Raw genomic sequence first — 114,989 nt, 5'->3', positions numbered from 1 at the left:
CGCGACCAACACACCGAGCACGAACTCACGTATGGTGCGCCCGCGGGAGATCCGCGCGACGAAGATGCCCACGAAGGGCGCCCAGGTGATCGTCCACGCCCAGTAGAACACCGTCCAATCGCCCTGCCAGCCCCAGCTCCGATTCTCCAGCAGGTCGGCGTAGGTGTCGTTCCAGAAGGCGAGCGGAACGATCTCGCTCAGGTAGGTGCCGAAGGTCTGGAAGATGCCGCGGGCGAGAAACAGCGTCGAACCGGCCAGGAAGACGAAGATCATCAGGCCGACGGCCATGCCGATATTCAGATTGGACAGCCGCTTCACGCCCTTGTCCATACCCGCGACGATCGAGCCGGTGGCGATGAGCGTCACGACCGCGATAATGACGACCTGCTGCGTCTTGCCGATGGGGATGGAATCGCTGAGGTAGTTCAGCCCGCTGTTGATCTGCAGGGTGCCCAGTCCGATGGAGGTGGCCACGCCGAACAGCGTGCCGATCACCGCGACGATGTCGATGGCCTTGCCGATCGGCCCGTAGATGCGGTCCCCGATGAGCGGATGGAAGGCCGAACTCATGCGCATCGGCAGCCCGCGCCGATAGATGAAATAGGCGAACGCGAGCGCCGGCAGGCAGAAGATGGCCCAGGTGTGCAGTCCCAGGTGGTACAGCGCGAATGCCATCGCATCGTCGGCGGCCTCGACCGATTTCGGTTCCACCCCTTCGCGCGGTGGATCGCCGAAGTGCGAAATCGGTTCGGCCACGCCCCAGAACATGAGTACGGTGCCGATACCGGCGGCGAACAGCATGGCGAACCAGGACAGGTTGCTGTATTCGGGTTTCGAATCCTGGGCTCCGAGGCGGACATTGCCGTACTTACTCAGCGCGATCCAGATCAGGAACACCAGCATGGCCGTGACGCTGAATATGAAGAACCAGCTCAGATTGGTGACGACCCAGTCCTTGGCGGCGGTCGCGCCTCGGTCCAGCTGATCGGTGAACAGGATGGCGAAGATCACGAACCCGATGACGACCCCCGCCGAGACGAAGAAGATCGCGGGGTCGGTCCACAGCCCGAACCGGGTGTACATGCGACGCTGGTGCGGTGGGGTCTCGTTGTCACGCACGGCGATCGACCTTCCAGCCGGAAGCAGGGGTTCAGCAGAGTATGTGACAAGGATGCTTGACCCCACGCCGAGCCGACCGACCTCGTTGTGATCCCGTGACCCGGCCGGGACTGCCGCGTTTCCTCCACGGAATCGGGCGCACTCCCCACGCGAGTGGTGCTGGGCTCCACCACGGTGTGCGCCCAACTTCGACTGTCGACACACCCCAGCCTGTGGGGGTTCCGGTAGTAACCGCCGAGGTCCGGTTCGGCCTGCGGTGGAGGCGGACTGCTGGTTGGCTTGGCTCCCAGCGCTATTGGTTGGTGTGGGAGGTCGGGGTCGTGGCGACGCGGGTGTTCGCGGATGAGGAGTTGGCGCGTCTGCGGGAGTTCCCGGAGATCGGCCGTGAGGAGCTGTTCCGGTTCTTCACGCTTTCGCCGGCGGATCTGGCGTTCGTCGATCCGGGGCGCGGGCGTGGTCCGGCTGATCGGCTCGGTATCGCGATCGCGTTGTGCACGTTGCCGTGGCTGGGGTTCGTGCCCGATCGCGTGGTGAGCGCCCCGCCGGTCGCGGTGGCCAGGTTGGCCGAGCAGCTGCGCCTCGACGGTAGCGAGATCCGTTCCTACGGCCGCCGAGCTCAGACCCGCACCGATCATCTGCGCCTGGTCGCGCAGTATCTGGGCTGGCGGGCGGCCGGTGCGCTCGATCCTGCTGACCGTGCTGGCCCAGTCCGGTACCGACGTGCTCGACGAGGTCGTGGCGTTGTTCGATCAGGCGATCTCGGCGAAGTTCGGTGCCGCGGAGCGCCGGATGCAGCAGGAGTTGGCCGAGCGCGGCAAGACGGGGGAGGACCGCCAAGCGCTGCTCGACGACCTGCTGGCGATCGTCACCGACCCGGCGGTGGCCGATGAGGAGATCGGCGCGCTGATCCGCGGCGATGCGATCGGGTGGGAGCGCCTGCGGGCGGCGATCGCGCAGGCCAAACCCCGGTTGCCGCGTGATCACGGGCATCTGGCCGCGCTGGACTCCTCCTACAACTACCTGCGCCAGTTCACCCCCGCGGTGCTGTCGACGGTCGGGTTCGCCGGCGGGACCGCCGCGTCCGAGTTGCGGATCGCGGTGGCGATGCTGCGCGAGCTCAACGCGACCGGGCGCCGGAAGGTCTTCGAGGAGGCCCCGACCGGGTTCGTGCCCGCGAAGTGGCGTGGCTACCTCGATGCGGCGCGCAAAGTCCGGCAGCGCGACGGCGTATCGGCACTACTGAGAGCTGTGCGTGCTGCTCGGGTTGCGCGATGGGCTGCGCAGCGGGGACGTGTACGTGCCGGGCTCGCGCCGCTACGCCGACCCGGCCGCCTACCTGCTCACCGGCGAGCAGTGGGAACCGCATCGGGGCGAGTTCTGCCGCCTGGTCGGGCGCTCGGCCGATCCAGGCATCGCCCTGGCCGCCGTGGTCGAGGAGCTGCATACCGCGGTGGGTGAGCTGGAGGCGGTGCTCGTCGAGGGCGAGGGCCCGGCGCGGCTGGACGGTGAGTCCGGGGAGCTGGTCATCTCGCCGTTGACCGCCGAGGATGTTCCGGCCGAGCGATGGGCAGCGCTTCCCGACACGCGGGAAGTCCACGACCGCGCGGCCGATGAGCCGCTACTTCGCGAACGAGGGCCTGTCGACCTATACCCATGTCACCGACACCCACGCCACGTACGGCACCAAGATCATCGTCGCCACGCGCCGCGAAGCTCACTACGTGCTCGACGAGATCCTCGGCAACGCCACCGATCTGCCGATCACCGAACGCCACCGACACCCACGGAGTCACCCTGGTCAACTTCGGCCTGTTCGACCTGCTCGGCATGCAGATGTCCCCGCGGATCCGGGACCTGGGCCGGATCACCCTCTATCGGCCGGGCCCGCGCGGCGCCGCCGAGGCCCGGTTCCCGCACGCGGGCCCGCTGCTGACCCGCAAGGCTAACCTCGATCTGATCGCCGGGCACTGGGACGACCTGCTCCGGCTGGCCGGGTCGTTGAAGTTCGGGCACGCCACCGCCTCCCGCTGGTCGGCAAGCTCTCGGCGTCGGGGCGCCAGAACACGCTGGCCGCTGCCTTGAAGGAGTACGGGGCGCTGCGGCGCACGATCTACGCCGCGAAGTACCTGGCCGATTCGGGCTACCGGCGCAAGGTCACCCGCCAGCTCAACAAGGGCGAATCCCTGCACGCGCTGCGCCGCGATCTGCTCTACGCCCACGAAGGCACGATCCGGGCCCGCCAGCTCGCCGACCAGACCGAGCAGGCGTGGTGTCTGACCTTGGCCACCAACGCCGTGATCGCCTGGACCACCGAGTACTACTGCCTCGCGGTCGCCCAGATGCGCCGGGCCGGCCACCGCATCGACGACGAGGTCCTGGCCCACATCTCCCCCGCGCACAGCGCCAACATCAACTTCTTCGGCGCGATCGAAGTCGACATCGACGCCGAACTCGCCGCGCTCGGCCCGACGGGCTACCGGCCGCTGCGGGTGCGCGATACCCTGCTCTGACCGGTCCCGGCGTTACACCAGGGCCCGGTTCGTGTGCTCGCTGTCGAGCCATTCGGTGGCCGTCATGTCCGGGATCAGGTCCGCGCAGGATCGTCCGTCCTGGGTCCAGTCGTGGTCCCAGGCTCGCGGGTAGTGCGGTCTGGCGAAGTAGCCGAGGGCGTTGGGAGCGCCCTCGACGCCGATCCGCAGCTTGTCGGCGGGTGCTGCCCGCCCACTGGCGTCCGGAGTGCCAGCTGATCACCCGCCACACCCGGCCAGTGGCGAGCCCGATATACGCAGAAGTTAGGACTTACTGCGTGCGAAAAGAATCGCTTGCTGAGCTTTCGCATCCGGGTCGAGCAGCATCTGGGCCTCGACCACGAATCCGGCATCGTGCAGCCAGGATGCCACCTGGTCCGGCTGACGGCGGTGGACATGGACCTTCATCGGGTGACCGCCGTAGCCCTCCGTCTTCAACAGCGACTCGTCGCCGACGTGAAACAGGAGTTGCAACGGTCCGCCGGGACGCAACGCGCGGTGGAAGCGCCCGAATACAGTCGGCACCTCGTCGTCGGGGATGTGGATCAACGACTGCCAGGCGAGCAGGCCGGCCACCGAAGCGACGGGCAGGTCCAGTTCCGTCATCGAGCCCACCTCGAACCGCAGGCCGGGGTGGTCGCGCCGGGCCACGTCGATCATCGCCGGGGAGAGGTCGATACCGAAGGCGTCGACACCGAGCTCATGCAGGTGGGCGGTGACTTCACCGGGGCCGCAGCCGACGTCCGCGACCGGTCCGCCGCCAGCGGTCCGCACGCTGTCGGCGAACAACGCCAGAGCCGCGCGGAGGTACTGGTGTCCGGCGAGGGCGCCGCGCACTTGGTCGGCATAGCTGACCGCGACCGTGTCATAAGAGGTTCGGGTGTCGGCCAACCAGTCATCCGTGGTCATGACCGGCACGATATTCCATGATCGCGGCGGACTCTGCGCTACCCGGGAACGACGAAGGTGCCTCCACCCGGCCGGGTGGAGGCACCGGTAGGCAGGACGGCATTGCTCATGGCGCGGGCCCCGAGAGACACCCGCCGCGCCTACGGCATCGCCATCGTCAAGACCGTCGACCAGCTCGACGGCCGCGGACCCGACGGACTCATCGGGCACGGCCGCGCCTTGGACTCGGTCACCGACACCGAAGTCGGCGCCGCGCTGGAAACCCTCTGGGGCGACGCCGCGGTGAACACCTGGAACGCGCGCCGCGCCGCAGTCGGCAAATGGCTGAGCTGTTGTGCCGAGCAGGGCTGGGCCGCACCGCGAGTGCCGACCTCGGCCGCGCGTTCGACGCCGCCGGACTCCGACACCCCGGTCCGTTCCCGCACCGCGATCGACCGGCTCATCGGCCGCCGCGATGTCCACCTGCGGGAGAAGACGCTGTGGCGGATGCTGTACGAGACCTGCGCCCGCACCGAGGAGCTGCTCGGGCTCAACATCGAAGACCTCGACCTCGCGGGCCGCATCGCGGCGGTGAAGTCCAAGGGCGCCAAACCCCGCACCCGCCGGCGCGGCGCCGCCCACTACGAACACGTCCTCGAAATGTGTACTGGGACGCGGGCACCGCCCGCCTGCTACCGCGGCTCATCCGCGACCGCACCCGCGGGCCGGTGTTCGTGACCCACCGCCGACCGGGGCCCGGCAAGTACCTCGCCGACCGCGACGTCTGCCCCACCGGCCTTGCCCGGCTCTCCTACGACCAGGCCCGCGACCTCCTCGACGCCGCCACCGCCGTCGACGGCCCCGGGACCGGCTGGGACCTGCACGAACTGCGCCACTCCGGCCTGACCCACCTCGGAGAATCCGGGGCCAGCCTGCTCGAACTGATGGCCAAGTCCCGCCACCGCAAGGCCGAGAACCTGCGCCGCTACTTCAAACCGTCCCCACAGGCGATGCGCGAGCTGACCTCGATCCTGGGCCCGGGAGCCGAACGCCGCCGCTGACCAGCAGCTACGCCATATCCGTAGATTTTTGGCGGTTACTACCGGAACCCCCTGTGGCCGCGACCGCGTCACGTGGGGCAGGCAGGACGCCGACCACGGCACGTACAAGTGCAGGTGAGTGCCTGACCTCAGGCGTCAGGGCATGATCCGGGCCAGAAACTCCCGCACCAGCGCAACCACCTCGACCAGATGGGTTTCCAGCAGCCAGTGGCCGCCGTCGAGAATATGCAGTTCGGCATCAGGATGGTCGCGGTGGTACGCGTGGGCCGCCCCTTCAGGCATATAGCCGTCGTGGCGTCCCCACGCGATGAGGGTCGGCGGTCGGTGCTCGCGCAGGTAGGTCTGTTGGCGTGGGAACCACGGGACGGTGTGACGCTGTTCGGCGAGGAGGTGTACCAGGTGCGCCCGCCGCTGCGGCGTGTTCGTCACCGCCCACGCCAGCTTCCACAGATCGGGGCTCACGCGGTCGGCGAGAGGGTCGGGAAGTTCGCCGCGGAACTCGTCGCGGAAACCTTCCTCGCTGACGGCCGCGGCCAGCGCGTCGATGCCCGCCTCGGACGGGTTGTTCCAGAACCGCTTCAGCGGTGCGTATTTCGGGCCGTGCTGGTCTTCGTAGATATCGCCGTTCTGAATGATGAGGCCGCGCACGCGTTCCGGTGCGGCCATGGCCAGCCGCAATCCGAACTGCGAGCCGTAGTCGTGCAGGTAGATCGCGTACTCCGCCAGCTCCAGTGTGTCGATGAAGTGGTGCAGGAACGCGCTGTACCCGTCGAAGGTGTAGGAGAATTCCGCCGGGGCCTCGCTGTAGCCGAAACCGGGGAAGTCCGGCGCGACGGTCCGCCATCGGTCGTCCAGTGCAGGCATGAGAGCACGGAACGCGAACGACGACGCGGGGTATCCGTGCGGCAGCAGGAGCACCGGACCGTCCTCGGGCCCGGCCTCACGGTAGAAGGTGTCGATCCCGTCCACGCTCACGCGGCGATGCCGGACGGCAGTCATGCAAATCCTCCTTCCGAATCGCGCTACTCCCCCGCGCGGGTGGTGGCAGCATGGCCGCCATGCTGTCCATTCAGGAGATTTCGGACCGACTGGAAATCCAGGACCTCATGGTCCACTACTCGCACGCCGTGGACACCCGGGACTGGGATCGGCTCGACGAGATCTTCACCGCCGACGCCTTCATCGACTACACGGCCATGGGCGGGCCAGCCGGTGATCTGGCGGCGACGAAGAAGTTCCTCGCCGACGTGATGCCGAACTTTCTCGCCTTCCAGCATCTCATCAGCAATTCGTCCATCATCGTGGACGGCGATGTGGCGACGGCCCGCACCATGTGCCACAACCCGATGACGGTGGCCGGTGCGGACGGTCGCGAGCAGTTGATGCTGTGCGGACTGTGGTATCTGGATACCTTCGTCCGGGTCGACGGCCGCTGGCGGATTCAGCGGCGCGTCGAGGAGAAGGGCTACATGTTCGTGGCCGCGCCCGCCTAGCGCCCGCTGGAGAGCAGCTGGTCGAAGAAGGAGCGGTACCCGCGCAGCGCCTGACGCAGCTCCTCGGTATCCCCGGAATCGTTTCGGGACCAGCGGGTTTCGAGGTTCTTGCGGCGGTCGGCGTAGGCGTCGGCCAGGCGCTGGATGGTGCCGCCCACCAATTCGTCGGCCTGGTGCACCGCATCACGCGGATCGTCGACGAACATGCCCTGCACCTCACGCCAGCGGATGCGTAGCCGCTCCAGTTCACCGTCGGCGATCAACGGTTCCCCGGCGCTCTCGGTCCGGAGCGGGGCGCGCTGCGCCGAATCGTCCACGGAGGCCCGGGAGTTCGAATCGTCCCCGGGGGCCTGGGTTTCCACCCGCGCGCCGGAGTCGGCGGCGTGCTGTGGTTCGCGGGGTTCGCCCGCCGTGTCACGCTGGTCCTCCCCCGCGGCGTAGGCGGCGCGATCGTCCACCGGCATCCCGGCGTGGCCCACGGGCTGCCGGTCGGGGGCGGGTTCGGCGGTGCCGGTGTGCGCGACGAGCCGCTCGTCGTCGGGGGGCGTTTCCTGCGCGGTCGCTTCATTCTTCTTGTTGCGATCGGATCCGATTCTCATGGCTGCCTCACTGGTTGTGCGCGGTGTCGGTGCCGTGCCCGGCCCCGACGAGCAGGTCCTGGAACAGTTCGCGGTAGTGCACGATGGCGGTGCGCATATCCTCGGTGGACGCGCGTCCGTCGGCGGCGCGGTCGGCGATGTCGTGTGCCGTGCGGTAGTTGTCCAGGGGCCGTGCGTGTTCCACCGACAGGTCGGCGACCCGCTGCCGGTAGTCCTCGGTCGGATAGCCGCGATCGGCCATGAGCGCGACGACGAGCCGGTCGGCCGCGCCCAGCGCCTGCGGTGGATCGTCGATGAACCGCTCCTGCACGCGCGCCCATTCCAACTCGTAGCGGCGCTGCTCCTGATCGCTCAGGTCCCGCAATTCCAATTCGGCGTGCCGTTGTTCTCGCTGCGCCAGTTCACGTTCGGCGGCCTTGCGGTCCTCGGCCTCCTGAACCGTCCGGTCGTACTCCGGACCGAATTTGCCGCGTAGCCGCCGTCTGCGCCACATCGGCCGCAGCGCCAGCACCGCCAGCGCCAGGACCACGAGCACGACGGCCACGATCACCACGGTAAGGACTTCACCCGACACCAGAACCTCCTCGTCGAGCCGGTTGTTCTGGTGAGGTAATGCCTCGTCGGCGGCGGGTCAAACGCACGCGGGCGGGCCGCGCGGCACACGGCCGCGCCGATGACTGCGCCGCAAGGCATTTCGTCCCGTCTAGTGCCCGTGCGCGCCGGACCCCGCCGGGGTGGGCGGCGGTGTGGGCCGCTGTCCCGGTGCCAGCACCAGGAATTGGCCCATCATGCCCTGGTCCTCGTGCATGAGCAGGTGGCAGTGGTACATGTACGGATACGTCGGATCGGCGTAGTCGGTGAAGCGCATGGCGAGGGTGTAGGTCGAGCCGGGCCGTGTGTACACGGTGTCCTTCCAGCCGGCCAGTTCCGGTGGCGGCGTCCGGCCGTCGATGTCGAGCACCTGGAATCGGGTGTCGTGGATGTGGAAGTTGTGCGGCCAGTCGTCGACATTGCGCACCGTCCACACCTGTGTGCTGTCCAGCGGCACGGTCAGATCGATGCGGTTCATGTCCATGCGTTGTCGGTTGATCATGAACCACTGCAGGTCGAACTGCCGGTCCGCGGGTGTGCCGGGCGGCACCAGCGCGGTCATGGGGACCAGTGCGGCGGGCAGCGGCGGCGTGGGCAGCAGGCGGGCGACGGGCCGCAGCCACAGGATGTCGAAGGAGTCCTCGAATCCGAAGCGCGCCACGTCGGTGAGGTCGCCGCGCTCGGTCACCGGTACCGACCGCAGCAGCGCGGCGCGGCCGTCGGCGAAATCGACCACGATCTCGGCGCGCTCCCCCGGGCTCAGGTGCAGGCGGCGCAGCGCCACCGGTGCGGGCAGCAGCCCGCCGTCGGTGCCGACCAGGTGGAATTCGCGATCGTCGGCGAAGGCCAGATGGTAGATCCGGCCCGAGGAGCCGTTGAGCACCCGCAGCCGCACCCGCCGGGTGCGCACCGTGAATTCCGCGTCGACGATGCCATTGGTGACGATGGTGTCGCCGAGCAGCCCGACATCACCGGTGTCGCGCTCGTCGAACGTCCCGTCGGCGGCGAATCTGCGGTCTTGGATGATGAGCGGGATGTCGTCCACGCCGTAGTCGTGCGGCAGGGCGCGCGCCGCCGGGGTGTCGTCGTCCACCAGGAACATGCCCGCGAGTCCGCGGTGCACGTGCTTCTCGGTGACGCCGTGCGGATGCGGGTGGTACCAGAGCGTGGCGGCGGGCTGGTCGACGGTCCACGACGGTTCCCAGGTGTCGCCGGGCGCGATCGTCTGATGCGGCCCGCCATCGCAGCGGGCGGGCACGTGCGCGCCGTGCCAGTGCACGGTGGTCGGCTCGGGCAGCCCGTTGCGTACGGTGAACGCCACGGTCTCGCCGCGCCGCACCCGAATGGTCGGCCCCAGGACCGGACCGTTGAACCCCCAGGTGGGCGTGAATGTCCCGGACAGAATCTCGGACCGGCCCGCCTGCGCTTCCAATCGGAACCGGCGCACGCCGTCCACGGTTTCGGCGACGGCCAGCGGTGGTACGGGCAGGGCCCGGCTCGACCGTGACGGCCCGGAGCCACCGCAGGCGCTCAGTACCCACGGTGTCGCGGCCAGTCCGGCGAGGAATCCTCGTCTGGTGAGCAATGCAATCCCTTTCGACCGTCCCAGCATCGATTGCCGAGAGTTCGCGTGAATCCGCCGTCCGGTCCGGGAAATGGTCGCGAAGTTCCTCCGACTGGGCCTTGTGCCGAAATTGCTTCTCTGCTATCAGCGGTGCTGACCGGTTGCGGAGGCCGCATGCGTCTGGCCTACCGTGAACGGGTGATCGATGTGCGCGAGTGGCCGGGGCTGTCCGCGGCCGTGCGACTGCTGCCGCTTGCGGTGGTGCCGCTGCTGTTGCTGGCGAGCACCTTCCCCGGCGAATTCCGGGTGCCGCCGCACTACTGGCTGCTGGCCATGACCGCGGCGGCGGTGTTCGCGGCGGGTGAGCGATGGCCGTTGACGGCCTCGATCGTCCTGTCCGCCTTGGCGATTCCCCTGTTCGTCAGCACCGCGTGGGGTCTGTCCAGCTGGGTGCCCTACCTGGGTGCGCTGGCCGTGGTCGATGTGGTGCGGCGCACCGACCGGGCGCTGGAGACGGCCGTCGCGGTCGGCGGCTGGTCGGTGGCCGTGATCGTCGGGCTGGCGGTCGACCACGCCCCGTTCTGGCGCATGGCCAGCGCGGTGGCCGCCGGGGCGTACATCGGCCTGCCGCTGCTGTCGGGTCTGTATCTGCGCGGGCAGCGTCAACTCGCCGCATCGCTGCGGGCCCGGGCGGCCGAGGCGGAGACTCGGCGCGCCGCGGCCGAACACCACGCGCGCACCGCCGAACGCAGCGCCATGGCGCGGGAACTGCACGATGTGATCGCTCACCACATGGCGTCGATCGTGCTGCGCATCGGAGTGGCGCGGCATGTGGTGCGCGCCGACGACCGGCTCGGCGCGGTGCTCGACGACGTGCACGACACGGCCGCGGCGGCACTGGCCGACAGTCGGCGGCTGCTGGTCGCTCTGCGCGATCCGGCGCTCGGGCAGGTGGCGCTGGTGGAGCCGGAGGCCGTGGCCGCGGAACTCGACGCCGCGGTGGAGCGGGTGCGGGCGGCCGGTTTCACGGTGACCGCCGAGATCGCGGTGCCGCCCGGCCTGGACGCCATCGGCCGCCTGACCCTGCTGCGACTGGTGCAGGAATCGCTGACCAATGTCATGAAGCACGCCCCGGCCGCGTCCCCGGTGTCGGTCTCGGTGCTGCGCTCCGGCGATGCGGTGGCGGTCACCGTACGGAGTGCGGGAACAGGCGCCGCGACCGGCGATTCCGGCGACGGTCAGGGCATTGTCGGCATGCGGGAGCGGGTGGCCCTCACCGGCGGCACGCTGTCCGCCGGTCCGGACGGTGCCGGCTGGACGGTTTCCGCGCTGCTGCCCATCGCCGCCGCGGCGGTGCCGCGATGAGCATTCGGGTACTGCTGGCCGATGATCAGCGACTGGTCCGCGCCGGACTGCGCATGCTGCTGGAATCCACGTCCGACCTGACGGTGGTGGGTGAGGCGGCCGACGGTGCGGAGGCGGTGCGGCTGTGCGCGGGGTTGGCCCCGGATCTGGTTCTCATGGATCTGCGCATGCCGGGTGTGGACGGGGTGCGGGCGACCGCGCAGATCACCCGCGCCCACCCGGGCGTCCGCGTCCTGGTGCTGACCACCTTCGACGATGACGATCACCTCTATCCGGCGCTGGCCGCCGGCGCCGCGGGCTACCTGGTGAAGGACACCGCCCCCGCCGACCTGCTGGCCGCAGTCCGCCGCACCGTCGACGGCGATATGCTCTTCTCCCCCACGCTGCTCCGGCGCCTGGTCGACCGCGCCCTGTCCGCGGACTCCCCCGACCTCCCGACCGTCGACCTGACGCCCCGGGAACGGGAGGTGCTGCGCCTGGTGGGCGAGGGCTGGAGCAATCAGGAGATCGCCGAACGGCTGCACCTCGGCGCGACCACCGTCAAAACCCATGTGGCGAACCTGATGTCGAAGACCGGCTGTGACAACCGGGTGCGCCTGGCGGTCTACGCGCACCGCGCCGATCCGGACGCCCGCGCTCCCTGGGAGATCACGCGCGATCGGTGACGACCGGCCTGGCCGGTGCGCCGAGGCAGAGTTACGTCGCCGGTGCGCCGAAGCTGAGTACTTCGCCGAAAGGCCGAGGCCGAACTACTACGCCGAGGCCGAATTACTTCTCGTCGCAGGCGGTTTCGTGCACGCTGCGCCAGCGCAGCCCGTTCCGGGCGGCCGGATCGGTCAGCAGCACCGCCGTGGTCAGCCGCGATGCGACGGTCCCGCCGCGGTGGTGCCGCTCCCGGAACCGCACCACCGCGGTCTCCGCCGTGCGCACCAGGATCTCGATATCGTCGATCTCGATCCGCAGTCCCGGCACCGCGCCGCCCGCGCCGCGCAGCTGATCGGTCAGGGTCGCGCGGGCGAGGACGTCTCCGTCCAGGGTGACCATCGAGAAGTCGGGATGCTGCTGGGTGAGGAAACGCTCCCGCGCCGCCTCGTCGGCGGCGGTGCCGAGCCAGTCGCCGAGGTCGTCGTGCAGCGTCCGGATCTCCCGGACCAGGGCGTCGTCACTCACGCTGCCCGACCCTAGCACCGGCGACCGGCACTCATCGCAGCAGTTCGATGACCGGTGCGAACTTCTCCATACTCGGTTCCAGCACGGTGATATAGGAGAAGCCGTACCGCTCGCGACGTTCGCGCAGGGTGTCGGCGATCCGCTCGGGGGTGCCGACGAGCAGGGTGGGCAGCTCCTCGACGGTGGTGTCGCCCGGCGGCATATGGGGTTGGACGCCCGCGGCGAGGGCGTCGCGTTCGGCCGGCGTCGCGACCCGTTGGACCAGCAGATTGAGCTCGACCTCGGGCAGGCGCGGGCCGAGCAGCCCGCGGACGTGCTCGAGTTTGCGGGTGAACGCGGCGGGGTCGGCGAGGGTGAGGTGATGCCCGCTGGTGGAGGGCGAAGCCCCCGCGAATCCGATGATCCGGGCATGCCGTGCGGCGAGGGCGAGGACGCGGTCACCCCATCCGGCGATGAGCAGCGGCGGACCCCCGGCCTGGGCGGGGCGCGGCTGGTACTCGGGGTCGGCGAGCAGCTCGCGCAGCGTCGTCACCGTCCGCTCCAGCTGGTCCACCCGCTGCCCGGCCGTCGGGAACGGCAGTGCGGCGGCATCGAACTCGGCCTGCACGTAACCCGCGCCGAGACCCAGTTCGAAGCGGCCGCGGCTGAGCGCGTCCAGCCCGGCCACATCCCGGGCCAGCAGCACGGGATTGTAGAAGGGCGTATTGAGCACGAAGGTGTTCAGCCGCACCCGCTCGGTCACCTCGGCGGCCACCGCGAGCGCCGGGAACGGCGCGGGCAGTCCCAGATGGTCGGGCACGCTGATGACGTCGTAGCCCAGCGCCTCGGCCCGCTGACACTTGGTGACCCATTCGGACCGGGAGCCGGGTGTGGTCAGATTGACGCCGAAACGGAATGGCTTCTCCATACGCTCCTGTCTACCAGTCGTTTTCGTTCGACCGCCCGCGCCGTGGGCGGATCGCCGGCGCTCCGGGCTCTGACAATCCGTGCCGCGGCCGCATCGATCCGGCTCACGTCCGGCGACCGGGGACCATGATGAGGGTGCGCACAGCGGATCAACGAGGAGTTGGCGCATGGCAAAGGTGCACACTCTCACGCAGCGGCGAGCCGCGTTGGAGCGGGTCTGGACACGGTGGGCCACCACCTCCGGCGCGCCCATCGATCGAAACGCACTGCTACGCACCGAGGTCGCGCAATCCTGGCAGCGAGTGCTGGGGGCGGTGGACCTGTCCCGGGCCGTCGCCCCGGCCACCGATCGCGACGATCTGGGCCTGCGCTGGTCCCGTTCCCCGCTGCGCGAACCCGTCCTCGCGATGGCGGCCGAGTTGCGCGGCATCGCCGAGGACGCCGGATTCGTCACCGCGGTCACCGACGCGGACGGCGTGCTGCTGTGGTCCTCGGGCGCACGCCGGGTCCGGCTGCGCGCCGAGCAGGTGAACTTCGCCCCGGGCGGGGTGTGGGACGAGTTGCACATGGGCACCAACGCGGTGTCGCTGGCGTTGCACAACGACCGGCCGACCACCGTGTTCTCGGCCGAACACCTGGTGGAGGCACTGCACGCCTGGGTCTGCTACTGCGCGCCCATCCACGCCCCGGACGGCCGCATGGTCGGGCTGCTGGATCTGTCCTCGTACTGGGATCGCGCCAACCCGCTGGCCATGTCCACGGTGCGCGCACTGGTGTGCGCCATCGAATCCCGGTTGCGCCTCGACGCCCCGCGCACCGGACCGGCAATCCGCCTGGAATGTCTGGGCACGGCGCGCCTGCTGCGCGCGGGCACACCGATCCCGATGCGCCCGCGCCAGCTGGAAATCCTCACCCTGCTGGCGCTGGAGCCGGACGGATTCACCCCGGACCGCCTGCGCGACGCCGTCTACGGCGACCGGCCCGTCGCCGCGTCCACGCTCAAGGCCGACGTCTCCCATCTGCGCCGCGCCATCGACGGCGGTATCGCCGATCGCCGCTACCTGCTCACCCGACCGATCTGCTGCGACGCCGCGGAGGTGCTGGCCGCCATCGAGTCGGGCGACGTCACCACCGCCCTGCGCCGGTATCGGGGTCCGCTGCTACCGCATTCGGAGACCCCGGGCATCGTGCGGTGGCGCGAATACATCGACGTGGTGCTGCGCACCGCCGTGCTGTCGGGCAACCGACCCGAGCACGCCCTGCTCTTCGGCGAGCACCGCCCGGACGATATCGAGGTCCACGAGCACGCACTCCGTTTGCTGGCTCCCGGCGACAGCCGTCGTGCCCTGGTCACCGCACGTTTGCATACCGCGCTGACGGGTTAGCGGTGACGCCAACCCAGCGCCAACCCGTCCGGTTCATAGTGAGCCCGAATACCCGGAGACATCGCGAGGAGGTCGCGCGTCATGAGTAACGCCCATCCCGGCACCGACGGGCCGAGGACCGACCCGATCACGCCCGAGCCCGACCGGCCGATCGACCGGTCGCGCGCCGTACCGTGGGTCGGGTTCCTGTGATGCGCACCGGTGCCGTATCCCGGGTGGGCATCACCGAGGCCGCGGCCGAGGTCCTGCAGGGCCTCATCGACCGGCACGGACCGGTGGTGTTCCACCAGTCGGGGATGTCCCGCGACAGCGGTTCCCCGCTGTGTTGTCCGCTGAGCGAGTTCCGGGTCGGCGCGGCCGACGTCCTGCTCGGGCGGGTCTTCCCGGACACCCCGTTCTGGATGAGCGCCGACCAGTTCGAGCGGTGGCGGCACAGCCATCTCACCGTGGACGTGGTCCCGGGCCGCCACGGCGGTTTCTCGCTGGAGGCCCACGAGGGGGTCCGATTCATCATCCGGTCACGCGTGTTCACCGACGCCGAGGCGGCGGTCCTGGAGGCGGCCCCGGCACCGCGACGCGGCGCGGACCTGACCGGATGAGTGGTGGCGCGGCCGGTTTCTCCGGGCCGGCCGCGCCATCGATCACTTGCGACCGGAGCCCAGCCAGGCCGTCGTGGTGAGTGCCTGGTGCGGAGTGTAGTTCGCCGCGAGGTGGTCGAGCATGAGCCGGTCCCGCCGCGCCCACTCGTCGGCGTCGACGCGCTGGCGCATGATCTGCAAGGGCGCGCTGCCACGGGAGAACTTGTCCCACATGACCGCCGCGCTCTCGTAGGACAGCGAGATGGTGTGCGCCTGCACGGTCACGTCGGTGAACCCGGCCGCCCGCAGTTCGGCGTCGAACACCTCCGGATTCTCCAGGCTGTCCGGATTCGGCTGTGGCCGCGGCATATCCGGATTCCCGGCGCGCAACACGTCGAACATGAGCGTCATGAGCGAGGATTCCGAGGCCGGTGCCCAACTCGACACCACGGCGGTGCCGCCCGGCATCAGCACCCGGTGCAGTTCGGCGAATCCGGCGGGCCGATCCGGGAAGAACATGAGTCCGAACATGGAGAACGCGGCGTCGAACTCGTTGTCGGCGAACGGCAGTCGCTGTCCGTCGCCCACCTGCGCCGCCACATTGTCGAATCCGGCCGCCGCGGTGTGCGCACGTAAGCGGTCGACCATGGCGGGCGAGAAGTCGATCGCGTCCACCCGGTCGACCAGGGCGGCGGCGGGCAGCGTCAACGTCCCGGGCCCGGCCGCGACATCCAGTACGCGCGCGTCGGCGGCCGGATCGGCCTGCGCCAGCGCCAGTACCGCGAACGGCAGCATCATATCGGGGGTCACCTCGTCGTAGCCGTCGGCCACGACATCCCACGGGTCCGGGGCGGCGAGCGGATTGCTCATGAAATTCCTTTCGACCGCCCCAGCCTAGGGCCACAAGGGATTCCGGCTCAGCGTCCCGGCAGGAAGCGCAGCGCGCGAGCCACACCCATGAGGAAGGGCTGCCACCTGTCCTGCGAGACCAGCGGCGGCGGATCGAGATTCAGGAAGCGGGTCACCACCACGGTCTGCGGTTCGGTGAACTTCAGCAGACCATCGGGGCCGTGGCGGCGGCCGACGCCGGAGATCCCCATACCGCCCATGGGCGCGCCGGTGGTGCCCCAGGCGGGGGCGTACCCCTCGTCGACGCAGACGGTTCCAGCGTGCAGGCGTTCGGCGATCCGCTCGCCGGCGGCCTTGGTGTCGGCCCAGACGCTGGCGTTGAGGCCGTACTCGGTGTCGTTGGCCAGGGCGATGGCCTCGTCCACGGTGTCGAACGGGTAGATGGACACCAGCGGACCGAAGGTCTCGTCACGGCCGCACTCCATGGCGTCGGTGACCTCGGTGAGGATGGTCGGCTCGAAGAACAGGGGGCCGATATCGGGGCGGGCGTTGCCGCCCGCCAGCACCTTCGCGCCCTTGGAGGTGGCGTCGGCGACATGCTTCTGCACGGTCTCGAGCTGCGCGGGCGAGATCAGGCTGCCGATATCGCTGGAGTAGTCGTAGCTCGCCCCCAGCTTGGCGTTGCGCACCGCGGCCACGAACTTCTCGGTGAACTCCGGTGCGACGGCGCGGTCCACGTACAGCCGCTCGATGGAGATGCACAGCTGCCCGGCATTCGAGAAACACGCGCGCACAGCCGCTTTGGCAGCCTTGTCCAGGTGGGCACCGCGCGTGACGATCATGGGGTTCTTGCCGCCCAGTTCCGCGGAGAAGCCGATCAGCCGCCGCCCGCACTGCTCGGCGAGGGTGCGGCCGGTGTCGGAGGAGCCGGTGAACATGAGGTAGTCGCAGGAGTCGACGATGGCGGTGCCGACCACCGTGCCCGGTCCGGTCACCACCGCGAACAGGTCGCGCGGCAGTCCGGCCCGGTACATGAGCTCGGCATTGGCCAGCGAGGAGTACGGCGTCTGCGAATCGGGCTTGACCACCACGGCATTGCCCGCCAGCAGCGCCGGGATCGAGTCGCCGACCGAGAGCAGCATCGGGTAGTTCCACGGCGCGATCACCCCGACCACGCCCTTGGGCTGGGTGCGCACCTGGGCGCGATTGAGGACGGGGAACGCGCCCGGCACGCTGTAGGGACTGAGCAGCTTCGGTGCGACGCGGGAGTAGTACCGGGCCGCGAAGATCAGCCCCATGACCTCTTCCTGGGCCGCCCAGCGCGCCTTGCCGGTCTCGGCCTGGATCACGTCCATGAGGTATTCGCGGTTCTCCACCACCAGCGCCCGGTAGCGCTCGAAGACCTCGGCCCGGTCCTTGGGCGCGCGGGCGGCCCAGTCCGCCTGTGCGGCGCGGGCTTTGGTGAACGCGGCGGCGACGTCGTCGGCGGTGCCGACGGGAACCGAGCCGAGCGTCGTGCCGGTGAACACCTCGGTGATGGTCCGGGTCCGGTGGTCCCCGGTGGTGTCCACCGCCGCGAACGTCCGCAGACGGTCGAATACTGCGGCTTCCGGCACGGGCATGGTCGGCCTCCTACTTACGAGTAACTCGTGGATACACACAATCTACCCCCAGGTAGGGCCCGATCACGCCCACTCCGCCGCGATGGGCCGAATCGGCCGGATTTCCGATCTGCGGTGAGTCGGATCGGCCAGTCGTCGACCGCGGCCGTGCGGTCCATGCCCAGCCACGCATAACTCGCGCTGTCCAATCGAGTCCCGGTCAACGGGACATGGGCGGCATTTGTGACCTACGTCCCGTTACGTTGCGCAGATGTTCAGAGCGAGGCTCGGCGTCCGAACCCGCATCCTGGCGATCGCGCTCGTTCCGAGCGCGGCGCTGCTCGGGGTGGGAGTGGGAACGGCCGGGTATTTGGTGTCCGCCGGAAACCGCGCCGAGGACTGGGCGGCGCAGATGATCGACGGCATCGAACCGGTGGCGGAGTTGCTCGAGGCCGTGCAGGACGAACGCCGGGCCACCCTGTGGATCTACGCGGGCGAGGAAACCGACCGCACCGCGCTGGCGGGGGCCAGAACCCGCCTCGACAACGCCTTCCGCACCATGACCCCGACCGAGGATCAGGTCAGGAATATGGGGCCCGAGGCGCTGCAGGGCGATGTCGGTGACTTCCTGAAACTCAAGGAGAACCTCACGACCGTGCGCGCGGGCGTGGATTCGGGCCTGCTGCCCATCACCGACGCGTACACCTTCTACAGCCGCCTGCCCGACGTGGTGCTCATCGGCACCCGCATCGTGCAGGAGGACTCCCCCAGCGCCGAAATCGCCGCCGAACTCGCCGAATCGGTGCAGGTGCTGTTGGCGCTGGAGTCGCTGACCCGTGCCAACGCGCTCGGGGCCGCACTCGCCAACGACGTCGGTCTGCCCGATGAACTCGCCGCCGAATACGTTCGCCTCATCGGCTTCTATCGCATCACCGTGCAAATCCTCACCGGCGACAGCGATCCCGCGCAGGCCCAGGTGGCGCAGAACCTGCTCGCCAGCCCCGCCTGGCAGCGACTCGGGGCCATGGAACAGGCGCTCATGCAGCGTGCCTTCCCACACGAGCACGACACCACCGACTCCCGCACCGGCGCGCAGGTCGAGGACTCCATCCTCACTCCGCTGCCGCTGACCACCGAGGAGTGGCAGGCGGCCGTCGCCGAGGTCTCCGACACCCTGGCGAAGCTGTGGGACGACCAGAACCTGGAGGCGAACAGCATCGCCCGCCAGGAGGCCCACGACAACGCACGCGATTCCCTGCTGGCCGGGTTCGGCGTGCTGCTGCTGTCATCGTCCGCCTTCGTGGTGGCGCTGCTGCTGGCGAACCGGATCATCCGGCGGCTCAAGCGCCTTCGTGACCAGACCTTCGCGCTGGCCGATGAGCGGCTGCCGGAGATCATGCGCAAGCTCAACGAGGGCGAAGAGGTGGACCCCGCCGCCGAGGCGGCCGTCCTGGACTTCGGGCACGACGAGATCGGCCAGGTGGCCAAGGCGTTCACCCATGCGCACGGCGCGGCCGTCTCGGCGGCCGTGACCGAGGCCCGTACTCGGGAGGGGGTGAAGGCGGTCTTCCTCAATATCGCCCACCGCAGCCAGGTGGTGGTGCACCGCCAGCTGGAGATCCTGGACGAAGCCGAAGCGCGCCAAGAGGATCCGGCCCTGCTGGAGACCTTCTTCCGGCTCGACCACCTGGCTACCCGCGAACGCCGCAATGCCGAGAACCTGATCATCCTGGCGGGCGGTCAGCCCGGCCGCCAGTGGCGGCAGCCGGTGCCGCTGGTCGAGGTGGTGCGCTCCGGCGTCGGCGAGGCCCTGGACTACACCCGGGTGAAGATCAACCGGATGCCGGAGATCGCGGTGGCGGGCACCGTCGTCGCCGACCTCGTGCACCTGCTGGCCGAACTCGTCGACAATGCCTCCTCTTTCTCCCCGCCGCAGTCCCAGGTGGAGATTCGCGGTGGCGTGGTCGGCAAGGGGCTGGCGCTGGAGGTGATCGACCAGGGTATGGGCATCCCCGAGTCCGAGCAGGCCCGGCTCAACGAGATGCTGCGCAATCCACCGGATTTCGGCGTGAACACGCTGTCGGAGGACTCCCGCCTCGGCCTGTTCGTGGTGGCGCGGCTGGCCATGCGGCACGGTATCTCGGTGCGCCTGACCGAATCCGACTACGGCGGCGTGCGCGCCATCGTGCTGGTGCCCACGAATCTGACCGTCGCCGCCGTCGCCAGCGGCGAGATCCCCATGGTGGCCCGGGAACCACTGGCCCAGCGCGTCGCCGCGGTGCGCACCGAATCCGAGCTGCCGCGTCTGGCACTCGAATCGCCGGAGTTCCTGCCGCCGCTGGCGCCGCCGGAACAAGCCGAACCGACGCCCGCCCCGCCCGCCGGATCCGCCACCCAGACCGGATCCTTCGAGCCGGTCGCGGCGTTCGAGCCGCCGACCAACCCCACTCGGCCACCGGTGTTCCCGCCGCGACCCGAGCGTTTCCCGGAGATCGGCCATACCGCCCGCGAGAACGGCCGCTCCCAGTACACTGGCTCCGACACTCGGCCGGCACTCCCGCGTCGGCGTCGACAGGCAAGTCTCGCACCGGAATTGGCGAATGCCCCGGAGGCAGCCGATTCCTCGGTGCCCTCGGAGCGTCCGGCCGCCACCGCCGAGCAGGCCCGAGACCTCATGTCCGCCATCGAGAACGGAACCAGGCAGGGCCGTCGGGCCGGTTTCGATGCGTTCGGGCCTACCTCCACTCCCCCGGACCGACAGGAAGGCGATGGTGACCACCTCCAACGCTGGTGATCTCAACTGGCTACTCGACGATCTGGTCGATCGGCTCGCGGGCGTTCGACACGCGGTGGTGCACTCCACCGACGGGCTGCTGCTGGGTCGCTCCTCGGCCATGAGCCGGGAGGACGCGGAGCATTTCGGCGCCATGTCCTCCACGCTCTACGGACTGGCGCGCAGCGCGGGTAATCGTTTCGACGGCGGCGGCGTACGCCAGGCGGTCATCGAACTCGACCGGGCCGTGCTGTTCGTGACGGCCGCCGGCAGCCACGCCTGCCTGGCGCTACAGGCCACCGAGCAGGCCAACCTGGGCATGGTCGCCTACGAGATGAACCTGACCGTGCAGCGTGTCGGCAGCTACCTGTCCACCACCCCGCGCCAGGGCTTGGCCGGACAGGGCAACCCCCGACTGTCATGATGCCGCGGCCGGGGGAACAATGGTTCGACGACGCGGCTGGTCCGCTGGTGCGCCCGTATGCCCGGACGGGAGGCCGGACCATGGGCGCGGCGCACGACCTGGACATGCTCACCGTGGTGCACGCACCCTACGGAGCTCCGCCACTGCGGCGCGTCGAACCCGAATACGCGGAAATCGTTCGCCTGTGCCAGCTTCCGCAGTCGGTCGCCGAGGTCTCGGCCACCCTGCGGCTACCGCTGGCGGTTACGAAGATCCTGGTCGGCGACCTCATCTCCGACCGGCTGCTGAACTTCCGGGCTCCGGCCACCTCCGACGCCGGTCCCGGCGACCTCAACGTATTGCGAGCTGTACTCGATGGCATCCGAAAGCTTTGACCCGTCCGGGGAGCGTCAACTGGCGTCCTCGGTCAAGATCCTCATCGCCGGTGGTTTCGGCGTGGGCAAGACGACCATGGTGTCGGCGATCAGTGAGATCACTCCGCTGCGCACCGAAGAGCTGATCACCGAACTCAGTTCCGGCGTGGACGATCTGAGCGGCGTGGAAGCCAAGACCACCACGACGGTGGCCCTGGACTTCGGCCGCATCACCATCGACCCCAGCCTGGTGCTGTACCTGTTCGGCACACCCGGCCAGGACCGATTCTGGTTCCTGTGGGACGAATTGGCGCGCGGGGCGCTCGGCGCGGTGGTGCTGGCCGACACCCGTCGCCTGGATTCCTCCTTCGCCGCCATCGACTTCTTCGAACGCCGCGGGGTGGCGTTCACGGTGGCGGTCAACTGCTTCGACGGGGCCCCGCGCTACACCGCCGAGGAGGTGCGCGATGCGCTCGACCTGGATCCGCGGCTCCCGGTCATGCTGTGCGACGCCAGGGATCGCACCTCGGCGAAGAACGTGCTCATGACCCTGGTGCAGTACCTCATCGAGCGCGCCAGCACCGCCCGCGTCGGCGGCTGAGGCGACCGATACGACAATGGCCCCGCCCGGAGTCCGGGCGGGGCCATCGCGGTGCGTGCCGCGCGCCGGGTTCAGTCCAGGTCGACGTCGCCGAAGTCGCTGATCCAGCGGTGCGGCGGCCGGGGCGCGTGGGGTTCGCCCGGCCGGGCCACGCCCCGCACCGACCATCCGGCGGCCACGGCGGCATCCAACTCGTCCGGATGATCCGACAGGAACAGGATGCGGTGGGCCGGCACCCCGATCGCGCCCGCGATCTTCTCGTACGAGGACGCCTCCCGCTTGGGCCCGGCGCTGGACAGGTCGAAATGTCCGCTGATCAGCGGGGCGAGCGAATCGCCGCGCGCGAACTCGAACCAATCCTTCTGATTGCGCACCGAACCCGACGAGTAGATGTACAGCTCCAGCCCCCTGGCCCGCCATTCCCGCAGCGCCGGCGGCACATCCGGAAAGAACTCGCCGTGCAGCGCACCCGACCGGAACCCCTCGGCGCAGATGCTGCCCTGCGCGGCCTTGAGCGGCTCGGCCTTCACATCGGAGTTCAGCCAGCCGATGAGTATCTCGGCCACCTCGGCCGGTCCGGCGTCGGGCCGATCCGCGGATTTCCGGGTGGCCGCGATGATCGGATCGGCCGCACCGCCCACATTGTCGGCGAGCCAGTCGGGCAGCCGCTCGCGGGTGTAGCCGTACAGGTCGTCCCGCACGGAGTCGGTCGGGCTGGTGGTGCCCTCGATATCGAGGACGATGGTGGTGATCATGCGGTGAGTTCGTCGAGGGTCGGGAAGCCGCTCGAGATCTTGTCACCGGTGAAATCGCCGATCCAGCCGTCCTCCTCCTCGAAGAACCGCACGGCCACGAACTCCGGCCGGGTGCCCATATCGAACCAGTGCAGGGTGCCCGCCGGAACCGAGACCAGATCGCCCGCGGTGCAGACGGTCGCCAGCACCTCGTCACCCAGATGCAGATAGAAGCAGCCCTGTCCGGCCACGAAGAACCGGACCTCGTCCTCGGCGTGCCGATGCTCGTCGAGGAATTTGGTGCGGGCAGCCTCGGCCTTGGCGGGCCACTCCGGATCGCCGTCGTCGGGGTGGATGCGCGCCACATCGATGTGCTTGTAGCGGCCGTCGGCATCGAGTTCGGCGATATGACCGGCGTATTCGGCCAGAATGTCCTCGGTCGGCGTGGCGGCGTCCAGCCCGGTCATGAGCGGCCAGCGCTGGAATACGATGCCGCGCTTGCCGAGTTCGGCCGCGATCACGGCATCGTCGTCGGTGCGCAGCGTCACCTCGTCGGCGGCCGAATCGGGCATCACCTGCAGCAGTGTCATGTGGGATCCTCCTCGGAACCATTGTCGCCCACCGGAATCTCCCGGTGACCGGTCAGACTGGCCAATTCGCACAGCGCTTCCAGGCATTCGGCGCGGTCGCGAGCCTGCGCCAGGGACGCGCCCCAGGCGGTGATGCCGTGCCCGGCGATGAACAGCACCGGCGGGGCATCCGAGTGATCGAGCAGATAGCGCTCGATATCGCGCCCGATCCGCGGTACCTCGGCGTGGTTCGGGAAGACCGGAATGTCGATGGTGTGCGGGCTCGTTCCGCCCAGCCCCTTGATGAGCTCGTAGCCGGAGAACCGCACGCTGCCCGCGGCCGCGCCGACGGACAGGGCCGTGGCGTGCGGCGGGTGGACGTGGACCACCGCCGCCGCGGGGGTGGCGCGGTAGACGGCCGTATGGATGGTGGTCTCCGCCGACGGTCGGCGGCGGGAGGGCAGGGCGGGCTCGGAGTCGGCCACGCGGACGGTCACCGTGTCGGTGTCGGTGAGTTCGCCCTTGGACAGGCCGCTGGCCGTGATGACGGCCGAAACACCCTGGCGTACCGAGATATTGCCGGCCGTGCCGGGCATCCAGCCGCTGGCGTAGAGGCCGCGGGCCAGGGCCGCGATCTCGCGCCCGGCTCCGGGTTCGGCGGGGGTGGCGCGGGTGAGTTCGGTGACCGACCGGGTGAGCGCGGCGAGGTATTCGTCGGTGGCGGCCTCGCCGGGAGACGCTTGCGGACCGGCCGCGGGCGGTTCGGCCGTCTCGGCGCGCGATTCGAGGCTCGCCTCGGAGGGAATGCGTTTGGGCAGACCACCTTCGGTGGTCTCGGTGGCGGGCGGGTGGTCGGAGCGCTCCTCGGTGGGCTCGGTCGCCGGGCGCGGGGTCGTCCCGGTGAGCGTCGAACCGCTGTGCCCGCCAGCGCCATTGGTTCCGGCCGGGGCCTGGCGGTACACCTTCTGGGTCTGCGCGTCGGCCGCGGTGCGCACCTCACCCGGGTGTTCGAGCACACCGTATTCGGTGACCACCGCGGTCACCAGTTCCGGCGGCGTCACGTCGAAGGCCGGATTGAAGGTACGGGTGCCCTCGGGCGCGGTGGGCACCCCGCCGAAGCCGGTCACCTCGGCGGCGGCGCGCTGCTCCACCACGATGTCGCGGCCCGACGCGGTCGCGATATCGCGGGTGGATTCGGGCGCGACCACGATGAACGGGATCCCGTGGTGCCGCGCGGCCAGCGCCAGCATGTAGGTGCCGATCTTGTTGGCCACCGCGCCGTCGGCGGTGATCCGGTCCGCGCCCACGATGACGGCGTCGATACCCTCGGTGGCGATGGCCCAGGCGGCGGCCGAATCGATGGTGAGCCGGTGCGGAATGCCCGCCTCCGCCAGCTCCCAGGCGGTGAGCCGCGCCCCCTGCAGCAGCGGCCGGGTCTCGTCCACGATCACCTCGGCCAGCGCGCCGCGCTCGTGCAGCACCCGCAGCGCGCCGAGGGCGGTGCCCACCGAGGTGGTGGCGAGGCGGCCGGTATTGCAGTGGGTGAGGATGCGCAGCGGGCGGTTCGGCGACAGTCGCAGCACCAGGTCCGCGGCGTGGGTGGCGGCGGCCTGATTCACCCGGCCGTCCTCGGCCAGCATCTCCAGCGCCTCGTCCAAGACGGCCTGCGCGCCCTCGGCCAGCCTGCTCAGCGCGCGCCGCACACCCCAGGCGAGGTTGACCGCCGTGGGCCGGGCGTCGGCGATGCGCTGCGCCTCCGCTCGCACCCGCTCGACATCCACCACCCCATCGCGGGTGTGCGCGCGCACCGCGATCACCACACCGAACGCACCGGACACCCCGATCGCCGGCGCGCCGCGAATCGCGAGCGAGGTGATGGCGTCGATGAGGTCGTCGACCGTCGTGATCCGCAGCTCCCGCAGTTCCCGCGGCAGCGCGCGCTGATCGACGGTGACGAGCGCACCGTCGATCCACGCGATCGAGCTGTCATCCATCCGTGGCCTTACCTAACTGTCTCGAAACGGGCAGACCCGTGCGATACGGGCCGATCGCAACGGTATCGAATCCCGATCCCCAGGCGACCGGCAGGTTTCGCGCGGCGCCGCGTACTCCCCCGACCTCACATACCCCGGTAGCATCTCGGTATGGCGAGAGAGCGTCGCACCCGCAAGATCACCGTGACGATGCCGGAGGAAATCGCCACCACCCTCGACGACTGGCGGCGCAGCGGCCGGATCGAATCGGTCTCCGCGTTCGTCGCCGAATCCGTGAAAGCCCGGGTGGACCGGGCGCAGTCGCTGGCCCGGATCGAAGAGGTATTCGGTGGCCGTCCCCCGCTCGATCTGATCAACAAGGCACGGGCGGTGCAGGGACTGCCGCCCTTATCCGAGGAGGAGGATCCCGGCGATCGCGCCGGTGCCGCGTGACCGCCCCGGCCCAGGGGCCGCTGACCGGTTCCACGCTCGGCGGCATCGTGTTCGATACGGCAGCGCTCACCGCGTGGGCGCACCGCGTGGCCTATGTGCAGTCCGTGGTGTGGGCGACCGCGGACGCGGGACATACGATCATCGTCCCGGCCACCGCCCTGGCCGCCGCCCGCGCACTCATCTCGCCGGTGCGGCTCGACATCCTCTCGGTCCTGCTGGATCTCCCCAACACCGTCATTCAGCCGCTGGACCGGCCCGCCAGCGATCACCTCGGCGCGGCGCTGGCGGACCGTCCCGACGCCGATGCGCTCATCCCGGCCGGACACGCCACCCTCGAAGCGGTGAGCCGGGATTGGCCGTGCCTCACCGACCGTCCCGACACCCTGCGCAAACTCGATCCGCGGGTGCAGATCGACACCCTGCCCTGATTCAGTGGCCCACGGCGACGGTGACATTGTGTCCGCCGAAGCCGAAGGAATTGCTCAGCGCGTACTCCGGCCGCTCCTCGCGCGGCTTGTCGGCCACCACGTCGAGTTCGAACGCCGGATCCGGATTCTCGTAATTCAGTGTGGGCGGGATGATTCCGTCGCGCAGCGTGCGCAGGGTCAGGATCACCTCGAGCGCGCCCGCCGCGCCGATGGAGTGGCCCAGTGCCGATTTGGGGGCGTAGACCGAGGCGTGCGGCGTCACGGCGGTGATGGCGTGGGCCTCCGAGGCGTCGCCGATGGGGGTCGCGGTGGCGTGGGCGTTGACGTGGGTGATGTCGTCGGGCCGAAGTCCGGCCGAGCGCAGGGCCTTGCGCATCGCGCGGGCCGCGCCGTCGCCGCCGGGCGCGGTGCCGGTGATGTGGTAGCCGTCCGAACTGATGCCCGCGCCGAGGATGCGGCCGAACACGTGCGCGCCGCGCGCGCGGGCGTGCTCTTCGGCCTCGAGGACGAGCACGGCTCCGGCCTCACCGAAGACGAAACCGTCCCGGTCCCGGTCGAACGGCCGGGAGGCGCGGGCCGGTTCGGCATTGCGGGTGCTCATGGCGCGCATCATGGCGAAGCTGGCGATGGGCGCGGCGTCGATATGTCCTTCGACGCCACCGGCCACCATCACATCGGCCTCGCCGGTGGTGATCAGCCGCCAGGCGTGGGCGATGGCCTCCGCACCCGAGGCACAGGCCGACACGGGAGCGTACACACCGGCTTTCGCGCCCACCTCCAGGCCGACGGTGGCGGCCGCGCCATTGGGCATGACCATCGGGACGGTCATGGGCGGGACCTTGCGGTAGCCGCCCGCCCGCATCCGGTCGACGGCGTCGACCAGGGCGTCCCCACCGCCCAGTCCGGTGCCGATGGCCACGCCCAACCGGTCGGCGTCCACCGCGGGCGTACCGGCCTCGGCCCACACCCGCCGCCCCAGCACCAGAGCGAGTTGCTGCACGAAGGAGGTGCGACGCTGCTCGATGCGGGTCAGCTGGTCGCCCGGCCGCGTCGTGAGCCGTCCGCCGATGCGCACGGGCAGGTCGTACTCGGTCACGAAATCGTCGGTGAGCGCGCCGATTCCGCTGTCCCCGGCCAGCAGTCGCGCCCAGGTGGTGTCCAGGTCCGCGCCCAGGCAGGTGGTGGCGGCCATGGCGGTCACCACCACGTCGCGGCCACCCGATCGAGTTTCTGAAGCACTTGTTACACCCATGGCGTCATGGATACCTGTAGCGTCCGCTACAGTCAAACCGTGCCACGCCCCCTCGACCACGCCCGGCGCGCCGAACTGCTGTCCGGCGTGATCGCCTATATCGCGGAATACGGACTCATCGAACTGTCGCTGCGCCCGCTGGCCGACTACCTCGGCACCAGCTCGCGCATGCTCATCCACTATTTCGGCAGCAAGGAGGCCATGCTGGTGGCCGCCCTGGAAACCCAGCGGCCCGATATCGGCGCACTGTTCACCGGCGTCGACGACGTGGACGCCCTGCGGGACCGTCTCGGCGACGCGTTCACCCTCAACACCAGCGGGGCGGCGGGCACCAGCCTGCGGGTGCTGCTCCAGGTGCTGGGCGCGGCTTGCGTACCCGACAGCCCTTTCCGCGGCTACGCCGAATCGGCCGTCCGCGTCGTGGTCGACGCCATCGCCGCCGCCCTGCGCCGCGTCGATCCCACCCTGGAGGACCCGGAATCCGCTGCCACCCTGCTGGTTTCCGGCATTCGCGGGCTCATTCAGGACTGGTGGATCACCGGTGACACCGACCGCGTGCACCGCGCCACCCGCCGCCTGATCGCGACCGCCCTCCCGTCCGGCGCGCCGTCGCCCTCTTGACGAGACGGCCTCGAGGGCGTGCGCTGGGAGCAGACGCGAAGGAGTGTGCGATGGTCCCCCGACTCGCCGGTGTGCACCACCTCAAACTGCCGGTCTCCGACCTGGAGATATCCATCGACTGGTACCGCACCCGCCTGGGCTACGAACTCGACGTCGAATTCGTCGAGAACGGTGTGCTGGCGGGCGTGGGCCTGCGCCACCCCGACGGCGGTCCGCCACTGGCGCTGCGCCTGGACCCGGAAAAGGCCGCCGCGGCGGCGGGATTCGACTACTTCGCCATCGGCGTACCGGACCGGTTCCGCCTCGACGAGCTGGCCGAGCACCTCACCGCCCTCGGCGAGAGCCACGCCGGGGTGCACTTCGCGACCAAGGGCTGGATCCTGCCCCTGCTACACGATCCCGACGGCCACGAGGTGCGGTTCTACACCGTGGACCACCACACCGAAACCGGTGACGAGGTGATGACGGTGCACGACCCCCGCGAGACCGCCGCCGTGCGCGAGGCGGAGTACCGCGCGCCGACCGAGGACTGAACCATCGCTCAGGACGCCGCGGGTGCGATGAGGCGGCGGGCGGCCAGCACCACCGCGGCGCGGCGGGCGGCGATATCGTGCGGTTGGCCCGCCCGGGCGGCATGGACGGCCGCGGTGCGGGCGACGTCGGTGAGCATGACGACCAGGGCGACGGGCTGGAAATCGGTGGTGACGACCCCGTCGCGCTGACCGCGTTCGATTTCGGCGATCTTCCCGGCGAGCACCCGCCGCACGGCGGCCTCGGCCTCCGGGATGTGCGTCTGCTCGATCTCGGCCCAGGTCTGCAGGCGGGCGTTCTCCGGGTGGTCGAGGTAGTGGTCGAACAGCCGTCCCGTGTAGCCCGGCAGGTCGTCGGCGTTGAGGGCGGTATCGGCGGTGGTCTGGGCGGCCCACTGCTCGGTGACCGCCGCGTAGAGCTCGTCCTTGCTCGCGAAGTAGGCGTAGAGCCGGTCCTTGCTGGCGCGGGCCGCGGTGGCGATGCGATTGATCCGTGCCCCCGCCACGCCGTAGGTCGCGAACTCCGCCTTGGCGGCGGCGAGGATGCGTTCCCTGGTGGCGTGTCCGGCTGCGCGCATGGGCGGAATCCTATCTTGCCGAACAATGTGGTTCGGGATATGGTTCGCGAACCAAATGGTTCTGGAAGTCGAGCGTGAAGGACGGGCGATGAGCGCCGAATCATGGCAGGAGTTGGCGGCACGGGAGTCGGGCGTGCCCGTGGCCGCGTTGGACGCGCTGTGGGCGGGGCTGCCGACCGTCCGCGCGGAGGACATTCTCGGTGAGTGGCGAGGCGCGGCCTTCCGCACCGGCCATCCGCTGTGCCGGGCGCTGGACGCGAATCGCTGGTACGGCAAGCGGTTTCACTCCCCTGAACGCGCCGAACCGCTCATCTGCCGCGCGGACGACGGCTCGCTGTTCTCCGATCTCGAACTCGGCGGCGGCGAGGCCACGCTGTGGCAGGTCGAGTTCCGCGGCGAGGTGACCGCGACCATGGTCTACGACAGCCGCCCCATCTTCGACCACTTCAAGCGCCTCGACGGCAACACGCTCATGGGTGTCATGAACGGCCGCCCCGACCTGGTGCTCGCCAACGGTGAGCACTTCTACTTCCGGCTCGAGCGGGTCGGCCGGTGCTGACCACCTCGGCGCTGCTGTCGCGGCATCCGTCCGCTCCGTTCGCACTCGAACCCGTCGAGATCGACGGGCCGCGCGCCGACGAGATCCTGGTTCGCATCGAGGCGGTCGGCATCTGCCACACGGATCTGGTGACCCGCGCTGCCGGTGCGGCGGACCGTCCCGTCCTGCTCGGCCACGAGGGCTGCGGCACGGTCGAAGCCGTCGGCGCGGCGGTGGACTCGGTGCGGCCGGGCCAACGGGTGGTGCTGACCTTCCGGCAGTGTGGCGACTGCGCCAACTGCCGGAACGGCCGTCCCGCCTACTGCCGGAAGTCGGTGCGGCTGAACAACTTCGGCTCCCGAGCCGACCGCACGCCCAGGATCACCGCCGCGGGTGCGCCCGTCCTGGACGGCTTCTTCGGCCAGTCCAGTTTCGCCGGTTATGCCCTCACCACCGCCGACAACACCGTCGTGGTGGACCCCGCCACCGATCCGGTGCTGGCCGCGCCGCTGGGCTGCGGATTCCAGACGGGCGCAGGTGCGGTCCACAACGCGCTGCGCCCCGGAACGGACGACACGCTGGTCGTCTTCGGCGCGGGCGCGGTCGGTCTGGCGGGTCTGCTGGCGGCCGTCGCGCTCGGCGTGTCCCGCACGGTCGTCGTGGAACCGAACCCCACCCGCCGCGCCCTGGCCCTCGACCTCGGCGCATCCGCCGCCCTCGATCCCGCCGCCGGTGACACCGTCGCGGCGCTGCGCGACCACACCCGCGGCGGCGCCTCCCACTGCCTGGACACCACCGGCTCCCCGGCCGTGCTCGCCGACGCCGTGGCGGCCCTGGCCATCGGCGGCACCGTGGTGGCGGTGGGCCTCGGCGCGGGCACCCCCGCCATCGACGTCCGGGATATCGTCCTCGGCGGCAAGACCATCCGGGGCTGCCTCGAGGGCGATGCCACCCCCCACACCTTCATCCCCCACCTACTCGACCTCCACGCCGCGGGCCGCTTCCCCATAGACCGCCTCATCACCCCCTATCCTCACACCGACATCGAATCCGCCCTGGCCGACCAACACCGCGGCACCACCGTCAAACCGGTGCTCACCTGGTAGGCGACACCCCCGACCGGCCGCCCCGCCGCAGCTCCACGGCCAGCCGCAGCAATTCGGCCATATGCGCCCCATCGGTGGCCGCGAGCTCGACGGCCTCGGCCACCGGCAGGGCTCGCGCCTCGACAATCCGTTCGGCGTCATCCGGATTCGTCGGTGCGCTGTCGAGGACCACCTCCGCACCGCACCACAGCCACGCCTTGTGCGGATGGGGCTGCCACGGCCGATACGGCACCGCCCGGTCGCTGGTGGCGTAGTGCGCACCGAGCGGCTACAGCGGCCCGGTGAGCCGAGCCCCCGCATCCTCACGCAATTCCCGTGTGACGCAGTCGAGTACCGACTCCCCCGCCTCGCGGGTCCCGCCCGGCACCAACCACACATCCCGATCGTCACGGCACAGCACGATCCGTTCCCCGACGAAGCAGACAACGTGGATATTGGTCACCAGTTCGTCCGGCGGCGGCTCGGTGGAGAACCGGACGTCGAGACCACCCCATTCCCACCGGCCCGGTGTGTGCAGGATCGGGTAGCGATCGGCGAGAGTCACCGGTCGACACTATCGTTCGTCTACCGCCTCCGCCTCCGCCTCCGACTGGGCAGCCGGGTAGCCGCGGCGCAGCCGATCACCGCCCCGCCCCTGCCTCCTCGGCCCATCCGCGCAATATCGTGCGCAGTTCGTCCTTCGGGATATCGGGCCAGGGTTCGGGATTCCTGACGAATCGTGTTTCGTACCAGTCGGTCCAGCTTTCGAGGCGGCTCGGATCCTCGGAGATGGCGCGGGGTGCCGTCTCCGAGGCCATCGTTATCCCGCGCCAATCCTCCATCGTGCGGTACATGGCGAGTACCGGTCCGCTGTCGACGGACGCGGTTGCCGGCGGCAACCGGTCGAGCCACATAGCCGTGGCCTGGGCGTGTGTCGCGTCATCGATGTCTGCCCCCATGCGGTGGAGGAAGAAGTTCGCGTTGTACAGCGGATCGCCCGGACCGGCGGTCTCCCAATCGAGAATCCATAGGTTCCGCTGGTCGTCGAGTCGGAGATTGAATGGGTAGAGGTCGTTGTGGGCGAACACAGTCGGCTCACCGGAGCGACTGAGGTCGGGCTGGACATAATCCGATAGCGGGCCGATTCCCAGTTGGTCGAGTCTGGCGTGTCGCTCCGGTGGCAGATTGCGATACGCGTCGTCGGCATGCTGGATCATCTGCCGCTGCCACTGGGGAACATCGAGGTTCATTCCCGGCGGGAGGCGGTGGGCGGACATCAATTGCACCTGATCGAGGAGATCGGGCAGCCAGTTCATCATCTCGGGATCATTGAAGCCCCGTGTTTCACCGGGCACGTACTGCATGATCGTGAATGTCCGGCCGGTCGCCGGGTCCGTCCCGGAGTAGAGGATCCCGGGCGTTCTCACACCGCTGGCGCGCGCGAAGGCGATGGCCGTGTTCTCCGGCATCCACTTCTTCAGCATGGTCACCCGCGGGTGGTCCACGCCGCGCCGGACCACCGCCGGGCCTGCGGTGGTATCGACGATGTTGATCCGGTTCCCGGTTCCAGCGGCATCCGGCTCCAGGTCCCGGACCTGGTCGTAGACCTGGTGTGCCTCCGCCGCGGATAGCCCGGACCGGGCGCGATCATCCGGCGGCGTGGGCGTGTCTGTCCCTCGGAGGTCGGCTGCGAACTGCTCTTCCGTTCGGGTCGTCCGATCCAGGCCGTATCGGATTGCGCGCGGGAATTCACGATGCTCCTGGCTGACTCGCGGGCCGGCCTTTTCAGCGATCGCCTCGGCGAGGCGCTTGGCCGCCTCCAGCATCTTGGTGGCGAGCTCACCGCTGCCCGACCCAGTCACCTTCCCCTGCCTTACCGAACGAAAGCCATTTAACACCAACGAGTCCGGAGCCGATGAACGAGGTTTCCCAGGCGTAGTAAGCGCCGTCCGGGCGGGGCGCCGCGGGAGTCGGTCCACCCGCCGCCGCTCCAGCAGTCCGGCGGCCGCCAACAGCGATGCGCCCGTGCAGACCGCCGCGATGCGCCGCGACCGGCGCGCCACCCGGCGCACCTGGTCGAGGAGCCGACCGTCCGCGGCGGCCGCATCGGCACCGGGGCCGCCGACGACCATCAGGGTGTCGATCGCGCCGCCGACGGTTTCGAGTCGGCCGCTGCCCATGGGGATGCCCGCCGAGGTCCGTACCGCTCTCCCGCCCACCGAGACCAGTTCGATCGCGTACCCGGGGTCGGCCCCGAACCGATTCGCCAGATCCCAAGCCCCACACGGGCAGGCGATATCGAGTATCTGCGCGTCGTCATAGGCGATGACGAGCATCCGGCGTATCGCGTCCACTCGGCCAACCGTAACGGCGGCCCTGCCGCACCCCGGCCCGGACCCGCGACCACAGGGTGAACATGTTCCAGTTTGTGCGCTAGTGTTCGGACATGCCCTTGGTGATCGACAAGAGCGTCGAGATCGACGCACCCGCCGACCTGGTCTGGCAGGTGCTCACCGACGTGGACCGCTACGGCGAGTGGAACCCCTTCGTACTCGGCTGTGAGACGACACTGGAGCCCGGATCGCCCATCGATATGCGCGTGCGGCTCATCGGCTCGCGTCCGCGCACCCAGCGGGAGTTCATCCGGTCCCACACGCCGGGAAAGGAATTCAGCTACACCATGAAGCCGGTGCCGTTGGGCACGCTGCACAGCGAGCGCTCGCACACCGTGACCGCGCTGGGCGCGGACCGCTGCCGCTACGATTCCCATTTCGCGCTGGCCGGGTGGCTCAGTCCGGTGGTCACCGCGATCATGGGCGGTGCGCTGCGGCAGGGATTCGCGGGGATGACCGACGCGGTCAAGCAGCGCGCCGAATCCCTGCGGGGCGCGCTGCGCGACTGATCCGCGGCGACCGGACGGGCCGCCATCCGCGGTCTTCGCCGGCCGTTACGCGCAGGCGATGCCGTCGCCGTTGCCGTCCAGCTGGGGCCGGTAGCCGGGTTCGCCCCGGCGCAGCGGTGCGGCTCCGGCGGCGCGGACCTCGTCGCAATTGGCGTAGTGCACGGTCGATGTCGTGCTCGGTGCGGCGGTGGGGGTGGCCGCCGTACAGGTGGCCAGCACCCGCGCCATGGCGTCACGCTCGTCGCGGGTGACCCACAGGCGGTAGGCGGCCTTCACCTCGATCTGCTGCGCCACATAGGTGCACCGGTAGTCCTTGCGGGGCGGAAGCCACTGCGAGGCATCGGAATCGCCCTTGCCCTGGTTGGTGGGGCCGTCCACGGCGATCAGGTTGCGCGGGTCGTTGGCGAGGTTGCGCCGCTGTTCGGCGGAGAGTTCCTGCGCGCCGGTCAGCCACGCGTTGCTCAATGCGACGATGTGGTCGATCTGTACGGCGGCGCTGGTCTCGCGGCCCTGCTTGAACTTGATGGTCCGCCCGGTGTACGGGTCGGCGAGCGTGCCGCTGAGCACCTTGCAGCCGCCACTGTCGAGCTTCACGTCGGTGAGATCGCGCGCCAGGATGTCGTTGCGGGTGTCGCAGCCGTTGCCGCCGCCCTCGATGCTGACATCATCGGTCCAGGCCGAGCCGAATTTCTCACGGTCGTAACCGTTCTTGGCGGCCCAGTCCCGCACCGGCAGCGCGTCGAGCTGACTGCGCGCCGTGGCGACCCGGCCAGCGGGGTCGGTCGGGGCGGGCGCAGGTTCTTCGCCCACCACGGTGAGCACGAACGCCAGCAGGACGAGCAGGCCGGTAATGGCCAGGGGCAGGATGAGTTTCCGCGCGCGCGACGACTTCTTCTTCAACATGTTCCGACCACCGTCGCAATCCACCTGACGAAACTTCAAGCCGCACGGCCGGTTCGGAGATGGTTCTCACACTGTGGCGACGCACGGGCTGTCTACATCTTGAGGCGCAACGAGATAGAGAGCAAACCTGCGACACCCGTAATCGGGCGTTTCACTCCTGCGCGAGTGCGAGGAGATAGACCGCCTCGACCGCGCCCACCAGCACCGCCACCGGAATCGGCCACCACGGTCCGCCACGGCCGAGCAGGCGCATGGTCAGATGCCGTTGCGCGGTGCCGATTCCGGCGAGCAGCGCCACCCACACGGGCAGCAGCGCGATGCCCACCGCGGCGTGGACCGCCCACGCGCCCGCGAGAGTGGGTCCACCCCAGGCATCCCCGTACGCACCGCTCGTCACGAGCGGATAGGCGAAGCCGCGCACCGTCGTGACGGTGGCCGGGAGTGCGACGAACCAGGCGAGCAGTCCGATCACCGCGGCCAGCACGGTATGCGTCCGTGCCCGCGGGCCGGACGGTCGAATCTCGATCGTCGACTCGAACGCCCAGCGCGTCAGCCGAACCCGACGGTCGACGGATGCGAAGGCGATCGGCAGCGCTGCGAGGGCGTAGCTCGCGGCCCGCAGGGCGCGGTGAACGGTGGACACGGATCGAACGTAACGAGCGAACGCCTCGGACGGCAGGGGGCTGGCCACACCTTCCGCGCGGGTGCCACCCGTTGCGGAACTACTCGGTGCGGCGAACCTCGCTGTGTCCGAGGCGCGCTGGGATACGTATCAGGCGTTGTTGAGCTTGTTCAGCCGTTCGCACGCCTCGAGGTACTCCGCGATGAGCCGCTGCACCACATCGGCGGAGCGCTCGACCTTGTTCATCATGCCGACCACCTGGCCCACCGGATTGAAGTTCACATCCTTGGCGGCCTCCGGGTAGCGGTGGCCGCGCTTGACGCCGTCGAGGGCCACCATCATCTGCAGCGGCATGGGCAGCGGGTCCGGGTTCTCCGGGTTCTCCCAGGCCTCGGTCCAGTCGTTCTTGAGCATGCGGCAGGGCTTGCCGGTCCACGCCCGCGAGCGCACGGTGTCGTGGCTGCTGGCGTCGATGTAGGTCTGCATCTGGGCGGGCGGCACATTCGCCTCCTCGACCGTCAGCCACAGCGAACCGGTCCACGCGCCCGCCGCACCCATGGCCAGCGCCGCGGCGATCTGGCGGCCGTCGGCGATACCACCGGCGGCCAGCGCGGGCATGTCGCCGATGGCGTCGATCACCTGCGGCCACAACACCACCGAGGACACCTCGCCGCAGTGGCCGCCACCCTCGGTGCCCTGCATGACCACGAAGTCCAGTCCGGCGCGCTTGTGGTTGAGCGCGTGCTTGACCGAACCACACAGCGCGCCGATGAGGCGACCGGAGTCCTGGATCTGCTTGATCACGTCATCGGGCGGGGTGCCCAGCGCGTTGGCGACCAGTTTGGCCTTGGGGTGCTTCAGGATCACCTCGATCTGCGGGGCGACCGTGGTGGCGGTCCAGCCGAGCAGCTGGTTGTGCTTCTCGCCGTCGGGCAGGTGCGGCACCTGGTGGTCGTCGAGGATCTTCTCGGCGAAATCGCGGTGGCCCTGCGGAACCAGTTCGGCGAGTTTGGCTTCCAGCTCCTCGGGGCTCAGGCCCTCGACGCCCTTGCCCTCGTACTTGGACGGGATCACCAGGTCCACGCCGTAGACGCCGGTGACGTGCTCGTCCAGCCAGGCGAGTTCGACCTCGAGCTGTTCGGCGGTGAATCCGACCGCGCCGAGCACGCCGAGTCCGCCGGCATTGCTGACCGCGGCGGCCACGTCGCGGCAGTGGGTGAAGGCGAAGATCGGGACGTCGATGCCCAACCGGTCGCAGATCTCGGTACGCATGGGGTGCTGGACTCCTCTGGTCACTGTCCGGGTACGTAGTCCCCATCACAGTAGAACATGTTCTAGATTCTGACCAGAGTCGCCACCAAGGCCGGTGGGCGGGTGTGGACAACCTGTTCTATTGTGCGGTCAGCGGGCGGCGAGCAGGCCGGACCGCACCAGGTCGTCGAAGAGCAGTTGATCCACCGGGGGCACCTCCTCACGCTGCGCGTAGGTGAACCATGCGATCTCGTCGATCTCACTGCTCGCGGCGACCGTCCCGGTGTATTCGGCGGTATAGCAGGCCATCCGGACCACCGCCTCCGGCAGCACCGCCTCGTAGGTGCCGACATGGTCGACGGTGTCCGGCAGCAGCGCGACCGTCAACTCCTCCTCGATCTCGCGCAGCAGCGTCTGGAGGTCGGTCTCCGCGCCCTCGCGTTTACCGCCGGGAATATAGAAGACGTCCTTCCCGCGCGGACGGGCGCAGAGGATGCGGCCCCGCTCGATACGCACCCAGGCCACCGTGTCGATGAGTTTCCGTGCGGGTTCGGTTCGCATTCGCCGCAGCCTACTGCGCACGACGATGTGGTACACATGCTAGGTAGTGTCTCAAATCTGGAGGGTGTCTCGGTGACCGTCGCAGCTCTCATCGCCCAGCGGCACCGCGACGGCAGCCGCCCCGGAGCGCGCACCGACGACGCCCGGCTGGCCCTGGTGATCGAGGGCGGTTCCACGCGCGGCGCGTATTCGCACGGCATGGTGACCGCACTCGAGGAACTGGGCCTGACCGACTGCTTCGACGCCGTCTACGGCGCATCGGCCGGTGCGCTCAACGGCGCGTGGCTGCTGTGCGGGCGCGCGGCCGACGCCTGGCGCGCCTGGCATCCCACGGTGATCAACCGCGTTATCTCCCCCGCCCGCGCCCTGCGTGGCGCACCCGTGGTGGACACCCGTTTCCTGGTGCACTCGGTGTACGAGCGCATCGTCCCCATGGATTTCCCGGCAATCCTGGCCAACCCGATCACCTTCCATCCCATAGCAACCGACACCGCCGACGGCAGGCCCGTGGACCTGCACCCGTACCTCACCGACGCGCCCTCGTTGCAACGCGCCCTGCGGGCGACCACCTGCCTGCCGATCCTGGCGGGCCGATCCGTCCGGGTCGGCGAGCGCCGCTACGTGGACGCCGGACTCTCCGAATCCGTCCCGGTACGAACGGCTTTCGCCCAGGGCGCGACCCACGCACTGGTACTGCGCACCCGCCGCGCCGACGAACCCCCCACCACCCCCTCCCGCCTGGAAACCCACCTGGTCGCCCGCTTCCTGTCCCGCCACGCCCCCGGCACCGTCGACTCCTGGATGACCCGCAGCGAACTCCAGCGGCGCGAAGAAGCCGAGATGGCCACGAATCCAGCGGTGCTCCAGATCCGCCCGCCGACGGGCGCGCCGTCCATCGGCCGCATCGGACGCGACGCCACCATCATCCGTCGCGCGCTGGAAGTAGGCCGCATGGCGACCACCGAAGCCCTGACTCCGCATCTGCCCGCCCAACTGGCATCCGGTGCGTAATCACGCGGACCGCGATACCACCCGCTGCACGCCTATCCGGCTGCGACCGATAAGACTTCGGTTCATCTGGCGGGCGCTGACTATGGGCGGACGACCGAGCGCAGCACGTCGCGTCGGCGCAGCTTCGACAGTGCCTGTTCGACGTCGCTCAATGAAATGGTTTCGGTGACAAAGGCGTCCAGATCGAGCAGGCCCTGTCGGTAGGAACTGATCAGGGCCGGGAAGTCTCGCGACGGGAGCGTATCGCCGTACCAGGCGGACTTGATCGAGCCGCTGCGGACACGTAGTTCGCGCAGTGGGATATCCAGCTGCTCGTCCGATTCAGGCAAGCCGAGCATGACCAGTGTCCCGGCCGGTCCGCGCGCGCGGAATGCCTGCTTCCAGGTCTCAGGTCGCGCGGTTGTGTCGATGACGACGTCCGCGCCCAGCCCGCCGGTCAGCGTGAGGACCTGTGCGACCACGTCGGTGACATTCGCATCGATGGTGTGTGTCGCCCCGAAGTTCTTCGCCCACTCCAGATGCCGTGGGGCAGGGTCGACGGCGATGATGGGGTCGGCTCCGGCCAGGCGGGCTCCGGCGATGGCCGCGGCACCGATGCCGTCGCAGCCGAACACCGCGACGGCGTCTCCGCGTTCGACCGCCCCGGTGTGCAAGGCAGCGCCGATGCCGGTGGCGATACCGCAGCCGAGCAGCGCGGCCGCCGCTGGATCGACGTCCGGGGCGATCTTCGTGCACTGCCCCGCATGCACGAGGGTTTTCTCGGCGAGGCCCCCGACGCCGAGGACCGGGGTGAGCGGGGTGCCGTCCGGGAGCGTCATCGGCCGTGCGGCTGTGTGCGGGGTCAGACAGTTCCACGGCTTGGCCTTGCGGCAGGCGCGACATTCGCCGCACACCGCTCGCCAATTCAGAATGACGAAGTCGCCCGGGCGCAGGTTCTCCACATCGTCGCCGACCTGCTCCACCACACCGGCTGCTTCGTGACCGAGCAGGTACGGGAAGTCGTCACCGACCCTGCCGTCCCGGTGGTTCAGGTCTGTTTCACACACCCCGCACGCTTGCACCGCCACTACAGCCTCGTGCGGACCCGGTTCCGGTATCTCGATCCGGGTCACCTCGACCGGCGCCTGTTTCGACCGTGCGATCACACCCTGCACCAGTTGCGCCACGGACGTACCTACCTTCCCGCATCCAGGCCACGGCACCGAAATTACTCGCGGTGCGGTGGACCCGCCGGAACGTGCCCTGCCAGCATAAACACGCCCACTGACAACACCCGGCCGCGACAAGCGCCATCCTTCGCCCAGCGATCCGCCCCACCAGGACGCCCTTCGGCCGCGGTTCACAGTTCCCCGTCCAGCCTCGCGGCCGCGACGGCGCCGTGCACGCTTTCGGGGATCGGCGCATCCGGCACTTGTCGAGGTTCAGGCCATCCGTGCGAATTCCGGCGCGCGTTCGGGCCGAATGCCGATTCCGCCGAAATACGCGGTGAGCCCGGCCAGTGCGGGCAGTCGGTCCAACAGGCGCAGGGGTGCGGGCAGGCCGTCGAGCGTCCCGTCCAGACAGGGGCGCAGCAGCATGTCGTGCTCACCCAACTGTTGCCGCTGGACGGCGGCGGTCGGCAGCCACCGTCGCTTCTGCACCTTGGCCAGATCCGTGGCGGTGAGCGTGCCGGAGCGCAGCGGGGCGGCGAGGATGCGGGCGGCGGCCACCGCGTCCTGTATCGCGAGGTTCACGCCCACGCCGCCGACCGGGGACATGGTGTGCGCGGCATCGCCGAGACACAGTAGGCCGTCGGTGTACCACCGGGACAGCCGACCCATGGTGACGCGCAGCAGTTTCACCTCGTCCCAGGATTCTATGGCCGCCACCGTCGCGTCGTCCCAGCCGAACAGTTCGACCAGTTCGCCGCGCAGCCACTCGATGCCCCGGGCGCGCAGCCGCGCGTCCGCGCCTTTCGGAATCAGATAGGAGGTCTGGTAGTAGTCGCCGCGATCCATGGTCACCGCCGCCCGCCCCGCCTCGAAGCGGGCGAATACCTGACCGTCGTGCCGGTCCCCCGCGCCCGCCGGAATGCGCAGCCACCAGACGTCCATGGGCACCTCGAAGGTGTCCTGCCGCAGACCCGCCGCGTCCCGCACCACTGAATCGCGCCCGTCGCAGGCGAGGACGAGATCGGCGCGCAGTTCCGTTGTGGAGCCGTCGGGCTCGTGCAGCCGGACGCCGGTGATCCGGTCGCCTTCGTGCAGCGTTCCGATCACCTCGGTCGCCATGCGAATGGTGAAAGACGGCTCCGCACACGCAGATTCGGCAAGTAGATTGAGGAAGTCCCACTGCGGCACCATGGCGATGTGCCGATGCGGCCCCGGAATCCGGGTGAAGTCGGCGGCCACCACGCTGCGGTCGCCGATGTGCATGCGCATCCGCTCCAGCTTGCGCTGCGGCAGTGCGGCGAACTTCTCCCCCAACCCCAGTTCGTCGAGCAGACGCAACGTCGACGGATGCACGGTGTCACCCCGGAAGTCCCGCAGAAAGTCACCGTGCTTCTCGATGACGGTCACCTGCACCCCGGCCCGCGCCAACAGCAGCCCCGCCATCATCCCCGCCGGTCCGCCGCCGACTACACAACATTGCGCGTATCCCATAGCCGCCCAACCCCTCTACGATTTCTACTACGATAAGTAGTAGTGCATTCGCCGACGGGGTTCAAGCGATCCGCGCTTCCTTCACCACGACGCCGGACGACTTCCCGGCGTACTGCTGATACCAGTCAGGATGCCTTGCGGCTGTCGTCGTTCTCGTGGTGGGCGATCACGGCGAGCAGTTCGCGTACCCAGGCGGGCCGCTGTTTGCCTACTCCGGCGGTGGCGATGTCGTTCTCGATCAGCGAGCGGATGTACGCCGACTGCGACATGCCCAGTGCGGTGGCGCGGGCCTTGCACGCTCGGTCCAGGTCGTAAGGCATTTTGATCGAACGGGGAACGAATACCGGTTCGGCATCGGGGCCGATGGTGATCCCCAACTCCTTCTCGGTTACGGTCTCGCCGGTGAGCTCGAGCCGGTCCTTGATCGCCGCCACCTCGGCGGGGCTCATCTCGTGGAACGGGTCAGTCATGGTGGGTCGCCTCCCAGCGTTCGAAGTCGGCGATCTGCTCTTCCGTGAGATAGGTCGCGTCGAAGATGTAGATGTCGCGGCCGGTGTGGCGGGCGTAGGCGGCGATGGCCCGGCCGTTGTCCGCGCGACCGGAGATGACGAAGGTGCGCAGCCCGGTCGCGGTGTCCGTGGCGAGCTCGAGCCGGACCCGCCGTGCGCCGGTCTGCCATGCGTTGACCATCTCGAACACCTCGTCGATGTCCACACCGGTCTTCGCCAGCAGCTGCGCCAACGCCCAGTACCACACGATCGCCACATCGGCAGACTACCGATAAGACTACCAGCACGGGCATGGATCGCGCTCGTGCGGACTACTGCGGTCGGTAGCGGTGTGTCGTGCGACGGCCCGCTACCGTCGTCCGCGTCAGGGGCACAGGGCGTGCGTCAGCAGGCCCATGGTGTCCTGGCGCTCTTCGATGACCTCGGTCATGGTGATGGTGACGGCGCGGCCCTCCGGAGTCGCGCCGGAGACCGTGATGAAACCGTAGATGCCGCCGGTGTGTCCGAAGTACTGTGTGCCGCAGGGTAGTTCGGCGACACCGATGCCGAGTCCGTAGTGGAAGGGGTCGTCGTCGGCGCGGGGTAGGCCGTCGAGCATTTCGCGGAGTTGGGCGTCGGCGACGATCTTTCCGGCCAGCAGGGCGGTGTAGAAGCGATTGAGGTCGTTGCCGGTGGAGACCAGGGCTCCGGCCGCCCACGGCACGGACGGCTCGATGCGGGTGACATCGGTGCGCACGCCGTCGACGGGGGCGTATCCGTGTGGATGCGGGCCCCGGATGTCCAGCTCGCCGGTGTCGGGCAGATAGGTGTCGGGCAGCTGCGCGGGGATGGTGATGCGCCGCGCCAGTTCCTCGGCGTAGGGCCGGCCCGTGAGCTTCTCGACGAGCATCCCGGCCACCAGATAGTTCGTATTGGTGTACTCGTATCGCTCACCGGGGGCGAACTGCGCCGGATTCCGCAGCGCGATGGCCACCTCCTCGGCGGGGGTGAACGTGCGCCCCTCCAGACCCGCCCGGTACTCGTCGATCTCCGGTTCGGAGCTGAATTCCGGTAGCCCACTGCGGTGCTGGAGCAGCTGGCGAACCGTGATGGCCTTGCCGTCCACGCCGTCGCCCACCAGGAGTCCGGGCAGGTAGGTGTCGACCGGCTCGTCGAGGCCCACCCGGCCCTCGGCCGCCAATTGCAGGATCAGTGCCGCCACGAAGGTCTTGGCGATACTGCCCACCCGCACCTGCTGCGGCGGCGCGAGCGGTATCGGCTCCCCCGTCTCCCGGTCGGCGACACCAGCGGTCAGGGTCACCGTCTGCCCGTTCTCGGTCAGTGTCGCGATCACCCCGGCGATCCCCGACCGCACCAACGCGTCGATATCGGCGCGCACCTGCTCCACCCGAGCAGGCGACACGGTCGTCGGCGGCCCGACCACGGTGGGTCCCGCGGCGGAATCCAACGCGGAGCAGGCGGCCACGGGCAGCAGCGCCAGCGCGACAGCGGCGATCGGCACGATTCTCATGTACCGACGGTAGAAAGCCGTACCGCCGCAGCGCATCCGGTATGAACCCTGAGAGTTCCCCGATCTTTCACGCGGAACGAATACCGGTCAGCGGCTGACCGGTGGCCCGAGCGATGTGCGGCAACTCGGCCTTCAGTTCGGGCAGCGGCGCATCGTCGAACATGGCGACCACGAGGTCGTCCGCGTCGGTCTCCCACGTTCCGGCGATGCGGCCGTTCACGAGCACGAGCGGGGCGATCCAACCGGCGGTGCGGCTCACCTTCGCCCGATGGTCCCCGGTCAGCAGTTCGGTGTCCTTGGTGCCGGGGCCGAGGACGTACTGGTCGAACGCGCCGAGCAGGCGAACGGATGCGGCAGGCGCGGTCGCCGCCAGTTCGTCGGCGTGTTCGGTGAGGATGAAGGCTTCTCGCCCCTGTATGTCGACCGTGGTGAGGCGGTCGCCGAGGTCGGAGAACCACTGCCGCAGAATGCCTTTGCGAATACTGCCACGGGACAGCCAGGCATCGAACGCCTCCGGCGTGCTCGGGCCGTACGCGCCGAGATACGCCGCGATGACCTCCGGAGCAGCGGCATCGGGTTCGGGAATGCCGGGCCAATCCGGAATCAGGCTCGCCGGATGGGTGAAGGTGACCGCATTGCCCTGTGCGGGTCCGTGGCACAGCGCGCCCTGCCAGGCCAGTGGCTTGAGCAGCGCGCCCCACCCCGAGCGCAGCTCCGCCGCCATGGACTGGAACCGCCGCTGCGCGGTGAGCGCCGCGACGAGTTCCTCGCGGGTCAGCACCGCCCCGTCGAGAATTCCGGAGACGGCCTCCACCAGCGCCGTCACGTCGTCGGGTGTGGCCCCGAAAGCCTTCTGCCAGGACGATTTCTCCCAGGTCCGCGCGGACGCCATCAGCGACAGCACGGCCGCCGCTGACGCGGGCGGCAGTGCGTGCAGGGTGCCCCGCATGGCCCACGTCTTCACCAGCGTGCCCTCGTCCAGCGCCCGCACCACCGCGCCCGGCTCCCCCGTCGATCGCCGCACCGCCACCGCGGTCTCGGCCGCGGAGGTGACCTGCGCCTGCACCCCGCACAGCCGCTGTGCGATCGCCACGACCCCGACCTCACCGCGCGGATCGACGAACTGCCGCCGCATCCGCCACGCGAACACCTGATCCCACGACACCCGCACCGCTTGTCCTCCTACCGCCGATCGAAGCGGCTCTCACCCTACGGCGATCGACCGACACCCAGGTGGACTCCGCTGCGGGACGGTGCCGATGCGGGAGCGCTCAGAGGCGTTCCACGACGGTGGCGTTGGCCAGCCCGCCCGCCTCGCACATGGTCATCAGCCCGTATCGCCCGCCGGTCTGTTCCAGGTGGTTGAGCATGGTGGCCAGGATCCGGGTGCCGGAGGCGCCCAGCGGGTGCCCGAGCGCGATCGCACCGCCGCGCGGATTCAGCTTGGCCGGGTCCGCGCCCAGTTCGTGCGCCCACACCAGCGGCACCGGCGCGAACGCCTCGTTGACCTCGTAGACGTCGATATCGTCGATGCTCAGGCCCGCCTTGGCGAGCGCCTTGCGGGTGGCGGGCACGACCGCGGTCAGCATGAGCAGCGGATCGTCCCCGGCCACGGCGAAGGAGTGGAAGCGGGCGCGCGGGGTGAGGCCGAGTATGTTCGCCTTCTCCTCGCTCATGATGAGCGTGGCCGACGCCCCATCGGTGAGCGGCGACGAATTGCCGGGTGTGATCGACCATTCGATCTCCGGGAACCGCGTCTGATACCGCTCGTCGACGAATGCGGGCCGCAGTCCGGCCAGCCCCTCGGGCGTGGTGGTGGCCCGGATGGTCTCGTCGGCGGTGAGCGTTCCGGCCGCGACGAGTTCCCGGTCGAAGCCGCCGGCGGCGGCGGTCTCGGCGGCCAGCCGGTGTGAGCGGGCGGCGAATTCGTCCAGGGCGGCCCGGTTCAGCTTCCAGCGGGCGGCGATCACCTCGGCCGAAATACCCTGCTGTACGAGCCCTTCCGGATACCGCCCGGCGATGGGTGCGTAGATGTCGATACCCTGGGTATTGGAGAACATTCGCACCCGCGACATGGATTCCACGCCGCAGGCGATGGCGATGTCGTAGGCACCGGCCAGCACGCCCTGGGCGGCGAAATGCGCGGCCTGCTGACTGGACCCGCACTGCCGGTCCACGGTGGTGGCGGGCACCGATTCCGGGAACCCGGCCGCGAGTAGTGCGATGCGGGAGATATTGCCCGCTTGCTCGCCCGACTGCGTGACGCAACCGCCGATCACATCATCGATCAGCGCCGGATCGATACCGGTGCGCTCGACGAGGCTTTCCAGCACGCCGGCCAGCAGGGTGGCCGGGGCGATATCCGAGAGGCCACCACCTGGTTTGCCCTTGCCGGACGGGGTGCGGACAGCGTCGACGATGACGGCCGAGGTCATGACTGCTCCTTCTTCGGTGCCGCCGGGAACAATGAGAATCCCGGTTAACTTCAGTTACTCTACCGCAGCAGGGGTGGGACTCCCGGTCACAACGGTCTTACAACACAAGGCAACCTCCCCGCTAATAGCCTCACCTGTGCTTATTCTGTCGCCATGACAACCAGCAAAGAGGAAGTGTCGGAGGGGCCGCTCAATATGCTGGCCCGTAGTGCCTGGCAGTGGATTCTGGTCACCGGCGTTCTCTCGGTGGCGCTCGGTATCATCATCCTCGTCTGGCCCGGGAAAACCCTGGTGGTCGCGGGTGTCCTCTTCGGTATTTATCTGATCGTCTCCGGTATTTTCCAGCTCATCGCCGCCTTCGGCGGGCATATCAGTACCGGGATGCGCATTCTGGCGTTCATCAGCGCCATTCTGTCGTTCATTCTGGGCTTCTTCTGTTTCCGCGATGAACTGAACGCGATCTGGCTGCTGGCCATCTGGATCGGCATCGGCTGGATATTCCGCGGCGTCACCGTGCTGGTCACGGCGATCGCGGCGGAAGGCATGCCGGGCCGAGGCTGGTCGATCTTCTTCGGCATCCTGCTCGCCATCGCCGGCGGCTGGCTCATCGCGGTGCCGTTCGCGTCGATCAGCGCACTGACGCTGGTGGTGGGCTGCTGGCTCATCGCCATCGGCATCATGGAGATCATCTCCGCGTTTCAGCTGAAGAGCGACGCCAAGGGACTTCCCCGGGAGCTCTAGCAAGCAGCGTTTTCACGTCCATTCCGGCGGCCGTATTCCTCGTGAGACGGCCGCCGGCCGATGTTCGGAGGTGCACGTGTGATCATTCGACGGCGAGATCTGTTGCGTACCACCGCTGTCGGCGGTGTGAGTCTGGCGCTCGGCAGCGTGCTCGGTGCCACCGTCGCGGGGCGGGAGCGCAATGCGGTGCTACTGGCCCCGACCAGAATCACCGACGCCCGGCTGGACCGGGCGCGGCTGGTCGCGCGGGACATCCTGGGCGTGGACGAGTCGGGCGCGAATCTGCGCACCCGCTACGGCCATCTGCTCTACGGCGGCGGCCCGGAGCCGACGGCGCAGCCCCTCGATATCGCGGTCGTTGGCGCGGGCGTCGCCGGTCTGGCCTCGGCCTGGGTGCTGGCCCAGGCCGGTCACCGGGTGGTGGTGCTGGAGGGTTCGGACCGCATCGGCGGCCGCATCCGCACACTGCGCGACGAATTCGCACGCACCGGCGGTCACGCCGAAGCGGGTGCCATGCGCATTCCCACCACCCACGCCCTGACCATCGGCATGCTGCGTCGACTGGAGTTGCCCACGCGGCCGTTCCTGCTCGGCCACCCCGAGCGCATGGTGCAGGCGGGCGGGCGGCTGTCGACCCGGGCGGAATACGATCGGGATCCCGCCACCATCGCCGCGGTCTTCGGCCTGGACGCGGTCCCCGGACGCGCCCTGCTCGACGACGCGCTGACGGCGGCGCGCATCGACGCCGGATCCGATGTCGAGGACTGGGCCCGCTTCCTGGCCCGCTACGACGAACTGTCGCTGCGGGATTGGCTCACCGCGCGGGGGTTGACCGACAACCAGATCGACTACGTGGGATCCACCGAGGGTCTGACGGCGCGCATGGGTCTGAGCCTGACCCACAACATGATGACCGCGACCTATCTGAAGCCGGGCACCGAACTCGTCGAACTGGTGGACGGCACCGATCGGCTGACCTCGGAGCTGGGTTTCGCGGCGGTGGCGGCCGGGGTGGACCTGCGCACCGGCGCGGAGGTCACCGCCATCGACGGCGGCGACGCCCGCGTGCGAGTGACCCACGGACCGGATGCGGCCGTGCTCGAGGCCGACCGCGTGGTGGTCACCGCACCGTTCTCGCTGCTGCGGCATCTGACCTTCCGTCCGCATCTGTCCTACGGCAAGCAGCGCGCCATCGCCGAACTGCACCACGACGCCGCCACCAAGACCTTCCTGGAGTTCTCCACCCGCTGGTGGGAAGGACACGGCGGGGTGGACGTCACCGATACCGCGCCACGGGTCACGGTGTACCCGTCGCATCCGGTCGGCGACGGCGGCGTGGTCATCGCCTCCTACACCTGGTCCGACGACGCCCGCGCCTGGGACGCGTTGACCCCGCAGCACCGCGCCGCCGAATGTCTGGACCACCTCGTCGAGCGCTACGGCGACCAGGTCCGCGCGGCCTGGACCGGCGGTTACGCCTCGCACTCGTGGGCGCAGGACCGCTGGGCGGGCGGTGAGGCCGCGGTGTACCTGCCCGGTCAGGCCGTGGAGATCGGACCCGACACTCGCACACCGGAAATGGACGGCCGGGTCGTCTTCGCCGGGGACGGCACCTCCACCCGCGGCCGTGCCTGGATCGAGGGTGCGCTGGAGAGCGCGGCCCGCGCCTGCGCGGACCTGGGCGTCACCGTGCGCCAGACCTGACGCACGCCGTGCGATCGTGCATCGAGTGCCGGGACCTACCGGGATCGCTTGGGTCGCTTGTCCATCAGCCGCAGGATGAGCGGGGTGAAGATGAGCTGCATGGCCAGATCCATCTTGCCGCCCGGCACCACGATGCAGTTCGGCCGCGACATGAACGAATCGTGCAGCATGGACAGCAGATACGGGAAGTCGATCACCTTGGGGTCGGCGAAGCGGATCACCACGAAGCTCTCGTCGGCGGTGGGTATCGTGCGTGCGGTGAACGGATTCGAGGTGTCCACCGTCGGCACCCGCTGGAAGTTCACGTAGGTCCGGGAGAATTGGGGACAGATGTACTTCACGTAGTCGGGCATGCGTCGCAGGATGGTGTCGATGATGGCTTCGCTGGAGTACCCGCGTTCGGTCTTGTCGCGGTGCACCTTCTGAATCCATTCCAGATTCACGATGGGCACCACGCCCACCAGCAGGTCGGTGTACCGGGCGACGTCGAGGGTGTCGGTGACGGCCGCCCCGTGCAGGCCCTCGTAGAACAGCAGGTCGCTGCCGGGCGGCAGTTCCTCCCACGGGGTGAAGGTGCCCGGTGGCTGCCCGTAGGGTTTGGCCTCGTTCTCGTCGTGCAGATAGCGGCGCACCATGCCGACGCCGGTCTCCCCGTAATCGCGGAACAGCGCCTCCAGTTCGGCGAGCAGGTTCGCTTCCGGACCGAAGTGTGAGAAGGACAGATTCCGCTGCTGTTCGGCCTCGGCCATGGCCATGCGCATCTCGTTGCGGTCGTAGCGGTGGAACGAATCCCCCTCCACGATCACCGCGTTGATCCCCTCACGGCGGAATATCTCCTGGAACGTCCGCGTGACGCTGGTCGTCCCGGCACCGGACGACCCGGTGATCGCGACCACGGGATGTTTGACCGACATGGAACCTCCTCGATTGCCGGACAACGGAATTGACCCCGATGGAGCGGCCCGGTCAGCGGCCCGCCGACCGGAACAGCGAGCGTGTTCCGAACAGCGAGGCGTCGAAGGACGGCCCCTCCTCGGGTTCGCGGTGGTAGCGCTCGATGCGCTCGACCTCGTTGCGGGAGCCGAAGATGAACGGGATGCGCTGGTGCAGCTCTTCCGGCCGCACCTCGAGCACCCGTTCATCGCCCGTGGTCGCCCGCCCTCCGGCCTGTTCGACGACGAAGGCGATCGGATTGGCGCCGTACAGCAGCGAGACCCGCGGCGGCCGCTTGCGGGTGTCGCGCGGGTACAGGTACACCCCACCGCGGGTGAGGATGTGGAAGATGTCGGCGACCAGCGAGGCCACCCATCGCATATTGAAGTCCCGCCCGCGCGGCCCGTCCACGCCTTCCAGGCATTCGTGCACGTACCGGCGCACCGGCCGCTCCCAGAATCGCTCGTTGGAGGCGTTGATGGCGAATCCGGCGGTGTCGTCGGGAATGCGCATGCGCGGATGGGTGAGCACGAACGCGCCGATCTCCCGGTCCAGGGTGAATCCGTCCACCCCGTCGCCGGTGGTGAGCACCAGCATGGTGGCGGGCCCGTACAGGGTGAACCCGGCGCACACCTGCTGTGCGCCGGGTTGCAGGAAGTCCGTGGCCGTCGGTTCGCGCCCGTCCTCGGGGGCGCGCAGCACGCTGAATATGGTTCCGACGGGCAGGTTCACATCGATATTGCTGGACCCGTCGAGTGGATCGAAGGCCAGCAGGTACTTGCCGCGCCGCACCTCGCTCGGCACCGTGTGCACACCGCTGAGCTGCTCGGAGACCAGCGCGGCCAGCGGTCCGGTCCACTGCGTCTCGGCCACCATCACGTCGTGGGCGATGGCGTCCATCTTGCGGTGCACCGTGATCGGCAGATTGTCGGCCTCGGCGGCCCCGAGCGAGCCCACGATGGCACCCCGGGTGACCCGATTGGCAATGATCTTGGTTGCCGTGGCCAGCACATTCACCAGGGCCGAGAACTCCCCGGAGGATCCGGGATGCCGGTGCTCCTGCTCGATGGTGTAGCGGGTGAGGGTTTTCAGTCCTTCGGGCACGGGCCCTCTCATTTCATCACGGGGACGGCCCTTCCTGCGGGGCGTCCGCGAATACACTGCTGCCGTAGACGTCACTGTCGATGAGGGTGATCAGGTCGTCCCGACCGACGGGACGGTGCAGTTCGACCAGCCGCTTGGCCTGGCGCAGGCGGCAGCGGTCCAGGGCATTGCGCACGCTGCGGGCATTGGCGAAACGCGGGCGCGCCATCCGTAGTTCGAGGTAGCGCGAGAACGCGGCCACGGCGGGCTCGTCGAAGCGGAAGTTCTCCTGTCGCACCATGAGCTGGGCGATGCTCAGCAGTTCCGCGTGGGTGTAATCCGGGAACTCGATGTGGTGGGCCACCCGGGAGGACAGGCCCGGATTGGCGGAGAAGAAGGTCTCCATCCGGTCCGGGTAGCCCGCGAAGATGACGACGAGGGTATTGCGCTCGTTCTCCATCTCCTGCAACAGGATCTCGATGACCTCCTGGCCGTAGTCGCGCTCGTTCTCCGGCCGGAACAGGTAGTACGCCTCGTCGATGAACAGCACGCCCCCGGCGGCCTTGGCGAGGGCCTCCTTGGTCTTGGGTGCGGTGTGCCCGATGAACTGGCCGACCAGATCGTCGCGGGTGACGGTGTGCACCTTGGGTTTCCGGATATAGCCCAGCGCGTGCAACATCTCGGCCATGCGCAGTGCGACGGTGGTCTTACCGGTGCCCGGCCCGCCGGTGAAACTCATGTGCATGGTGGGCCGGGTCGCCCAGAGGCCGAAGCGCTCACGAGCCCGGTCGATCAACAGCAGTGACGCGATCTCGCGCACCCGGAGTTTGACATTGGCGAGGCCGATGAGTTCGGCGTCCAGCCGGGCCAGGGTGTCTTCGACGTCCTTGCCCGCGATATCGGTGGACAGGTCGAGCACGGCGTCGTCGGCGAGCAGGTGGTCGGCCGCCGGATCCTCGGATCGAGGATCCGGCGCGGCCGAACCGCGCATCGGGCCGGGGCTCGTGACCCCGGGACGGTGCATCTGAAACCCGGTCGCCGGACGTTCGGATGCAGGCTTCCGAACGGGCGGCGCCGTGTGGCGATCTGTACTCACAATCGGCCTCCCGCAGAGTAGTACGGTCAGTCTCGATACCGCTCACCGGGTGGAGCCTCGGTGGCGTAGGAGCGAAAGCCATAGCGCTGCAACCGATCTCGATCCTCGGTGCGATCCAGCCGGAATCCCGGCTCGGTGGGTGGGCGCTGCACCAGGAAGCTCAGGGCGGTGGTCTGCCGCCCGTAGCCGGCGTCGTAGGCGTTCACACGAATGTAGTGGCGCGGGAAGGTGGCCCGGCAGGCGTTGATCTCCGCGAGCACCCCGTCGGGTTCGTCGAGATCGAACAGCGGCAGCCCCCACATCTCCCAGTAGCTGTTGCGGGGATGCGGATCGTCGGTGTACTCGATGGATACCGGCCAGTTCTCGAGCAGGGCGTAACGCACCTGGGCGGCGATCTCGGCATCGCTGAGTTCGGGCAGATGGGAGAAGGTGCCCTGACGCAGATACATTGCGACTCCTTGTCGTCGAGCGGTCAGCGACTGGCCGTGGGCACGGCGTCGGGCGCGTCGGTGGAGGTGTAGTCGAAGGTGACATCACCCCAGGTGGCCAGCGCCACCTCGAGCGGACGGCAGTGCTCGGCCGCCTGGCGCAGCACGTCCGGCCCCTCCTTCAACAGGTCGCGACCTTCGTTGCGCGCCTTAACGACCGCCTCCAGCGCGACCCGGTTGGCCTCCGCGCCCGCGGCGATGCCGAACGGGTGTCCGATGGTGCCGCCGCCGAACTGGAGGATCACGTCGTCGCCGAACAGGTCCAGCAACTGGTGCATCTGCCCCGCGTGGATGCCGCCGGAGGCCACCGGCATGACGCCGGGCAGACTGGCCCAATCCTGGTCGAAGAAGATGCCGTTGGTGGGATTGGCCGGAATGTAGTTGTCGCGCAAAGTGTCGTAGAAACCTCGCACCGTGTGCGGATCGCCCTCGAGCTTGCCGACGACGGTGCCCGCGTGCACATGGTCCACACCGATGAGGCGGCACCACTTGGCCAGCACCCGGAAGCTCACACCGTGGGTCTTCTGCCTGGTGAACGTGGAGTGTCCGGCGCGGTGCAGGTGCAGCAGCATCCCATTGCGGCGCGCCCACTTGGCCATGGACTGCATGGCGGTGTACCCCACGGTCAGGTCCATCATGATGATGACGCTGCCCAGGGATTTGGCGAACTCGGCCCGCTCGTACATGTCCTCCATGTCCGCGGCGGTCACATTGAGGTAGTGCCCCTTGAGTTCCCCGGTTTCGGCGATGGCGCGGTTGACGCCCTCCATGGCGAACAGATAGCGATCCCGCCACCGCATGAACGGCTGCGAGTTGATGTTCTCGTCGTCCTTGGTGAAATCGAGACCGCCCTTGCACGCTTCGTATACCACACGTCCGTAGTTACGGGCGGAGAGTCCGAGTTTCGGTTTCACGGTGGCGCCGAGCAGTGGCCGACCGTATTTGTTGAGATACTCCCGTTCCATAACGATTCCGTGCGCCGGACCCTGAAAGGTCTTGACATAGGCCACCGGAATGCGCATATCCTCCAGCCGCAACGCCTTGAGTGGTTTGAAGCCGAAAACATTGCCGATCACCGAGGAGGTGAGATTGGTGATCGACCCCTCCTCGAAGAGATCGAGATCGTAGGCCACATAGGCGAAGTACTCGCCGGGACGGCCGGGCACCTCGTCGACCTGGTAGCACTTGCCGCGGTACCGGTCGTGCGCGGTCAACCGATCGGTCCACACCACCGTCCAGGTGGCGGTGGAGGATTCGCCGGCGACGGCGGCGGACGCCTCGACGGGATCGACGCCCTGCTGCGGGGTCACCCGGAAGACGGCCAACACGTCGGTATCCTTGGGCTGATAGTCGGGAGCGTAGTATCCCATCGACGCATAGGACTGCACGCCCGGATCCCACCGGTCACGTTCTGGTGTGTCAGCCATTGTTCCTCCTGCTCGCGCCGGTGGTCGACTTGCGAATTCCAGGATGACGGCGGCGTTATCGACAAACAATTCGATTGTTTCTCGTCTCGCTCAACTATTTCGTCGAGTTTGCTACCGTCTGACGATGGGTACGGTCAGTGCGGTGCGGATGGAAACCTTTCTGGCCGTGGCGCGGCACAGCAGTATTCGCCGCGCCGCCGCGCAGCTGCACATCACCGAGGCCGCCGCATCGGCCGCCGTGGCGCACATCGAAAAGCAGTTGGGGGCCAAACTCATCGCCAAATCCGGTCGCGGCATCGCCCTCACCGAGGCGGGCCGCATCTACGCCGATTACTGCCGCAGCATCCTGGGCCTGATGAACGAGGCGCACGCGGCGGTGCAGCGGGCCGAGACCGGTCGGCTGCGCATCGGGGTGGTCGCCACCGCCGGGGAGTACGTGCTGCTGCGGCTGCTGGCGTCGTTCCGCACTCGTTATCCGGATGTCGAGGTGGGCTTGTCGATCCACCCGCGCGATGTGCTGTTCCTCGAATTGACCCATCACGAAACCGATCTCGTCATCGCGGGCAGGCCGCCCAGCGACGGCGGGCTGATCACCCGGGCACTGCGCCCGAGCCGGCTGGTCGTGGTGGGCGCGCCGGGACAGTTCACCGACCCGGCCACCGCGACCTGGCTGCTGCGCGGCAAGGGATCCGGCACCCGCGACACCACCCTCGCGCTGCTGGACCGCTTGGAGATCGCGCCGCCCACACTCACCCTGGGCACGCACGGCGCGGTACTGGCGGCGGCGCGAGAAGGGTTGGGCATCACCCTGATTCACAGCGATGCCATCGACAGCGACCTGGCCGAGGGCTCACTGCAACTGCTGGCGGTCGAGGGCACTCCCCTCGACCGCCCGTGGCATGCGGTCACCACCCGTACCCCCACCCCCACCGCCCGACTGTTCCTCGGGCACATCACCGATCCGAACGCGGTGGGGGCGGCGGCCTTTCGTCGCTGTCACTCCGACCGCAGTACCTCCACGGTCTCCAACCGTCCGGCCCGATAAGCCGGATAGAGGCTGGCCAGGGCCACCAGGGCGAGCACCGCCCCCGCGGTCACGAGCAGCGGACCGGTCACCACGCCCCAGGCGAGTTGGAACCCGTAGAACACCGGAGACGCGGTGGCCTGGAGATGGATCAGGCCCAGCCCCCCGGCGGTTGCGAAGGCGATGGTGAGCCCGGCCAGCAGCGCCGCCTGTGTCAGCACCACGGCGCGCTCGGTGCCCACGGTGCTGCCGATGGCCCGCAGGACCGCGCGCTCGCGCCGCCGCTGCACCAGGGCGAGGACGAACACATTGAGCACGCTGATGCCCGCCGTGATCATCATGACGTAGCCGCTGATGGTGAACGGTTCGAAGAAGCGGGTGATGGCGCGTTCACCGGTCGTCCGCCAGGTGTCGTCGTCGTAGACCGACAGCCCCGCACCCAGTGCGAGGTAGTCCTCGCGGTGGGCGGCCGCGTCGGCGGCGGAGTCGTATCGGACGATCACCTGGTCCCGTACCGCCGCCCAGGTTCGTTCAGCCGTGGCCGCCGAGACCAGCACGATATCGCCGAGTGTGGAGTCGTTGATCACGCGCGGTCGGAACAGTCCGGCCACCCGGAATTCCTTGCGTCCCTGCGGGGTCGGCAACGCCACCGTGTCGCCGACGCCGACGCCGAGGTGTCCGGCCGCCACGTCGCTCAGTCCGATCTCCCCCGCGTTCATGCCGCGCCACAGCGCTCGCGCGTCGGTGACGGTGTCGACCGCGGCCTCGGCGTACCAGCCGCCCGGGTCCACCCCGACCACGATGCGCGGTTCGGTGGCGGACGGGATCATGGCCGTCCACCGGGAGGCGATCTCCCGCCCGCCCGCGGCCCGTTCGATCAGCTCGAAGGTGGCGGGCGCTATGCGTCCGCGCCGCTGGTCCAGGATGGCCTGCGGCGCGATGACGAGGGCGTCGGAAAGCCGCTGCGCCTTCTGCTCGGCCACCTGATCGGCCGCGAGCCGCTGTACGCTGGCGGAGCCGACCGCCAGGCTGGTGCCCACGGTCATGACGGCCACGGTGGTGGCGAACAGGGTGGCGTAGCGGCGGATGTCGGCGGCCACGAGCCGTCCGGTGCGCGGGTGGCGGCGGGCCAGCACGTCGGTCAGGCCGGTGGCGATGCGCGGTGTGGCCCAGAGGGTGACGGCCGCGACCCCGGCCAGTCCGAGGAACAGCCCGCTGCTGCCCAGATTCAGGTCCACCAGGCCGCGTTGGAAGCGTTCCAGCAGGGCCACCGCCCCCGCGATGGTGATCAGGCCGAGGATGAGCACCCACAACCGAATCCGGCGGCCGCCGCGCACCACGCCGAAGCTCGACATGGCCGCCAGCGGCCCGTCGCGGACCAGTCGCCAGGCCGGTCCGGCCATGGCCAGCACCCCGCACAGCACGCCCGCGCCGAGGCCGAGGCCGATCAGCCCGGGACTCCATCCGACGGCGATCTCGGCCCCGGAACCGTCGAGCATGGTGCGGCCGAAACGGTCGATGAGGAAGTCGCCCAGCAGATATCCGCTGGGCACGGCGAGCAGTCCGCCGATCGCCCCGATGACCGCGCCTTCGCCGAGGAATCCGGCCAGCAGTGAGCGTGGTGTCGCACCGATCGCGCCGATGGTGCCCATGACCGCTCGGCGCTCCTCGATGCTGAGCAGAATCGTATTGACGGCGATCAGAATGCCCACCAGGATCCCGCTCAGCGCCGTCAGGTTCAGGCTCTGCTTCGCGCCCGCGTAGACCACCGGGAGCTGTGGCCGCGGCGGTCCCGCGGTGGCCACGTCCGCCACGATGCGATCCACCTCGGCGGCGATGTCCGCACCCGGTGCGGGCAGCACGAACGCCGCCGTCACGAATCCGCTGCCGCCCAGCAGATCCGCGGCGCTGTCGGTGTCGGGGGCGAAGAGCACATGGCCGCCGTTGATGCCGGCCACCCGATCGAATTCGGGAAAGGTCCAGCCCAGGTGTGCGCTGCCCGCGGGCTGGCCGGGAATGCGCACCTCGTCGCCGAGGCGCAGTCCGAGCCGGTCGGCGACCACGGCGGGTATCTCGAACGGCACCCCGGGCCCGTCGGCGGGGCGTTCGGTGCGCGCTCGCTGCTCGCAGTCGAACGGCCCCACCAGTAGCTCGATGGTGCACGGCGCACCCATGACGAAGAACCCGTGCCGCGTACCGCCCACCTCGAGCGGAGCCATGCCCGCGACGAACGGCACCACGGCCTCCGCCTCCGGGATCTCCGAACGCAGGCGCTGCACCACCGCCACCGGCAGCCGCCCGGCGACGGTGGGTGTCACCTGGATGGCGCGATCCCCGGCGTAGGCGGTGAGCGACGGTCCGAAGGCGTCGAAGGGCCGGGTCACCTCGCGCTGCAACTGCACCATTCCCAGCACCAGCGTGACCCCGAGCGCCACCCCTACGACGCTGGAAATCGTTCTGCGCCAGTCGAAGATCAGTGCGGTGAGATGGACCCGGCGGAAGCGGGCCCAGCCCGCCCCGACCCGCCTCACCGGTCCGGCTCCAGCGCCCGCTCGTCGGCCCGCCCGTCCACCAGGCCGATATGGCGGGTGCCGTAGGGCGAGGCCGCCGGATCATGGGTGACCACGATGACGGCGGTCTCGTTCTCCTCGGCGAGTTCGCGCAGCAGCGACAGGACCGCGTCGGAGGATGTGGAGTCGAGATTGCCGGTCGGTTCGTCGGCCAGCAGCAGCGCGGGCCGCGCCACCATGGCCCGCGCCACCGACACCCGCTGCATCTGACCGCCGGACAGCTCACCGGGCCGGTGCCGGGCACGGTCTCCCAGACCCACCCGCTCCAGCAGTTCCCGGGCGCGGGCATCCGCGGTACGCGCCGGGACGCCGTCGAGAACCAGTGGTAGCGAGACATTCTCGACCGCGTCGAGCATGGGCACCAGATTGAAGAACTGGAAGACGAAGCCGAGGCTGCGGCGGCGGAAGGCCGAGCGCGCGGTGGCGCTCAATGCCCAGATGTCCTCCCCCCGCACGGTGACCGTGCCGCTGTCGGGGGCGTCGAGCCCGCCCGCCACATGCAGCAGCGTGGATTTGCCCGCGCCGGACGGGCCGGTGACGATCACGAACTCCCCCGCCGACACCGTGAGGTCCAGGTCGCGCAGCGCGTGCACCCGCTCCTCACCGCGCAGGTACGACTTCGATACCGCGCTCAGTTCCAGCAGCGCCGTCATGCCGGGGCTGCTTCCGTCGCGGGGCGCACCCGCAACAGCAGCTGATGTCCGTTGCGAATGGTCTGCACCGGTTCCAGTCCGGCCCCGGCGACCAGTTCCAGCACCTGATCGGCGGTGAAATTGCTGGTGATGGTGTTGGTTCCGACGAACCGCTCGATGAGCCGGTCCTTCCACGGCACCCCGGGACTGGTCAGCACCGACAGCGACAGTTCCCCGTCGTCGGCCAGCAGCGTGGCCATATGCTTCAGCGCGAGCTGCGGCTCCGGGAAGACATGCAGCGCACCGTAGCAGCCCAGGGCGCGCACCGAACCCGGTTCCAGTCCGAGCGTGTTCACGTCCTGGATCAGCGATACCGCCCCGGGCACCCGCCGGAAGCGTTTGGCGTTCTTGCGCAACATATCCGGGGACAGGTCCACGAACAGCAGCGGCGGCAGCGTGCGCACCCTGGCCGAGCGGATGGCGAAGGTGGTGAGGCTGCCGTCGCCGACGCCGATATCCACGAAGGCCGCGCCCCGTTCGGCGGCGGCCGCCAACTGTCCGCCGTAGAAGCGCCCGAGCACGCCGAGTTTGCCGCTCCAGACGATCCAGAACACCAGCGTGGCCACGATCGGATACGCCTTGGAGTAGATACGGTAGGCGAATCGCACTTTCTCGCTGGCGATTTCGCGACCGGTGTAGGTGTCGGCGGTGGCATCGGCGTAGAGCCGCAGGCGGGTGTCGACCGGGCGCAGGCCGACCTCGCCCGCGGCGGTGACCAGTGCGCCGGTGTCGTCCTCGCGCAGTGGTTCCCGGGTGATGGGATGGACGAACGGCGGCAGCGCGGCCAGCGCGGAATGATCGGCAGCGGTCCCGGTCAGCCCGTAGTAGTCACGCACCAGCCGCGCGTACAGGCCCGCGGGCAGCAGGCGACGCGCCCAGAACGAGGATCGCACGTCCCGGCCCACCCGGTAGACGGCGCGCGGCCGTCGCCGGGTCAGGGCGCGCAGCACGGCCGCGGCCACCACCACCGGATCCTGGCCGTTCGCCAGGTGTTCGGCAGTGCGGCGGGCCACTTCGGCGCTGACGGCCCGGTACACGCTCAGCTCGTCACCCCCATGCCGCGCCGCGGCGAGAATACCGGTGCGGGTCCATCCGGGAATCAGCGTCACCACCTCGATTCCGAAGGGAGCGGCCTCCATGCGCAGTGCCTCGCCGAGCTTCTCCACCGCCGCCTTGCTGGCCGAGTACCATCCGCCGAACGGCTGTGCGACCCCGGCCGCGCCGGAACCCACCACCACGATCCGGCCGCTGCCCTGCCGACGCAGCACAGGCAGTACCGCCCGCGCCACCCGCGCGGTGCCGATGGCGTTCACGTCCAGCAGGGCGGCGGCCTCGGTCGGTGTGGTCTCCTCCACGGCACCGGCGAGTCCGTATCCGGCGCAGGCGATCACCGCGCGCACGGTGCGGTGCCGTTCCACGGCGTCGTCCACCCACAGCCGCACCGCGTCCTCGTCGCGCACATCGACGGCCGCGATCGGGAACGGTGACCGCTCGGGCACCTCGACATCCGCGCCCACGACGCGGAATCCGCACTCGGACAGCAGTTTCCCGGTGGCCAGGCCGATGCCCGAGCCCGCGCCGGTGATGAGCACCACGCCGGGTTGTTCTTTCATATCGCTCGTACTCCTTCTGTTCGACTGGGCGGCTGTCGAATCGCTCGCTGGCGACTCGCGTTCAGGCGCACACCAGCAGCGCCCGGGGCAGCACTTCGAGGGTCGCGCCCTCCACGACGGTGATCTCGCCGTCGAGTTCGAGCGGGCTGGGATATTCGGGACGCAGATCCACCCGGGCCGACCGTTCGCAGCGCGCCAGGGCGGAAGCGCGGAAGCGCCCGCGGTACAGGCCCGCGATGAGGCGCAGTACGGCGGGCCGGGAGGCCGCCGACCAGATGTTCACGTCGAACCGCCCGTCATCGGCGGTGACCCCGGTGTCGTAGCGCATTCCACCGGCGAAGTGCACGGACTTGAGCACGCTCACGGTGGTGACGGGCGCGTGCTGTCGCCACCCCTCGCCCCGGATATCCACGCGCAGCGGGTCGAAGGTGGCGATCGTACGCAGCGCGGTGTAGGCGATGGCCGCATCGGTGTTGCGGGGTTTGAGCCACGCGGTGAGCCCGCCCGCCGTATTGAAATGGTGATTGCCCGCCGCGACCAGGCCCATACTGGCGTTGAGCAGGAAGTAACGGATCCGGCGGGTGCCGTCCGGCAGCAGCATGGTGGCCTTGCCGACATCCACGCTGCGGGCCCGCCCGAGGTCGATGCGCGCGGGCACCCCGGCCAGCATCCGGTCCGCGGCGGCGGGTTTGTGAAAGTCGTTGGAACTGCCCAAACCGATGGCCCCCAGCGCGATGCGGGGATCGCGCGGCCGGTCGACGGCCGGATCCATGAGCGCGTTGAGCACCAGCCCGACCGTGCCGTCCCCGCCCGCGGCGATCACCGCGTCGTGTCCGGCGTCGACGGCGGCGCGCACCGCCTTCTCCGCCTCGGCCGCCGAGTCCGGTGTGGCCGTGTCGATATCGGGTCGACGCTCGAACAGCGCCTGTCGCACGTGCGGCCACCGGGTGGCGGCTCCGCCCTTGGCGGTGGGATTCACGACGAGAAACACGAGTCCTCCGGTAGTCCGAGCCAGTCGGTGAGGCCGTGCCAATCACCGCTGGTGACGAGTGCGTTGTCGGTGCCGCCGTGCAGCAGGTACACCGGAATGCCGAGCGCGGTGGCGGGCGGATCCTTGACCGGGTCGTTGCCCACCATGACGCACTGCTCTCCCGTGACGCCGAGCAGTTCCAGCAGTTCGCCGTAGTACTCGACGCGCGGTTTGGCCCGCCGCATGCTCTCCCCGCTACAGATGTGCGAGAAGACCGCGGGATCGATGCCGCCCCACCGCAATCGGTCCACGACGGTGCTGTGCGGCCACAGCGGATTGGTCGCCACCACCTGCCGCACCCCGCGTTCGGCGAGCAGTTCCACCAGTACCCGCGCCGCCGGTACCGGACGGAAGCAACGCCGCAGCCGGGGTAGCCCGGTGGCGGCCAGGGCACGGAAACGGCGGTCGGCCTCGGGCACCGAGACGGCCGCCCGCTCGGCGAGCAGGCGCACCAGCAGGTCGTGGTTGGTGAGCTCACCGTCGTTGCGCCGCACCTGATCCAAGGTGGCGCGCAGCATGGGCAGGAATCGGTGCGGCGGCAGCACATCCCGGAAGGCGGCGGCGGCCACCAACGGCATGAGCACTCCGAAGGTCCGCTGCCGCAGCCCGACCAGAGTGCCGTCCAGATCCCACAGCACCGTGGTCACCCCCGGGCGTCCCGGTAGCGGCATGCTCACTCCTGACTGTCCGCGACCGCCCGCAGCTGTGCGGGGGTCATACCCACCCGAGCGGCGAACGCGGCCAGATCGACGGTGTCGCCGGTGGATCCGCGCACCGTGCGCGCGGCGCTGACCCCGAGATCGGCGACGGTTTTGGCCAGCGCGGCCGGAAACAGCCATCGGCCCAGGTCACGCTGGAACACCCGGGTGAGCCGGTAGGGCGCGGCCACCCGCGCCCCGGCCCGCGACAGCGGGTTGTCGGTGCGCAGCGAACTCATCCGCGCCGCCTCGTCACCGGGCACGAGCAGCAGATTGCGCCACAGTGCCGCGAACCGGGTCACCTTCTCCCCCAGCGCCTGGGTGGCGTTGAACTCCAGATACGCCTTCTCGATGGTGGCGGTGTGCGTGGACCGGCTGCGCAGCAGCGTGTGGATGTCGCGGGTCTTGCGGTCGACGTCGTAGCGGTAGAAACGGTCGGTGTGCGGGCGCGTCCACGCCACCAGCGCGGCGATCCGCTCGTCCGGCACGAGCCGCTGGGTCAGTGACAGCGCGTGATAGACGAGATTGTGCGATCCGGCGGCGGTGACCGCCGCCCGCACCAGGCCGTAGTCCAGGTCGTCGCCCGCGTAGCGCACCAGATTCCAGATGTCGGCGAGCTCGCGCACCCCGGTCTTGTAGTACGGCAGGTGGACGCACAGGTGGTGCAGATTGTCCTCGTGCGCCATGGCCCAGGCCGGAACGCCGTGGAAGTCGATGGGCCGCACCCGCTTCCAGATGGCGGCGTAGTCGATGGTGTACGGTGCGAGCGGCGTGATGAGCCCCCAGTGGGTGCCCACCACCAGCGCACCGTCGCGGGAGACGAACGACGGCAGATGGTGCGAACGCCGCTCGCGCACCCGGGGCTCCTTGCCCAGCAGTTCAGAGACGCTGAACATGCCGAGATCCCGGTAGATCTCGACGGCGGCGTCGACCTGCTCGATATCGAGCAGAATGTCGATATCGTTCATGCGCTTGTAGTACGCGTCGCCGTAGACCTCGGACGCGAAGAGCATGCCCTTGAGCACGACGCAGCGAATACCGGCCGCGTCGAACCGCCGCAGCAGCTCCTTGGCCCCCACCAGCCGCCGTTCGTTGGCCGCGGCGATCTCGTCGGAGACGGCCTGGAACGCATCCGCCAGCGGCACCCGGTCGAACAGGCCCTCGGCGGCGAGCCGATGCTGGACCAGCGGCACGGTCGCATTGCGCCGCGCCAGATTCAGCACCTCCACCCAGTCCATCTCCCCGCGGGCGAGGTCGCGCAACTGGGCGCGCTCGGCGTCGGTGGGCGCGGCCAGGGCGGCGAGCACCAGCAGCCGTTCGGCGGGCGTGCCGCCCGCCGCGATGAGGGCGTCGGTCATCGGGCGGCTCCGATCTGGTCGGGGTGAAAGCCGAACCGGCGCGCCACCGCGTCGATCCGGTCGACGGCGACATCCAGGTGCTCGGTGCTCAGCGTGGCCATCATGGAGATCCGCAGTCGTTGCAGATCCCGTGGCACCGCCGGGAATTCGACACCGTTGACGAAGACGCCCGCCCGGTGCAGCGCGGCCACCACCTCGGCGACCGGCACGGTGGCGGGCAGGATGACGGGCACGATGGCCGTCACCGGGTCCACCGCGAACCCGCGCCGCCGCAGCGCCGCCGCGAAGTAGGCGGTATTGGCGTGCAGGGCCGCCACCCGTTCCGGATGGGCCTCGATGAAGTCGATCCCGGCCAGCACCGAGGCGACCACGGCGGGCGACAGCGAGGCGGAGAACATGTAGGAGCGGGCGAAGAAGCGCAGCGAATCCACCAGCGCCCGGCTGCCCGCCACGAAACCGCCGGTGGTGGCGAACACCTTCGAGAAGGTGCCCATGGCGATGTCGACCCCGCCGTCGAGCCCGAAGTGTTCGGCCGCGCCGTGCCCGCGGGTGCCGAGCACCCCCGTTCCGTGCGCATCGTCCACGGCCAGTAGCGCGCCGAAATCGTCACAGAGCGAGCGGATTTCGGGCAGCGGTGCGATATCGCCGTCCATGGAGTAGACGCCCTCCACGGCGACCACCACATTCGCGCCCGGATTGCGCCAGCGCACCTGCATGAGCCGGTAGCGCAGATGGTCGAGGTCGTTGTGGTCGAAGGCCATCGACCGCACCCGGCCCAGTTGGATGCCGTCGTAGAGGCTGGCGTGGTTCTGCTCGTCGTAGATCAGGATGTCGCCGCTGCGCAGCAGGCCGGTCACCCAGCCGACATTGGCGGCGAACCCGGAGGAGAAGAGCATGGCCGATTCGCAGCCCTTCACCGCCGCGAGCCGCTGCTCGAGCTCGAGGTGGAGCGAAGTGGTGCCATTGAGCAAGGGCGGTCCGCCGCAGCCGATTCCGTACTTCCGGGTGGCGGCCACCGCCGCCTCGATGATCTCCGGTTCGTCGGCCAGGCCCAGATAGTTGTTGGACCCCAGCATGATCACCTCGCGGACGTCCCCCGTCTCCGGGTCCCGCGCCCGCACCACGGGTCCGGCGGGGCCGGTGATCTCGCGCAGGACGAATCCCATGCCGCGCACCCGCTCCACATAGGGGCGGAAGTGTTCGAAACGCTGGTCGAAGGAGTGGGCGTCGGTGTCGAGATAGTGCTCCAGGGTGAAGTTCTCGGCATGTCCGGTGGGGTGGGCGTCGAGGGAGGTCATGCGGAACCCTTTCGTGCGATGAGCGTGACGGTGCCCGCGTGGCCGTCGAGCAGCACGGTGTCGCCGTCGGCGATGCGCCGGGTCGCCTGCGGCACGCCGACCACGGTGGGGATGCCGAGTTCGCGGCCGATGATGGCGGTGTGCGAGAGCAGGCTGCCCTTCTCGCTGACCAGCCCGCCCGCGGCCACCATGAGGAACACCCAGCCCGGATCGGTGGTGGCGGCCACCAGCACCCGACCGGCGGTGACGGCGGCGGTGTCGGGTTCGGGCAACACCAGCGCCGGCGCTTCCACACGGCCCGGCGCGCAGCCGATTCCGGTGAGGACGGTCGCGTCGTCGAAGGCCAGGAAATCCGGTTCGGGCGTGTGCGCGGCCGCGATTCCGGCGGTGACGATGCGCGAGGGAGCCGCCTGCGCCCGCCAGATCTCGTGGTCGCGGGTGCGGGCGGCCACCAGGTCGCGGGGCTGGGCGGTGACGGAGGTGCCGCGGGTGAGGGCGGCGATCTCCTCGTAGGTGAGATAGAAGACATCGCGCGGATCGTCGAGCAGCCCCGCCTCGTGCAGCTGTGTCCCCAACACACGGAACACCCGCTTGACCATGCCGAAGCAGCGGCTGCGCCCCAGGCGCATATTCTCGCGCTGCTTCACCGTGGCGCGGGCCTGGGCCAGCACCAGGCGCACGAGCAGCCACCGCAGCGGACGGCCGCGCAGGGCGCGACGCAGCCGCACCTCCGCCTCCCGGCGGATGCGCCGCTCCTCGGCGGTCATGGTCCGGAAGTCGATATCGCGGCGAATATAGTTGCGCAGCACCGGAATCAGCTTCTCGGGATGCTGTTCCAGCGAGTCCGTCTCCAATTTCAGCTCGTCCACGGTGCGGTCGCCGTAGGCCGCCAGATGCGCACGGTAGGCGGTCAGGAACTCGGTGTGGGCGTCGTCGTGCAGCTCCGCCCACACCCGCGCCGGGTCCCGATCGCTGTCGATCAGCGCGCGCAGGGCGGGATCGGCGGCCGCGCGGGTGGCCAGCGCCAGGGCCGAGCGCACCGGTTCGACGCTGTCCACGCCCTCCTCGCCGCAGAACAGTTCGTTGCGCAGGGTGTCCGGATTCTCGACACCGCTGTCCTGCAACAGTTTTCCGAGCGCGTGGAACAGTTGCTGGGCGATGAAGTCGTTGAAGATCTGCACCGCGTAGGCGGGAACCAGATCACTGATCACGCGGTCGAGCCAGGTCAGCAGTGCGTGCGGGCTGCGCTCCCGATCCGGGGTGGCCGGGTCGAGGCGGTGGTCGAGATCGGCGCGGAACCGGTCGAGTTCGGTGAAGAAGTGCGCCAGTCGGCGCGGCAGCCGGAACCAGCCGAGCAGCAGTATCAGCACGACTCGCGCACGCAGCAGCAGGGTGCGGGCGCGAGCCCAGCCGCCCGCCGGTGGTGCGGGCCGCCGGTAGCGGTTCTCGATGCCGAGTGCGGCCTCCCAGCCCTCGATGGCGAAGTCCAGCCCGGGAATCCGGAGGAACAGCCGATACCAGTTACTGATGTTGTAGTAGATCCGGCCGTGCCAGGTGCCCACCAGATACGGGTAGAGATCGGCGGCACCGGCGCGCACGGTCGCGCGTCGCGCGCCGAAATCCCGGTGGCAGACCCGGAACACCTGCTCGTAGGCCAGCCGCACGATCGAGAAGGTCAGCGGGCTGGATACGCCCGGATAGGACTCGGCCACATTGACGTTGTCGAAGATGGTCTCCTGCGCGCCGGTCGCGGTGACCGGCCGCGTTTGCAGCAGGTGGATTCGGCCCGCGCGGTCGATGGCCCATTCCACGTCCTGCGGGGCGTCCAACCGCTCGGCCAGTTCCACCGCCAGCCCGGTGAGTTCGAGCACCTGGGCGTCGGTGAGGGCCGCGGTGTCGACCGGCGGCACGGCGGTGACCGCGGTGCCGTCCGCCGTCGGCAGGACCGCGCTGGACTTCTCGCCGATGCTGCGGGCGGTGACGGTGCGGGAGCGGGTGTCGACGAAGTAGGTGTCGCAGTCCACGGTTCCGGAGACCACGCCCTCCCCCAGCCCCAGGCCCGCCGAGACCACGGCCTCGCCCGGATCGCCATTGCGCGGATTGCAGCTGAACACCACTCCGGCGGTGGCGCTGTCCACCAGTGTCTGCACGATGACGGCGGTTTCGGCGACGGCATTGCCCAGCCCGCGCCGCGCGCGATAGAACAGCGCCCGCTGTGAGTACGCCGACGCCAGACAGGCCAGTACGGCATCCGGTACCGCCTCGGGCGCGACATTGAGCAGGGTGTCGAGCTGTCCGGCGAAGGAATCGGTGGCCGAATCCTCGCCCCGCACCGACGACCGCACCGCCAGCCGACCCGCCCCCTCGAGCTCGGTGAGCCGCCGGTGCAGGTCGGCGGCGAGATCGTCGGGCAGCGACAGCGCGGTCACCAGCTCCGCGATGGCATCGGCGGTGTCGCGCAACGACTTCGGATCCTCGGCGTCGAGCGCGCCGAGCAGCGCGTCCAGCTCGTCGCGCACCGGTTCGAGAATGCGGGCGCAGGCCGCGGCGGTGAGTACACAGAAGGCCGGCACCCGATACCCGTGCCGGTGCAGCCAGGCCAGCTTGGCGGCCTTGTGCCCGATGAGGGCCGGATCCAGTCGGGCGGCGGCGGTCGCGTCGGCGACGGCGGTCAGTTCGGCGGCGGTCACAGGTCACCTCCGGTGGTGCGGCGGCGCAGGCGCACCAGCACGGGATCGGGAAGATTGGAGATCTGCGGGTTCTCCCGCACCCGCAGTCCGCCCGCGAGTTCGATGTCGTAGCGGGACAGCAGCATGGCCAGCCCCGCCCGGGCCTCGATCAGCGCCAGATGCCGCCCGACGCACAGGTGCGGGCCCCAGCCGAACGGGAAGTAGTGGAACGGCGACCGGTCCCGGGCGGCCGCCGGGAGGAAGCGGTCGGGATCGAAAACCAGTGGCGCGGACCAGAACTGCGGTAGGCGCTGATTGACGAACGGGCTGATCACGACGATGGATCCGGCGGGCAGGTCGAAGCGGTCGAAGCTGTCGGCCGCCACGGGGGTGCGGCTGAACGCCCAGGCGGGCGGGTGCAGCCGCATGGCCTCGTCGAGGGCGCGGCCGGTCAGATCGGGGGCGGTGAGATCGTCGGCGGTCGGCGGGCCGCCCGCCAGTCGCCCGTCGATCTCGTCCACCACATCGCGCAGCACCGTGCGATTGCGGCACAGCTCGTACACGGCCCAGGCGATGGCCCCGCCGGTGGTTTCGTGCCCGGCGAGCAGGAAGGTCAGCACCTCGTGGCGCAGCTGGGTGTCGTCCATGGCGTGCCCGTCGTCGTCGCGCGCGCTCGACAGCCGATCCAGCAGGCTGCCGGAGCCGGTGCGGTGTCCGGCGATGACCTCGTCCACCACCCGGTGCAGCCGCGAAAGCGCCTGCCCGAACGCGCGGTTGGCCGGTGTCGGCACCGACGGCGGCAGTGGAACGGGTGCCGCCATGTGTCGCATGACCCAGTCCACGCCGTGGCGCACATCGTCCTCGATCTGCGGCAGCACATCGTCCACGTCCGCGCCGAGCACCGCACGGCACACCACATCGGCGGCGAAGCCGAGCACCTCCGGCACCAGGTCCACGATCTCGCCGGTATCGGCGTGGCGGTCCAGCCGCGCGGCCATGCGCTGTCCGCACTCCACCATGAGCGGCACCTCGTCGAGAACGTGCCGGCGGTGGAAGACCGGTTTGATGAGCGCCCGCTGCCGCTGCCACAGCTCGCCCTCGCTCACCAGCAGGCCGGGGCCGAGCAGATGGTGCAGGCTCGTATAGCTGATGCCTTTGCGGTAGTTGTCGGCATTGGTCATCATGACCTGCCGAATGTGGTCGGGGTCCACCAGCAGATACAGCTGTTCGTGGGCGAGCCGGATGCGCACGCTGCCGCCGTGCGCGTATGCCTGCTCGTAGAACAGCGTCAACGGGTCGCGCCGATAGTCGAGGTACGCGCCCAGCGGATGGCGGGAGGACGGTCCGGGCAGGCGGCGGCCGGTGTCCCGGGCGAGCAGTGCGGTCACGGTGTCTCCTCGGTGGCGACGAACCGCGCGCGGGCGGCCGCGCGCTGGATCTTGCCGCTGGTGGTCTTGGGCAGAGCGCGCGGCGGCACCAGATGCACCGCGTCGGCCAGCACACCGGTGCGGGAGCTGACGGCGGATCGGATCGCCAGCCGCAGCGCGTCCTGCTCGGCGGTGTCCACTTCGGTTTCCACGATCAGATGCAGACCCTCGGAATGCGCGTCGGCCGTGCGGTATCCGACCGCCGCCACCCCGCCCAGCCGGACACCGGGCACGGTCTGCGCGGCCTGTTCGAAATCGGAGGGGAAGTAGTTGGCCCCGCGAATGATGATCAGGTCCTTGCGGCGGCCGGTGATCCGCAGCCCGCCGTCCCGCAGATAGCCGAGATCGCCGGTGTCCCACCAGCTCCCGTCGACCACGCAGGCCGCCGTGGCGTCGGGCAGCTGGAAATAGCCCGGCGTGCGGGACGGCCCGCGGAACTGCACCGCGCCGAGCACATTGTCGGCGCAGGGCCGTCCCCGCTCGTCCACGACGCGGATCTCGGTGCCGGGCACCGCCGGACCGCAGTCCACCACCTGCACCGCATCGGGGGCGTCCGTGGGCACGTCGACCACGCGGGCCTCGGTCGCCAGCCGGTCCCGGGAGACGGTGTCCACGCGCAGGGTCGCGCGCGGCCGGTTCACGGTGATCGCCAGTGACGCCTCGGCCATGCCGTAACACGGCACCACCGCGTCGCGCGGCAGTCCCCAGGCCGCGAAGCGGTCGGTGAACAGGCGCAGGGTGTCGGCCTGGATCGGCTCGGCCCCGCAGAACAGGAACCGCCACCGCGACAGGTCGACCCCGTCGAGATCCTCGTCGCGCACTCGCAGCGCGGCGTAGCCGTAACCGAAATTCGGTGCCGCGGCGACGGTTCCACCGTAGTCGCTGACATTGCGCAGCCACTCGGCCGGTGCCCGCAGAAAGCGGTTGGGCGGCATGAGCACCGCGCCCGCTCCCGCGAACAGCGGTGTCAGGGTGCCGCCGATGAGTCCCATATCGTGGTTGAGCGGCAGCCAGCCCGCCCAGTTGTCCCCGGGTCCCAGTCCGCACACGCGGGTGATCTGCTCACAGTTGGCGGCGAGATTGGCGTGGGTGATCACCACGCCCTTCGGGGTGCCGGTGGAGCCCGAGGTGCATTGGATGAAGGCCGGATCGGTGCCGTCGGGCAGCCGGGGCTCGGCCTCCGGCGCGTCCGCGGTCACCGCACGCGCGTGCAGGTCCACACCGTTCACCACGATCGTTCCGGTGGGCCGGTGCGCGCCGAGTGCGTCGAGCACATCGGGGGCGGCCACCAGTGCGGCGGGAGCCAGATACGCGACCAGCCGGGCGAACTTGTCCGCGAACAGGCCGCGGCCGCCGAAACCGCTCGGCGGCGCGACCGCCACCGGGATCGCGCCCAGCAGCTGCGCGCCGAAGAACGCGGTGATGAACTCGGTGCCGGTGGGCAGGCACAGCATGACCCGATCACCCGGGCGCACGCCGTAGTCCGCCAGGGCGGCGGCGCTGCGCCGGGCCGCACGGGCCAGGGCGGCATAGTCCAGTACCTCGGATTCGCCCGGTGCCGCGACGAAAACCACTCGGGCCGTGTGTGATTCGTCGGTCGCAGGCGACTCGTCGGTGAGATGGTCGAGCAGTGCGTGCACGATACTCGGATGTCGTGGCCGCAGGGCGGCGGGTGCGGCGGCGGTGAGGGTCATCGGATGGTCTCCCGGACGTGCTCGACAATGCGGTCCACCGTGTCCAGCCGGGCCGCCACGGCATCGGGAATGGTGATCCCGAAGGCGTCCTCCAGCCGCATGGTGAGGTCGATGGAGGTCGGCGAGTCCAATCCGTAGTCGACGAGCGGTGTGCCGCCCTCCAGATCGTCGGCCGCGACCCAGAGCGCCTCGGCCACGATGGCGCGTACCCGGGCCGCGACCGAATCCTGTGTCGATGTCATGCGAACAGCCGTCCTTCCTCGACGCAGCGGCGCACGGATTCCTCGAGGTCCACGCCGTCGGCGGTGTCGATGCGGTGAAAACGCAGGTCCGGAAAGGCCGCGGGGAGGAGCTGCTGCGCGCGCTGGTAGCCCTTGCGCAGTTCCGCCAGCAGTTCCGGCGTCTCGTGGGACTCCCGCGTGCCGTCGCCCACCCGGGCGGCGCAGCGCGCGGCGGCCTGCTCGGGCGGCACGTCGAGCCACAGCACCGCATCCGGCAGGCTGGTTCGGCACCGCCGCGCGAACGCCGGTACTGCCGCATCCGGTTCCAACTGAACGAGTTTGGAGACCTCGCCCAGCAGGTTCCAGATATCGGGGTCGGTGCCCAGGCGCGCCGCCTCACCCGCGTACCAGGCCAGGATGTCGTCGAGGGTGCCGGGCGCGTGCCGATCCAGCACGTCGCGCACCTGCGCCTCGCGAGCGCGCGGATCGGTGTCCAGATCGGCGAGCAGTACGTAGAACGGCCCGTAGACCAGTGTTTCGACGAGCGGATGCCGCTCGCACACCAGCACGTCCGGCGCGAAGGTGTCCACGAAGAACCGTTCGACCGGCCCGAACAGGGTCATCTGGAGGTACAGCGCGATGGCCTTGCACTCCAGGCTGCCGATCTCGTCGCACCCGTCACTGAATGCCTTGAGCTGGCGCGAGAGTCGATGCAGCGGGGCATTCGCGGTGGTGTGGAAGTCCGGGCAGGTCATACTGCCGAAGCCGCGGTCGCGCGGGGCCAGCTCGCGCAGGCGCGCCAGCACCGAGGATTTGCCGCAGCCGTCGATACCGACCAGGGCGATGCGGCGGGTGGGGTTGTCGTTCACTGCTCCGTGCTCCGCAACTGCTCGAGAATGGTGGTGGTGATGTCACCGGCCGGGGCGGTGCCGTCCAGTTCGGTCCAGCCCAGCTCGGCCGACAGCCCCGCGAGGGCGTCGTGGCTGCGCTGCTGGAACTCGAGGAATTCGTGCTCGTCGCCGTAGCCGCTCTCGTAGTCGCTGCGTTTGCGCTTGCGCGCCAACGCGTCCCGCGGGCTGATGCGCAGGTGGAAGGTGAGGTCGGGCTCCGGGAAACCGGATGCCAGCGCGCGCAGGACCGCCGGATCGCCGCCGTGCGCCACCTCGGTGGCGAAGTACTTGTACCAGTACGAGTTCATGAGCACGACGTCCGGACCGCGCCGCGCGGCGAGATCGAGCGCCAATTGCATGGCGTGATAGAGGAAATGGGTGCGGCTGAGCGGGGTGAGCACCTTCAGGTAGCCGTAGATGGCGTCGGGTCGGTCGAACGGCAGTTTGGCCGACACCGCGGGGTCCAGGAAGGCATCCCAGATGGTCACCGCCGCCACCGTCTGCCCCTGTGATTCGAAGACGCTCGCGAGCCGCGCCACCTGGGTGGTCTTTCCGGAGCCGTCGCCACCGGCAATGCAGATCATCCGTTTGCGCGGCGACAGCGTCCGGACCGCCGGGCGGTCGGAGTGGGTTCGATCGGTCATGAGAGCGCCTCCTGATCGTGCGCGAGACGTAGTGGGTGTCGACCCCGGATCGGGTAGCGCCGCTACCGGGCGCGGGGCGGCGGGCGCGGGATCCGCGTCCCGCCCGGGCGGGGCGGTGTCGAGCAGGGTGACGGTGCCCGCGCCGCCGTCGATCCGGAGCCGCTGTCCGGAGCGAATGGCGGCGGTGGCGCCGGGAACATTGAGCACGGCCGGGATGCCGTACTCACGGCCGATGACGGCGGCGTGCGAGAGCAGTCCGCCGACCTCGGTCACGACGCCGGTCACCAGGCCCAGCGCCGGGGTCCAGCCGGGATCGGTGAACCGGGTGACGAGAATGTCGCCGGGGCGCAGGTCGGCGATCTCGGCGAGTGATGCGATGACCCGCGCGGGGCCTTCCACCACGCCCGCACTGCACCCCAGCCCGGTGAGCACGCCGTCGCCGGGTTCGGTGTGCGAGACCGTCACGCCGGGGCCGAGTTCGTGCGGTGGCACCAGATCCCGGTAGCCGTCGTACATGGCCCGCCGGTAGCGGATCGTGGCCGCCAGCTCGTGACCGCCGCGGAAACCCTGTGCCAGATCGGCGATCTCATGGATGTCGAGCATGTACACATCGGCCGGGTCGGCGAGGGCTCCGGCGGCGTGCAGCCGTGTCCCGGCCTCGACCACGTAAGCGCGCACGATGGCGTAGCAGCGGGAGGAGAAGTCCCGCATCAGCTCCCGCGCCACCAGGTACCGGCGGGCCAGTGCCAGCTGCCGGTCCAGACTGCGCGCGAAGCGGACCCGGGTGCGCGGATCGGTCCGCACCCGCGCCCGCACGGCCGCCGCCTCGGCGTCGAAGCGGGCCCGCTGCTCGGTGAGCGACCGCTCGGGATCGGCGGGCGGGGTCCCGGTCGCGAGCATCGACGCGATCATGGCCCGAACGCGCGCGGGCTCCTCCGACCAGCGCGGACAGGTGATATCCAGCTCCATATCGGCGTGGAAACCGTGCTGGTCCAGGAACTCCCGCAACGCGCGCTGCCATGACTCCCCGTCCAGGCCCTCGGCGGCCGCCACCCGGTACAGCCCGACAATGCCGCGCTGCATGGCCATATGGCTCACCTCGGCCAGCCCGCCGATGAGCGCCAGCACCTGGGTGCTGCCGCCGGTGGCGGCGTCGACCTTGGCGAGCAGCGTCTTGAAATCCGATTGGACGGTGGTGTTGTGGTAGATGGTGGTGAAGTAGGCGCGTTCGGTGGTGGCGTGGAACGACAGCAGACAATCCACCAGTTCCGCGGTGAAGGTCGCGGTGTCCACACTCGGCAGTCGCGCCGCCCGCTCCCGCCAGCGCGCGTACTTGGCCTCCCAGCCGGCGGCGAACCGCTCCACCTCCGTCAGTTGCCCGGTGGTGAGCCGCCGCAACGCCAGCGCGGTGGGTACCGCGCGGGCTACCGTCAGCGCGTTCGTGGGCGTGCGGTCCGGCCCGACCGGCCCATAGTCCACGTTCACGCCCAGATCGGCGTCGAAGATGCGCTCGTCGTAGCCGGGCACTCCCGCGTAGGCCCGCTTCACCGCCGCCACGTTCCAGTAGGCGCGGCCGTAGTGCATGGCCATCCAGGCGGGTTCGTCGTCGAGTAGTCCGAGCCGGGTGAAGAATCGCTGCATGGACGCCTGGAAGGCGTTCTCGTACAGCGAGAACATGAGCGGGGTGCAGACGCGGGCGGAGACGCCGCCGTCACGGAAGTCGGCATCGGTGAGCTGTTCGATATCGGTGCGCCAGGCGATGGCGGTGACGGCTCGCGACTGCAGCAGCCACAGCCGTCCGTCCGTTCCGACGGCCCATTCCACATCCTGCGGTCGATGCCGGAATGCCTGGACCCGCAACAGCATCCGGGTCAGTTCGGCGATCTCGGCGGCATCCAGCAGCACCGGTTCGTCGCCCTCGCTGCGCTGCACCACCGTGCCGTCGTCCAGCCGGACCGTGAGCCGCAGCGGTGTCACGTGGCCGGACACCAGGCGCTCCCCCAGCCCGGCGCAGCACTCCACGACCGCGTGTTCCTCCCTGCCGGTGATCGGGTCGATGGTGAAGCCCACACCGGCGGTGCGGGATTCGACCATGCGCTGCACCAGCACCGCCACCCGCGCCCGGGCCGGATCGAAACCACGGCGTTCCAGGTAGCCGCGCACCCGGTCGTTGTGCGCCGAGGCCCGGCAGTCGGCGATGCGGCGGCGCAGCGCGTCCCGATCGCCGATCTCGAGGTAGGTCTCGTACTGTCCGGCGAAGCTGGCGTCGTCGAGGTCCTCGAGCACCCCGCTGGAGCGCACGGCCACCGGGTAGCCGCCGACGGCCGCGATGAGCCCATCCACCTCGGCGTCGGTCAGCTGGTCCGGATCGGTGTCACCGGGAATCACGAAGCCCGGCGGCACCGGGAATCCGGCGGCGGTGAGTTCGTGCAGGGTGGCCGCCTTGCCGCCCGCGGCCTCCACCCGGAAGTCGGGTGCGCCCAACAGCATGGGAACGGTCATGGTGACTCCTCGCGGTGCGGGCGGTGCGGGCGCGATCCGCTGCCGCCGCGCCAGCTCGGCCGCGGCCCGCACCCCGGCGACGGTCAGCGCGCCGTAGGACGGGCTCGGCGTATCCGGTTCGAAGCCGAGGGCGATGGTCTCGGCCATACACGCGTAGAGGGTGCCCGGCGGCAGCTTGGTGCCTGGGAAATCGGGGACCTGACCGTCCGGCAGGCGCATGCGCCCACCGGACAGCACCGTGACCCCGGGCAACGCGGCGGCACCGGGATCCACATCGCCCGGGACCGCGAGGTCGTAGACGAGGACGGAGTGGTCGGTGGACAGCTGGTCGGCCGTGAGCACGGGGGTGGCCGCATTGGTGGCGGTGACGATCAGGCGGCAGTCGCGCAGCGCGGTCATATCCTCGCGCACCGCGACCCGGTCCGGATCGCCGAGCCGCTCGGCCACGGTCCGCAGCCGTCGCGCGGAACCTCGCCGACCCACCAGCAGTAGCGAATCGACGTGCGGGAGTAGTAGTTCCGCCATGACCGCCCCGATATTGCCGATGGCTCCGACCACGGCGACGCGGCGCTCCCCGGCGGGCAGCGCCGCCAGCTCCCGGCGCATGAGCTCGTAGGCGCACGCGGCAGTGAGCGAGTTGCCGGAGGTGATGCGGGCGGTGTCCTCCACCACGGCGCGGGCGGCGTCGGTGACGATCGAGGTGTAGCCGCCCAGACCGATCACACCGGCCCCCGCGCCGATCGCGAGATCCACCGCGTCGAGCACCGCATCCCGCAGCCATGCGCCCTCGCCGTCGCGCTGGATGGCGACGGCCTGCTGTGCCGAGAACGGCACGGCGATCATCGCGACCTCGACCTCGGCCCCCGATACCGACCGGATGCGTTGCCGGGTGACCTCGAAGGGCCGCAGCACGCCGCGCAGCCGCTCCATCAGGGCCTCACACTGATGGTCGGACCACGCGGCCAGCTCCGGTGCCAGCAGCCGCAGATCCCCGGGGCGTTCCAGATTGGCGAGGAAGGCGACGCGCGACGGGCCGTCGAGTGCGGTGGCGGGCTCGGGGCGGCGGCGTTCGAAGTCGGGTGTGTGCGCGGGCAGCGGGGTCGGATGCGCGGCGGGCAGGGTGAGATGGTCGAGCAGGGCCGCGTAGTCCGCGCGGTGCAGCAGGTCTGCCACGGCCTCGAAGGCGGTCGCGATGCGGTCGATATCGGCGACGCCGAGGTACGCCGACGGCTGCACCCGCAGCGTGGCGGGGGCGGACAGGGTCGGCAGCACCCGGATGCCGTGCCGGTGCAGGAGATGTCCGGCGACCAGATACCCGAACCATTCCTCGTCCAGGAACTCGCGCAGTACGGGCGATGCCGGTCGGGGCGGGCGCAGTTCCACCGCCAGCAGCAGCCCGCGCCCGCGCACCCCGGCGATGACATCCGGTCGGCGGTCGGCCACCGCGCGCAGCCGATCGCGCAGCCGGGTACCGGTGGCGGCGATGCGTGGCAGCAGTTCGGGTATGAGATCCAGTGCGGTACAGGCAATCTCGGACGAGTAGTCGTCCTCGGCGAAGGTGGAGGTGTGCTGTCTGCCGAATTCGGGCAGATAGCGGTCGCGCTGGACAAGCAGCGCCGAGATCTTGGCCAGACCGCCGCCCAGTGCCTTGGACAACAGGTAGTAGTCCGCGTGTACACCCGAGGGCTCGGCGGCCAGGAAGGTGCCGGTACGGCCCATGCCGCTCTGGATCTCGTCGAAGACCAGGGCGGCCCGGTGGCGATCGGCCAGGGCGCGGACGGCGCGCAGCACGTCGCCGGACAGCTCGTACACGCCGCCCTCGCCCTGCACGGGTTCGACGAAGCACGCCGCCAGCCGGGACGCGTGCCGGACGGTCGGCACCGGCGCACCGGATGGTCCGAAGGATATGTCGCAGAAAGTGATTCGTTCGCCGTCCAGAGCCCGTTCGAGGGTGTTCGACGCGGTGGCGTCCAACCGGACCACCTCGGGTCCGAACATCGGGCGGCCGTCGTCGGTGGCCCGGTCGGTGAGCACCGCCGCCGCGGCGGTCTTCCCGTGGAACGATCGCATCAGCGCCACGAACAACGGTGCGCGTTCCCGCAGGGCTGTCACGTCGCTGATCGATTGGGTGAGAAGGGATTCCACCGAGCCATTCCACGGCGCTGGGAGCGGTTGCCCGGCCAGGCCGTCACGTCGGGCGCGGCGCAGGGTCCGCTCCAGGTCCGCCCGCACGGCCGACAGGTACCGCGACCGTTCCAGCGCGGCGTGCTTGACGGCGGCCTCCACCGCCTCGGCTCCCGTGGACGCCAGTGTGACCACGTACTCGGCCCCCGTCGATGCCCCGACCAGGGCGGACAGGCGCGCACTCAGTCGGGCGGCACCGGCGCGCACACTGCCCTGCACCGCGAACGGCCGCCGTGCCTGCAATGCCGTCTCCGCCGCGCGGATCAGGGCGGGATGGTTGTGGCCGAACAGTCCGGCCCCGTGTCCGCCCACGAGATCGAGTACCGCGCGGGCGGCAACGCCGCCGCCACCATCCAGCGTGGCGGGGACCAGTGTGTCGTACTCGGCCGCGCGGTAGTCGGCGTCGAGATGGAAAGCCCGGAGCAGCCGGGCTATCTCGGGCCGGGCGTAGCGGCCGTACACATCACTCGGATCGGCCATGTCAGCTCGCTTTGCGCAGCTCGACCGCGACGTATTCGGCCACCTGGCGGGTGGTACGCAAGGCGGCGGCATCCGCATCGGGTATGTCGATGCCGAACAGCTGCTCGAGTTCGATCACCAGCTCGGCCGAACGGACCGAATCGAGGCCGTACTCGAGCAGGGGTCGGTCCAGTTCCAGCGCGGGCGCGTTCAGACGCCCCCGGAACAGCTCCCGGACTCGCTCCAATACCGTCGGGTCCACACTCATCGAGATCTATCCCCACGTGAAAAACGGTGCACGACAGCACAATCGATGTATCGATGGCTCGATGCATGCGACTGCCCCGGCACACTTTGCGTACCTCGGCTCCATTGCCCGGCGTCCGTAGCGCGAAGCGCCGCCTCGTGAGCGCGCATCAGCGGAATCCGGTGCGGTCAGACGTGTGACAGCACCGAGAAGGCGTGCGGCATAAGGGGACTAGTCACCCCAGCCTGGTTCGTCATCGAACCCGTGACGGGAAAGGCGGGCGTGAGCCCCACGCCCGTCGGGTACCCTGCTCTCCCGATCGTTCACCGGTAACCGACCAGGCGTAGCGCGTTCGAAAAGCGTTACACCACAGTTAATCTCCGGCGATAGCCCGATAGTACCCACGAGTAGCGCTGGGTGCCACGACGAATCACGTCGATCACGTGAACTGTACTGACCCGCAATGTAAATCAGCACACATATACGCGGCAAAACGCGGGTGCGAACTCAGTGCGGTGTCAGTCGCGTCACAGTGCCCAGATAGCTGGTGACGTACAGTGAGTTGGGGTCCCAACCGGGGCCGGAGCCGAACCGGGCGCTCGTCGACAGCGGCAGACCGTCCGCCACGGTGCACCAGCGGGCGTGGTCGGGATCCACCCGGATCACTTTGCCGCCCAGACTGTAAGTGACATAGACGAATCCGTCCGGACCCACCGTCACCCCATCGGCGGCGTTCAGCGGCCCCGGCCCGGGCAGTTCGATGATGGTCGCCGCCTCCGGGCGATCCGGGTCCACCATCGCGATCACGGTTACCGGGTCGAAGGTGCTGGATACGAACAGCCGATGCCGCCGCGGATCGTAGGCCAGGCCATTGGTGGAGGTGACCGCCGAGGAGAACGGGCCCGCGTCCACCCCGGCGCGTACCAGCGTCATGCGGGTGTCGGCTCCCATATCGCTGGTGACCACGAAGTCGCCGTCGGGCAGCAGCGCCAGCCCGTTCGGCATATCGAGTCCGGCTGCGACGCTGCGGCGCGCGCCGGTGTCCAGATCCACCGACTCGATCCCGCCGGGTTCGGCGGCGAACTTGGATTGCAGGCTCAGCCCGGTCGTGTAGTAGAGCGTGTCACCGACGACGCTCAACTCTCCGACCCCGTCGATATCGTCGACCAGGGTTCCGCGCCGCCCGTCGGCGGCGATTTCGCGCACCGCCCCGCCGGTCCCGGTGGCCGACTGCTCGGAGAGCAGCAGCCCGCCGCGCCCGTCGAAAGCGAGGCTCTCCAGCATGCCGTACCCCGACGCCACGGTGCTGGCCGTCCATCTGCCGCAGTGGTCCGCCGTGGCGGGCGCGGCCCCCGCCGGTCCGGGCGGGGCGAACGGGGCGAGCGCCACCCCGACCGACGCGGTCAGCAACGTACGTATGGCGGATTTCCGGAACCTCATCAACTGGTACTTCCCGTGGGTGCCTGCGGCCTGCGCGGGCGGCCCTGCCAGCCCGCCACGCGGTCGACCTCTGTAGGGCGGCACGCTAGCTGCGGCGGCAGCTGTCTGGGGAAGCTTTGGTTTCGAATTGTCAGATAGCCCAGTCCGTCTCAGTCGATCCGGGCAATCCGACAAGTCGTTACCGAAAGTCGCGGCCGTCGGCCCCCGCGAGACCGTCGGTCCATGAGACGGGGAGCCCGAAGCGTGGAAAGACGTCTTCGGGTGGGAAATGGGTGAGTGCGGCAACGCCGTTCGCCGTGAGGGCGAGCACCAGCATCCCGGTCGCCCGAAACTCCGATGCTCCCGGAAGCAGGGAATAGCAGGCTACGGCGGGCTGGGTATTGGCCCGGACGGCGACCAGGCGTATCGGGTGCTCGTGCCGGAACGCCGGGACGTACCGGAGGAATTCGCCGATCGCCGCACGCCCTCCGTAGGCGTGCGGCCAGGGCGGCATGGTCAACCAGGCGTCGTCGGTCAGCAGTTCGACGACGGCGTCGACATCGCGATCGGTGAAGGCGTCGGCGAAGCGCCGGGTCAACGCCCGCTCGGCCGCCGAACCGGGCGCGGGAGCCGGTCCGGCGGGGCCGCGCCGCACCGACTCCAGGGTCTCCCGGGCCCGCTGTAAAGCCGCCTTCACCGCCGTCGGACTGGTGCCGAGCAACTCGGCCGCCTCCGCACCGGAGAACTCCAGCACCTCGCGCAGCACCAGGACGGCCGCCTGCCGGGGCGGCAACTGCTGGAGTGCGGCGATGAAGGCCAGTTCCACCGATTCGCGGTGTTGACAGCGCAGTGCCGGATCGGTGTCGAGCAGGGTGTCCGGGTAGGGCTGCAACCAGCCGACGGTGTCGTGCGCGGGCGGTTCGGGCACCTCGAAGGGCAGTGGTTCGACCGGATGCCGCCGTGCGGTGCGCAGTGTGTTCAGGCACCGGTTGGTGGCGATCCGGTACAGCCAGGTGCGCACCGAGGACCGCTGCTCGAACTCCCCCAGTCCGCGCCACGCCGCCATCAGGGTCTCCTGAAGGGCGTCCTCGGCGTCCTGGAACGAACCGAGCAGCCGGTAGCAGTGCAGCTGCAATTCGCGCCGATACGGTTCGGTCAGTTCGCGAAACGCCCGCTGGTCGCCGGAGCGGGCTGCCGTGAGGGCCTCGGTCACGTCGCCATTCTGGCACCGGTCCGTTTCGGCGGCGGCCGGTGTCCATTCCATCGACAGTTCCCATTCGATACGAGGTGACCGATATGAATCAGCACACCAGCCCCGCCCTCGACCTGGCCCGCGCCTACTTCGACGCTTGGACCGGGCATGACATGGACAAGGCCATGACCTACATCGCGGCCGACATCGTCTGCGACACGCCCGCGGGCCGGATTCGGGGCGCGGACGCGTTCCGGGCGTTCCTCGAACCGTTCGCCGATACCGTGACCGGTGTGCGTCCGCTGGCCGCCTTCGGTGACGAGACGACCGCGCTGATCATGTACGACACCGCCTCGGTTCCGGTGCCCTCGGCTCCCGGCGCGGAGCTGATCGGGGTGGAGAACGGGCGAATCACACAGAGCCGCTTCATCTTCGATCGCCTACCCTTCTATCTCGCGGAGACCGCCGCGACGCCGGGCTGAGTTTGTCGGCGCGCGGTCTGGGTTAGTATCGCTGCCGTTCGGATCCGCAACCTCGCAGTAGGCGCAAGATCACCATTGATATGCGACAGAGGTATCAGCCATGAGCGGAATCGGTTACGAGCCCGGACGATTGCATCTGCTGACCGTCGGGGCCGCACGCAAGAACGAGGGTTGCAGCCCCTACGGAATCATCGCACGCAGTCTCGCGCGGCAACTGCTCGACGCCGGTGAGCGCGTCCGCATCGTCGCCGAGTCCGACCAATCGCACGATTGGCCGCACCCGGTCGAGCTGATCGCCGGATCGATCACCCGACCGCTGGAGATCTGGGACGCGTTCACCGGCGTCGACGCCGTCTTCCTCACCGGAGCCGATCCGGCCACCCTCGACGACGCGCTCGCCCTGGCCCGCACCGCGCACGTCGGTCAGATCGTGCTGCTGTCCTCGCACGGACCCGAATACGAGGCGGCCTATCCGGCCGAGACCTGGTTCTGGCTGGCCATCGAGAAGGCTGTCGAACGTTCCGGCATCGGCTGGACCCATATCCGTCCGTCGGCCGTCATGGGCTCGATTCTGGAAGGCACCTATCCTGCCACGGGTTCGGACTGGGCCGACACCATTCGTGCGGAAGGCGTTGTGCGCGAGGCATTCCTGAACACCGGCCACTATCCTTTCATCCACGAGGACGACCTCGCCGCCGTCGCCGCCGCGGCCCTGCGCACCGACGACTATCTGGGCATGACCATCGAGGCCGTGGGCATGCCCATCAGCACCCTGTCCCGAATCCGCTTCATCGCCAACGCTCTCGGTCGCGACATCACCACCGCCGAACTCACCCCCGACGAGAGCCGTGCCGTCTGGCGCGATCGCGGCTGGCCCGACAGCGCCATCGACGTCACCCTCTACGCCCTCGAGGAATACGCCACCCACCTCGAAGAACTCATCGCCTGGACCCTCGACCAATCCCCGTCGGTCTCCGAGATCATCGGCCGCCACCCGCTCAGCTACGCCGAATGGGCCCTCGAACACGCGAAATTCTTCCGCTGACCGCAGCCATCCCTCCCATACCGATGTACAGACCGACCGTCGGTCGGTAGAGTGCGATGCGGGAGGCGTAATGCGACAGGTGAAAAAGCCCGAGGTGCGCAAGGCGGAGATCGTGGACGCGGCGATACGCAGCTTCTCCGAACGCGGGTACGCCGCCACCACGGTGGATTCGATCGTCGGCGAACTCGGGGTGGCGAAAGGGTGCTTCTACCACCACTTCGGTTCGAAGGAGCAGCTTTTCGCCGCGGTGGTCGAGGTGCACGCGGAGCGATTGTGTGCGCGTCACCTCGAGATCCTGCGCGATACGACGCGGTCGCCACGGGATCGGTTGCGTGCCTACATCGACCACAGCTACGCGATGGCCGAGCGCGGCGCGGCGCCCGGTGTGGTCGACATGCTGCATGGTGAGCGATTCCGGGAGATGCATCACCGGGTCGTGGACGAGGCGGTGAACGTGTTGCGCCCGGTCATGGCTGACCTGCTCGCCGCGGGGGTGTCCGCAGGTGAATTCCGGTTGGCCGACCCGGAATTCACCGCTGTCGCCCTGCTCGGCGCGCTGCGGGAGCTGCACGAGCACTACGCCGATCGGACCGGGCTGGATCTGGTGGCACATCGCGCCGCCGTCCTGGAACTGCTCGCACGCCTCCTGGATACCGACTTCGCCTGACAGCGGGAGATACACCATGAAAACGACTGCGGTGACCTTCGATTCGTCCGGAACCGAATGCGCCGGGACGTTGTACGGCGAGACCGAGACGGGCCGAGTGCCCGCGGTGCTGCTGTGCCCCGGTTTCAGCGGTACCCAGGACACGCCGGCGGTGGTGGCCGCCGCCCGCGCCTTCGCGAACGCGGGCTACGCGGCGATGACCTTCGACTATCGGCGCTTCGGCGCGAGCGCGGGCGAACCCAGACAGGTCGCCGATCTAGCGGAACAACTCGACGACATCCGCGCGGCCGTTGCCTTCGCTCGCACGCGACCGGGGATCGATTCCGATCGCATCGTGCTCTGGGGGACGTCCCTGGGCGGCGGGCACGTCGTGACCGTGGCCGCCGGGGACGAGCGGATCGCGGCCGTAGTGGCCCAGGTGCCGTTCAACGGTTTCCCACGCCGGGCCGAAGGGCGCTCCACGCGCGATACCCTGGCGCTGCTCGCGGTCATGGTATCCGATTGGCTGCGTGGCACTTTCGGTCTGCGCCCCCGCTACATTCCCGCCGTCGGGCTGCCGGGCGAACTCGCGGTCATGACCGGCCCGCAGGCGCACGGCACCATCGCCGCCATGGACAGCAAGACCTGGCGCAACAGCATCGCGCCACGCGTCCTGCTGCAGATGATGCGCTACAAACCCGGCCGCCACGCGCCGGAGCTGCGCATGCCGCTGCTGGTCTGCATCGCCGAGCACGACCGTGAGACGGTCGCGTCCAGCACCACCGAACTCGCCGACCGCGCGCCGCATGCGGAGCTGCGCAGCTACCCCCTCAGTCACTTCGAGATCTACCACCCCGAGCACCGCGATCAGATCATCGCCGATCAGGTCGACTTCCTGAAGCGAGTGCTGGCCGCGCGGTGAATCGTCGCGCGGTCCATCCGGCTGCACCGCCCGCGCCTCACAGGCTGCTCGTCGTCCTCCTCGGCGCCGCGATTATGATGAGCGTCGATTTCGCCGTCTGACCGAGGAGGCCGCGCTGTCCGAGCGCTCGAGTGCCGACGTCGTCGCCACCGACCTGAGCGAGGCCGCCGACCTCTACCTGACCATCGGCCGCCTGCTCCGCATGCTGCGCCAGTCCGGCGACTCCGGCGCCCTCTCTCCCGGCGCCGCCTCCGCCCTCGCCTCCCTGGCCCGCTCCGGCCCCCTGCGCCTCGGCGACCTGGCCGCCGTCGAACGCGTCAGCGCCCCCACCATGTCCCGCATAGTCACCGGCCTGGAACGCGCCGGCTACCTGGAACGCGCCGCCGACCCCGGCGACGGCCGCGCCCAACTCCTCACCGCCACCCCCACCGGCCACAACCTCGTCAACGGCCTCACCTCGGCCCGCATCCAACGCTTCGCCGCCGCCATGGAACGCCTCGACCGCGAACAAAGAGACGCCCTCACGACAGCTTTGAACGTCCTCGTCGACGAACTCGCCCGCTGACCGTGCCCCGCCACCAGACCTCGAAAACCCCCTCTGTCCAGGCGTTTTGGTAACCACGCCCACTGTCTGTAAGGTTGTGTTCACCCGACGCGGGGTGGAGCAGCTCGGTAGCTCGCTGGGCTCATAACCCAGAGGTCGCAGGTTCAAATCCTGTCCCCGCTACTAGGCGGAGGCCCGGAACCGGATGGTTCCGGGCCTTTCGCGTTGGTTCGGCGTCGGTGGCTCGCACCAATTTCGTTGACATTCCGTCAGCGTTAAGCTCGGTCATGTGAAGGACGATTGCCGGTACGTGCGGGCCGTTCGCGGGCGTCCGCGCAAGTCGGACGCGGAGCGGGCCGAGGTCCGGCAGCGGATTCTGGAGAGCACCGCCAGCGTGTATGTCGAGCACGGCCACGCCGGACTCACCGTGGAGCGCATCGCCCGCGCGGCGGGTATGTCCAAACCGACCTTCTACAAGTACTTTCCGAGCAGCACGGCGGCGATGTCGGAACTCGTCGCCGAGTGCAATCGGCGTTTGCGGGAGCGCATCGAAGCGGCGGTCTCGGGTCGATCCGAGCTGACGGACAAGATCGATGCCGGTATCGACGCGTACCTGGACTGGTCCGATGAGATCGGTGATGCGCTGCTGGTGTTCCGTGCCGAGGAGGCAGGTTCACCGGCGGTCGTCGCCGGTCTGCGCACCGAGTCGAACGCCGTCTACAGCGGCATGATCGAGGCGCTGGCGGCGGATTCCAACCTGCATCCGGCCCCTGAGGTGATCGCCATGCTGCTGGCGGCCATGCAAGCCGGCGCTCGCCAGTACCAGGCGGATCCCAGTCGTCGGGCGGCGGTGAAGCAGGGCATGCTGCGATTCGCGGCGATCGCCGCCCTGCCTTCCGACCCGTCGGGCGATGGCGTGTAGGCGCGATCGGGCACCGATTCGCGCAGCCACCCAGCGGCTCTACCGCCTAACGATTTGCCGAGGATTGACCGAGCGCGGTTCGCAAGATTACCGTGACGCGTGGTTGCATTTACGACTACGTAAATGAAATAGCAAAGGTGCGGCGGGTGGTCCGCCGACAGTTCGGAGGTCAACGATGATCGTCCATCACCTGAATTGCGCCTCGATGTGTCCCCTCGGCGGACGAGCCCTCACCGGCAGTGGTGGCTTGATCACCGGTTCCCTGGTGGCGCACTGCCTGCTGGTCGAATCGAAGGACGGCCTCATCCTCGTGGATACCGGACTCGCCGCGGCCGATACGGCGGCATCCGGTCGGCTGCCCCTGGGCATGCGCATGCTGGCCCGCCCGATGCCGCGCCCGGAGCAGACGGCACTGCATCAGGTGCGGCACCACGGATACCGCCCCGAGGACGTGCGCGATATCGTGCTGACCCACCTCGACCTCGACCACGCGGGTGGCCTCCCCGACTTCCCGCATGCCCGGGTGCACGTGCTGGCCCCCGAACTCGATGCGGCCCGGCGGCGGTCGACGACAATCGCCAGAAACCGCTATCTGTCGCGACATTGGCGACACGGCCCGCAATGGGTCGCCCACGAGCCCGGCAGCGAAACCTGGTTCGGGCTGCCCGCTACCGGCGTCGCCGACGGTATCCTCCTCGTCCCGCTGCCGGGCCACACCCACGGCCACAGCGGCGTCGCGGTGCGCCAGCCCGGCGGGTGGCTGCTACACGGCGGCGACGCCTACTTCCACCGCGATCAACTCCGAGACCACGGCCGCGCCCCGCTCGGCTTGGCCGCCTTCCAACGGTTGAGCGACACCGACCACCGAGCTCGACTGAATAGCCTGCATCGCCTACGCACCCTGCACGCCCACCACTCCGATGAGATCCGCATCTTCTGCGCCCACGATCCACACGAGCTGGCCGAACTGCGAACAGCAGCCGCTGAGCCCACCGTCGAACGGGGCACGCCGTGAACGACCTGGTAGGAATCGGCGCCGCCGCGGCAGCTCTTCTGAGCACCATGGCTTCCCGCTGGTCACCAAGGAGTAGGGATTCATCTCGACAAGGCCCTGGACGCCGAGACCCGAGCTACGGGTGGCAACGCCCATCGCGTCCTCCGTGATCCGGGCCGCACAACAGGCCTACTCGAGACATAGATCATCCAGGAGGCCGATTGCGAAATGCTCGTCACTGGAGATTCGATAGTTGCTGAGAGTTGTCCAATGGAGAGGTAAGTCCGTCCGAGAAGTTGGGAATCAATCATGCGCAAACTATTCGCTACCGCCGCCGTCGCTGGGACCCTGACCGCCGGAGTCGCGATCGCCGGTGCCGGAGCCGCGAGCGCCACCCCGCCGCCGCCCGCGCCGCAGTGCGCTCTCGTCTCGTACCCTCTCGTTCTCTTGATCGAGGCCACCGGCGGAGCGTCCAGCCCACTGCTTCCGCTTGCGACGTCCATCCAGTCCGCGGTCTGCGGCTGACCTCGCCGACAGCGCCAGGCTCGCGATCCGCGCAGTCGCCGAAATAGCACCGTTTCGGCAAACGGCAAGCTACCGTTCATGGCAGTGAAACGCCGCGCCGCTCTGAAAGGTGTTACCTATGAGACGTTTTCTGATCGCGTTCGCGGGCTTGGCTCTGTTCTCGGGGGCCGCGGCTTGTTCGGAGGATTCGACGTCGGATCCGACACCCAGCAGCACCGCACCGGCGACCACGACATCAGCGGTGGTCGCCTCGACCACCGTACCCGCGCAACCCACCGGGGAACGCGGCGCCGACGGCTCCACCGGCAACGGGCTCAGCGCCGAATACTGTGCGAAGAACCAGGATCCGGGATGCCCGCTGGGCAGCTACGTCGGCCCGGACGCGATCCCGAACCCCAACGGCGACGGCACCTGGGTCCCGTGCGAGGGCACGATCTGCACCAACCCCAACCACGGCGCGGGCCCCGAAGCGACCACGCCCCCACCGGTCGAGCCGACCGTCACCACAGAGCCCGCCACCGACCGAGTCGAGGGCGCTCCCTGTGAAGGCGACGGCCACTGGGTACACCTCGAGGGCGGCAACGCCGAGCACTACGGCACCGACTGGCTCTGCCGGCACTGAACCGGCGACAGGAACAGCAATTCGACGCATGCGCAAACGCCGTCGGTGCGACGTGTACCGGCACGGCTGTTCCGCCCGGCAGCCTCGCGGCTGGATATGCTTGTCGGCGTCCATGCCGTCGGTCTGGTCATCGATCGAGTAGCCGTTCCGCATACCGAAGGATCGCCGCCGTGTCGGAAGCGTTCGACTGGTCTTCGCCGAAGACGTACAGCCAGGTCGTCGACATCGACGATTACCTGGCGATGCCCGAGGACGTCTCCCGTACCGTCGAGGTCAAAGACGGAATGATCATTTTCTGTGAGTCGCCCTCGCCGAACCACAACGCGATCTCGCGGAACATCGAACGCGCGCTTGCCGACGGCGAAGCGAAACGGTTGGATCGGAAGCCTTGTCTGCGCGTCAACCGTGACATCGACATGCTCGTCTCGGAAGTCCCCTTCCATTACAAGCGCCCCGACGCGATCGTCTACCGCTGTATCGACGAGCCTCGTCCGCACTGGAAGACCAAACCCACCGTCGCGGACACGATTCTGGTGGTCGAGGTGGTGTCGCCGACCACTGTCACCGCGGACACCATCGACAAACGCGCGGAGTATGCCCGCTACGGCATTCAGCACTACTGGATCGTTCGTATGGCGAATGACGACGGTCCGGCGGTCTCCATCGAGATGCTGGCGCTCGATTCCGATGGTCGGTACGTGTCCAATGGGTACCGCAACCGCAGTGACCACGTCGCGGCGATCGACACACTTACCCCCTTCGCGATCGTCCTCACCTGGGATCAACTCGACGAGGGCATCGACTGAGTTCTGCGCCCGATCAGGCTGGCGGCTGCCTCAGTTCTTAGGAGTAGACTCCTTAGGACTTTATTCCTAAGGTCTCGATCGGTGGTGAGTCGGATCACCGGCTGCCGCCTCGCTTGCTTCAGCGGCACGGATTTCAGCGCAGCGCTTCGCGATAGAGCCTCCGGGGGCGACGATGTATTGCTCGTCGGCCTCGACGAGCTGTACGGCACGGGTGCCGCAGAGGGGGGTTGCGTGAAAGTCGTGGTGGCGGGGGCTACCGGTGTCATCGGGCGGCCTCTCATCGGTGCTCTGCACCGATCCGGGCACCTGGTGTACGCGCTCGTGCGGGGCGGCCGCAGCGCGGAACTGGCTCGCGCCCTGGGCACGACGCCGGTCCTGGCGGATGTGCTCGACCGGGAGAAGCTGCTGCGCGTCGCCGACGGGCTGACCGCCGACGCGGTCGTGCACGAACTCACCGCCTACCGCGATTCCCCGCCCACCCACTACCGCAGCCGCGGCCTGGCCCGGACCAATGAACTGCGCACTGCCGGAAGCCGCCACCTGGTCGACTTCGCCGCCGCGGTCGGGGCCACCCGCTATCTCACCCAGTCACTCGTGCTGGGGTACGGCTTGCGCGATCATGGCGCTGAGCCCGTCACCGAACGCACGTTATTCGGCCGACCGCAGGGTGCGCGCATCGACGCCAGCATCGAGGCTCTGAGTACCGCCGAGGACTGCGCCTTGCACACTCCCGGACTCGCGGGTATCGCCCTGCGCTACGGGATCTTCTACGGTCCCGGTGCGAGCGACCCCTTCCTGCGCCCGCTGCGGAGGCGGCTCATGCCGCTGCCTCGGGGCGAGACCGGGTACATCGGCTTCATCCATATCGAGGACGCCGCGGCCGCCACCGTGGCCGCCCTGGAACACGGCCGCGCGGGTCAGGCGTACAACATCGTCGACGACGAACCAGTGACCTGGTCAGCGCATTTCGACACCCTCGCGAACGCCTTCGGCGCGGGCCCGCCACGGCGTGTGCCCGCGCGACTGTTCCGCCTGGCAGCTCCACTCGCCGCAGCGCAGATGCTGGATATGTCGATGCGTGTGGCCAATGCCAAGGCCAAATCCGAACTACGCTGGCAGCCCGCCCTGCCCACCGTGGCCGAGGGTGCACGCACGCTGGCGGCGACCCGCTGACGGCCCCCTCGAAACCCCGGTGCCGATGCTCGTCGGTCAGGCCCGCACCACCGTCGTCCCGAGCGCCTCGAACCGCTGGGCCTGCACCGGATCCAGTTCCGCCCCGGTGATGATCGCCTCGAAGTCCCCGATCTCGGCGAAGCGGCAGAAGCTGGTCATACCGAATTTCCCGTCCGCCGCGACCAGGACGCGCCGGGTCGAGCGGCGGACCGCCAAACCCTTGACCGCCGCGACGGCCGGGTCGGGGGTGGTCAGGCCGTGGTCCAGGGAAATGCCGTTGGTGCCGAGGTAGGCGAGGTCGATGGTGAGTTCGTCGAGCATGCGCAGGGCCCAGTGGTCGACGGTGGCGAGGGTGCGGCCGCGCATGCGGCCGCCGAGGAGCAGGACGGTGACGGTGTCGCTGTCGGCGAGGGCTTCGGCGGCCAGCAGGGAGGCGGTGACGACGGTCAACTCCCGGTCGGCGAGCTTCTCGGCGATCAGGCGCGGGGTGAATCCCTCGTCGATGTAGACGGTTTCGGCACCGTGCAGCAGGTCGGCCGCCGCCGCGGCGATGCGGTGCTTCTGGGCCAGATCCACCCGGCTGCGGTACTCGAGACTGGATTCGAAGGCCGCGCTCTCCAGCGGAATCGCCCCGCCGTGGACCCGCTTCACCAGGCGACGGTCCGCGAGCAGGCGCAGATCCCGGCGAATGGTCTCGGCCGCCACCCCCAGTTCGGTGGCGAGGCCGAGTACGTCCACCCGGCCACGCGTCCGGGCGAACTCCAAGATCTGCGACTGCCGCGAATCCGAATCCACGAGCAACATTCTGCTGTATCGCCTCAGCTGTGGCGGGGACCGAGGACCGCCCGAATCTCCGCCACCGTGTTCGCGTCGCGCAACCGAGCCACCTGATCGGTGTCCGCGAAGACCTGGGCGATCCGGGACAGCAGTGCCAGATGGTCGTCTCCGGTTCCGGCGATGCCGATGACGAATTCGACCGGATTCCCGTTCCAGTCAACGGGTTCGCGGTAACGCACCACCGACAGCCCGGTGCGCCGGATGTCGTCCTTGGCCGCATTGGTGCCGTGCGGAATGGCGAGCCCGTTGCCCATGAACGTGGAGACCGAGCCTTCGCGTTCATGCATGGCCGCGACATAGGACTCCGCGACCGCCCCCGCGGCGACCAGCAGCCCGCCCGCCTCGTCGATGGCCTCGGCACGGGTGGTGGCGGTGCCGGAGAGCACGATCGACTCGTCCGGGAGCAGTTCGCCCGCTTCCGTGGATTCGGCCGGTACATCGCCGCCGTCGGCCCTGGCGACCAGCGCGACGATCTCGTCGTACTCGGGACTGTTCATGAAGTCGTCGACCGGCACATGGAGGGCGGAGGGCGTCCGTTCGCGCGCCCGATCGGTCAGATCGCGGTGGGTCACCACGAGGTCGTACTCGTCGCTCAGGTTCGCGATCGCCCGATTGACGACGGTGACCTCCGTGTAGCCCGCGTCGCGAATCCGCTTGCGCAGCACCGAGGCTCCCATGGCCGAGGAGCCCATCCCGGCGTCGCAGGCGAAGACGATGGTCGAGATCTTCTCCGGGGCGGTCAGGGTGGCCGTCGAACCGGTGCCCATCGAGTTCAATGCGGCGGCGGCCACCGACCGCTTGCCCTTCAGGGCCTCCATGGCGGCGGTGGCCCCGCCCAGATCGGGTTCGTCGACGGATCGATCGGTCCGCAGCAGTACGGCCGCGACCAGGAAGCTGACCGTCGCCGCGCCGACGACCGACAGCGTCACGCCGAGATAGCTGTCATTGGCCGTCTGCGCGAAGACCGCGATGATCGAACCGGGTGCGGCCGGAGCGCGCAGACCGGAATCGAACAGCACATTGATCATGACGCCGGTCATGCCGCCGGCGATCATGGCCGCGATCAGTTTCGGCTTCATCAGCACGAACGGGAAGTAGATCTCGTGGATGCCGCCGAGGAAGTGGATGATCGCCGCCCCCGGCGCGGAACTGCGGGCCACTCCCCTGCCGAACACCATGTACGCCACCAGCAGTCCCAGGCCCGGCCCCGGATTGGCCTCCAGCAGGAACAGGATCGACTTGCCGTCCTCGCTGGCCTGATTGGTGCCCAGCGGCGTCAGGATGCCGTGATTGATCGCGTTGTTGAGGAAGAGCACCTTGGCCGGTTCGATGAAGATCGATGTCAACGGCAGCAGGCTGTTGTCGACCAGGAAGTCCACCACATTGCTCGCCAACCGGCTGAATCCGGAGACCAGCGGGCCGATGCCGAAGAAACCGACGACCGCCATGGCGGCACCGGCGATACCGGCCGAGAAATTGTCCACCAGCATCTCGAAGCCGGGCCGAATCCGGCCGTCCCACAGGGCATCCAGCTTCTTGATCAGCAGGGCGCCGAGCGGGCCCATGATCATCGCGCCGAGGAACATGGGCACATCCGCACCGGCGATCACGCCCATGGTGGCGATGGCGCCCACGACCGCGCCGCGGGTGTCGTAGACGATCCGGCCGCCGGTGGCGCCGATCAGGATCGGCAGCAGGTAGGTGATGGTCGGGCCGACGATGCCGCCACCGTCGTAGTCACCCCAGCCGCCGATGTGGGCGACCCAGCTGCCCGCACCCACGTCACCGGCGAGGGAGGTGATCCAGCCCTTCTCGATGAACAGGGCGGTGAGCAGGCCCCAGGCGATGAAGGCGCCGATATTCGGCATGACCATGCTGGACAGGAACGTGCCGACGCGCTGCACGTGGACGCGGGTGCCGCCGCGGGCTTCCGCTGGGGATACCGGCGGTGGCGATACAGGCGTTGGGGATACAGACATTGTGACTTCCTCTGAGCAGTAGATCAGACATGTGACGCCAGCCACATCCCTAGCAGTAGTAGACCGCAGAATCGGGCATGCTGACAAGAGATCGGGCATAAATGGGCGGCGAATTCTGTGGATTTGTGCCCGAATGGCCGTTACGGTGGATTGGAGCGATCGGCTCACGGCCCGAAACGGCGGAAGGAACACGAATCCATGAAGGCCCTGCGCTACTACGCACCCGAGGACCTCCGGCTGGAGGACATCCCGGAACCCGAGTGCGGTCCGGACCAGATCAAACTCCGGGTGCGCAACTGCTCGACCTGCGGCACCGATGTCAAGATCCGCCACAACGGGCACCAGAACCTCACGCCCCCGAGGACTCTCGGCCATGAGATCGCGGGCGAGGTCGTCGAGGTCGGCGCGGCGGTGAACGACCTGTACGGCACCGACTGGCGAGTCGGCGACCGGGCGCAGGTGATCGCCGCCGTACCGTGCGGGAAATGCCACGAGTGCGCCAGGGGCTGGATGGCGGTGTGCCAGAACCAGACCTCGGTCGGCTACCAGTACGACGGCGGTTTCGCCGAATACATGATCGTGCCGAGTCAGGTGCTGCGCGTCGACGGCCTGAATCGGATCCCCGACACCGTCGGCTACGACGAAGCCTCCGCGGCCGAACCGCTCGCCTGCGCCATCAACGCGCAGGAACTGCTCGGCATCGAGGCGGGCGATACGGTCGTCGTATTCGGCGCGGGACCGATCGGGTGTATGCACATTCGCATCGCGCGCGGCGTATACCGTTGCGGGCCGGTCTATCTCATCGACGTAAACGCCGAACGCCTGGAGTTGTCGGCGAACGCGGTGCGACCCGACGAGGTCATCGACGCCTCGTCGACCGATGCGGTCGCCCGCGTCCTGGAACTGACCGGCGGCCGCGGCGCGGACGTGATCATCACCGCCACCGCCGCCAATATCACCCAGGAGCAGGCCATCGCCATGGCCGCCCGCAACGGCCGCATCTCCTTCTTCGGCGGCCTGCCCAAAACCAATCCGACCATCACCTGCGACTCCAATGTCGTGCACTACCGCCAGTTGCACATCCACGGCGCCAACGGCTCCGCGCCGGAACACAACAGACGCGCCCTCGACTACATCGCCACCGGTCAGGTCCCGGTGCGTGATCTCATCACCGACCGCATCCCGCTCGACCGGGTGCTCGACGCCTTCTCGACCGTGGAGAGCGGTACGGCCATCAAGGTGACCGTCCAACCCTGATCCGGCGGCGCGGGGCTACCGATGCCCGCGACCTACCTATTCGGCGACCCTGTTGCGGACGCCGGAGAGCGAATCTCCGCACGACCATGGGGGTTTCGCTGGTGACCACACACCACGCGGTGGGACGCGCCGCCGAACCGTTTCCGCTGTACTCCGCGGCGTTCGCCGCCGATCCGACGACCGCCTACAGCGAACTGCGGCGGCGCTACGGAGATATCGCGCCGGTGGAGTTGGCGCCCGGCATCCCGGCGTCGCTGGTGCTGGGCTACCGCACCGCGGTGGCGATCCTGCACGACCCGCAACGCTTTCCGGCCGATCCGCGGACGTGGCAGCGCGGGGTGCCCGCCGACTGCCCGGTGCTGCCGGTGCTGGAATGGCGGCCGATGGCGCTGCGCAACGACGGGGTGGCGCACACCCGCTACCGGCAGGCCAGTGTGGACGGGCTCGGCGCTGTCGACCTGTACGACCTCGACGCCACGGTGGAGCGGATCGCGGTGCCGCTGATCGCCGACTTCTGCGCCGCCGGTGCCGCCGATCTGATCGGCCAGTACGCCGCACCGCTGGCGTTCGGGGTGATGAACGCCCTGCTGGGGTGTCCGCCGGAGATCGGTCGCCGGGTCGGGGAGGCCACCGTCCTGCTGTTCGACGGCACCGACACCGAACGCGGCAACATCATGCTCTCCGAAGCGGTGCGGGATCTCATCGTCACCAAGCGGGAACGGCCGGGCGACGACATCACCTCCCGGCTGGTGCGCCATCCCGCCGGATTCGACGATGTGGAACTGCTGCACCAGGTCGCCATCCTGTACGGAGCGGGCATCGAGCCGTTGCAGAATCTGATCAGCAACGCGCTGCTGTTGATCCTTTCCGATCAGCGCTTCGCCGGTGATGTGCTCGGCGGCAGCCTCTCCACCCGCGACGCGCTCGACGAGGTGCTGTTCACCGACCCGCCGATGGCGAACTTCTGTGTCACCTATCCGCGTCAGCCCATGCTGGTCGGTGCTACCTGGTTGCCCGCGCATCAGCCGGTGGTGATCAGCATGGCCGCCTGTAACAACGATCCGGAGGTGGTCGCCGACGGTGGCCGGGTCGGCAATCGCTCGCATCTGGCGTGGGGCGCGGGTCCGCACGCCTGTCCGGCGCAGCCCGCCGCCTACCTGATCGCACAGAACGCCGTCGACCAGTTGCTCGACGCCCTGCCCGATATGCGTCCGGCGGTGCCGGTGGCCGACCTGGAGTGGCGGCCCGGACCGTTCCATCGGGCGTTGGCGGCGCTGCCGGTGGTGTTTCCGGCGACGCCGCCGTGGCACTGAATCGCTTGTGGCGCTGCGGATCAGGACGGCGTGCGGATCAGGACGGCGTTCCCGTGAGCAGGTCCGATCCCGCGGGGTGCACGAATGTCTCGGCGAAGGCGTCGGCGATCGAGCTGTCCCGGCTCGCGGCGAGCATGAGCCGTCCGAGCGATTCGGGCGGGTCCAGCAGTGTGAGCGTCCAGCGTGCGGCCGGATGCGCGATATCGGTGAGCCAGGGTTCCGCGGCCGCCGCCATCCAGTCCCGGTCGAACGGTCCCCACGGGTTGTCGAGGATCGCGCGGCCGTAGTGGGTTCCGCAGTGGACGGCGTTGTTGGCGCCCTGTGCGCCGCCGGGATCCATCCGGCACACCACATCGGCCCCGCCCAGGATGGGGCGGCCGGACGGGAGCGTCCCGATCGGCTGCCGCATCACCGGTGTCACGCCGCCGACCAGGGTGGCCCCGGCATCGGTCAATTCGCCGACGCGGAAACGAGCGGAGAACGCCGGCGGCAGGTGGCTGTCGAGCAGCTCCCGAGCCTGTTGCCACCGCGCGGCGGCCGTGCCACGGGCATCCACGATATCCAGCGGACGTCCGGGGATGGCCGCGAAAAGCAGTGTCTCACAGCGCCGTTCCTGGCCCGGCGGGCCGGTCAGCGCGGGTGCGGAAACCAGTTCGCCGAGACCCGGAAGCGCCACGTAGGTGCCGAGACCGTCCGGATCGGGCGCGACGCCGTCGAGGTAGAACACGGCCATGCGCCGCGCCGGTTCGGTCGGCAGCGTCCACCTCGGGTCGTCGGCGAAGCAGGCCGCCAGTTCCCCGGACGCCCGGGTGACCACGGTCAGATCGTATCCCGCCGCGCGGCTGTCGATCTCGGGCACCGATGGAGATCCGAGGTCCAGCTCACCACCTGCGGCGACGAAGTCGGTGAGCCACCGGGCATGCGCCGTCCGCTGGTCGACGCTCTGCGCGGGCCGACTGAACCGTCCCGACCACTGATCCACCACGCTGCCCTCCACCACCATGGTGAACCGGATGCCGAGCACGTCCGGCGCGAGGGTGCGCCAATGACCGAGTCCCGCAGCTGATTCCAGATCGAGCGTGCGCGGAAACTTCAACTGGGTGCTGGTCACCGACCCGGACAGCACCGCCTCCGCGTCGCGATCGGTGACCAGGGTTACCAGTATGCCGCCGTCGAGCAGACGCCGAGCGAGGGGTAGCCCACACTCACCGGCCCCCAGTATCTGAACGCGTGTCACGTCGACTCCTTTCGGTTCGTGTCTGCTCCGACATCGTCGGCCGATAGGTAGCCACCCGGCATCGGTAGCGGCGTGAGCGATCATGACGCGCATCGGTAGCGAGCTGGGTAGGCTACTTCGTCGTGTCGGTGCCTTCCCCGCAGAACATGGAAACGGCGGCCGCAGCCTGCGATTTCATCGGTCGTGACGACGAATTGGATCGGATCGTGACGGCGCTGCTGGGCCCGTCCCGGCTGGTCACGCTGGTCGGCGCGGGCGGTATCGGTAAGACTCGGTTGGCGGTCGAGGTGACCCGGCGACTGCGCAAGGCGCGTCGCGCCCCCGTGTACTGGGTGCGGCTGAGCCGCCTCGCCAAGGATTCCGCACCCGCAGCGGTCGCGGACGAGGTGGTGCGGTCGGTGGTCGACGGTGACTTCTCGGGCCGTTCGGCGTGGCGGGCGCTGATCGAGACCTTGGGCGCGGGGCAGCGCGCTCGTGGTCCCGCGCCGGTACTGGTGGTGGACAACTGTGAGCATCTGCTCGATGCGGCCGGAGACGTCATCTGCCGTCTGATCGCCGAAGTGCCGGGCCTGACGGTGCTGGCCACCAGCCGGGAGACCATCGGCTGGATCGACGAGCAGCGCATCGTCATTCCACCCTTGGCGCACGCCCACGCCGTGGACCTGTTCCGGCAGCGCGCCGCGCTGACCGGCCGCCCCGTCGCCGACGAGCATGCCGACCTGGTGGACTCGATCTGCGGCCAGGTGCACCACCATCCGCTCTACATTCAGCTGGCGGCGGCGCGCCTGCGCTATCAGCCGTTACCGCTGATTCTGCGCGATCTCGGCGGCACCGAGACGGACCGTCGACTGCATTGGTCCGGTGGCCCACGCTTGGGCCTGGACGAGCGCCATCGCGGTATCCGCGATGTGATCGCCTGGTCGTTCGACCTGTGCGAGCCGAAGGAACAACTGCTCTTCGAGCGGATGTCGGTCTTCGCCGCCGGGTACGACGTCCACCCCGATGACGCGGACGGCCGGTCGACGCCCGACACCGGCGCGGAATTGTCGGCGATCACGGCGGTGTGCGCCGACGACGAGCCGGCTGGCCTGCTCGCACGGGAGATCGAGCCGCTGCTGGAGCGCCTGGTGGACCGATCACTGGTGCTCATTCACCTCGACGCCGATCTCCCGCGCTATTCGCTGCTGGAGAGCTGCCGGGTGTTCGCACAGCAGCGGCTGGCCGAGCGGGATGCCGCGGCATGGGCCCGGCTCACCGGCCGCCACCTGCGCCACTACCGTGATCGGGCCTCCGCCGCCCGTGCCGAGTGGGCCGATGGGCGGGAAGCGGAATTATTGACCTGGGCACGCGCGGCCTGGGACAACCTACTATGCGCCATCGACCGCAGCCAGGCCGGAGGCGACGGCGCCGCCGGACTGGAGATCGCCATCGGCCTCATCGCGCTGCGCGTCCCATTCCTGCGCGGGTCGCTACGGGAATCACGTCAATTGGCCGAGCGCACCCTGGCCACCGTGCACGCGGCGGGGGGCGGGCCGGTAGCGGCACGGGTGTCGGCACGGGCGATGATCGGCTGGATCGCGCTGTGCCAGGGCCTCGCCGATGAGGCCGAGCGCACGCTGGACGAGTGCGTGGCCGAGCTCGATCCCGACCCGGAGACGGCGGCCCGGTGGCGACGGCAGCCGACTGCCGACGCGGGTTTCCCCGCGGCCGTCGAATACCTATGGGGCAGTGTGCTTCTGCTGGACGCCGCCGACGTCCGCGCGCTCCCGGTGCTGACACGGGCACGGTCCAAGTTCACCGCCGACGGCGATCGCGGCGGCGCGATCATGGCGGAACTGTTCGAAGCACTGGCGGCGGGCTTCCTCGGAACCGCCGAGCAGGCAATCGATATCACCGGCCGGCACCTGGCCGGCATCGGTGATCCGGGACCACAGTGGGCGAAGTCCTGGGCCGAACTGGCCCGAGCCATCGCCCTTACCGCGCACGGCGACGCCGAGGAGGCCGCATCGCTGATCCATGCCGCACTGAGCTGGCAGCTGGATATGCGCGATCGCTGGGGCGTGCTGTGGGCGGTGCATATTCGATGCTGGACGCTGGCGCGAATGATCACCGACGGCACCGGCGGCGGTCGCGCGGCCCGGGAACGAGCCCGTGAGATCGGCTGGCTGGGCGGCGGCGCGGCGGCGCTGCGCCGGGAGATGGGCGTCGATCTGGCCAACCTGCGCCCGTTCGCCACGGCCACCGACCGTGCCCTGGTGATCGCCCGAAAGACCTTGGGCGACCGCGAATTCGAGGTGTTCTTGCGGGAGGGGGAACTGCTGAACCCGACCACCAACGAGGTCGCCCGACTGGCACTGGGCACCTGGTCGCCACAGCGCATACCGGCCGACCATCCGGTCCGGCAGCACCGTCCCGCTCCATGGCAGCAACTCTCCGCCGCCGAACGCGAGGTGGCGGTGCTGGCCGCCGCCGGATGGACCAACGCCGCCATCGCGACCCGGCGAGGCAGCTCTTCACGCACCGTGGACGCTCAGGTCGCCGCCGTCCTGCACAAACTCATGATCCGGTCCCGCGCCGAGATCCTGCCGCTGCTGCCCGACGCCGATCGGGCGCGTGCCGATCGCGTGGCAGCGGTGCCACGATAGCGGGGCGGAACCGTTCACCGTCGTGGCGCGCTCACGACACAGCGGAAGCCGAGGTGGCAGGTGGAGGTGTCCTCGGTCTGTCCCTGCCGGGCCGCGGGACGGTAGCGGAAGCAGTAGTCGGCGGAGCACAGGTAGGAGCCGCCCTTCACCACGCGCCGGGAGAACCGCTGTGCGGGTGAGGATTCCTCGGCTGTTCGGCCGGACGCGCAGCATGTCCCCGGCGCGGGCCGGTCGTAGCGGTCGGTGGTCCACTCCCACACATTGCCGGTCATGTCGAACAGGCCGTAGCCGTTCGGTGGATAGGAGCCGACGGCCGTGGTGTCTGGCGTATCGGGCTGTCCGCGACCCGGCCGGAACCGCCAGGGGAACGCTCCGACCCAGACATTCGCCATCCGGCGGCCGCGCGGTTCGGCCTCGTCACCCCACGCGTACACCGCCCCGTCCCGGCCGCCGCGGGCCGCGAACTCCCATTCGGTCTCCGTCGGCAACCGCTTGCCCGCCCAGCGCGCGTACACCGCCGCGTCCTCGAAGGCGATCTGGGTGACCGGGTGTCTGTCACGGCCGTCGAGAGTGCTGTCCGGGCCGAGCGGGTGCCGCCAGTTCGCGCCGGGCACGTAGCGCCACCAGCGGCGCCAGTCATCCAGTGGCACCGGTTCCGAGGTGGGATGGAACACCAGTCCCCCGGCGACCAGATGTGCGGGATCGGCCTCGGGGAAGTCGGCGCTGTCGGGGCGGCGTTCGGCGACGGTGACGTATCCGGTGTCCTTGATGAATCGCCGGAATGCCGCGACCGTCACCGGGTACGGGTCGATCCAGAACTGCTCGACCGTTTTCCGGCGTGGCGGTCGCTCCTCGGGGAAGAAATGGTCGGATCCCATGGTGAACACGCCGCCGGGCACGTGAACCATGCCGCGGCGGCTGTCGGTCGGAGCGGCGAGGGACATGTCCGGTTTCCCTCAGTCCCGCGAAAAGGCCGAGGCGGCAGCCATTTCCAGATTCTCGTAGGGTTTGCCGCTCAGGTCGGCGGTGACCCGGCGGATCGTGCCGCCGATGAACGGGAACGGCGTTCGATACCGCCGCGACACCGGCTGCCCGCTGTCGCGGCCCACACAGATGCCCTCCCCCACCCAGGAGAACAGACTGGGCTGTATGCGCATATCGGCGAGCGATCCCACCGCCCGGTCGTCGATGTAGAGCGTGGTCTCCCCGGTTGGGGTGAAGTTGTCCGACCGGGTGCCCCGGCGTTCGAATCGGACGCCGAAGATGTGCTCGCCCAACGGTATCGGTTGCTCGGAGCGAATGGTCTGCTCCTCCTCGCCGAGGAAGTTGTAGACGTAGTACAGCCGCCCGTCCTGGAGGAACAGGGTGTGACCGCCCAGCCTGCCGCCGTGCGCGAAGAGCACGCCGTGCGCCTGGTCGTCGGCGACGGTGACATCCGCCAGCACGGCGAACGACCGGCCGTTGATCTCCAGGGCCGCGCCCGGACCCACCTCCGCGCTGCCCGGATAGTAGACGCGGCTGTCGCGCGCGCGTCCGAGCGTCGGGCGCGGACGGGCGCTGGCGGTGATGATGTCGAGATCGTTCAAGAGCAGACCGTGGTATTTCTCGGCCTCGGCGAACCACAGCGCCTTCATCTTCTCGAGTTTGTCGGGATAGTCGGCGGCCAGATCGCGCAACTGACTGCGGTCCTCGACGAGATGGAACAGTTCCCAGCGATCGGACTCGAAATGGCCCCACCCGGAGGGGCAGGCCGCGTGCACGGTGTTGGCGAACCAGCCGCGATGCCAGATTCCCCGGGTGCCCAGCATCGAATAGAACTGGGTGTGCTTGTCGAAGTCGGCGTTCGGGTCGTCGAGGATCGCCCGGAAGCTCACGCCCTCCAAGGGGCGCTGCGGCACGCCCTGCACGGTGTCCGGCGGTGTGATGCCGAGTAATTCGTACACGGTGGGCGTCACATCGCAGATATTGAGGTAGTGGTGTCGCGTCTCGCCGCGTGCCGCCAGCCCGGCGGGCCAGGAGAGCACGCAGGGATCGGCGATACCGCCCTCGTGTGAGGCATAGCGCTTGTACAGCTTGAACGGCGTATTGAAGGCCATTGCCCAGCCGATCGCGTGATGGTTGTAGGTGCGCGGGGAGCCGAGTTCGTCGATCAGCGCCAATCCGTCGTCCACGGTGTCGAGATAGCCGTTGAAGAATTTCATCTCGTTGACGCTGCCGTTGGGGCCGCCCTCACCACTCGCGCCATTGTCCGACAGCAGGACGATGATCGTATTGTCGAGTTGTCCGCTGTCCTCCAGATAGTCGAGCAGCCGACCGATCTGCGCGTCGGTATAGGACTGGAAGCCGGCGAACACCTCCGCCTGCCGGCGGAACAGCCGCTTCTCGTCCTCGGAGAGGGAATCCCACGGGCGCACCGTGTCCTGGGCGGGCCACGGCTTGCCGTCCGCGCTGGTCACGTCGGAGTAGGGATTGAGCGGCGGCAACTCCGTGTCGTCGGGCAGCAGGCCCATACGTTTCTGGTTCTCCAGCACGATGTCGCGATACTTCTCGTATCCCATGTCGAATCGGCCGCGATACCTGTCCGCCCACTCCTGTGGCACATGATGTGGTGCGTGGCCGCAGCCCGGACACAGGTACATGAACCATGGCTTGTCCGGGGCTATCGTCGTGGAATCGCGAATGAACCCGATCGCCTTGTCGGCCAGATCCTTCGACAGGTGGTAGCCGTCCTCGGGTGCGTACGGCTGCGAGATCGGATGGTTGTCGTACACGAGGTTCGGGTACCACTGGTCGGCCTCACCGCCGAGAAAACCGTAGAACCGCTCGAATCCACGCCCCAGCGGCCAATGCCGTTTCGACGCGGCCAGATTGCCCTCCTCCAGCGGGTTCATATGCCATTTGCCGACGGCATAGGTATTCCACCCGCGCTCCGACAGCACCTCCGACAACAGGGCGGTGTCGGCCGGAATCCGCCCGGAGCAGTTGGGAAAGCCGTCGCTGAACTCCTCGATCGTCGCCATCCCGACCGAGGTGGCATTGCGCCCGGTCAGCAGCGCCGCACGACTGGGTGAACAGAGTGCGGTGGTGTGGAACTGTGTGAATCGCACCCCCCGATCCGCGATGCGCCGCACATTCGGCATCTCCACCAGTCCGCCGTAGCTGTCCCACGTGCCCATTCCGGTGTCGTCCCACACCAGATACAGCACATTGGGCGCTCCCTCCGGCGCCTTGGGTTCCTCGTACGGCCCCCAATCGGCGACCGAATCACGGATGTCCAGTGCGATACGGCCTTCGAATTCCTGCGTCACCAATCCCACCTCCGGAACGAGTCGGCTGTCTTCCGGAGACACTGGCCCGCCCGCGGCGCCCGGTCGTCACCCGTTGGGGGTGAGGTGGGATCTGATTACCCCTGAAATGCACGAAACCCGCGCCGATGGCGCGGGTTTCGGAGCTGATCCGCTCTCAGATGGCGCGGACGCTCTGGGCCTGCGGGCCCTTCTGACCCTGCCCGATCTCGAACTCCACTCGCTGACCCTCTTCGAGGGACTTGAAGCCGGAGCCGGAAATCTGGGAGTAGTGGACGAACACGTCGGGGCCGCCCTCATCCTGCGCGATGAAGCCGAAGCCCTTTTCGCCGTTGAACCACTTCACACTGCCTTGCGACATACTTTTGTTTTAACTTTCCTGTTGTGAGCCGAGCGATCACATCAACAACCCGTGCTCACCACACAGCATCTCACAGTGCAGCGGTAAACCCTAACCGACGGGTGGCCCGGTGCTCGATCGACGCCCGCGCACGGGGCTGTGATCAGGGGTTGCGGTGATCTTCGTGAGCTGTGTCGCTGCTGAATACGGGGCGGGACGCGGCCACCTCCTCCTCGGTCGGCGACGAGGTGCTGGCGGGTTCCTCGAGGTGACTGAAGAGGCCGGACTGCGGTCGATCTTCACGGTTCATCCTTGAAGTCTGCTCCGAAAATCCGGAAAAACACCAATCCTGCGCTCGATGCGTGGATGCGCGGTGCGTCGCGAGAGGTGTTCCACTGCACCGCAGGTAATGTCGCGGGTGAATGCGAGGAGTTCATCCCGATGACAGACCCCGTGCACGGGCGGGTGGGTAGGATTGTGACTCCGGTCCGCGCCGCGGGCGGGATCGGGGAGGTTCTTGTCACCATACGAGGGGGAACCGAGCTGTACATCGCACGTGCCGACGAGGCGCTCGAGGTCGGGACCACCGTCCTGATCGTCGAGGTGCATCCGGGTCGGGTAGTGGATGTGGTGCCGTGGATTCCGCTCGACACCGGTGACAACCGAATGTCGTGAATGCGAGGTGGATCGAGCCGTGTTGGGCTATCACGTACCGAATCCGGACGAGGCGATGCTCGTCACCGGCGGGCGAACCAAGGACAATGCTCCGTTTCAAGTCTTCATCGGGCGCGGCTCCTGGGTGATGCCGTTCTTCCGGAAGGTGCGGTTCCTGTCGCTGGCCATGTTCGAGGCCGAGATCAAGGAGCGCTGTGTCACCAAACAGGCCATCCAGCTGGATGTGCGGGCGGTGATCGCCTTCAAGGTGGCCAACGACACCGGTTCGATAGTCAATGCGGCACAACGCTTTCTGTCCGAGCACGACCAGGAGATGTCGGTGCTCACCGGGCGCATCTTCTCCGGTCACCTGCGCTCCATCATCGGCTCGATGACCGTCGAGGAGATCATTCGGGAGCGGCAGCGGCTCGCCGACGAGGTGCTGGTCGCCTCGAAGGTGGAGATGAGCAATATCGGGCTGTGGGTGGATTCCTTCCAGATCCAGTCGATCGACGACGGCGGACTCGGCTACATCACCGCACTGGCCGCGCCGCACAACGCCGCCGTCCAGCGCGATGCGCAGATCGCCCAGGCCGAGGCCGCGCAGCGGGCCGCCCGCGCCGAACAGGAGTCGCTGCGCCGCCGCGCCGAGTACGAACGCGAGACCGCGTTGCTGCGCGCGGACTATCAGCGCGATATCGACAAGGCGAATGCCGAAGCGGCACAGTCGGGACCGCTGGCGGAGGCCATCGCCAAACAGGAGGTGCTCACCGCGCAGGCCGAGCAGGCCCGCAAACAGGCCGAGCTGCGTGAGCAGCAGCTACAGGCCGAGGTGGTGAAACCGGCGCTGGCCGAAGCGGAGAAGGTCCGCATCCTCGCCGAAGCCGAGGCCGATCGCACCCGCATCCAGGCCGAGGCGGCCGCGTCCAACAACCGCATCGCCCTGGATCAGCTGCTCATCGAGCAGCTGCCCGAGATCGTCAGGCAGGCCTCCCACGGTCTGGCCAATGCCAACCTCACCGTGCTCAACGGCCCCGACGGCGTCTCCGAGCTCGTCAACAGCATGGTCGGCCAAGGGCTGACGGTCTTCAACTCGCTACAGAAAGCGTTGTCCACCGGCGATGACGAGACACCGTCGGAATCCGCGCTCCGGAAACAGACGCGCGACTAGCGAGGGCAGGGTCAGCCGACGGTGATCGCGCCGGTGCTGCTGTTCCATTCGATCCAGCCGCCCTGGAAGTTGCCGCGACGTCCCTCGTCGGTGTCCTGCTCACCGGAGGTGGGGAAACCGAGTCGGCCGTTCTCGTAGCCCTGCTGCGCGTAGGCGTCGAAGATCGCGCCGTACACCGGATAGGTGCCCGCCGGGGAGTGGTAGATGTTCCCGTGCTGGAACCGGTTGAAGCGGCCCACCCCGTCCGGCGTGGGCAGTTCGCCGCTCACCGGCCACCCCAGGGCGGAGGTGGGACCGCCCATGTTCTCGTATTCGTCACCGATCTGCCCGTACACCTCCCACGCACCGGTATCCGGCGTCCAGTAGATCGCGCCCTGCTCGAAGTCCTGCTGCCGACCGCCGTCGCGATCACGCTCGTCCCCGGTGCAGTCGCCCAACGGTCCGGTCGGCCCCGACACCTCGGCATAGCGCGTCCCGACCGCACCCGTCGGCCAGCAGCACTCGTCGTCCTCGGTCGCGCAGCCCACGACACCGAATATCGCCAATGCCAGGCCCACGGCCATCACCGCGGCCCTCGAGATAGCCGGTAGCACCATCACACCGCCTTACACCGTCTGCGCCACATATACGGATGGGGTGACACCGCGGGGGGCGGCGAAACCTGACCGGACAGGATGTCGCGCCCGATCCGGGCGTGGTGCGCCGGTACGGCGACCGCGTATCCGGCGGGACCGACGGCGCTCCCGATGCGTGTGGCCCGGACGGGTTCCGGGCCACACAGCGATGAGAACTAGCGACCGGCGACGAGTTCGGCGCAGCGCTCACCGACGAGCATGACGGTGATGTTCGGATTCACCGTGGTGTGCGCGGGGAAGACCGAGGCGTCGGCGACGCGCAGGGCCTGCACGCCCTTGACACGCAGTTCCGGGTCCAGCGGGCTCATGGCGTCGTCGACCGCACCCATGCGGACCGTGCCCACCGGGTGGTAGACCGTGTTGTGGGTGCGGCGGATGTAATCGGCCAGCTCCGCGTCGGAGTTCGCATCGGGGCCGGGGTAGAGCTCGCGCGCCACCCACTCGGAAAGCGGAGCGGTGGAGGCGATGTCGCGGGCCTTGCGGATTCCCGCGATCATGACGCGCATATCGTGGCCCTCGGCGTCGGTGAAGTAGCGCGGGTCGACGCGCGGCTTGTCGCGGAAGTCGCGGGAGCGCAGCCGGACGGTGCCGCGGGAGCGGGCGTGGGTGACATTCGGGGTGAGGCAGAAGGTGTTCTCGGCCGTCGGGTAGCCCTGCCGCAGCGTGTGCATGTCGAAAGGCACACTGCCGTAATGCATCATGAGGTCGGGGCGGTCGAGTCCGTCGACGGTGGTGGTGAAGATTCCGGCCTCCCACCACTGCGTCGACCGGTCCACCATCGGCCGCGTCGTCTCGAAACCGATGACGCCCTCCGGATGGTCCTGCAGATGCGCGCCCACACCGGGCGAGTCCACCAGCACGTCGATGCCGTTCTCGCGCAGGTGATCCGCCGGTCCGATACCCGACAGCATGAGCAGCTTCGGCGTGTCGATGGCCCCCGCCGACAGGATCACCTCGCGGGTGGCGGTGATCCGGGTGGTGCGGCCGAAGGCGTTGTCGGTGATGTCGACGCCCACGGCCCGCCCGCCCTCGACGACGACCTTCTTGGCCCAGGCCCCGGTCCGGACGGTCAGATTCGGCCGGTCCAGGTGCGGATGCAGATAACTCACCGAGGACGAGGCGCGCACCCCGTCGGGGCGGCGGTTGATCTGGAAGAAGTTGGCCCCGTTGACCACCGTGCGGCCGGAATTGAACTCGGCGCGCGGAATGCCGACGGCCTCGCAGGCGTCCAGCAGCGCCACGCCGCACGGATCGTTCGGCGGCACCGTCATGATGTGCACCGGCCCGCTGCGCCCGTGATGGTCGCCCGGCGCGTCATTGGTCTCGATCCGCGGGTACAGCCGGTACACCGAATCCGAACCCCACCCGGTGCAGCCGTGCTCACGCTCCCAGGCGTCCAGATCCTCGCGCGGAGCCCAGAACGCGATACAGCTGTTGTGCGAGGAGCAGCCGCCCAGCACCTTGGCGCGGGCGTGCCGCATGAACGAATTGCCGTTCTCCTGCGGTTCGATGGGATAGTCCCAGTCGTACCCGGATTCCAGCAGTTCCATCCAACGGTCCAGCCGCAGGATGGCGTCGTCGCCCACATCCGACGGTCCGGCCTCGAGCAGACACACCGTCACCGCCGGATCCTCCGACAGTCGAGCGGCGACGGCCGCGCCCGCCGAGCCGCCGCCGACGATCACATAGTCGTACTCGGTCACTTCCGCTCCCCTCGGTCGGCGAACCAGCCGGTGACACCCGGCCGGAGATTCTCGTAGACGTGTTTGGCCTCGCGGTACTCGTGCAGGCCGGACGGTCCCAGCTCGCGGCCGACACCGGAGTGCCCGAAGCCACCCCATTCGGCCTGCGGCAGGTAGGGGCCGAAATCGTTGACCCACACGGTTCCGTGCCGCAGCCGGGCCGCGATCCGACGGGCCCGGGCGGTGTCGGACGACCACACCGCACCGGCCAGGCCGTATTCGGTGTCGTTGGCGATGGCGACCGCCTCGTCCTCGGTGGTGAAGGTCTCCACGGTGACGGTCGGCCCGAACGCCTCGTCGTGCACGCAGGCCATCTCCCGGGTGGCCCGGTCGATGACGGTCGGCCGATAGAACCAGCCGTCGTCGAGACTGCCCGAACCCTGATCGCCGGTGGCGAACGCGCCGCCGGTGCGAATGACCGCCCCCTCGGCGCGGGCCTGCTCGACATAGGCGTGCACCTTGTCGCGGTGCGCGGCCGAGATGAGCGGCCCGGTCTCGGTGCCCTCGGCGAACGGCAGTCCGAGTCGGATCTCCTCGGCCCGCCGCACCAACTCGTCCACGAACCGGTCGTGTGCCGACTCCTCGATGACCAGCCGCGCACCCGCCGAGCACACCTGACCGGAGTGCAGGAAGGCGGCGTTGAGGGCGTTGTCGACGGCCGCGGCCAGTCGCTCACGGGTGTCGCAGGCATCGGCGAAGATGACGTTCGGGTTCTTGCCGCCCAGTTCGAGCGCCACCTTCTTGACCGTCGCCGCTGCTTCGCGGGCGATGATCCGGCCGGTGGCCAGGCCGCCGGTGAAGGAGACCATGTCGACGTCCGGATGCGCCGAGAGCGGAGCACCGGCCGTCGTACCCGCGCCGAGGACCAGATTGGCCACGCCCGCGGGCAGGTCGAGTTCGTCCAGGATCCGCATGAGCAGGATGGAGGTGTGCGGCGTCAGCTCGGACGGCTTGAGGACGAAGGTATTGCCCGCGGCCAGCGCCGGCGCGATCTTCCACGCCGCTTGGAGCAGCGGATAGTTCCAGGGCGTGATGAGCCCGCACACACCGACCGGTTCGTACACGATGCGGGAGTCGATATCGGGAGAACCCGCGTCCACCACCCGGCCCGCGTCCTCGGCCGCGAGCTTGCCGAAGTAGCGGAAGCAGTTCGCGATATCGGACATGTCGATATCCGACTCGTACGGCCGCTTACCGGTGTCGAGCGTTTCGGCGCGCACGAAATCCGCGCGCTGGGCGTCGATGGCGGCGGCCACCGCCAGCAACAGATCGCCGCGCTCGGCGGCCGAGGTGTCGCGCCAGGATCCCCGGTCGAAGGCGCGCCGGGCCGCCGCGATCGCCGCCTCGGTATCGGCGGCATCCGCCTCGGAGACCACGCCGACCACGGAACTATCGGCGGGACAACGGATCTGGCGGGTCTTGCCGGATTGCGCGGCGCACCAGGAGCCGTTGATGTACAGGGTGTGACTCATGCGGTAGGTGTCCCTTCAGGATCGCTGACGGTGACGTCGGCGTCGCTCGGAGTCGGCTCGTGGGTGTCGGTCGCCGAGCGGCGCAGATGCAGATAGCCGAGATGGCGTTCGTATTGGTCGAGGATGTCGCCGATGACCTGCTCGCGGGTGTAGCCGTTGAGCGAGTAGCCCTGCGATCCCTCCGCGAGGTACACCTCGCAGCGGAAGTAGCGGTCATCGGAGCGCTGGGAGAGCACCGCGTAGCTGGGTGTCGGCGCGGACACCGGCCACACGCAGTATTCGAATCCGGGCTCGTTGGCCTGATCGACCACCAGTCGCGGCGACGAGATTCCCTCGTGCCGGCCGGATTCGTCGACCGTGGCGGTGACCCCCGCACGGTCGAATTCGGCCGCCACCTCCCGCATGGCCGGAACGATGGTGTTGGCGACGAACTTCCGGGTGGCCCCCGGCCCCGGGTACTGGATGGTGGACAGCAGGCGTCGACGCCAGCTGCCGTGCTCGGACGGTCCGCGTCCGGCCGCGATGGCCTTCGGCAGGGTCGTCCGGTAGCTGTCCAGCTTGAGCGATTCATTGCGCACCGAGCGCAGCAGCGCCACGCCGATGAGGGCGAGCACGAACGAGAACGGCAGGCCCATGATGATGGTGGCGTTCTGCAGGGTGGTGATGGAACCGCCCGCACCGGCGAACAGCATCGACAAGGTGAGCAGGCCGATCGCCAGCGACCAGAAGATGCGGGTGCTGCGGGCGCAGTCCGCCATCGGATCGGGCAGTTTCGAGGTGAAGTTGCCCATCACCAGCGAACCGGAATCGGCGCTGGTCACGTAGAACAGCAGACCGGTGATGGTCGCGATGCCGAGCAGCAGCGGCGCGCCCGGGTACTGCTCGAGCAGCGAGTAGAACCCGGCCTCGGCCCGGCTCGCCGTGGTCAGCGCGAAGTCCTCGTCGTCGCGGGCGAGTTCCAGCGCGCTGTTACCGAAGATCGAGATCCACAGCAGGATGAAGCTGAACGGTACGACCAGGACCCCGAAGATGAACTGGCGCAGGGTGCGTCCGCGCGAGATGCGCGCCAGGAACAGTCCGACGAACGGCGCCCACGCCACCCACCACGCCCAGAAGAACAGCGTCCAGGCGTCGATCCAGGCGGTCGGCTCGTTCGCCGTTTCCGGATTGCGGTCCCAGGCGAAGGTGTCGAGGGTGCGGTCGAGGAAGGTCGACAGGTAGTCGCCGACATTCTGGGTGAGCCCGTTGAGCAGGAAATCCGTCCGGCCCGCCACCAGGATGTAGACCAGCAGCACGATGGACAGGATGACGTTGAACTCCGAGAGCCGCCGGATGCCCTTGTCCACGCCCGAGGTCGCCGAGATGGTCGCGATGACGACGGACAGGGCGATGAGGCCGATCTGGGCCGCCTTGCCCTGGGCGATGCCGAACATCTCGTGCAGGCCGTAGTTGAGCTGGACGATGCCGATGCCGAGCGAGGTCGCGATGCCGAAGATGGTGCCCAGCACCGCCGCCACGTCGATGGCGTCGCCCCAGCGGCCCTCCACCCGCTTACCGAAGATCGGATACAGCGCCGCCCGGATGGTCAGCGGCAGATTGTGCCGGAAGGCGAAGTAGGCGAGCGCACCGCCCATGAGCGCGTACATGGCCCAGCCGGTGATGCCGTAGTGGAAGATGGTCCAGGTGGCGGCCTCGCGGGCGGCCTCGTTGGTTCCGGCCGAGCCGGTGGGCGGGTGCAGATAGTTGTAGACGGGTTCGGCGACCGAGAAGAACATCAGGTCGATGCCGATGCCCGCCGCGAAAAGCATTGCCGTCCAAGTGAACAGGCTGTACTCGGGGCGGGACTCCTCCGGCCCCAGCCGGTAGCGGCCGTACTTGCTGGCACCGATGAAGACGACGAGTCCGACGATGACGGTGGCGAGGATGATGTACCACCAGCCGAACCAGGTGGATATGAACGTCTTGACCTCACCGACCACGGTCTCGGCGCTCGAGGGTGAGGCGAGCGCCCAGATCGCGAACGCGAGAACGATCCCCGCCGCGGTGAAGAACACCGGCCGGTTGACCGACCCGCGGCCCGCCTCGGGATGAGGCGGGCCCTCGGCTTCGGTTGTTCCTCCGCGATCAGCGGACTCGGTTCCCGATGGGGTGGCTCCGGTCTGCTCAGTCATTTACCGAACGATAACTGGTCGGACGCCGACTGAATCAGACCGCCCGGTGTCCGGCGTGTGGCGCGCCGACACTAGGATGTTCGAACTCCCCCGCGTCAGCGCAGTCCCGCCACCGCCGCCCGGGTCGCGTCGACCACCAGCGCATTATCGGGCTCGGCGTCCGGTTCGGATTTGGTCGTCAATACCGCGATCACGATCGGGGCGAGCCCCGGCGGCCAGGCGATGGCCACATCCAGCGCGCCACCGTAGGCGGGGCTGCCGGTCTTGTCGCCGACGGTCCAGTCGGCGGGTACCCCGGCGCGGATGCGCTGGTCACCGGTGGTGTTGGCGACCAGCCACGACTTCAGTTGCGCGCGTTCGGGTTCGCCGAGCACATCGCCCAGCACCAGCGCGCGGTAGTCGGCGGCCAGCGCGGCCGGGGTGGTGGTGTCGCGCTCGTCGCCGGGTACGGCGGAGTTGAGTTCGGTCTCCCACCGGTCCAGCCGGGTCACCTCGTCACCGATCGACCGCAGGAACGCGGTGAAACCGGCTGGGCCGCCCAGTAATTCGAGCACCTTGTTACCGGCGGTGTTATCGGAGAGGGTGATCGTCGCCTCGCACAGCTCGGCCACCGTCATACCGGTGTCCACGCGCTGCTCGGTCATCGGCGAGTACTCGACGAGCTCGTCGCGGGAGAAGTGGATCACCTGATCGAAGAATCCCGTGGACAGAGGATGGTCGCGCAGCAGCGCCCCGCAGGCCAGCCCCTTGAAGGTGGAGGCCATCGGGAACCGCTCCCCCTCCCGGTAGGCCACGGTCCGGCCGGAACCGGTGTCGACCGCGTACACGCCGAGCCGGGCGGCCCGCTCGGACTCCATCGAGGCGAAGGAATCGGTACCGGCGATCGTGGCCGATGCGCTCGTGGACGCGGCGGGCTCGGAGCCCGGATCGGAGCCGCAGGCCGCGCCGACCATCGAGAGCGCGGCGACGGCCGCGACGGCGACGAATCGGCGGAGTGGGAAGGGGTGGTGTGGAATGCGGCGGTGTGTCGTCGAGAAGGTCACCGCCGGACTACATCACCGCCGCGGTGCCCCCGGCCAATATCCGCCCCGCGCGCGGGCGAGTCGGGTTCGATATCGCCGCAGGTCACCGGGGTGGGAAAGTCGCGTTCGAACGCCTCGGGGGCCCGTCTCCGCGCGGATTGCCGCGGCGTCGCTGGTTCAATGACCGCATGGATCTGATCCGCCACCTCCGCTTCTTCGTCTCGGTCGCGGACGAGGGGCATTTCGGTCGGGCGGCGGCCGCGCTGGAGATGACCCAGCCGCCGCTGTCACAGGGCCTGCGGCGGCTGGAACAGCATCTGGGCGTCGATCTCCTGCATCGCACCCGGCAGGGAGCCGTGCTCACCGCCGCCGGACTCCAGCTGCTCCCCCGCGCCCGGCTGCTCGTCGACGATGCCGACCGGCTGTTGGCCGAGTCGCAGCGCATCGCGCAGGCGCACGGTGCGGTGCACTGGGGTGCGACCTCCGCACTGCCCGATGCGTTGATCACCGCGGGCGTGCGGGCGTTGCGCACCGCGGTCGTGGCGGACGCGGCCGTGTCCACGACGGTCGCTCCGACCGCCGACCTCGTCGGGGCCGTGCGGGCGGGGCTGTGCGACGTCGCCGTCATCGAGCATCCCGCACTCGTGGACGGGGTGGAGGCGCGGCCGGTGGTGAAGCTTCCGCGCTGGCTGGTGGTGCCGTCGGAGCATCGCAGCGCCGGCGCCGAGCGGCCCACCTTCCCGATGCTGGCGGGATTGAGTTTCGCCTGTCCGCCGCGCTCGGGCAATCCGCCCGCCTTCGACACCATGCTGGACCTGTTGCGTGAACGCGGACTGGACGCGCCCACCGTGCCCGCACCGGATGATCGCGCCGTCTTCGCCGCGGTCGCCGCCGGAACCAGTTTCGGGCTCACCACCACCGCCCCGGCCGCCACACCCGGCGTGGCGTGGCTGCGGCTGGCCCCGCAGGCGGTGGCGCTGCGGCTCCGTGTCGTGCACCGACCGGAGGCCGCCGCCCTCGCCGATGCCGTGGACCGGGTGCTGTACCGGGAGCGGCTGTGATGACCAATACCCCGATGCCGACGACCCCGATGCCGAATATCGTACGGAGCCAATCGATCACCGGTGACGCGGAAACCCGCATCCGGGCCGTGTTCGCCGACGCGGGCTGTACCGGCTGGCTGCATGCCCGCCGCTGCGACGACTCCGGCACCGAGATCTCACTCGGCGGTGACGAACGGGTCGTAGTCGCCTCGGTGTACAAACTCCCGCTGTTCGTCGCCTTCTGCCGCCATATCGACGCGGGCCGCGTCGACCCCACCGCCCGGATCACGGTGACGCCGTCGGACTGCACGCCCGGCCCCACCGGTATCGCTGCGCTGCGGGACCCGGTGACCATGAGCCTGCGCGATCTGGCCGCCTCCATGATGACGGTCTCCGACAACGCCGCCGCCGACGTCCTGCTCGGCGCAATCGGGCTGGCCGCCGTCGAAGAGCTGCTCGACGATCTCGGTCTGACCCGGACCCGCATTATCGGCGGCACCGCCGACCTGCACCGCAGCCTGGTGCGTGACACCGACACCCACACCACCGCCGAGGCTTTCGCGGCGCTGGAGCGCAATGACGAAGCGTGGTCGGTGTCGGCCTACGACCCGTCCTACACCAGCGCGACGACACCGGAGGAGATGACGCGCTTCCTGCACGCCCTGTGGCGCGGCGACATCCTCTCCCCCGAGCGCACCGACTACGCCCGCGCCGTCATGCGCGCTCAGGTGTGGCAGCATCGCATCGCCGCCGGTTTCCCGTATCGCAGCGTGTCGGTCGCGGGTAAGACCGGCACCATCGGCGTCATCCGCAACGAGGTCGCCGTGGTGGAGTTCCCCGGTGAATACCCGGTCGCCGTAGCGGTTTTCACCCGCGCGGCGCGCGCCGACCCGGTACTGCCCGCGGTCGACGCCGCGATCGCCGAGGTCGCCCGCATCGCCGTCACCGAACTCCGCCGTCCGCTGCCCGGCGATTGATCCGAAGGCTCCCGGCAACGGTCGGTTCGCGGGTACCGCCGTTGATCAGTCGCGCTCGGCGCGGACGGAGTGCCTGGAGTCGCCGCGTTGTTCGGCACCGAGGCTGGCCAGGATGCTGAGCTTGTCGTGGGCTTCGCTGCCGCGGGGCGCGGAGAGGACGATCAGTTCCAGCCCGGAGTCGTCGGGGAGGGTGAAATTCTCCTGGTGCAGGTCGAGGCGGCCGACCAGCGGGTGGGTGTAGGGCTTGAGGCCGTGGGTGCGACCACGGACCTCGGCGCGGGCCCACAGGCGGCGGAAGCGGTCGCTGCCCATGGCGAGTTCGCCGATCAAGGAAGCCAGCTTCGGGTCGTCGGGATACTTACCCGCGGCCAGGCGTAGATGCCCGACGGTATCGAGGGTGCATTTCTCCCAGGCGGCGTAGAGGGCGAGGCCGTCGGGCTCCAGGAATATGTGGCGGGCGATGTTGAACTCGCGCAGCGGGCGGCCGAAAAGCAGTTCGGCCAGATGGTTTCCGGCCAGCACGTCCATGCGGTGGTCGAGCAGGAAAGCTGGGGTGTCGCCGACCAGATCCAACATGCGCAGCAGTTCCGGACGGGGGCGCGCGGTGGCCGGTGCGGTGCGGACCGGTCTGCGAGGGTTGCGGGCGAGACGGTGCAGGTGCTCGCGCTCCACCTCCGCCAGGCCGAGCACCCCCGCCAGCGCGTCGAGCACCTGCGCCGACGGCTGCCGGGCGCGGCCCTGTTCCAGGCGCACGTAGTAGTCGACGCTGACACCGGACAGATGCGCGACCTCCTCCCGGCGCAGCCCCGCCACCCGGCGGCGCGCGTCGGTGGCGATGCCGACCGCGGCGGGGTCGACGCGGGAGCGGCGGGTGCGCAGGAAGTCGGCGAGATCGTCCATCGCTCCAGTATCACCACACCCACCGCAATCGAGGGTGGCCCTGCCGATACCAGGAAGTCGCGTCCGACGGAAGAAGCGCCCCTGAACGGCGCGCTCGTTCGCCGCCAGGATCGGAGACGACCGATCACGAAGGAGCGGAAATGAACACACTCATCGTCCACGCCCACCCGGAGCCGCGGTCGCTGAACGGCGCGCTGGCCGACGTCGCGGTGTCCACACTGACCGAGGCGGGCCACGACGTACAGGTGAGCGACCTCTACGCCATGAACTGGAAGCCGCTGGTGGACGCCGCCGACTTCGGCCCGGCCGCCAGCGAGCCGCTGCGCGTCGTCGCCGACTCCGGCCGTGCCTACGACACTGGCAACCTCACCCCCGACGTCACCGCGGAACAGGACAAACTGCGCTGGGCCGATACGGTGATCCTGCAATTCCCGCTCTGGTGGTACTCCATGCCCGCGATCCTCAAGGGCTGGGTCGACCGGGTATTCAGCTACGGATTCGGTTACGGCGTCGGCGAGCACAACGAGACCAGATGGGGTGATCGGTACGGTGAGGGCACGCTCGCGGGCAAGCGCGCCATGCTGTCGGTCACCATCGGCGGTCGCGAAACCCACTACTCCGACCGTGGCGTCAACGGCCCCATCGACGATCTGCTCTTCCCCATCCAGCACGGCATCCTCTACTACGCCGGTATGCGGGTCGTCCCGCCCTTCGTCCTCTACGGCGCGGACCGCTGCACCGAGGAGGACTTCGCGGTGGCCGCCAAGCAGTATCGCCAGCGCCTGCTCACCCTCGCCGACACCACCCCGATCCCGTACCGTCCGCAGAACGGCGGCGACTACGAACTGCCCTCGCTGCGACTGCACGCGGGCCGGGAAGTACCGGGGCGCAGCGGATTCGGGCTCCACCAGGGATAGCCGGGCGATCGCCGTCCGCCGGAAATGCCGGGATAACCGGCCGGGGCTGTGGCACACTCACCGGTACGTGTTGTGCAGGAGGGGGTTTCACCGTGGGCCAGCCGTCGCGGTTCTCGAATATCGAACGTCCACCGGTCTTTCCGGTCTGTCTGGTGGTGGACGTGTCCGCATCCATGCGCGGCGCGCCCATCGAGGCGGTCAACCAGGCCCTGCCCGAGCTGCGGCAGGCCATTCTGGAGGATCCGGCGACCGGTGAGATCGCTCGGATCGCGCTGGTGACCTTCTCCTCCTCCGCGCGCGTCGAACTGCCGCTGGCCAACCTCTGGGAAACCGAACTGCCCCGGCTCGATACCCGAGATTCGACCGATTTCGCGGCAGGGCTGCGGACCGCCCGGACCGCGATCGAACAGGGAATTCGCGGATTGGGTCGAGGCACCCGGTTCTATCGACCGGTGGTCTTCTTCCTCAGCGACGGTCAGCACAACGGCCGCGACTGGCTGCCGGCCTGGCGCGAACTCACCGATCGCGCAGACAAGTTCGGGGCGGAAGTGGTCGCGTTCGGGATGGGCGCTGCCGATCGGGAGGCCATCGGCCGGGTGTCGACCGGGCACGCGTATTTCGCCGACGATCCCGATCCGGTCGCGGCGGTGCGCGAGATTCTGCACAGCGTGATCGGCAGTATCCGCTCCACCTCCAGTTCGTTCGGCAGCCCGTCCGGTGGCGCGCTCATCATCGCGCCGTCACCGAATCTCACCCGGCTGCCGGAGAACATTGTCTGAGCGGCCGATCGGGCTGGTGGGCCCGGGCCGCGGCCGCTACGCCGAACTGGATTCGCACGCACCGCAGATCGGTGACCTCGGGCCGCTGCCCCCTCCCCGCCTCGCCGCCACCGCGACCGCCCTGGCGGGGGTGCGGGCCGATGCGGGCATGCTCGCCGGGCGGTGGGTGGCCGCCGTGAGCCTGGCCGGGCAATCACATACCGCCCGGGGCGGTTCCGCACAGGATTCCTACGGCTTCACCGTCGCCCGGGACGGCAGCGCCCTGGTCCTGGCGGTGTGCGACGGCCTCGGGCAGCAGGCGGACACCGCGCAGATCGGCGCGGAACTCCTGGCCCGGCTGTGCGTGTCGGAGGTCGCCGCGCTCTCCGGTGCGGAGGTGGTCGAGCGCGGTCACGCGGCGCTGACGGGGGCCATCGGGCAGGCGGTCGCCACGCTCGAACGGTTGCGGGACACCACCCTCGGCCTCACCGCACGCGAGCTGGCCAGCACCATGCTGCTGTGCTGGCTCCCGCTGCATCCGGGCGGCGGCCGGGACATGCTGCTGCTGCGGGTGGGCGACTGCGAGGCGTTCACGTGGTCCGAATCGGAGGGCTATCAGGTCGTCTACCCGGATGTCGATGACGGGCCGCTGAATATCGTTCGGCATACGCTGCCCTGCGACGATCCGCGTCCGCTGCTCGAACCGGCGCGCTGGCCGCTGCCCGGCACCGGGCTGCTGATCCTGGCCACCGACGGGCTCGCCGGGGACCTCTTCGACTCCCCGGATGTCCGAGACTGGTTGGCACACCGCTGGTCCCGGCCCTGCGGTCCGGCGTGGATGGTGGACTCGCTGCGGTACCGGCGGCAGGGTTCGCACGACGATCGCACCGCGGTGGTGGTGTGGCTGGAACCGCTGTCGGCATGAGCGACCCGGACAGCTCCGTCGCGGGCCGGTACGGACGCTACCGGGTCGATGCGGAACCGCTCAATTCCTCCGGCGGGCAGTCGATTCTGTACACCTGCCGCGACGAGGCGAGCCACGTCAGGGTGTTCAAGCGGTACCGCACGCCGCTCACCGATCGGCGGGATATCGACACGCTGGGTGAGATCGCCGCGCGGGGAGCCCGGATCACGGCCGACGCCGAAAGCGCCGAGACCGTCGCCGCCACCGCCGAATCCTCGGTGAACTGGCCCATCGACATCATCGCCGAATCCGATGCCGTGACCGGGGTGATCCTGCCGCTCATCCCGCCGCGGTTTCTGAGCGAGCACGGCAAACCGCTCACCCTGGATTTCCTGTACGTGGCCGCCGCCCGTCCACCCCGCGCGGCGGTGCGGGTCGGCGTCCTGCTGCGCGCCTGCGACATCCTCGCCTGTCTGGATGAGCTGGGCCTGGTCCACGGCGATATCTCGATGAAGAATCTGGTGTGGGACAGGCGCTCTCCGCATGCCTACCTCATCGACTGCGACGGTGTGCATCCGGCGGCGGAGGTCCGCGAGCGCGGCGTCGGCACCGCGGGTTGGCGCGATCCGCGATGGGTGGCCGGACGCATCCCCGCGCACGACCGCTACAGCGACCGTTTCGCCCTCGCCGTCATGGTCTATCGTGCGCTGCTGCTCAATCCCGGTGCGCCGGAACTCGTCGACGGCGACTGGGCCCCGCCCTCCGGTATTC

At 69.2% G+C, this 114,989-nt stretch carries 105 protein-coding genes, 1 tRNA gene and 2 pseudogenes (1 of these 108 running past the window's edge); 46 read left to right on the top strand and 62 right to left on the bottom strand.

Annotated features, from left to right (window positions below):
• Positions 1 to 1,119, bottom strand: partial view of a BCCT family transporter gene (locus ON31_RS15320; RefSeq protein ID WP_255222121.1) — the 5' portion only. Its footprint begins 522 nt before the window's first position; only the first 1,119 of its 1,641 coding nucleotides appear in the window; it begins with the start codon at positions 1,117 to 1,119; the stop codon falls past the left edge of the window.
• A 320-nt stretch (positions 1,120 to 1,439) separates the two neighbouring features.
• On the opposite strand from ON31_RS15320, the pseudogene ON31_RS38440 reads away from it, so the two are divergent.
• Positions 1,440 to 3,629: pseudogene (locus tag ON31_RS38440) on the top strand (Tn3 family transposase).
• 282 nt (positions 3,630 to 3,911) lie between these two features.
• On the opposite strand, the gene ON31_RS15310 reads toward ON31_RS38440, so the two are convergent.
• Positions 3,912 to 4,556, bottom strand: coding sequence for a class I SAM-dependent DNA methyltransferase (locus tag ON31_RS15310; protein WP_039814317.1), 645 nt, complete (start codon positions 4,554 to 4,556; stop codon positions 3,912 to 3,914).
• A 108-nt stretch (positions 4,557 to 4,664) separates the two neighbouring features.
• Here ON31_RS15310 and ON31_RS15305 point away from each other — a divergent pair, with 108 nt between their 5' ends.
• Together ON31_RS15305 and ON31_RS37935 are read left to right on the top strand one after the other, a co-directional pair.
• Positions 4,665 to 5,273, top strand: coding sequence for a site-specific integrase (locus ON31_RS15305; RefSeq protein ID WP_255222117.1), 609 nt, complete (start codon positions 4,665 to 4,667; stop codon positions 5,271 to 5,273).
• The gene (locus ON31_RS37935; protein WP_255222116.1) at positions 5,264 to 5,596 is read left to right on the top strand and encodes a site-specific integrase; all 333 of its coding nucleotides are present in this window, start codon (positions 5,264 to 5,266) and stop codon (positions 5,594 to 5,596) included. Before ON31_RS15305 ends, ON31_RS37935 begins: the two co-directional genes overlap by 10 nt.
• Before the next feature lie 135 nt (positions 5,597 to 5,731).
• Here ON31_RS37935 and ON31_RS15300 read toward each other — a convergent pair whose 3' ends face one another.
• Positions 5,732 to 6,595: an alpha/beta fold hydrolase gene (locus tag ON31_RS15300; protein WP_039814315.1), complete on the bottom strand. Its 864-nt coding sequence runs from the start codon at positions 6,593 to 6,595 to the stop codon at positions 5,732 to 5,734.
• A 59-nt stretch (positions 6,596 to 6,654) separates the two neighbouring features.
• Here ON31_RS15300 and ON31_RS15295 point away from each other — a divergent pair, with 59 nt between their 5' ends.
• Positions 6,655 to 7,089 (top strand): nuclear transport factor 2 family protein, encoded by a 435-nt coding sequence (locus ON31_RS15295; RefSeq protein ID WP_039814398.1) that lies wholly within the window; start codon positions 6,655 to 6,657, stop codon positions 7,087 to 7,089.
• Here ON31_RS15295 and ON31_RS15290 read toward each other — a convergent pair.
• From ON31_RS15290 to ON31_RS15280, 3 genes are all read right to left on the bottom strand, one after another.
• Positions 7,086 to 7,688 (bottom strand): hypothetical protein, encoded by a 603-nt coding sequence (locus ON31_RS15290; protein WP_051037289.1) that lies wholly within the window; start codon positions 7,686 to 7,688, stop codon positions 7,086 to 7,088. The two genes, ON31_RS15295 and ON31_RS15290, sit on opposite strands and share 4 nt — an antisense overlap.
• Before the next feature lie 7 nt (positions 7,689 to 7,695).
• Complete coding sequence (locus ON31_RS15285; protein WP_039814313.1) at positions 7,696 to 8,262, bottom strand: hypothetical protein; 567 nt, start codon at positions 8,260 to 8,262, stop codon at positions 7,696 to 7,698.
• A gap of 129 nt (positions 8,263 to 8,391) precedes the next feature.
• The gene (locus ON31_RS15280) at positions 8,392 to 9,891 is read right to left on the bottom strand and encodes a multicopper oxidase family protein (protein WP_039814311.1); all 1,500 of its coding nucleotides are present in this window, start codon (positions 9,889 to 9,891) and stop codon (positions 8,392 to 8,394) included.
• A 126-nt stretch (positions 9,892 to 10,017) separates the two neighbouring features.
• Here ON31_RS15280 and ON31_RS15275 point away from each other — a divergent pair, with 126 nt between their 5' ends.
• Together ON31_RS15275 and ON31_RS15270 are read left to right on the top strand one after the other, a co-directional pair.
• Positions 10,018 to 11,208, top strand: coding sequence for a sensor histidine kinase (locus ON31_RS15275; protein ID WP_081592467.1), 1,191 nt, complete (start codon positions 10,018 to 10,020; stop codon positions 11,206 to 11,208).
• The gene (locus ON31_RS15270) at positions 11,205 to 11,873 is read left to right on the top strand and encodes a response regulator transcription factor (protein WP_051037287.1); all 669 of its coding nucleotides are present in this window, start codon (positions 11,205 to 11,207) and stop codon (positions 11,871 to 11,873) included. The genes ON31_RS15275 and ON31_RS15270 overlap by 4 nt, the downstream gene beginning before the upstream one ends.
• 103 nt (positions 11,874 to 11,976) lie before the next feature.
• Here the strand turns inward: ON31_RS15270 and ON31_RS15265 are convergent, their stop codons facing one another.
• Positions 11,977 to 12,378, bottom strand: a complete 402-nt coding sequence (locus ON31_RS15265; RefSeq protein WP_039814309.1) for a DUF4440 domain-containing protein — start codon at positions 12,376 to 12,378, stop codon at positions 11,977 to 11,979.
• A gap of 31 nt (positions 12,379 to 12,409) precedes the next feature.
• A complete protein-coding gene (locus ON31_RS15260) occupies positions 12,410 to 13,285 on the bottom strand; it encodes an LLM class F420-dependent oxidoreductase (protein WP_039814308.1) in 876 nt (291 codons plus the stop codon).
• A 166-nt stretch (positions 13,286 to 13,451) separates the two neighbouring features.
• Between ON31_RS15260 and ON31_RS15255 the strand changes: the two genes are divergently transcribed.
• Together ON31_RS15255 and ON31_RS15250 are read left to right on the top strand one after the other, a co-directional pair.
• Positions 13,452 to 14,669, top strand: coding sequence for a helix-turn-helix domain-containing protein (locus tag ON31_RS15255; protein WP_039814305.1), 1,218 nt, complete (start codon positions 13,452 to 13,454; stop codon positions 14,667 to 14,669).
• Between the two features lie 191 nt (positions 14,670 to 14,860).
• Positions 14,861 to 15,268 carry a DUF779 domain-containing protein gene (locus ON31_RS15250; protein WP_039814392.1) on the top strand — a complete coding sequence of 136 codons (408 nt, stop codon included), beginning with the start codon at positions 14,861 to 14,863 and terminating at the stop codon, positions 15,266 to 15,268.
• 42 nt (positions 15,269 to 15,310) lie between these two features.
• Here ON31_RS15250 and ON31_RS15245 read toward each other — a convergent pair whose 3' ends face one another.
• Complete coding sequence (locus ON31_RS15245) at positions 15,311 to 16,117, bottom strand: class I SAM-dependent methyltransferase (RefSeq protein ID WP_039814304.1); 807 nt, start codon at positions 16,115 to 16,117, stop codon at positions 15,311 to 15,313.
• A gap of 47 nt (positions 16,118 to 16,164) precedes the next feature.
• Positions 16,165 to 17,718: a succinic semialdehyde dehydrogenase gene (locus ON31_RS15240; protein ID WP_029927702.1), complete on the bottom strand. Its 1,554-nt coding sequence runs from the start codon at positions 17,716 to 17,718 to the stop codon at positions 16,165 to 16,167.
• A 250-nt stretch (positions 17,719 to 17,968) separates the two neighbouring features.
• Between ON31_RS15240 and ON31_RS15235 the strand changes: the two genes are divergently transcribed.
• Genes ON31_RS15235 through ON31_RS15220 form a run of 4 tightly spaced genes read left to right on the top strand, consistent with a single transcriptional unit; the run spans position 17,969 to position 21,848 of the window.
• Entirely contained in the window at positions 17,969 to 20,491 is a 2,523-nt protein-coding gene (locus ON31_RS15235) for a sensor histidine kinase (protein WP_039814302.1), read from the top strand.
• Positions 20,466 to 20,894: a roadblock/LC7 domain-containing protein gene (locus ON31_RS15230; RefSeq protein ID WP_228807646.1), complete on the top strand. Its 429-nt coding sequence runs from the start codon at positions 20,466 to 20,468 to the stop codon at positions 20,892 to 20,894. Before ON31_RS15235 ends, ON31_RS15230 begins: the two co-directional genes overlap by 26 nt.
• Positions 20,894 to 21,268, top strand: coding sequence for a DUF742 domain-containing protein (locus ON31_RS15225; RefSeq protein WP_029927698.1), 375 nt, complete (start codon positions 20,894 to 20,896; stop codon positions 21,266 to 21,268). The genes ON31_RS15230 and ON31_RS15225 overlap by 1 nt, the downstream gene beginning before the upstream one ends.
• Complete coding sequence (locus ON31_RS15220; protein WP_029927695.1) at positions 21,249 to 21,848, top strand: GTP-binding protein; 600 nt, start codon at positions 21,249 to 21,251, stop codon at positions 21,846 to 21,848. Before ON31_RS15225 ends, ON31_RS15220 begins: the two co-directional genes overlap by 20 nt.
• Positions 21,849 to 21,919: 71 nt before the next feature.
• Here ON31_RS15220 and mtnC read toward each other — a convergent pair whose 3' ends face one another.
• From mtnC to ON31_RS37930, 3 genes are read right to left on the bottom strand one after another with little or no spacing between them, the layout of a single operon-like run.
• Positions 21,920 to 22,603, bottom strand: a complete 684-nt coding sequence (gene mtnC, locus ON31_RS15215) for an acireductone synthase (RefSeq protein ID WP_039814300.1) — start codon at positions 22,601 to 22,603, stop codon at positions 21,920 to 21,922.
• Complete coding sequence (locus ON31_RS15210) at positions 22,600 to 23,172, bottom strand: 1,2-dihydroxy-3-keto-5-methylthiopentene dioxygenase (protein WP_039814298.1); 573 nt, start codon at positions 23,170 to 23,172, stop codon at positions 22,600 to 22,602. Before ON31_RS15210 ends, mtnC begins: the two co-directional genes overlap by 4 nt.
• Positions 23,169 to 25,145: a bifunctional S-methyl-5-thioribose-1-phosphate isomerase/methylthioribulose 1-phosphate dehydratase gene (locus ON31_RS37930; RefSeq protein WP_051037286.1), complete on the bottom strand. Its 1,977-nt coding sequence runs from the start codon at positions 25,143 to 25,145 to the stop codon at positions 23,169 to 23,171. Before ON31_RS37930 ends, ON31_RS15210 begins: the two co-directional genes overlap by 4 nt.
• 150 nt (positions 25,146 to 25,295) lie before the next feature.
• Between ON31_RS37930 and ON31_RS15200 the strand changes: the two genes are divergently transcribed.
• A complete protein-coding gene (locus tag ON31_RS15200; RefSeq protein ID WP_051037283.1) occupies positions 25,296 to 25,577 on the top strand; it encodes a hypothetical protein in 282 nt (93 codons plus the stop codon).
• The gene (locus ON31_RS15195; protein WP_051037282.1) at positions 25,574 to 26,005 is read left to right on the top strand and encodes a hypothetical protein; all 432 of its coding nucleotides are present in this window, start codon (positions 25,574 to 25,576) and stop codon (positions 26,003 to 26,005) included. Before ON31_RS15200 ends, ON31_RS15195 begins: the two co-directional genes overlap by 4 nt.
• A 1-nt stretch (position 26,006) precedes the next feature.
• Here the strand turns inward: ON31_RS15195 and ON31_RS15190 are convergent, their stop codons facing one another.
• The gene (locus ON31_RS15190) at positions 26,007 to 27,257 is read right to left on the bottom strand and encodes a KasA/KasB family beta-ketoacyl-ACP synthase (RefSeq protein ID WP_039814297.1); all 1,251 of its coding nucleotides are present in this window, start codon (positions 27,255 to 27,257) and stop codon (positions 26,007 to 26,009) included.
• Between the two features lie 39 nt (positions 27,258 to 27,296).
• Between ON31_RS15190 and ON31_RS15185 the strand changes: the two genes are divergently transcribed.
• The gene (locus ON31_RS15185; RefSeq protein WP_039814385.1) at positions 27,297 to 27,878 is read left to right on the top strand and encodes a TetR/AcrR family transcriptional regulator; all 582 of its coding nucleotides are present in this window, start codon (positions 27,297 to 27,299) and stop codon (positions 27,876 to 27,878) included.
• Positions 27,879 to 27,928: 50 nt separating this feature from the next.
• Positions 27,929 to 28,411 (top strand): VOC family protein, encoded by a 483-nt coding sequence (locus ON31_RS15180; RefSeq protein WP_039814295.1) that lies wholly within the window; start codon positions 27,929 to 27,931, stop codon positions 28,409 to 28,411.
• 8 nt (positions 28,412 to 28,419) lie between these two features.
• On the opposite strand, the gene ON31_RS15175 is transcribed toward ON31_RS15180, so the two are convergent.
• Positions 28,420 to 28,986 (bottom strand): TetR/AcrR family transcriptional regulator, encoded by a 567-nt coding sequence (locus ON31_RS15175; RefSeq protein WP_039814293.1) that lies wholly within the window; start codon positions 28,984 to 28,986, stop codon positions 28,420 to 28,422.
• Positions 28,987 to 29,074: 88 nt separating this feature from the next.
• Between ON31_RS15175 and ON31_RS15170 the strand changes: the two genes are divergently transcribed.
• The gene (locus ON31_RS15170; RefSeq protein ID WP_039814291.1) at positions 29,075 to 29,545 is read left to right on the top strand and encodes a DUF4334 domain-containing protein; all 471 of its coding nucleotides are present in this window, start codon (positions 29,075 to 29,077) and stop codon (positions 29,543 to 29,545) included.
• Positions 29,542 to 30,630, top strand: a complete 1,089-nt coding sequence (locus ON31_RS15165) for an NAD(P)-dependent alcohol dehydrogenase (RefSeq protein ID WP_039814383.1) — start codon at positions 29,542 to 29,544, stop codon at positions 30,628 to 30,630. The genes ON31_RS15170 and ON31_RS15165 overlap by 4 nt, the downstream gene beginning before the upstream one ends.
• Here ON31_RS15165 and ON31_RS37565 read toward each other — a convergent pair.
• The 3 genes from ON31_RS37565 to ON31_RS34690 all read right to left on the bottom strand — a co-directional run bounded on the left by ON31_RS37565 (position 30,620) and on the right by ON31_RS34690 (position 32,945).
• Positions 30,620 to 30,862, bottom strand: a complete 243-nt coding sequence (locus ON31_RS37565; RefSeq protein ID WP_218007326.1) for a hypothetical protein — start codon at positions 30,860 to 30,862, stop codon at positions 30,620 to 30,622. The genes ON31_RS15165 and ON31_RS37565 overlap by 11 nt on opposite strands.
• Positions 30,863 to 30,898: 36 nt before the next feature.
• Positions 30,899 to 31,174: an NUDIX domain-containing protein gene (locus ON31_RS37560; protein ID WP_218007325.1), complete on the bottom strand. Its 276-nt coding sequence runs from the start codon at positions 31,172 to 31,174 to the stop codon at positions 30,899 to 30,901.
• Between the two features lie 76 nt (positions 31,175 to 31,250).
• Positions 31,251 to 32,945 carry a phosphotransferase gene (locus tag ON31_RS34690; RefSeq protein WP_051037281.1) on the bottom strand — a complete coding sequence of 565 codons (1,695 nt, stop codon included), beginning with the start codon at positions 32,943 to 32,945 and terminating at the stop codon, positions 31,251 to 31,253.
• A gap of 110 nt (positions 32,946 to 33,055) precedes the next feature.
• Here ON31_RS34690 and ON31_RS15150 point away from each other — a divergent pair, with 110 nt between their 5' ends.
• Complete coding sequence (locus ON31_RS15150; RefSeq protein WP_039814289.1) at positions 33,056 to 33,511, top strand: SRPBCC domain-containing protein; 456 nt, start codon at positions 33,056 to 33,058, stop codon at positions 33,509 to 33,511.
• A gap of 45 nt (positions 33,512 to 33,556) precedes the next feature.
• Here the strand turns inward: ON31_RS15150 and ON31_RS15145 are convergent, their stop codons facing one another.
• The 4 genes from ON31_RS15145 to ON31_RS15130 all read right to left on the bottom strand — a co-directional run bounded on the left by ON31_RS15145 (position 33,557) and on the right by ON31_RS15130 (position 36,848).
• Positions 33,557 to 34,414: a GmrSD restriction endonuclease domain-containing protein gene (locus ON31_RS15145; RefSeq protein WP_039814287.1), complete on the bottom strand. Its 858-nt coding sequence runs from the start codon at positions 34,412 to 34,414 to the stop codon at positions 33,557 to 33,559.
• A gap of 151 nt (positions 34,415 to 34,565) precedes the next feature.
• Complete coding sequence (locus ON31_RS15140) at positions 34,566 to 35,057, bottom strand: hypothetical protein (protein ID WP_039814285.1); 492 nt, start codon at positions 35,055 to 35,057, stop codon at positions 34,566 to 34,568.
• A gap of 129 nt (positions 35,058 to 35,186) precedes the next feature.
• Entirely contained in the window at positions 35,187 to 36,308 is a 1,122-nt protein-coding gene (locus ON31_RS15135; RefSeq protein WP_039814283.1) for an NAD(P)H-dependent flavin oxidoreductase, read from the bottom strand.
• A gap of 129 nt (positions 36,309 to 36,437) precedes the next feature.
• Positions 36,438 to 36,848 carry an NUDIX hydrolase gene (locus ON31_RS15130; RefSeq protein ID WP_039814281.1) on the bottom strand — a complete coding sequence of 137 codons (411 nt, stop codon included), beginning with the start codon at positions 36,846 to 36,848 and terminating at the stop codon, positions 36,438 to 36,440.
• Between the two features lie 72 nt (positions 36,849 to 36,920).
• On the opposite strand from ON31_RS15130, the gene ON31_RS15125 reads away from it, so the two are divergent.
• A complete protein-coding gene (locus tag ON31_RS15125) occupies positions 36,921 to 37,859 on the top strand; it encodes a patatin-like phospholipase family protein (RefSeq protein WP_255222115.1) in 939 nt (312 codons plus the stop codon).
• Between the two features lie 80 nt (positions 37,860 to 37,939).
• On the opposite strand, the gene ON31_RS15120 is transcribed toward ON31_RS15125, so the two are convergent.
• From ON31_RS15120 to ON31_RS15090, 7 genes are all read right to left on the bottom strand, one after another.
• Positions 37,940 to 39,025, bottom strand: coding sequence for an S-(hydroxymethyl)mycothiol dehydrogenase (locus tag ON31_RS15120; protein WP_039814279.1), 1,086 nt, complete (start codon positions 39,023 to 39,025; stop codon positions 37,940 to 37,942).
• Between the two features lie 255 nt (positions 39,026 to 39,280).
• A complete protein-coding gene (locus tag ON31_RS15115) occupies positions 39,281 to 40,501 on the bottom strand; it encodes an FAD-dependent oxidoreductase (protein WP_039814278.1) in 1,221 nt (406 codons plus the stop codon).
• Positions 40,502 to 40,626: 125 nt separating this feature from the next.
• On the bottom strand, positions 40,627 to 40,971 hold the full coding sequence (locus ON31_RS15110) for a hypothetical protein (protein ID WP_029927654.1): 345 nt from the start codon (positions 40,969 to 40,971) through the stop codon (positions 40,627 to 40,629).
• A complete protein-coding gene (locus ON31_RS15105; protein WP_029927653.1) occupies positions 40,964 to 41,266 on the bottom strand; it encodes a hypothetical protein in 303 nt (100 codons plus the stop codon). The genes ON31_RS15110 and ON31_RS15105 overlap by 8 nt, the downstream gene beginning before the upstream one ends.
• Before the next feature lie 108 nt (positions 41,267 to 41,374).
• The gene (locus ON31_RS15100; protein ID WP_039814378.1) at positions 41,375 to 42,520 is read right to left on the bottom strand and encodes a serine hydrolase domain-containing protein; all 1,146 of its coding nucleotides are present in this window, start codon (positions 42,518 to 42,520) and stop codon (positions 41,375 to 41,377) included.
• A gap of 67 nt (positions 42,521 to 42,587) precedes the next feature.
• Positions 42,588 to 43,691 (bottom strand): winged helix DNA-binding domain-containing protein, encoded by a 1,104-nt coding sequence (locus ON31_RS15095; RefSeq protein WP_039814276.1) that lies wholly within the window; start codon positions 43,689 to 43,691, stop codon positions 42,588 to 42,590.
• A gap of 100 nt (positions 43,692 to 43,791) precedes the next feature.
• Entirely contained in the window at positions 43,792 to 44,955 is a 1,164-nt protein-coding gene (locus ON31_RS15090) for a thiolase family protein (RefSeq protein ID WP_039814274.1), read from the bottom strand.
• Positions 44,956 to 45,108: 153 nt separating this feature from the next.
• On the opposite strand from ON31_RS15090, the gene ON31_RS15085 reads away from it, so the two are divergent.
• A complete protein-coding gene (locus tag ON31_RS15085) occupies positions 45,109 to 45,696 on the top strand; it encodes an HdeD family acid-resistance protein (protein ID WP_039814272.1) in 588 nt (195 codons plus the stop codon).
• A 78-nt stretch (positions 45,697 to 45,774) separates the two neighbouring features.
• Positions 45,775 to 47,400 (top strand): NAD(P)/FAD-dependent oxidoreductase, encoded by a 1,626-nt coding sequence (locus ON31_RS15080; RefSeq protein WP_157533684.1) that lies wholly within the window; start codon positions 45,775 to 45,777, stop codon positions 47,398 to 47,400.
• Between the two features lie 35 nt (positions 47,401 to 47,435).
• Here ON31_RS15080 and ON31_RS15075 read toward each other — a convergent pair whose 3' ends face one another.
• The 5 genes from ON31_RS15075 to ON31_RS15055 form a co-directional block, all read right to left on the bottom strand.
• The gene (locus ON31_RS15075; protein WP_029927640.1) at positions 47,436 to 48,314 is read right to left on the bottom strand and encodes a phosphoribulokinase; all 879 of its coding nucleotides are present in this window, start codon (positions 48,312 to 48,314) and stop codon (positions 47,436 to 47,438) included.
• A gap of 52 nt (positions 48,315 to 48,366) precedes the next feature.
• Complete coding sequence (locus tag ON31_RS15070; RefSeq protein WP_039814269.1) at positions 48,367 to 49,437, bottom strand: class 1 fructose-bisphosphatase; 1,071 nt, start codon at positions 49,435 to 49,437, stop codon at positions 48,367 to 48,369.
• 16 nt (positions 49,438 to 49,453) lie between these two features.
• On the bottom strand, positions 49,454 to 50,407 hold the full coding sequence (locus ON31_RS15065; RefSeq protein WP_081592466.1) for an AAA family ATPase: 954 nt from the start codon (positions 50,405 to 50,407) through the stop codon (positions 49,454 to 49,456).
• A gap of 131 nt (positions 50,408 to 50,538) precedes the next feature.
• Positions 50,539 to 50,961, bottom strand: a complete 423-nt coding sequence (locus ON31_RS15060; RefSeq protein WP_039814267.1) for a ribulose bisphosphate carboxylase small subunit — start codon at positions 50,959 to 50,961, stop codon at positions 50,539 to 50,541.
• 23 nt (positions 50,962 to 50,984) lie between these two features.
• The gene (locus tag ON31_RS15055; protein ID WP_039814266.1) at positions 50,985 to 52,427 is read right to left on the bottom strand and encodes a form I ribulose bisphosphate carboxylase large subunit; all 1,443 of its coding nucleotides are present in this window, start codon (positions 52,425 to 52,427) and stop codon (positions 50,985 to 50,987) included.
• A 124-nt stretch (positions 52,428 to 52,551) separates the two neighbouring features.
• Here ON31_RS15055 and ON31_RS15050 point away from each other — a divergent pair, with 124 nt between their 5' ends.
• A complete protein-coding gene (locus ON31_RS15050) occupies positions 52,552 to 53,472 on the top strand; it encodes a LysR family transcriptional regulator (RefSeq protein WP_255222114.1) in 921 nt (306 codons plus the stop codon).
• Here ON31_RS15050 and ON31_RS15045 read toward each other — a convergent pair.
• From ON31_RS15045 to ON31_RS14975, 15 genes are all read right to left on the bottom strand, one after another.
• Positions 53,424 to 55,982 carry an ABC transporter permease gene (locus ON31_RS15045; RefSeq protein WP_039814265.1) on the bottom strand — a complete coding sequence of 853 codons (2,559 nt, stop codon included), beginning with the start codon at positions 55,980 to 55,982 and terminating at the stop codon, positions 53,424 to 53,426. The two genes, ON31_RS15050 and ON31_RS15045, sit on opposite strands and share 49 nt — an antisense overlap.
• Entirely contained in the window at positions 55,979 to 56,674 is a 696-nt protein-coding gene (locus ON31_RS15040) for an ABC transporter ATP-binding protein (protein ID WP_039814264.1), read from the bottom strand. The genes ON31_RS15045 and ON31_RS15040 overlap by 4 nt, the downstream gene beginning before the upstream one ends.
• Complete coding sequence (locus tag ON31_RS34685; protein WP_051037275.1) at positions 56,671 to 58,326, bottom strand: class I SAM-dependent methyltransferase; 1,656 nt, start codon at positions 58,324 to 58,326, stop codon at positions 56,671 to 56,673. The genes ON31_RS15040 and ON31_RS34685 overlap by 4 nt, the downstream gene beginning before the upstream one ends.
• Positions 58,327 to 58,387: 61 nt before the next feature.
• A complete protein-coding gene (locus tag ON31_RS15030) occupies positions 58,388 to 59,317 on the bottom strand; it encodes a diacylglycerol/lipid kinase family protein (protein ID WP_157533682.1) in 930 nt (309 codons plus the stop codon).
• Positions 59,302 to 60,027, bottom strand: coding sequence for an HAD family hydrolase (locus ON31_RS15025; protein WP_081592464.1), 726 nt, complete (start codon positions 60,025 to 60,027; stop codon positions 59,302 to 59,304). The genes ON31_RS15030 and ON31_RS15025 overlap by 16 nt, the downstream gene beginning before the upstream one ends.
• 2 nt (positions 60,028 to 60,029) lie before the next feature.
• Positions 60,030 to 61,412 carry a nucleotidyltransferase domain-containing protein gene (locus tag ON31_RS15020; protein ID WP_039814258.1) on the bottom strand — a complete coding sequence of 461 codons (1,383 nt, stop codon included), beginning with the start codon at positions 61,410 to 61,412 and terminating at the stop codon, positions 60,030 to 60,032.
• Positions 61,409 to 62,710 (bottom strand): aminotransferase class I/II-fold pyridoxal phosphate-dependent enzyme, encoded by a 1,302-nt coding sequence (locus tag ON31_RS15015; RefSeq protein ID WP_051037272.1) that lies wholly within the window; start codon positions 62,708 to 62,710, stop codon positions 61,409 to 61,411. The genes ON31_RS15020 and ON31_RS15015 overlap by 4 nt, the downstream gene beginning before the upstream one ends.
• Positions 62,707 to 65,400, bottom strand: coding sequence for a PEP/pyruvate-binding domain-containing protein (locus ON31_RS15010; protein ID WP_039814256.1), 2,694 nt, complete (start codon positions 65,398 to 65,400; stop codon positions 62,707 to 62,709). The genes ON31_RS15015 and ON31_RS15010 overlap by 4 nt, the downstream gene beginning before the upstream one ends.
• The gene (locus tag ON31_RS15005; RefSeq protein ID WP_039814254.1) at positions 65,397 to 66,767 is read right to left on the bottom strand and encodes a cytochrome P450; all 1,371 of its coding nucleotides are present in this window, start codon (positions 66,765 to 66,767) and stop codon (positions 65,397 to 65,399) included. The genes ON31_RS15010 and ON31_RS15005 overlap by 4 nt, the downstream gene beginning before the upstream one ends.
• On the bottom strand, positions 66,764 to 68,500 hold the full coding sequence (locus ON31_RS15000; RefSeq protein ID WP_051037271.1) for a fatty acyl-AMP ligase: 1,737 nt from the start codon (positions 68,498 to 68,500) through the stop codon (positions 66,764 to 66,766). The genes ON31_RS15005 and ON31_RS15000 overlap by 4 nt, the downstream gene beginning before the upstream one ends.
• Positions 68,497 to 68,742, bottom strand: coding sequence for an acyl carrier protein (locus tag ON31_RS14995; protein ID WP_039814253.1), 246 nt, complete (start codon positions 68,740 to 68,742; stop codon positions 68,497 to 68,499). The genes ON31_RS15000 and ON31_RS14995 overlap by 4 nt, the downstream gene beginning before the upstream one ends.
• Positions 68,739 to 69,590, bottom strand: a complete 852-nt coding sequence (locus ON31_RS14990) for a hypothetical protein (protein WP_039814251.1) — start codon at positions 69,588 to 69,590, stop codon at positions 68,739 to 68,741. Before ON31_RS14990 ends, ON31_RS14995 begins: the two co-directional genes overlap by 4 nt.
• Entirely contained in the window at positions 69,587 to 75,421 is a 5,835-nt protein-coding gene (locus ON31_RS14985) for an aminotransferase class III-fold pyridoxal phosphate-dependent enzyme (protein WP_039814249.1), read from the bottom strand. Before ON31_RS14985 ends, ON31_RS14990 begins: the two co-directional genes overlap by 4 nt.
• Before the next feature lies 1 nt (position 75,422).
• Positions 75,423 to 75,668 (bottom strand): acyl carrier protein, encoded by a 246-nt coding sequence (locus tag ON31_RS14980; protein WP_039814248.1) that lies wholly within the window; start codon positions 75,666 to 75,668, stop codon positions 75,423 to 75,425.
• Positions 75,669 to 76,154: 486 nt separating this feature from the next.
• Positions 76,155 to 76,931: an SMP-30/gluconolactonase/LRE family protein gene (locus ON31_RS14975; RefSeq protein WP_255222113.1), complete on the bottom strand. Its 777-nt coding sequence runs from the start codon at positions 76,929 to 76,931 to the stop codon at positions 76,155 to 76,157.
• Here ON31_RS14975 and ON31_RS37925 point away from each other — a divergent pair.
• Positions 76,930 to 77,163 (top strand): hypothetical protein, encoded by a 234-nt coding sequence (locus ON31_RS37925; protein ID WP_255222112.1) that lies wholly within the window; start codon positions 76,930 to 76,932, stop codon positions 77,161 to 77,163. The two genes, ON31_RS14975 and ON31_RS37925, sit on opposite strands and share 2 nt — an antisense overlap.
• A 102-nt stretch (positions 77,164 to 77,265) precedes the next feature.
• Here the strand turns inward: ON31_RS37925 and ON31_RS14970 are convergent, their stop codons facing one another.
• Positions 77,266 to 78,279 carry an RNA polymerase subunit sigma-70 gene (locus ON31_RS14970; protein WP_039814369.1) on the bottom strand — a complete coding sequence of 338 codons (1,014 nt, stop codon included), beginning with the start codon at positions 78,277 to 78,279 and terminating at the stop codon, positions 77,266 to 77,268.
• 83 nt (positions 78,280 to 78,362) lie between these two features.
• On the opposite strand from ON31_RS14970, the gene ON31_RS14965 reads away from it, so the two are divergent.
• From ON31_RS14965 to ON31_RS14910, 11 genes and pseudogenes are all read left to right on the top strand, one after another.
• Positions 78,363 to 78,740, top strand: coding sequence for a nuclear transport factor 2 family protein (locus ON31_RS14965; RefSeq protein ID WP_039814368.1), 378 nt, complete (start codon positions 78,363 to 78,365; stop codon positions 78,738 to 78,740).
• Positions 78,741 to 78,840: 100 nt separating this feature from the next.
• Entirely contained in the window at positions 78,841 to 79,785 is a 945-nt protein-coding gene (locus ON31_RS14960; protein WP_039814246.1) for an SDR family oxidoreductase, read from the top strand.
• 70 nt (positions 79,786 to 79,855) lie between these two features.
• Entirely contained in the window at positions 79,856 to 80,452 is a 597-nt protein-coding gene (locus tag ON31_RS14955) for a TetR/AcrR family transcriptional regulator (protein ID WP_039814244.1), read from the top strand.
• Entirely contained in the window at positions 80,370 to 81,353 is a 984-nt protein-coding gene (locus ON31_RS14950; protein WP_440589925.1) for an alpha/beta hydrolase, read from the top strand. Before ON31_RS14955 ends, ON31_RS14950 begins: the two co-directional genes overlap by 83 nt.
• A 202-nt stretch (positions 81,354 to 81,555) precedes the next feature.
• Complete coding sequence (locus ON31_RS14945; RefSeq protein WP_051037269.1) at positions 81,556 to 81,918, top strand: MarR family winged helix-turn-helix transcriptional regulator; 363 nt, start codon at positions 81,556 to 81,558, stop codon at positions 81,916 to 81,918.
• 88 nt (positions 81,919 to 82,006) lie between these two features.
• Positions 82,007 to 82,080 (top strand) — tRNA-Met (locus ON31_RS14940).
• A gap of 106 nt (positions 82,081 to 82,186) precedes the next feature.
• A complete protein-coding gene (locus ON31_RS14935) occupies positions 82,187 to 82,819 on the top strand; it encodes a TetR/AcrR family transcriptional regulator (RefSeq protein ID WP_039814238.1) in 633 nt (210 codons plus the stop codon).
• A gap of 247 nt (positions 82,820 to 83,066) precedes the next feature.
• Positions 83,067 to 83,834: an MBL fold metallo-hydrolase gene (locus tag ON31_RS14930; protein WP_255222111.1), complete on the top strand. Its 768-nt coding sequence runs from the start codon at positions 83,067 to 83,069 to the stop codon at positions 83,832 to 83,834.
• Positions 83,835 to 84,615: 781 nt separating this feature from the next.
• Positions 84,616 to 84,960 (top strand): annotated as a pseudogene (locus ON31_RS14920) (hypothetical protein); the annotation flags it as partial.
• A 170-nt stretch (positions 84,961 to 85,130) separates the two neighbouring features.
• Positions 85,131 to 85,766 (top strand): Uma2 family endonuclease, encoded by a 636-nt coding sequence (locus tag ON31_RS14915; RefSeq protein ID WP_051037267.1) that lies wholly within the window; start codon positions 85,131 to 85,133, stop codon positions 85,764 to 85,766.
• 231 nt (positions 85,767 to 85,997) lie between these two features.
• Complete coding sequence (locus ON31_RS14910; protein ID WP_039814364.1) at positions 85,998 to 86,939, top strand: NAD-dependent epimerase/dehydratase family protein; 942 nt, start codon at positions 85,998 to 86,000, stop codon at positions 86,937 to 86,939.
• Between the two features lie 36 nt (positions 86,940 to 86,975).
• Here ON31_RS14910 and ON31_RS14905 read toward each other — a convergent pair whose 3' ends face one another.
• Positions 86,976 to 87,734, bottom strand: a complete 759-nt coding sequence (locus ON31_RS14905; protein ID WP_039814363.1) for a DeoR/GlpR family DNA-binding transcription regulator — start codon at positions 87,732 to 87,734, stop codon at positions 86,976 to 86,978.
• Positions 87,735 to 87,757: 23 nt separating this feature from the next.
• On the bottom strand, positions 87,758 to 89,755 hold the full coding sequence (locus ON31_RS14900) for a PTS mannitol transporter subunit IICBA (protein WP_039814230.1): 1,998 nt from the start codon (positions 89,753 to 89,755) through the stop codon (positions 87,758 to 87,760).
• Between the two features lie 198 nt (positions 89,756 to 89,953).
• Here ON31_RS14900 and ON31_RS14895 point away from each other — a divergent pair, with 198 nt between their 5' ends.
• Entirely contained in the window at positions 89,954 to 91,012 is a 1,059-nt protein-coding gene (locus tag ON31_RS14895) for a zinc-dependent dehydrogenase (protein ID WP_029927579.1), read from the top strand.
• Positions 91,013 to 91,113: 101 nt separating this feature from the next.
• Positions 91,114 to 92,325, top strand: coding sequence for a cytochrome P450 family protein (locus ON31_RS14890; RefSeq protein WP_255222110.1), 1,212 nt, complete (start codon positions 91,114 to 91,116; stop codon positions 92,323 to 92,325).
• Between the two features lie 37 nt (positions 92,326 to 92,362).
• Here the strand turns inward: ON31_RS14890 and ON31_RS14885 are convergent, their stop codons facing one another.
• Entirely contained in the window at positions 92,363 to 93,562 is a 1,200-nt protein-coding gene (locus ON31_RS14885; protein WP_039814228.1) for a styrene monooxygenase/indole monooxygenase family protein, read from the bottom strand.
• A gap of 122 nt (positions 93,563 to 93,684) precedes the next feature.
• Here ON31_RS14885 and ON31_RS14880 point away from each other — a divergent pair, with 122 nt between their 5' ends.
• A complete protein-coding gene (locus tag ON31_RS14880; RefSeq protein WP_147287218.1) occupies positions 93,685 to 96,207 on the top strand; it encodes an ATP-binding protein in 2,523 nt (840 codons plus the stop codon).
• Between the two features lie 14 nt (positions 96,208 to 96,221).
• Here ON31_RS14880 and ON31_RS14875 read toward each other — a convergent pair whose 3' ends face one another.
• The 3 genes from ON31_RS14875 to ON31_RS14865 all read right to left on the bottom strand — a co-directional run bounded on the left by ON31_RS14875 (position 96,222) and on the right by ON31_RS14865 (position 99,873).
• A complete protein-coding gene (locus ON31_RS14875) occupies positions 96,222 to 97,151 on the bottom strand; it encodes a formylglycine-generating enzyme family protein (protein WP_039814224.1) in 930 nt (309 codons plus the stop codon).
• 12 nt (positions 97,152 to 97,163) lie between these two features.
• The gene (locus ON31_RS14870) at positions 97,164 to 99,515 is read right to left on the bottom strand and encodes an arylsulfatase (RefSeq protein ID WP_039814359.1); all 2,352 of its coding nucleotides are present in this window, start codon (positions 99,513 to 99,515) and stop codon (positions 97,164 to 97,166) included.
• Positions 99,516 to 99,669: 154 nt separating this feature from the next.
• Positions 99,670 to 99,873, bottom strand: a complete 204-nt coding sequence (locus tag ON31_RS14865; RefSeq protein ID WP_029927571.1) for a cold-shock protein — start codon at positions 99,871 to 99,873, stop codon at positions 99,670 to 99,672.
• Positions 99,874 to 100,164: 291 nt separating this feature from the next.
• Here ON31_RS14865 and ON31_RS38435 point away from each other — a divergent pair, with 291 nt between their 5' ends.
• Entirely contained in the window at positions 100,165 to 100,527 is a 363-nt protein-coding gene (locus ON31_RS38435) for an NfeD C-terminal domain-containing protein (RefSeq protein WP_306306421.1), read from the top strand.
• Positions 100,528 to 100,546: 19 nt separating this feature from the next.
• Positions 100,547 to 101,677 (top strand): SPFH domain-containing protein, encoded by a 1,131-nt coding sequence (locus tag ON31_RS14855; RefSeq protein ID WP_039814355.1) that lies wholly within the window; start codon positions 100,547 to 100,549, stop codon positions 101,675 to 101,677.
• 11 nt (positions 101,678 to 101,688) lie between these two features.
• On the opposite strand, the gene ON31_RS14850 is transcribed toward ON31_RS14855, so the two are convergent.
• The 5 genes from ON31_RS14850 to bla form a co-directional block, all read right to left on the bottom strand.
• Positions 101,689 to 102,273: an LGFP repeat-containing protein gene (locus ON31_RS14850; protein ID WP_039814222.1), complete on the bottom strand. Its 585-nt coding sequence runs from the start codon at positions 102,271 to 102,273 to the stop codon at positions 101,689 to 101,691.
• Between the two features lie 194 nt (positions 102,274 to 102,467).
• The gene (locus ON31_RS14845) at positions 102,468 to 104,015 is read right to left on the bottom strand and encodes a GMC family oxidoreductase (protein WP_039814220.1); all 1,548 of its coding nucleotides are present in this window, start codon (positions 104,013 to 104,015) and stop codon (positions 102,468 to 102,470) included.
• A complete protein-coding gene (locus tag ON31_RS14840) occupies positions 104,012 to 105,526 on the bottom strand; it encodes an aldehyde dehydrogenase family protein (RefSeq protein WP_039814218.1) in 1,515 nt (504 codons plus the stop codon). The genes ON31_RS14845 and ON31_RS14840 overlap by 4 nt, the downstream gene beginning before the upstream one ends.
• Positions 105,523 to 107,697: a choline BCCT transporter BetT gene (gene betT / locus ON31_RS14835; RefSeq protein WP_039814216.1), complete on the bottom strand. Its 2,175-nt coding sequence runs from the start codon at positions 107,695 to 107,697 to the stop codon at positions 105,523 to 105,525. The genes ON31_RS14840 and betT overlap by 4 nt, the downstream gene beginning before the upstream one ends.
• Before the next feature lie 95 nt (positions 107,698 to 107,792).
• On the bottom strand, positions 107,793 to 108,650 hold the full coding sequence (gene bla / locus ON31_RS14830) for a class A beta-lactamase (protein WP_063821504.1): 858 nt from the start codon (positions 108,648 to 108,650) through the stop codon (positions 107,793 to 107,795).
• Positions 108,651 to 108,907: 257 nt separating this feature from the next.
• On the opposite strand from bla, the gene ON31_RS14825 reads away from it, so the two are divergent.
• Positions 108,908 to 109,780, top strand: a complete 873-nt coding sequence (locus tag ON31_RS14825; protein ID WP_039814352.1) for a LysR family transcriptional regulator — start codon at positions 108,908 to 108,910, stop codon at positions 109,778 to 109,780.
• Positions 109,781 to 109,836: 56 nt separating this feature from the next.
• Positions 109,837 to 110,739 (top strand): serine hydrolase, encoded by a 903-nt coding sequence (locus ON31_RS14820; RefSeq protein ID WP_039814351.1) that lies wholly within the window; start codon positions 109,837 to 109,839, stop codon positions 110,737 to 110,739.
• A 45-nt stretch (positions 110,740 to 110,784) separates the two neighbouring features.
• On the opposite strand, the gene ON31_RS14815 is transcribed toward ON31_RS14820, so the two are convergent.
• Positions 110,785 to 111,639, bottom strand: coding sequence for a helix-turn-helix transcriptional regulator (locus ON31_RS14815; protein ID WP_039814213.1), 855 nt, complete (start codon positions 111,637 to 111,639; stop codon positions 110,785 to 110,787).
• Positions 111,640 to 111,779: 140 nt separating this feature from the next.
• Here ON31_RS14815 and ON31_RS14810 point away from each other — a divergent pair, with 140 nt between their 5' ends.
• The 4 genes from ON31_RS14810 to ON31_RS14795 form a co-directional block, all read left to right on the top strand.
• Positions 111,780 to 112,556 (top strand): NAD(P)H-dependent oxidoreductase, encoded by a 777-nt coding sequence (locus ON31_RS14810; protein WP_039814211.1) that lies wholly within the window; start codon positions 111,780 to 111,782, stop codon positions 112,554 to 112,556.
• A 92-nt stretch (positions 112,557 to 112,648) separates the two neighbouring features.
• Entirely contained in the window at positions 112,649 to 113,335 is a 687-nt protein-coding gene (locus tag ON31_RS14805) for a vWA domain-containing protein (protein ID WP_051037260.1), read from the top strand.
• A complete protein-coding gene (locus tag ON31_RS14800; RefSeq protein WP_147287217.1) occupies positions 113,328 to 114,239 on the top strand; it encodes a protein phosphatase 2C domain-containing protein in 912 nt (303 codons plus the stop codon). The genes ON31_RS14805 and ON31_RS14800 overlap by 8 nt, the downstream gene beginning before the upstream one ends.
• The coding region (locus tag ON31_RS14795) for a serine/threonine-protein kinase (protein ID WP_157533679.1) at positions 114,215 to 114,989 on the top strand (775 nt) is incomplete at its 3' end. The genes ON31_RS14800 and ON31_RS14795, both read left to right, overlap by 25 nt.

The sequence above is a fragment of the Nocardia otitidiscaviarum NBRC 14405 genome (genome assembly GCF_000308635.1).
GTDB lineage: Bacteria > Actinomycetota > Actinomycetes > Mycobacteriales > Mycobacteriaceae > Nocardia > Nocardia otitidiscaviarum.
The sequence above is the reverse complement of the archived record's forward strand: the minus strand, read 5'-3'. Positions and strand labels throughout refer to the sequence as shown.

Bases quoted from the DNA above. Each gene is read 5' to 3' on its own strand.
- ON31_RS15310 (WP_039814317.1), bottom strand. From the start codon at position 4,556: ATGACCACGGATGACTGGTTGGCCGACACCCGAACCTCTTATGACACG.
- ON31_RS15305 (WP_255222117.1), top strand. From the start codon at position 4,665: ATGGCGCGGGCCCCGAGAGACACCCGCCGCGCCTACGGCATCGCCATC.
- ON31_RS15300 (WP_039814315.1), bottom strand. From the start codon at position 6,595: ATGACTGCCGTCCGGCATCGCCGCGTGAGCGTGGACGGGATCGACACC.
- ON31_RS15295 (WP_039814398.1), top strand. From the start codon at position 6,655: ATGCTGTCCATTCAGGAGATTTCGGACCGACTGGAAATCCAGGACCTC.
- ON31_RS15290 (WP_051037289.1), bottom strand. From the start codon at position 7,688: ATGAGAATCGGATCCGATCGCAACAAGAAGAATGAAGCGACCGCGCAG.
- ON31_RS15280 (WP_039814311.1), bottom strand. From the start codon at position 9,891: ATGCTGGGACGGTCGAAAGGGATTGCATTGCTCACCAGACGAGGATTC.
- ON31_RS15275 (WP_081592467.1), top strand. From the start codon at position 10,018: ATGCGTCTGGCCTACCGTGAACGGGTGATCGATGTGCGCGAGTGGCCG.
- ON31_RS15270 (WP_051037287.1), top strand. From the start codon at position 11,205: ATGAGCATTCGGGTACTGCTGGCCGATGATCAGCGACTGGTCCGCGCC.
- ON31_RS15260 (WP_039814308.1), bottom strand. From the start codon at position 13,285: ATGGAGAAGCCATTCCGTTTCGGCGTCAATCTGACCACACCCGGCTCC.
- ON31_RS15255 (WP_039814305.1), top strand. From the start codon at position 13,452: ATGGCAAAGGTGCACACTCTCACGCAGCGGCGAGCCGCGTTGGAGCGG.
- ON31_RS15250 (WP_039814392.1), top strand. From the start codon at position 14,861: ATGCGCACCGGTGCCGTATCCCGGGTGGGCATCACCGAGGCCGCGGCC.
- ON31_RS15245 (WP_039814304.1), bottom strand. From the start codon at position 16,117: ATGAGCAATCCGCTCGCCGCCCCGGACCCGTGGGATGTCGTGGCCGAC.
- ON31_RS15240 (WP_029927702.1), bottom strand. From the start codon at position 17,718: ATGCCCGTGCCGGAAGCCGCAGTATTCGACCGTCTGCGGACGTTCGCG.
- ON31_RS15235 (WP_039814302.1), top strand. From the start codon at position 17,969: ATGTTCAGAGCGAGGCTCGGCGTCCGAACCCGCATCCTGGCGATCGCG.
- ON31_RS15230 (WP_228807646.1), top strand. From the start codon at position 20,466: ATGGTGACCACCTCCAACGCTGGTGATCTCAACTGGCTACTCGACGAT.
- ON31_RS15225 (WP_029927698.1), top strand. From the start codon at position 20,894: ATGCCGCGGCCGGGGGAACAATGGTTCGACGACGCGGCTGGTCCGCTG.
- ON31_RS15220 (WP_029927695.1), top strand. From the start codon at position 21,249: ATGGCATCCGAAAGCTTTGACCCGTCCGGGGAGCGTCAACTGGCGTCC.
- mtnC (WP_039814300.1), bottom strand. From the start codon at position 22,603: ATGATCACCACCATCGTCCTCGATATCGAGGGCACCACCAGCCCGACC.
- ON31_RS15210 (WP_039814298.1), bottom strand. From the start codon at position 23,172: ATGACACTGCTGCAGGTGATGCCCGATTCGGCCGCCGACGAGGTGACG.
- ON31_RS37930 (WP_051037286.1), bottom strand. From the start codon at position 25,145: ATGGATGACAGCTCGATCGCGTGGATCGACGGTGCGCTCGTCACCGTC.
- ON31_RS15200 (WP_051037283.1), top strand. From the start codon at position 25,296: ATGGCGAGAGAGCGTCGCACCCGCAAGATCACCGTGACGATGCCGGAG.
- ON31_RS15190 (WP_039814297.1), bottom strand. From the start codon at position 27,257: ATGGGTGTAACAAGTGCTTCAGAAACTCGATCGGGTGGCCGCGACGTG.
- ON31_RS15180 (WP_039814295.1), top strand. From the start codon at position 27,929: ATGGTCCCCCGACTCGCCGGTGTGCACCACCTCAAACTGCCGGTCTCC.
- ON31_RS15175 (WP_039814293.1), bottom strand. From the start codon at position 28,986: ATGCGCGCAGCCGGACACGCCACCAGGGAACGCATCCTCGCCGCCGCC.
- ON31_RS15170 (WP_039814291.1), top strand. From the start codon at position 29,075: ATGAGCGCCGAATCATGGCAGGAGTTGGCGGCACGGGAGTCGGGCGTG.
- ON31_RS34690 (WP_051037281.1), bottom strand. From the start codon at position 32,945: ATGCTCGTCATCGCCTATGACGACGCGCAGATACTCGATATCGCCTGC.
- ON31_RS15150 (WP_039814289.1), top strand. From the start codon at position 33,056: ATGCCCTTGGTGATCGACAAGAGCGTCGAGATCGACGCACCCGCCGAC.
- ON31_RS15145 (WP_039814287.1), bottom strand. From the start codon at position 34,414: ATGTTGAAGAAGAAGTCGTCGCGCGCGCGGAAACTCATCCTGCCCCTG.
- ON31_RS15135 (WP_039814283.1), bottom strand. From the start codon at position 36,308: ATGCGTACCGAGATCTGCGACCGGTTGGGCATCGACGTCCCGATCTTC.
- ON31_RS15130 (WP_039814281.1), bottom strand. From the start codon at position 36,848: ATGCGAACCGAACCCGCACGGAAACTCATCGACACGGTGGCCTGGGTG.
- ON31_RS15115 (WP_039814278.1), bottom strand. From the start codon at position 40,501: ATGGGATACGCGCAATGTTGTGTAGTCGGCGGCGGACCGGCGGGGATG.
- ON31_RS15110 (WP_029927654.1), bottom strand. From the start codon at position 40,971: ATGACTGACCCGTTCCACGAGATGAGCCCCGCCGAGGTGGCGGCGATC.
- ON31_RS15100 (WP_039814378.1), bottom strand. From the start codon at position 42,520: ATGAGAATCGTGCCGATCGCCGCTGTCGCGCTGGCGCTGCTGCCCGTG.
- ON31_RS15090 (WP_039814274.1), bottom strand. From the start codon at position 44,955: ATGACCTCGGCCGTCATCGTCGACGCTGTCCGCACCCCGTCCGGCAAG.
- ON31_RS15085 (WP_039814272.1), top strand. From the start codon at position 45,109: ATGACAACCAGCAAAGAGGAAGTGTCGGAGGGGCCGCTCAATATGCTG.
- ON31_RS15075 (WP_029927640.1), bottom strand. From the start codon at position 48,314: ATGTCGGTCAAACATCCCGTGGTCGCGATCACCGGGTCGTCCGGTGCC.
- ON31_RS15065 (WP_081592466.1), bottom strand. From the start codon at position 50,407: ATGCGCGGTTCGGCCGCGCCGGATCCTCGATCCGAGGATCCGGCGGCC.
- ON31_RS15060 (WP_039814267.1), bottom strand. From the start codon at position 50,961: ATGTATCTGCGTCAGGGCACCTTCTCCCATCTGCCCGAACTCAGCGAT.
- ON31_RS15055 (WP_039814266.1), bottom strand. From the start codon at position 52,427: ATGGCTGACACACCAGAACGTGACCGGTGGGATCCGGGCGTGCAGTCC.
- ON31_RS15050 (WP_255222114.1), top strand. From the start codon at position 52,552: ATGGGTACGGTCAGTGCGGTGCGGATGGAAACCTTTCTGGCCGTGGCG.
- ON31_RS15040 (WP_039814264.1), bottom strand. From the start codon at position 56,674: ATGACGGCGCTGCTGGAACTGAGCGCGGTATCGAAGTCGTACCTGCGC.
- ON31_RS34685 (WP_051037275.1), bottom strand. From the start codon at position 58,326: ATGAAAGAACAACCCGGCGTGGTGCTCATCACCGGCGCGGGCTCGGGC.
- ON31_RS15025 (WP_081592464.1), bottom strand. From the start codon at position 60,027: ATGCCGCTACCGGGACGCCCGGGGGTGACCACGGTGCTGTGGGATCTG.
- ON31_RS15020 (WP_039814258.1), bottom strand. From the start codon at position 61,412: ATGACCGACGCCCTCATCGCGGCGGGCGGCACGCCCGCCGAACGGCTG.
- ON31_RS15015 (WP_051037272.1), bottom strand. From the start codon at position 62,710: ATGACCTCCCTCGACGCCCACCCCACCGGACATGCCGAGAACTTCACC.
- ON31_RS15000 (WP_051037271.1), bottom strand. From the start codon at position 68,500: ATGACCCTCACCGCCGCCGCACCCGCCGCCCTGCGGCCACGACATCCG.
- ON31_RS14995 (WP_039814253.1), bottom strand. From the start codon at position 68,742: ATGACATCGACACAGGATTCGGTCGCGGCCCGGGTACGCGCCATCGTG.
- ON31_RS14985 (WP_039814249.1), bottom strand. From the start codon at position 75,421: ATGGCCGATCCGAGTGATGTGTACGGCCGCTACGCCCGGCCCGAGATA.
- ON31_RS14980 (WP_039814248.1), bottom strand. From the start codon at position 75,668: ATGAGTGTGGACCCGACGGTATTGGAGCGAGTCCGGGAGCTGTTCCGG.
- ON31_RS37925 (WP_255222112.1), top strand. From the start codon at position 76,930: ATGCCGTACCCCGACGCCACGGTGCTGGCCGTCCATCTGCCGCAGTGG.
- ON31_RS14975 (WP_255222113.1), bottom strand. From the start codon at position 76,931: ATGCTGGAGAGCCTCGCTTTCGACGGGCGCGGCGGGCTGCTGCTCTCC.
- ON31_RS14965 (WP_039814368.1), top strand. From the start codon at position 78,363: ATGAATCAGCACACCAGCCCCGCCCTCGACCTGGCCCGCGCCTACTTC.
- ON31_RS14960 (WP_039814246.1), top strand. From the start codon at position 78,841: ATGAGCGGAATCGGTTACGAGCCCGGACGATTGCATCTGCTGACCGTC.
- ON31_RS14955 (WP_039814244.1), top strand. From the start codon at position 79,856: ATGCGACAGGTGAAAAAGCCCGAGGTGCGCAAGGCGGAGATCGTGGAC.
- ON31_RS14945 (WP_051037269.1), top strand. From the start codon at position 81,556: ATGCTGCGCCAGTCCGGCGACTCCGGCGCCCTCTCTCCCGGCGCCGCC.
- ON31_RS14900 (WP_039814230.1), bottom strand. From the start codon at position 89,755: ATGTCTGTATCCCCAACGCCTGTATCGCCACCGCCGGTATCCCCAGCG.
- ON31_RS14895 (WP_029927579.1), top strand. From the start codon at position 89,954: ATGAAGGCCCTGCGCTACTACGCACCCGAGGACCTCCGGCTGGAGGAC.
- ON31_RS14875 (WP_039814224.1), bottom strand. From the start codon at position 97,151: ATGTCCCTCGCCGCTCCGACCGACAGCCGCCGCGGCATGGTTCACGTG.
- ON31_RS14865 (WP_029927571.1), bottom strand. From the start codon at position 99,873: ATGTCGCAAGGCAGTGTGAAGTGGTTCAACGGCGAAAAGGGCTTCGGC.
- ON31_RS14850 (WP_039814222.1), bottom strand. From the start codon at position 102,273: ATGGTGCTACCGGCTATCTCGAGGGCCGCGGTGATGGCCGTGGGCCTG.
- ON31_RS14840 (WP_039814218.1), bottom strand. From the start codon at position 105,526: ATGAGTCACACCCTGTACATCAACGGCTCCTGGTGCGCCGCGCAATCC.
- betT (WP_039814216.1), bottom strand. From the start codon at position 107,697: ATGACTGAGCAGACCGGAGCCACCCCATCGGGAACCGAGTCCGCTGAT.
- bla (WP_063821504.1), bottom strand. From the start codon at position 108,650: ATGGTCGGCGCGGCCTGCGGCTCCGATCCGGGCTCCGAGCCCGCCGCG.
- ON31_RS14825 (WP_039814352.1), top strand. From the start codon at position 108,908: ATGGATCTGATCCGCCACCTCCGCTTCTTCGTCTCGGTCGCGGACGAG.
- ON31_RS14815 (WP_039814213.1), bottom strand. From the start codon at position 111,639: ATGGACGATCTCGCCGACTTCCTGCGCACCCGCCGCTCCCGCGTCGAC.
- ON31_RS14810 (WP_039814211.1), top strand. From the start codon at position 111,780: ATGAACACACTCATCGTCCACGCCCACCCGGAGCCGCGGTCGCTGAAC.